Source organism: Hafnia sp. CBA7124 (assembly GCF_002355555.1).
GTDB classification, from domain to species: domain Bacteria; phylum Pseudomonadota; class Gammaproteobacteria; order Enterobacterales; family Enterobacteriaceae; genus Hafnia; species Hafnia alvei.
Window position 1 is genome coordinate 3,684,194 of the sequence record NZ_AP017469.1, and the last position, 115,343, is coordinate 3,799,536.

89 protein-coding genes, 2 tRNA genes, 3 rRNA genes, 1 other RNA gene, 2 pseudogenes and 1 other annotated feature (2 of these 98 running past the window's edge) are annotated in these 115,343 nt (G+C 50.2%); of the genes and pseudogenes, 34 read left to right on the top strand and 63 right to left on the bottom strand.

Going from position 1 to position 115,343, the window contains the following annotated elements; genetic code table 11:
• Both CPY98_RS16880 and CPY98_RS16885 read right to left on the bottom strand, forming a co-directional pair.
• Positions 1-316, bottom strand: the 5' portion of a protein-coding gene (locus CPY98_RS16880; protein ID WP_025801432.1) for a threonine/serine exporter. 149 nt of this gene lie to the left of the window's left edge; 316 of the gene's 465 nt are visible here — the first part of the coding sequence; its start codon is at positions 314-316; its stop codon lies off the left edge, out of view.
• A complete protein-coding gene (locus CPY98_RS16885; protein ID WP_025801431.1) occupies positions 316-1,092 on the bottom strand; it encodes a threonine/serine exporter ThrE family protein in 777 nt (258 codons plus the stop codon). The genes CPY98_RS16880 and CPY98_RS16885 overlap by 1 nt, the downstream gene beginning before the upstream one ends.
• A 162-nt stretch (positions 1,093-1,254) precedes the next feature.
• Here CPY98_RS16885 and CPY98_RS16890 point away from each other — a divergent pair, with 162 nt between their 5' ends.
• Positions 1,255-1,869: a LysE family translocator gene (locus CPY98_RS16890; RefSeq protein ID WP_025801430.1), complete on the top strand. Its 615-nt coding sequence runs from the start codon at positions 1,255-1,257 to the stop codon at positions 1,867-1,869.
• 42 nt (positions 1,870-1,911) lie between these two features.
• On the opposite strand, the gene kefC is transcribed toward CPY98_RS16890, so the two are convergent.
• From kefC to dapB, 5 genes are all read right to left on the bottom strand, one after another.
• Positions 1,912-3,798, bottom strand: coding sequence for a glutathione-regulated potassium-efflux system protein KefC (gene kefC / locus CPY98_RS16895; protein WP_043495419.1), 1,887 nt, complete (start codon positions 3,796-3,798; stop codon positions 1,912-1,914).
• A complete protein-coding gene (gene kefF, locus CPY98_RS16900) occupies positions 3,791-4,363 on the bottom strand; it encodes a glutathione-regulated potassium-efflux system oxidoreductase KefF (RefSeq protein WP_025801428.1) in 573 nt (190 codons plus the stop codon). The genes kefC and kefF overlap by 8 nt, the downstream gene beginning before the upstream one ends.
• 276 nt (positions 4,364-4,639) lie before the next feature.
• A complete protein-coding gene (carB, locus tag CPY98_RS16905; protein WP_096388472.1) occupies positions 4,640-7,864 on the bottom strand; it encodes a carbamoyl-phosphate synthase large subunit in 3,225 nt (1,074 codons plus the stop codon).
• An 18-nt stretch (positions 7,865-7,882) separates the two neighbouring features.
• A complete protein-coding gene (carA, locus tag CPY98_RS16910; protein WP_096388473.1) occupies positions 7,883-9,055 on the bottom strand; it encodes a glutamine-hydrolyzing carbamoyl-phosphate synthase small subunit in 1,173 nt (390 codons plus the stop codon).
• A gap of 468 nt (positions 9,056-9,523) precedes the next feature.
• A complete protein-coding gene (gene dapB, locus CPY98_RS16915; protein ID WP_096388474.1) occupies positions 9,524-10,345 on the bottom strand; it encodes a 4-hydroxy-tetrahydrodipicolinate reductase in 822 nt (273 codons plus the stop codon).
• A gap of 524 nt (positions 10,346-10,869) precedes the next feature.
• On the opposite strand from dapB, the gene xdhA reads away from it, so the two are divergent.
• The 3 genes from xdhA to xdhC are packed head-to-tail and all read left to right on the top strand — an operon-like array spanning position 10,870 to position 14,509.
• The gene (xdhA, locus tag CPY98_RS16920) at positions 10,870-13,155 is read left to right on the top strand and encodes a xanthine dehydrogenase molybdenum-binding subunit XdhA (RefSeq protein ID WP_096388475.1); all 2,286 of its coding nucleotides are present in this window, start codon (positions 10,870-10,872) and stop codon (positions 13,153-13,155) included.
• Positions 13,156-13,157: 2 nt separating this feature from the next.
• The gene (gene xdhB / locus CPY98_RS16925) at positions 13,158-14,036 is read left to right on the top strand and encodes a xanthine dehydrogenase FAD-binding subunit XdhB (protein WP_096388476.1); all 879 of its coding nucleotides are present in this window, start codon (positions 13,158-13,160) and stop codon (positions 14,034-14,036) included.
• Positions 14,033-14,509: a xanthine dehydrogenase iron sulfur-binding subunit XdhC gene (gene xdhC / locus CPY98_RS16930; protein WP_096388477.1), complete on the top strand. Its 477-nt coding sequence runs from the start codon at positions 14,033-14,035 to the stop codon at positions 14,507-14,509. The genes xdhB and xdhC overlap by 4 nt, the downstream gene beginning before the upstream one ends.
• An 86-nt stretch (positions 14,510-14,595) precedes the next feature.
• Here the strand turns inward: xdhC and ispH are convergent, their stop codons facing one another.
• The 5 genes from ispH to ribF all read right to left on the bottom strand — a co-directional run bounded on the left by ispH (position 14,596) and on the right by ribF (position 20,383).
• Positions 14,596-15,549: a 4-hydroxy-3-methylbut-2-enyl diphosphate reductase gene (gene ispH / locus CPY98_RS16935; protein WP_043495432.1), complete on the bottom strand. Its 954-nt coding sequence runs from the start codon at positions 15,547-15,549 to the stop codon at positions 14,596-14,598.
• The gene (fkpB, locus tag CPY98_RS16940) at positions 15,530-16,000 is read right to left on the bottom strand and encodes an FKBP-type peptidyl-prolyl cis-trans isomerase (protein ID WP_096388478.1); all 471 of its coding nucleotides are present in this window, start codon (positions 15,998-16,000) and stop codon (positions 15,530-15,532) included. Before fkpB ends, ispH begins: the two co-directional genes overlap by 20 nt.
• Before the next feature lie 5 nt (positions 16,001-16,005).
• On the bottom strand, positions 16,006-16,497 hold the full coding sequence (gene lspA / locus CPY98_RS16945; RefSeq protein WP_025801419.1) for a signal peptidase II: 492 nt from the start codon (positions 16,495-16,497) through the stop codon (positions 16,006-16,008).
• An 11-nt stretch (positions 16,498-16,508) separates the two neighbouring features.
• Complete coding sequence (ileS, locus tag CPY98_RS16950; RefSeq protein ID WP_096388479.1) at positions 16,509-19,358, bottom strand: isoleucine--tRNA ligase; 2,850 nt, start codon at positions 19,356-19,358, stop codon at positions 16,509-16,511.
• A gap of 86 nt (positions 19,359-19,444) precedes the next feature.
• On the bottom strand, positions 19,445-20,383 hold the full coding sequence (gene ribF, locus CPY98_RS16955) for a bifunctional riboflavin kinase/FAD synthetase (protein WP_025801417.1): 939 nt from the start codon (positions 20,381-20,383) through the stop codon (positions 19,445-19,447).
• A gap of 441 nt (positions 20,384-20,824) precedes the next feature.
• On the opposite strand from ribF, the gene rpsT reads away from it, so the two are divergent.
• Positions 20,825-21,088 (top strand): 30S ribosomal protein S20, encoded by a 264-nt coding sequence (rpsT, locus tag CPY98_RS16960; RefSeq protein ID WP_008814663.1) that lies wholly within the window; start codon positions 20,825-20,827, stop codon positions 21,086-21,088.
• Positions 21,089-21,156: 68 nt separating this feature from the next.
• Here rpsT and nhaR read toward each other — a convergent pair whose 3' ends face one another.
• The 4 genes from nhaR to dnaK all read right to left on the bottom strand — a co-directional run bounded on the left by nhaR (position 21,157) and on the right by dnaK (position 26,849).
• Complete coding sequence (gene nhaR / locus CPY98_RS16965) at positions 21,157-22,059, bottom strand: transcriptional activator NhaR (RefSeq protein WP_025801416.1); 903 nt, start codon at positions 22,057-22,059, stop codon at positions 21,157-21,159.
• Positions 22,060-22,276: 217 nt separating this feature from the next.
• Complete coding sequence (gene nhaA, locus CPY98_RS16970) at positions 22,277-23,461, bottom strand: Na+/H+ antiporter NhaA (RefSeq protein ID WP_096388480.1); 1,185 nt, start codon at positions 23,459-23,461, stop codon at positions 22,277-22,279.
• Positions 23,462-23,683: 222 nt separating this feature from the next.
• A complete protein-coding gene (dnaJ, locus tag CPY98_RS16975) occupies positions 23,684-24,817 on the bottom strand; it encodes a molecular chaperone DnaJ (protein ID WP_025801414.1) in 1,134 nt (377 codons plus the stop codon).
• Between the two features lie 121 nt (positions 24,818-24,938).
• Positions 24,939-26,849, bottom strand: coding sequence for a molecular chaperone DnaK (dnaK, locus tag CPY98_RS16980; RefSeq protein WP_025801413.1), 1,911 nt, complete (start codon positions 26,847-26,849; stop codon positions 24,939-24,941).
• A gap of 449 nt (positions 26,850-27,298) precedes the next feature.
• On the opposite strand from dnaK, the gene satP reads away from it, so the two are divergent.
• Positions 27,299-27,898 carry an acetate uptake transporter gene (satP, locus tag CPY98_RS16985; RefSeq protein WP_025801412.1) on the top strand — a complete coding sequence of 200 codons (600 nt, stop codon included), beginning with the start codon at positions 27,299-27,301 and terminating at the stop codon, positions 27,896-27,898.
• A 93-nt stretch (positions 27,899-27,991) separates the two neighbouring features.
• Here satP and CPY98_RS16990 read toward each other — a convergent pair whose 3' ends face one another.
• The 13 genes from CPY98_RS16990 to tal all read right to left on the bottom strand — a co-directional run bounded on the left by CPY98_RS16990 (position 27,992) and on the right by tal (position 44,411).
• Positions 27,992-29,485: an MFS transporter gene (locus tag CPY98_RS16990; RefSeq protein WP_043495437.1), complete on the bottom strand. Its 1,494-nt coding sequence runs from the start codon at positions 29,483-29,485 to the stop codon at positions 27,992-27,994.
• 279 nt (positions 29,486-29,764) lie between these two features.
• Positions 29,765-30,664: an N-acetylneuraminate lyase gene (gene nanA / locus CPY98_RS16995; protein ID WP_096388481.1), complete on the bottom strand. Its 900-nt coding sequence runs from the start codon at positions 30,662-30,664 to the stop codon at positions 29,765-29,767.
• Positions 30,665-30,865: 201 nt separating this feature from the next.
• Positions 30,866-31,630 (bottom strand): transcriptional regulator NanR, encoded by a 765-nt coding sequence (locus tag CPY98_RS17000; protein ID WP_043495442.1) that lies wholly within the window; start codon positions 31,628-31,630, stop codon positions 30,866-30,868.
• Between the two features lie 212 nt (positions 31,631-31,842).
• Complete coding sequence (locus CPY98_RS17005) at positions 31,843-33,177, bottom strand: MFS transporter (protein ID WP_025801408.1); 1,335 nt, start codon at positions 33,175-33,177, stop codon at positions 31,843-31,845.
• A 165-nt stretch (positions 33,178-33,342) separates the two neighbouring features.
• A complete protein-coding gene (mog, locus tag CPY98_RS17010) occupies positions 33,343-33,930 on the bottom strand; it encodes a molybdopterin adenylyltransferase (RefSeq protein WP_025801407.1) in 588 nt (195 codons plus the stop codon).
• Entirely contained in the window at positions 33,927-34,583 is a 657-nt protein-coding gene (locus CPY98_RS17015; protein WP_043495444.1) for an HAD family phosphatase, read from the bottom strand. The genes mog and CPY98_RS17015 overlap by 4 nt, the downstream gene beginning before the upstream one ends.
• A 1,037-nt stretch (positions 34,584-35,620) precedes the next feature.
• On the bottom strand, positions 35,621-36,301 hold the full coding sequence (gene csiR, locus CPY98_RS17020; protein ID WP_025801405.1) for a DNA-binding transcriptional regulator CsiR: 681 nt from the start codon (positions 36,299-36,301) through the stop codon (positions 35,621-35,623).
• Between the two features lie 128 nt (positions 36,302-36,429).
• Positions 36,430-37,830, bottom strand: coding sequence for a GABA permease (gabP, locus tag CPY98_RS17025; protein WP_096388482.1), 1,401 nt, complete (start codon positions 37,828-37,830; stop codon positions 36,430-36,432).
• Positions 37,831-37,972: 142 nt separating this feature from the next.
• Positions 37,973-39,256 (bottom strand): 4-aminobutyrate--2-oxoglutarate transaminase, encoded by a 1,284-nt coding sequence (gene gabT, locus CPY98_RS17030; protein WP_040045431.1) that lies wholly within the window; start codon positions 39,254-39,256, stop codon positions 37,973-37,975.
• A 73-nt stretch (positions 39,257-39,329) separates the two neighbouring features.
• Entirely contained in the window at positions 39,330-40,778 is a 1,449-nt protein-coding gene (gene gabD, locus CPY98_RS17035) for an NADP-dependent succinate-semialdehyde dehydrogenase (RefSeq protein WP_096388483.1), read from the bottom strand.
• A 49-nt stretch (positions 40,779-40,827) separates the two neighbouring features.
• A complete protein-coding gene (gene lhgO, locus CPY98_RS17040; protein ID WP_096388484.1) occupies positions 40,828-42,087 on the bottom strand; it encodes an L-2-hydroxyglutarate oxidase in 1,260 nt (419 codons plus the stop codon).
• Between the two features lie 85 nt (positions 42,088-42,172).
• Positions 42,173-43,150 carry a glutarate dioxygenase GlaH gene (glaH, locus tag CPY98_RS17045; protein WP_096388485.1) on the bottom strand — a complete coding sequence of 326 codons (978 nt, stop codon included), beginning with the start codon at positions 43,148-43,150 and terminating at the stop codon, positions 42,173-42,175.
• A 307-nt stretch (positions 43,151-43,457) separates the two neighbouring features.
• The gene (tal, locus tag CPY98_RS17050; protein ID WP_025801399.1) at positions 43,458-44,411 is read right to left on the bottom strand and encodes a transaldolase; all 954 of its coding nucleotides are present in this window, start codon (positions 44,409-44,411) and stop codon (positions 43,458-43,460) included.
• Positions 44,412-44,873: 462 nt separating this feature from the next.
• Here tal and CPY98_RS17055 point away from each other — a divergent pair, with 462 nt between their 5' ends.
• Positions 44,874-46,307, top strand: a complete 1,434-nt coding sequence (locus CPY98_RS17055) for a sodium:alanine symporter family protein (protein WP_043495454.1) — start codon at positions 44,874-44,876, stop codon at positions 46,305-46,307.
• Between the two features lie 115 nt (positions 46,308-46,422).
• Complete coding sequence (gene yaaA / locus CPY98_RS17060; RefSeq protein ID WP_025801396.1) at positions 46,423-47,202, top strand: peroxide stress protein YaaA; 780 nt, start codon at positions 46,423-46,425, stop codon at positions 47,200-47,202.
• A gap of 50 nt (positions 47,203-47,252) precedes the next feature.
• On the opposite strand, the gene thrC is transcribed toward yaaA, so the two are convergent.
• The 6 genes and pseudogenes from thrC to CPY98_RS21050 all read right to left on the bottom strand — a co-directional run.
• Positions 47,253-48,542, bottom strand: coding sequence for a threonine synthase (gene thrC / locus CPY98_RS17065; RefSeq protein WP_046448704.1), 1,290 nt, complete (start codon positions 48,540-48,542; stop codon positions 47,253-47,255).
• 3 nt (positions 48,543-48,545) lie between these two features.
• Positions 48,546-49,475: a homoserine kinase gene (gene thrB, locus CPY98_RS17070; RefSeq protein ID WP_096388486.1), complete on the bottom strand. Its 930-nt coding sequence runs from the start codon at positions 49,473-49,475 to the stop codon at positions 48,546-48,548.
• Between the two features lies 1 nt (position 49,476).
• On the bottom strand, positions 49,477-51,936 hold the full coding sequence (thrA, locus tag CPY98_RS17075; protein ID WP_043495459.1) for a bifunctional aspartate kinase/homoserine dehydrogenase I: 2,460 nt from the start codon (positions 51,934-51,936) through the stop codon (positions 49,477-49,479).
• A 25-nt stretch (positions 51,937-51,961) separates the two neighbouring features.
• Positions 51,962-52,085 (bottom strand) — a sequence feature (Thr leader region).
• The gene (gene thrL, locus CPY98_RS21150; RefSeq protein WP_071603088.1) at positions 52,021-52,104 is read right to left on the bottom strand and encodes a thr operon leader peptide; all 84 of its coding nucleotides are present in this window, start codon (positions 52,102-52,104) and stop codon (positions 52,021-52,023) included. (Overlaps the previous feature by 65 nt.)
• A 241-nt stretch (positions 52,105-52,345) precedes the next feature.
• Complete coding sequence (locus CPY98_RS17085) at positions 52,346-53,032, bottom strand: tRNA/rRNA methyltransferase (protein WP_096388487.1); 687 nt, start codon at positions 53,030-53,032, stop codon at positions 52,346-52,348.
• Between the two features lie 415 nt (positions 53,033-53,447).
• Positions 53,448-53,587 (bottom strand): annotated as a pseudogene (locus tag CPY98_RS21050) (hypothetical protein); the annotation flags it as partial.
• Positions 53,588-53,708: 121 nt separating this feature from the next.
• On the opposite strand from CPY98_RS21050, the gene arcA reads away from it, so the two are divergent.
• Positions 53,709-54,425, top strand: a complete 717-nt coding sequence (arcA, locus tag CPY98_RS17095; RefSeq protein WP_004089205.1) for a two-component system response regulator ArcA — start codon at positions 53,709-53,711, stop codon at positions 54,423-54,425.
• A 158-nt stretch (positions 54,426-54,583) separates the two neighbouring features.
• On the opposite strand, the gene CPY98_RS17100 is transcribed toward arcA, so the two are convergent.
• Positions 54,584-55,699 (bottom strand): tRNA/rRNA methyltransferase, encoded by a 1,116-nt coding sequence (locus tag CPY98_RS17100; RefSeq protein WP_043495461.1) that lies wholly within the window; start codon positions 55,697-55,699, stop codon positions 54,584-54,586.
• 339 nt (positions 55,700-56,038) lie between these two features.
• Here CPY98_RS17100 and trxC point away from each other — a divergent pair, with 339 nt between their 5' ends.
• The 4 genes from trxC to pssA all read left to right on the top strand — a co-directional run bounded on the left by trxC (position 56,039) and on the right by pssA (position 61,481).
• On the top strand, positions 56,039-56,470 hold the full coding sequence (trxC, locus tag CPY98_RS17105) for a thioredoxin TrxC (protein WP_046448698.1): 432 nt from the start codon (positions 56,039-56,041) through the stop codon (positions 56,468-56,470).
• Positions 56,471-56,580: 110 nt separating this feature from the next.
• Positions 56,581-57,273 carry a tRNA-uridine aminocarboxypropyltransferase gene (locus CPY98_RS17110; RefSeq protein ID WP_096388488.1) on the top strand — a complete coding sequence of 231 codons (693 nt, stop codon included), beginning with the start codon at positions 56,581-56,583 and terminating at the stop codon, positions 57,271-57,273.
• 44 nt (positions 57,274-57,317) lie between these two features.
• Positions 57,318-59,978, top strand: a complete 2,661-nt coding sequence (locus tag CPY98_RS17115; RefSeq protein ID WP_096388489.1) for a bifunctional acetate--CoA ligase family protein/GNAT family N-acetyltransferase — start codon at positions 57,318-57,320, stop codon at positions 59,976-59,978.
• A 147-nt stretch (positions 59,979-60,125) separates the two neighbouring features.
• Positions 60,126-61,481 carry a CDP-diacylglycerol--serine O-phosphatidyltransferase gene (gene pssA / locus CPY98_RS17120; protein WP_025801388.1) on the top strand — a complete coding sequence of 452 codons (1,356 nt, stop codon included), beginning with the start codon at positions 60,126-60,128 and terminating at the stop codon, positions 61,479-61,481.
• A 301-nt stretch (positions 61,482-61,782) separates the two neighbouring features.
• Here the strand turns inward: pssA and rrf are convergent.
• The 6 genes from rrf to gmhB all read right to left on the bottom strand — a co-directional run bounded on the left by rrf (position 61,783) and on the right by gmhB (position 68,058).
• A 5S ribosomal RNA gene (gene rrf / locus CPY98_RS17125) occupies positions 61,783-61,898 on the bottom strand.
• Positions 61,899-62,019: 121 nt separating this feature from the next.
• Positions 62,020-64,928: ribosomal RNA gene (locus CPY98_RS17130) — 23S ribosomal RNA — on the bottom strand.
• Between the two features lie 249 nt (positions 64,929-65,177).
• A tRNA-Ala gene (locus tag CPY98_RS17135) sits at positions 65,178-65,253 on the bottom strand.
• 131 nt (positions 65,254-65,384) lie between these two features.
• Positions 65,385-65,461: transfer RNA gene (locus CPY98_RS17140), tRNA-Ile, on the bottom strand.
• A 73-nt stretch (positions 65,462-65,534) separates the two neighbouring features.
• Positions 65,535-67,077: ribosomal RNA gene (locus CPY98_RS17145) — 16S ribosomal RNA — on the bottom strand.
• Together the 16S, 23S and 5S rRNA genes with 2 tRNA genes alongside form the textbook arrangement of a ribosomal RNA operon.
• Positions 67,078-67,494: 417 nt before the next feature.
• Positions 67,495-68,058 carry a D-glycero-beta-D-manno-heptose 1,7-bisphosphate 7-phosphatase gene (gene gmhB, locus CPY98_RS17150; RefSeq protein WP_040046173.1) on the bottom strand — a complete coding sequence of 188 codons (564 nt, stop codon included), beginning with the start codon at positions 68,056-68,058 and terminating at the stop codon, positions 67,495-67,497.
• Positions 68,059-68,249: 191 nt separating this feature from the next.
• Here gmhB and metN point away from each other — a divergent pair, with 191 nt between their 5' ends.
• The 6 genes from metN (at position 68,250) to proS (ending at position 73,928) form a co-directional block, all read left to right on the top strand.
• On the top strand, positions 68,250-69,281 hold the full coding sequence (gene metN / locus CPY98_RS17155) for a methionine ABC transporter ATP-binding protein MetN (protein WP_025801176.1): 1,032 nt from the start codon (positions 68,250-68,252) through the stop codon (positions 69,279-69,281).
• Positions 69,274-69,927 carry a methionine ABC transporter permease MetI gene (locus CPY98_RS17160; protein WP_025801175.1) on the top strand — a complete coding sequence of 218 codons (654 nt, stop codon included), beginning with the start codon at positions 69,274-69,276 and terminating at the stop codon, positions 69,925-69,927. Before metN ends, CPY98_RS17160 begins: the two co-directional genes overlap by 8 nt.
• A 108-nt stretch (positions 69,928-70,035) precedes the next feature.
• Entirely contained in the window at positions 70,036-70,851 is an 816-nt protein-coding gene (locus CPY98_RS17165; protein WP_025801174.1) for a MetQ/NlpA family lipoprotein, read from the top strand.
• A gap of 115 nt (positions 70,852-70,966) precedes the next feature.
• Positions 70,967-71,386, top strand: a complete 420-nt coding sequence (gene rcsF / locus CPY98_RS17170; RefSeq protein ID WP_025801173.1) for an Rcs stress response system protein RcsF — start codon at positions 70,967-70,969, stop codon at positions 71,384-71,386.
• Positions 71,383-72,090: a tRNA (N6-threonylcarbamoyladenosine(37)-N6)-methyltransferase TrmO gene (tsaA, locus tag CPY98_RS17175; protein WP_046448690.1), complete on the top strand. Its 708-nt coding sequence runs from the start codon at positions 71,383-71,385 to the stop codon at positions 72,088-72,090. The genes rcsF and tsaA overlap by 4 nt, the downstream gene beginning before the upstream one ends.
• A 119-nt stretch (positions 72,091-72,209) precedes the next feature.
• Positions 72,210-73,928 carry a proline--tRNA ligase gene (proS, locus tag CPY98_RS17180; RefSeq protein WP_025801171.1) on the top strand — a complete coding sequence of 573 codons (1,719 nt, stop codon included), beginning with the start codon at positions 72,210-72,212 and terminating at the stop codon, positions 73,926-73,928.
• A 74-nt stretch (positions 73,929-74,002) separates the two neighbouring features.
• Here proS and creA read toward each other — a convergent pair whose 3' ends face one another.
• Positions 74,003-74,479, bottom strand: a complete 477-nt coding sequence (gene creA, locus CPY98_RS17185; protein ID WP_046360381.1) for a protein CreA — start codon at positions 74,477-74,479, stop codon at positions 74,003-74,005.
• A 244-nt stretch (positions 74,480-74,723) separates the two neighbouring features.
• Here creA and robA point away from each other — a divergent pair, with 244 nt between their 5' ends.
• Positions 74,724-75,602, top strand: a complete 879-nt coding sequence (gene robA, locus CPY98_RS17190; RefSeq protein WP_025801169.1) for an MDR efflux pump AcrAB transcriptional activator RobA — start codon at positions 74,724-74,726, stop codon at positions 75,600-75,602.
• Here robA and gpmB read toward each other — a convergent pair.
• On the bottom strand, positions 75,599-76,246 hold the full coding sequence (gpmB, locus tag CPY98_RS17195) for a 2,3-diphosphoglycerate-dependent phosphoglycerate mutase GpmB (RefSeq protein WP_025801168.1): 648 nt from the start codon (positions 76,244-76,246) through the stop codon (positions 75,599-75,601). The genes robA and gpmB overlap by 4 nt on opposite strands.
• A 52-nt stretch (positions 76,247-76,298) precedes the next feature.
• Between gpmB and yjjX the strand changes: the two genes are divergently transcribed.
• Positions 76,299-76,832: an inosine/xanthosine triphosphatase gene (gene yjjX, locus CPY98_RS17200; RefSeq protein ID WP_040046168.1), complete on the top strand. Its 534-nt coding sequence runs from the start codon at positions 76,299-76,301 to the stop codon at positions 76,830-76,832.
• Between the two features lie 81 nt (positions 76,833-76,913).
• Here the strand turns inward: yjjX and trpR are convergent, their stop codons facing one another.
• The 3 genes from trpR to cspA all read right to left on the bottom strand — a co-directional run bounded on the left by trpR (position 76,914) and on the right by cspA (position 79,736).
• A complete protein-coding gene (gene trpR / locus CPY98_RS17205; protein ID WP_043489340.1) occupies positions 76,914-77,240 on the bottom strand; it encodes a trp operon repressor in 327 nt (108 codons plus the stop codon).
• Positions 77,241-77,334: 94 nt separating this feature from the next.
• On the bottom strand, positions 77,335-79,263 hold the full coding sequence (gene sltY, locus CPY98_RS17210) for a murein transglycosylase (RefSeq protein WP_096388490.1): 1,929 nt from the start codon (positions 79,261-79,263) through the stop codon (positions 77,335-77,337).
• 260 nt (positions 79,264-79,523) lie between these two features.
• Positions 79,524-79,736 (bottom strand): RNA chaperone/antiterminator CspA, encoded by a 213-nt coding sequence (gene cspA / locus CPY98_RS17215; RefSeq protein ID WP_025801164.1) that lies wholly within the window; start codon positions 79,734-79,736, stop codon positions 79,524-79,526.
• A 563-nt stretch (positions 79,737-80,299) separates the two neighbouring features.
• Between cspA and ettA the strand changes: the two genes are divergently transcribed.
• Complete coding sequence (ettA, locus tag CPY98_RS17220) at positions 80,300-81,967, top strand: energy-dependent translational throttle protein EttA (RefSeq protein WP_038502471.1); 1,668 nt, start codon at positions 80,300-80,302, stop codon at positions 81,965-81,967.
• 182 nt (positions 81,968-82,149) lie between these two features.
• Here the strand turns inward: ettA and CPY98_RS17225 are convergent, their stop codons facing one another.
• Positions 82,150-83,055, bottom strand: a complete 906-nt coding sequence (locus tag CPY98_RS17225; protein WP_096388491.1) for a LysR family transcriptional regulator — start codon at positions 83,053-83,055, stop codon at positions 82,150-82,152.
• Positions 83,056-83,172: 117 nt separating this feature from the next.
• Between CPY98_RS17225 and CPY98_RS17230 the strand changes: the two genes are divergently transcribed.
• Positions 83,173-84,174: a zinc-binding alcohol dehydrogenase family protein gene (locus tag CPY98_RS17230; protein ID WP_096388492.1), complete on the top strand. Its 1,002-nt coding sequence runs from the start codon at positions 83,173-83,175 to the stop codon at positions 84,172-84,174.
• 45 nt (positions 84,175-84,219) lie between these two features.
• Here the strand turns inward: CPY98_RS17230 and CPY98_RS17235 are convergent, their stop codons facing one another.
• From CPY98_RS17235 to serB, 4 genes are all read right to left on the bottom strand, one after another.
• On the bottom strand, positions 84,220-85,989 hold the full coding sequence (locus CPY98_RS17235; RefSeq protein ID WP_096388493.1) for a DUF3300 domain-containing protein: 1,770 nt from the start codon (positions 85,987-85,989) through the stop codon (positions 84,220-84,222).
• A 447-nt stretch (positions 85,990-86,436) separates the two neighbouring features.
• A complete protein-coding gene (gene nadR / locus CPY98_RS17240) occupies positions 86,437-87,678 on the bottom strand; it encodes a multifunctional transcriptional regulator/nicotinamide-nucleotide adenylyltransferase/ribosylnicotinamide kinase NadR (RefSeq protein ID WP_096388494.1) in 1,242 nt (413 codons plus the stop codon).
• 86 nt (positions 87,679-87,764) lie between these two features.
• Positions 87,765-89,147, bottom strand: coding sequence for a DNA repair protein RadA (gene radA, locus CPY98_RS17245; protein ID WP_025801158.1), 1,383 nt, complete (start codon positions 89,145-89,147; stop codon positions 87,765-87,767).
• Between the two features lie 185 nt (positions 89,148-89,332).
• Positions 89,333-90,310 carry a phosphoserine phosphatase gene (gene serB, locus CPY98_RS17250; protein WP_025801157.1) on the bottom strand — a complete coding sequence of 326 codons (978 nt, stop codon included), beginning with the start codon at positions 90,308-90,310 and terminating at the stop codon, positions 89,333-89,335.
• Positions 90,311-90,421: 111 nt separating this feature from the next.
• Between serB and CPY98_RS17255 the strand changes: the two genes are divergently transcribed.
• Positions 90,422-91,123: a YtjB family periplasmic protein gene (locus tag CPY98_RS17255; RefSeq protein WP_046448682.1), complete on the top strand. Its 702-nt coding sequence runs from the start codon at positions 90,422-90,424 to the stop codon at positions 91,121-91,123.
• Positions 91,124-91,183: 60 nt separating this feature from the next.
• Here CPY98_RS17255 and rnpB read toward each other — a convergent pair.
• Together rnpB and rsmI are read right to left on the bottom strand one after the other, a co-directional pair.
• Positions 91,184-91,561, bottom strand: an RNA gene (gene rnpB / locus CPY98_RS17260) — RNase P RNA component class A.
• Positions 91,562-91,586: 25 nt separating this feature from the next.
• Complete coding sequence (gene rsmI / locus CPY98_RS17265) at positions 91,587-92,456, bottom strand: 16S rRNA (cytidine(1402)-2'-O)-methyltransferase (protein WP_040046162.1); 870 nt, start codon at positions 92,454-92,456, stop codon at positions 91,587-91,589.
• Positions 92,457-92,518: 62 nt separating this feature from the next.
• Here rsmI and CPY98_RS17270 point away from each other — a divergent pair, with 62 nt between their 5' ends.
• The 4 genes from CPY98_RS17270 to dolP are packed head-to-tail and all read left to right on the top strand — an operon-like array spanning position 92,519 to position 96,169.
• Positions 92,519-94,564, top strand: a complete 2,046-nt coding sequence (locus CPY98_RS17270) for a penicillin-binding protein activator (protein WP_096388495.1) — start codon at positions 92,519-92,521, stop codon at positions 94,562-94,564.
• Positions 94,522-94,932: a YraN family protein gene (locus CPY98_RS17275; protein WP_043489315.1), complete on the top strand. Its 411-nt coding sequence runs from the start codon at positions 94,522-94,524 to the stop codon at positions 94,930-94,932. Before CPY98_RS17270 ends, CPY98_RS17275 begins: the two co-directional genes overlap by 43 nt.
• A gap of 39 nt (positions 94,933-94,971) precedes the next feature.
• A complete protein-coding gene (gene diaA, locus CPY98_RS17280; RefSeq protein WP_025801152.1) occupies positions 94,972-95,562 on the top strand; it encodes a DnaA initiator-associating protein DiaA in 591 nt (196 codons plus the stop codon).
• 10 nt (positions 95,563-95,572) lie between these two features.
• On the top strand, positions 95,573-96,169 hold the full coding sequence (dolP, locus tag CPY98_RS17285) for a division/outer membrane stress-associated lipid-binding lipoprotein (RefSeq protein WP_025801151.1): 597 nt from the start codon (positions 95,573-95,575) through the stop codon (positions 96,167-96,169).
• A 71-nt stretch (positions 96,170-96,240) separates the two neighbouring features.
• On the opposite strand, the gene mtgA is transcribed toward dolP, so the two are convergent.
• The 4 genes and pseudogenes from mtgA to CPY98_RS17310 all read right to left on the bottom strand — a co-directional run bounded on the left by mtgA (position 96,241) and on the right by CPY98_RS17310 (position 101,724).
• Positions 96,241-96,942, bottom strand: coding sequence for a monofunctional biosynthetic peptidoglycan transglycosylase (gene mtgA, locus CPY98_RS17290; protein WP_231899472.1), 702 nt, complete (start codon positions 96,940-96,942; stop codon positions 96,241-96,243).
• A 32-nt stretch (positions 96,943-96,974) separates the two neighbouring features.
• Positions 96,975-97,628 carry an isoprenoid biosynthesis glyoxalase ElbB gene (elbB, locus tag CPY98_RS17295; protein ID WP_043489311.1) on the bottom strand — a complete coding sequence of 218 codons (654 nt, stop codon included), beginning with the start codon at positions 97,626-97,628 and terminating at the stop codon, positions 96,975-96,977.
• A gap of 309 nt (positions 97,629-97,937) precedes the next feature.
• Positions 97,938-100,359 (bottom strand): annotated as a pseudogene (arcB, locus tag CPY98_RS17300) (aerobic respiration two-component sensor histidine kinase ArcB).
• 462 nt (positions 100,360-100,821) lie between these two features.
• Positions 100,822-101,724 carry a TIGR01212 family radical SAM protein gene (locus CPY98_RS17310; RefSeq protein ID WP_096388497.1) on the bottom strand — a complete coding sequence of 301 codons (903 nt, stop codon included), beginning with the start codon at positions 101,722-101,724 and terminating at the stop codon, positions 100,822-100,824.
• A gap of 694 nt (positions 101,725-102,418) precedes the next feature.
• On the opposite strand from CPY98_RS17310, the gene gltB reads away from it, so the two are divergent.
• From gltB to CPY98_RS17340, 6 genes are all read left to right on the top strand, one after another.
• On the top strand, positions 102,419-106,876 hold the full coding sequence (gene gltB, locus CPY98_RS17315; protein WP_096388498.1) for a glutamate synthase large subunit: 4,458 nt from the start codon (positions 102,419-102,421) through the stop codon (positions 106,874-106,876).
• Positions 106,877-106,890: 14 nt separating this feature from the next.
• Entirely contained in the window at positions 106,891-108,309 is a 1,419-nt protein-coding gene (locus CPY98_RS17320; RefSeq protein ID WP_043489295.1) for a glutamate synthase small subunit, read from the top strand.
• A gap of 182 nt (positions 108,310-108,491) precedes the next feature.
• The gene (locus tag CPY98_RS17325; protein ID WP_096388499.1) at positions 108,492-109,172 is read left to right on the top strand and encodes an N-acetylmannosamine-6-phosphate 2-epimerase; all 681 of its coding nucleotides are present in this window, start codon (positions 108,492-108,494) and stop codon (positions 109,170-109,172) included.
• Between the two features lie 12 nt (positions 109,173-109,184).
• Positions 109,185-110,066 carry an N-acetylmannosamine kinase gene (locus CPY98_RS17330; RefSeq protein ID WP_096388500.1) on the top strand — a complete coding sequence of 294 codons (882 nt, stop codon included), beginning with the start codon at positions 109,185-109,187 and terminating at the stop codon, positions 110,064-110,066.
• Positions 110,067-110,081: 15 nt separating this feature from the next.
• Positions 110,082-110,552, top strand: a complete 471-nt coding sequence (gene nanQ / locus CPY98_RS17335; RefSeq protein WP_096388501.1) for an N-acetylneuraminate anomerase — start codon at positions 110,082-110,084, stop codon at positions 110,550-110,552.
• 175 nt (positions 110,553-110,727) lie between these two features.
• Positions 110,728-111,609 carry a MurR/RpiR family transcriptional regulator gene (locus CPY98_RS17340; RefSeq protein ID WP_096388502.1) on the top strand — a complete coding sequence of 294 codons (882 nt, stop codon included), beginning with the start codon at positions 110,728-110,730 and terminating at the stop codon, positions 111,607-111,609.
• 96 nt (positions 111,610-111,705) lie between these two features.
• On the opposite strand, the gene sspB is transcribed toward CPY98_RS17340, so the two are convergent.
• From sspB to zapE, 5 genes are all read right to left on the bottom strand, one after another.
• Positions 111,706-112,203: a ClpXP protease specificity-enhancing factor gene (gene sspB, locus CPY98_RS17345; protein ID WP_040047157.1), complete on the bottom strand. Its 498-nt coding sequence runs from the start codon at positions 112,201-112,203 to the stop codon at positions 111,706-111,708.
• 2 nt (positions 112,204-112,205) lie between these two features.
• Positions 112,206-112,847, bottom strand: coding sequence for a stringent starvation protein SspA (gene sspA / locus CPY98_RS17350; RefSeq protein WP_004091284.1), 642 nt, complete (start codon positions 112,845-112,847; stop codon positions 112,206-112,208).
• A gap of 346 nt (positions 112,848-113,193) precedes the next feature.
• Positions 113,194-113,586: a 30S ribosomal protein S9 gene (gene rpsI / locus CPY98_RS17355; RefSeq protein ID WP_025801139.1), complete on the bottom strand. Its 393-nt coding sequence runs from the start codon at positions 113,584-113,586 to the stop codon at positions 113,194-113,196.
• Between the two features lie 15 nt (positions 113,587-113,601).
• The gene (rplM, locus tag CPY98_RS17360) at positions 113,602-114,030 is read right to left on the bottom strand and encodes a 50S ribosomal protein L13 (protein ID WP_004091281.1); all 429 of its coding nucleotides are present in this window, start codon (positions 114,028-114,030) and stop codon (positions 113,602-113,604) included.
• Positions 114,031-114,321: 291 nt separating this feature from the next.
• Positions 114,322-115,343, bottom strand: the 3' portion of a protein-coding gene (zapE, locus tag CPY98_RS17365) for a cell division protein ZapE (RefSeq protein WP_096388503.1). It continues 127 nt past the right edge of the window; only the last 1,022 of its 1,149 coding nucleotides appear in the window; its start codon lies off the right edge, out of view; the stop codon is at positions 114,322-114,324.

The window sequence follows — 115,343 nt, forward strand, 5'->3', positions numbered from 1 at the left end:
CGGAAATCATCGCCGTGTAGGCATAGATACCGGGGAACATTGGGATCACGGCGGCGACGGTAAACACCTTAGGATGAGCAAGCAGCCTGCGCGACCACTGAATTCCCAGCACCCCGATCAATATCGCAGCCCCCAACGTTGCCCACTCGATATTTATCCCAAAGTGCATCATCACCATGCGTGAACCATGCCCAATGGCACCCAGTAATGCACAGTAACGTAACGCACGAACAGGGACATTAAATACCAGCGCAAAACCCACGGCGGGTACTGCAGCTAAAACCATGTCCTGCAACAATGCGAGCAATAAATCGATTATATCCATCCTCTAAGCCCCCACAACGACATTGCCATCACCACGCCAATACAGGTCGCGAGCGTCAGCAGTGACGCCATTGCCCAGCGAGCCAAGCCGGTATTTACATGCCCTTTGAACATATCCGCCACCGCGTTAATCAAAGGGAAACCTGGCACCAACAGCAAAACACTCGCCGCCATAGCGATGGTGGATGTTGCTTTAAATGGGTCATATTGGATAAGCAACCCCGATACCGAGGTGGCAACAAAAGCAGTAATACAGAAATTAATCTGCGGGTGCATTTGACGCTGAGTCAGTACCTGCCTCACATACATCGCCACGGCGCTGGCAATAAATGCCACCAAAGATCCATCCCAACCGCCACCGTTGAGTTTGCAGAAACAAGCACAGGACAGTCCAACCATTAAAACCAGCAACCAGCGTGGATAACGCAGCGGTTTGATATGCTCAAAACGCCGATGCACGTCTTTGATATCCAGCAAGTGGTGCTCAGCCATAATCACAATGTGCTGAACCTCAGTCACAACGTGCATATTGATCCCGCGATCCACATTTTTGCGCGTTGACGTCATGCAGTGACCACCAATAATCGTCGTCAACACCACCGCATTTGCCGAGATTGAGCTTTCAACGCTTTCAGCTCCAAGCGCAACGCCTAACCGAGATGAAAGCTGTTCAACTAACATGCTTTCGGCACCGTGTTGCAACAAAAAAAGGGCACATTGTATACAGAGCCGAGTAATTTCCCTCTGCTTATGAGAATCCACATCCATGGTTTTTCCTGATTTTTTTGGTTGTTATACGTTCATTTTTCGCTTAAAAAGAGTGCTTTCATATTCTTATCATATTGCTTCAATAACCCCAATAGAGGTGATGCACTTGCCTCATCATGGCGTTATGATTTCGTCATATTCTCGCTCACCACGGATCTCATCATGTTTGAAACCACGCTGTTTGTTGCGTCTATCGCAACGCTAGGAATGTTATCGCCCGGCCCCGATTTCTTCTTAGTGATCAAAAACGCCTCGCGATACAGGCGTCAGGCCGGCATGATGACCGCCCTTGGCGTGATCGGCGGCGTAGCAACCCACATGTCGTATTGTGTCGCCGGTCTAGCCGTGGTGATCACCACCACGCCGTGGCTGTTTAATATTCTAAAATATGCCGGTGCCGCTTATTTAGTCTGGATTGGCATTCATGCCCTCTTTTCCCGTGGTGGCAGCAAGATAAATGTCGATAACCAAACGCCTCAAGAAGTCAGCCTTAAAAGCGCATTTTTGCAAGGCTATTTGTGTAACTTGCTCAATCCGAAGGCGACATTATTCTTTCTGGCGGTATTCACTCAGGTATTAGAGGTTAACTCAGGCGTAGGTGAAAAACTGTGGTATGCGGGGATAATTCTGGGTTTATCTTTCATTTGGTGGCCAATGCTGGTAGTGCTGATTCAAAGCGCCCCTGTTCGTCTAGCACTGGCAAAAGCACAAAAGATAATCGACCGGCTTTTAGGTGTGATGCTTATTGGGTTAGGCCTGAAAGTGGCCTTAAGCTAAGGCTAAATGCCCTCTTTCCGTACATGAAAGAGGGCGAAAACGTTATGCGTCTTTTTGCAGTTCTGGCACATCCTCTTCGTGGATCGTAACCATAGGGTCAAGATCAGGAGATTTGCCGTCAATACTTCCGCGCCAGCCGCTTTGCTGAGCGATGGTCAAACGCGCCTTATCCTGCTCAATCGCCTGACTCAGCATTTCTTTAGCCCGCTGTAAACTGGCAAGACGGAATTCGGCATCCTCGTAATTTGGCACCGTTTCTTCCAGCATACGTAGGTTATAACGACGGAAAATATCTGCCTTTTCGCGAGCCTCGTAGGCCCCACAGCCCAAGTGCTCCAGCACATTGCGTCCAACACGTAGCGATCCTTCAAACAGCTCACGTTCAACGAACTCCACGCCGCGCTGCCGCAGCTGATAGTAGTGATCGACATCGCGCGCGCGCGCAACAATTTTCAGATGAGGGAAATGTTCCTGCGCCAGCTCGGTCAACTGCAGGTTGGCATCCACGTCATCAATGGCGTTAATTAATACTTTTGCCTTGGCGGCACCCGCCGACTCAAGCAGATCCACGCGGGTTGCATCGCCATAAAACACTTTCATGCCAAATTTACGCAGCGTTTCGACATGGTCGGGATCGTGATCTAGCACGACGGTATGCACGTCATTGGCTAATAGCAAACGACCCGCAATCTGCCCAAATCTGCCGAAACCGGCAATGATCACGCTGGCATTATCATCATCAATAATGTCCTGCGGGCGTTCATCCTGTTTAACGTTTTTCTCCATGCGTGTGTATATCACCAGCAGGATCGGCGTTACCGCCATGGAAAGCGCAACCGCCAACGTGAGTGATTTTGCCCACTCACCGGGCAAAACACCGGCCATTTGAGCCGCACCAAACACCACGAATGCAAACTCACTGCCCTGCCCTAATAGCACCGCAAATAACGTTCTCTGCTTACGCGGTACGCCTAAAATCGGCGCGACCAGCCACAGCAAAGCCGCTTTTAGGATTAAGAACCCGAACAGAAGCGTCGCAATCAGCAACGGATGGCTAAACAAGGTGCCAAAATCGATCGACATTCCCACGCCGATAAAGAATAGCCCCAACAATAGGCCTTTAAACGGCTGGATATCGCTTTCCAGCGCGTGTCGATACTCGGAGCTTGCCAGCAAAACACCGGCCAAAAATGCGCCCATCGCCATCGACATCCCTGCCATCTCTAGCAGTACACCAAATCCAAACACCAGAAATAACGCCACGGCGCTGAACACTTCACGCATGCCTGAACGCGCAACAAAATGTAGCAATGGTCGAGTCACGTAACGACCGAGCAAGATAACGATAGCTAAAGCGCCAACCACTTTCGCCGCCGACAGCGCAAATGCGCCCATGGTGGTGGTTGCTCCGCTGCTTGCCAGCAGAGGGATCATCGCCACCAGCGGTATCGCCGCAATATCTTGGAATAGCAGAACGGCAAAGGAGGAACGGCCAATCGGTGATGGGGTCAAGTTGCGCTCATTCATCGCCTGCATCGCAATTGCGGTAGAAGAAAGCGCCAACGTTAAGCCAATCAAGATAGCCACTTGCCAACTCAGCCCCAACAAATAGCAGAACAGGCTTAGTACTAATCCACAGCCGACCATTTGAATACTACCACCGCCGAAGACCGAGGCACGCAGCGTCCAAAGGCGCTTAGGATCAAGTTCAAGGCCAATCACAAACAGCATCAACACCACGCCAATTTCAGCAAAAGTCAGAATAGACTCCGCATCAGAAACTAGCTTTAGCCCCCACGGGCCAATAATGCAGCCAGCGATCAAATATCCCAGCACCGATCCCAAACCAAGGCGCACCGCAATTGGCACAAACAGCGCCGCAGAGCCGAGATAAATCAGCCCTTCAATCATCATGCCGTGATTATCCATGTGCAGGCTCCTCAACGTCTGATGCCGGTAATTCTGCCTGCGGATGAAGCGCAATATAATTGATCAAACGCCGACGATAGCTTTCACTGGCTCGAGCCAACGCCGCTTCGTCGCATGAAAACGTATTATGTTCAGCAAAATAGGGTAGCCAGTTCATGCCGCAATAAACTGCCGTTGCCTGAATCGGCTGAGAAAGAATCGGGAAGCCCGGATGGTCACCTAAATCAAAATGATGATCGTTGCCACCGGTGGTGACCGCCCACATAAAATCTTTTCCCTCTAACGCTTTGCCGTTATGTCCATATGCCCAACCGTGCTCCAAAACTTTATCGATCCACAGCTTCAACAACGGAGGCATGCTGTACCACTGCATCGGGTGTTGCAGGATGATGAGATCGGCCTGACTCAACGCCTGCTGTTCGGCAGCAACGTTAATATTGAAATCAGGATAGAGCTCATACAGTGAGCGAACTTCAACCTCAGGAATATCGATAACGGCGTCTAACAAACGCTTATTGGCATGCGAATGCCGAGGATAAGGATGGGCGTATATTATCAGGATCATGCGTTTCTCGTTGTGCGAAAGCCTTAATGTATCTTAGACCCAAATATTGATGTCATGGCAGCAATGCAAGCGGTGCTAACAGGAATATTAATCGGTTAAGGCATCAAAAAACTTAGGGAATTTTCTACGACATAGCATGACAGTTTTAAAAACAAATAAAATCTGAAAATTTTTAACAAGTTGCTCAAGTTTTTGGAATGACGAAAACATTAGCCAAAAAAAAGCCTGACCGAAGTCAGGCTTAGCATTTCAACTCAGACATTTTTGGCGCCGATATTACCCTTTCAAGCGCGCATGCATTTCCTGCACCGACGTTACCTGCTCGGTTGGGTCGGAATTCAGCGCCATCGCGGTAGCAAAACCACCGTTCAGCGTGGTGTCGTAATGCACTTTGTATTGCAGCGCGCTGCGGCGAATCAACTTGGAGTCTTCAATCGCCTGACGACCTGCGGTGGTGTTGACGATATAGGAATACTCACCGTTTTTGATACGGTCTTGAATATGCGGACGACCTTCATGCACCTTGTTGACCAAGCGTGGATTAATCCCTGCTTCGCCCAGAACGATTGCGGTACCGTGGGTCGCATCCAGCTCGAAGCCTTGTTTCAGCAGTTTTGCCGCCAAATCAACTACGCGGTGTTTGTCGCCTTCACGTACAGACAGTAGCGCACGCCCCGGGGTTTTCACCTTAGACTGGCTGCCCAGCATCGCTTTAGAGAAAGCTTCCGCAAAGGTGCGGCCAACGCCCATCACTTCACCGGTAGAGCGCATCTCAGGCCCTAAGATGGGGTCAACGCCTGGGAATTTATTGAACGGTAGCACCACTTCTTTCACTGAGTAATATGGCGGGATAACTTCTTTCGTCACGCCCTGCTGTGCCAACGTTTGGCCTGCCATCACACGCGCCGCGACTTTCGCCAGCGGAACACCCGTCGCTTTAGACACAAATGGCACGGTACGTGCCGCACGCGGGTTCACTTCAATCAAATACACTTCGTTATCTTTAACCGCGAACTGCACGTTCATCAAACCACGAACGCCGAGCTCCATCGCCAGTTTTTCAGCCTGTACGCGCATCACGTCCTGAATTTCTTGGCTCAGCGTATAAGCAGGCAGTGAACATGCCGAGTCACCGGAGTGAACACCAGCCTGCTCAATGTGCTCCATAATGCCGCCGATTAATACGCGCTCACCGTCACAGATAGCATCAACGTCAACCTCAACCGCATCATCAAGGAAGTGATCCAGCAGCACCGGTGCATCGTTAGACACGCTCACCGCATTTTGGAAGTAACGGCGCAGGTCGATTTCGTCATACACGATTTCCATCGCGCGGCCACCCAGCACGTAGGATGGGCGAACCACCAGCGGATAACCGATAACAGCGCCCTTCTCGATGGCTTGCTCGATGGTTGAAACCGTGGCGTTAGCTGGCTGTTTTAAGCCAAGGCGCACAACGGCCTGCTGGAAACGCTCACGGTCTTCAGCACGGTCAATCGCATCTGGGCTAGTACCGATAACCGGCACACCGGCGGCTTCCAATGCACGAGCCAGTTTCAGCGGCGTCTGACCACCGTACTGCACGATGACGCCCTGTGGTTTTTCTACCGCCACAATTTCCAGCACGTCTTCTAGCGTAACCGGCTCAAAGTACAGACGGTCAGAGGTATCGTAGTCGGTTGAAACGGTTTCAGGGTTACAGTTCACCATGATGGTTTCGTAGCCGTCTTCACGCAGCGCAAGGGACGCATGCACACAGCAGTAGTCGAACTCAATACCTTGACCTATACGGTTTGGACCGCCGCCCAGCACGATAATTTTCGGACGGTCGCTGTTTGGATTCGACTCGCACTCTTCTTCATAAGTGGAGTACATGTAAGCCGTGTCGGTGGCAAATTCTGCCGCACAGGTATCCACACGTTTGTAAACAGGATGCAGATTGTACTTGTGGCGCAGTTTGCGAATTTCAGTTTCAGCCACACCAGCCAGCTTCGCTAAACGAGCGTCAGCAAAACCTTTGCGTTTCAATTGGCGTAAGAATTCATGGCTCAGACCATTGATACCCACTTCCGCGACCTGCTCTTCCAAGCGCACCAATTCTTCGATTTGCACCAAGAACCAGCGGTCGATGTTGGTCAGGTTGAACACGCCGTCAACGGACAGACCTGCGCGGAAAGCGTCGGCGATGTACCAAATACGCTCAGCGCCAGCATCTTTAAGCTCACGACGGATTTTGGTGAGCGCTTCTGGGTCATCGAGGCTCACTTTAGGGTCGAAGCCCGCAGCGCCGACTTCCAGACCACGAAGGGCTTTCTGTAGAGACTCTTGCTGAGTGCGACCAATCGCCATCACTTCGCCGACGGATTTCATCTGCGTAGTCAGACGGTCGTTTGCGCCCGCAAATTTCTCGAAGTTAAAGCGAGGAATTTTGGTCACAACGTAGTCGATAGACGGTTCAAACGAGGCCGGAGTACGACCGCCGGTGATGTCGTTCATCAGTTCGTCGAGGGTATAACCCACCGCCAGTTTGGCTGCCACTTTCGCAATCGGGAAGCCAGTCGCTTTGGACGCCAGCGCAGAGGAGCGAGAAACGCGAGGGTTCATTTCAATGACGATCAGACGGCCATTTTTCGGGTTCACCGCAAACTGCACGTTAGAACCACCGGTTTCTACGCCGATTTCACGCAGTACCGCCATCGAGGCGTTACGCATGATTTGATATTCTTTGTCGGTCAGCGTTTGGGCCGGTGCCACGGTGATGGAGTCGCCGGTATGAATGCCCATCGCATCGAAGTTTTCAATCGAGCAAACGATGATGCAGTTGTCGTTTTTATCACGTACCACTTCCATCTCGTACTCTTTCCAACCAATCAGCGACTCATCAATCAGTAGCTCTTTGGTCGGTGAAAGATCCAGACCGCGCTCGCAAATCTCTTCGAACTCTTCACGGTTATACGCAATACCGCCGCCGGTGCCGCCCATGGTGAATGAAGGACGAATAATACATGGGAAGCCAACGTCAGCCGCCACGGCTAAGGCTTCTTCCATCGTATGAGCGATGCCTGAACGTGCGGTGTCGAGGCCAATTTTCTTCATCGCGATATCGAAACGACGACGGTCTTCGGCTTTATCAATGGCGTCGGCGGTCGCACCAATCATGGTTACGCCAAACTCTTCCAGCACACCTTGGCGCTCTAACTCAAGCGCGCAGTTCAGCGCAGTCTGTCCACCCATGGTAGGCAGAACGGCATCAGGGCGCTCTTTTTCGATGATTTTGCGCACCACTTCCCAGTGAATCGGCTCGATATAGGTCGCATCGGCCATTTCAGGGTCAGTCATGATGGTGGCGGGGTTCGAGTTCACCAGAATGACGCGGTAACCTTCTTCGCGCAGCGCTTTACACGCTTGAGCACCCGAGTAGTCAAATTCACATGCTTGGCCGATAACAATCGGGCCTGCGCCCAGAATCAGGATGCTTTTTATATCAGTACGTTTTGGCATTTTATTTATTGCTCCTGATTATTTGGCTGTTCTTGTCATAGTGGTGCGGTAGGTCTGAATCAAATCGATAAAGTGGTCAAACAGCGGCGCAGCATCGTGCGGCCCAGGGCTTGCCTCTGGGTGGCCTTGGAAACTAAACGCCGCTTTATCCGTGCGATGAATCCCCTGAACCGTGTGGTCAAACAGGGACTTGTGCGTCACACGCAGCGTATCTGGCAGATTGTCGCCATCAACGGCAAAACCATGGTTTTGAGCGGTAATCATCACAACGTCTTTATCGAGGTCTTTCACCGGATGGTTGCCGCCGTGATGGCCCAGCTTCATCTTGATGGTTTTGGCTCCGCTTGCTAGCGCCAGAAGTTGGTGGCCCAAGCAAATACCAAATACTGGAATTTCTGTATCTAAGAAGGTTTTAATGGCGCGAATTGCGTAATCACACGGTTCTGGGTCACCAGGACCATTGGATAGGAAAATGCCATCGGGGTTGAGCTTCAACACATCTTCCGCTGGCGTTTGCGCTGGAACCACCGTTAGGCGGCAGCCTCTATCAACCAGCATGCGTAGGATGTTACGTTTCACGCCATAGTCATAGGCAACAACGTGGAATGGCAGCTCTGACTCTTCTTTCGCCGCAGGCAATTCGCCCATCAGCGTCCAACTACCTTGCGTCCAAGAATAAGATTCTCGGGTAGTGACTTCTTTTGCCAGATCCATGCCTTTTAAGCCTGGGAATGCTTTCGCTTTCTCCAGCGCCAATTGAACATCTGGCTGAGTACCGTCAATGCTACCGGTGATGATGCAGCCATTCTGAGCCCCTTTCTCACGCAATAAACGCGTCAGTTTGCGGGTATCGATATCGGCGATAGCCACAACATTGTGACGTTTGAGGTAATCAGAGAGGCATTCGGTGCTGCGGTAGTTGCTAGCAATCAGAGGCAAATCGCGAATTATCAGGCCTTGAGCATGAACAGCGGAGGATTCTTCATCAGAGGCGTTAGTGCCGACATTGCCGATATGGGGATAAGTAAGAGTGACTAGCTGGCGGGAATAGGAAGGATCAGTGAGGATTTCTTGATAACCGGTCATTGACGTATTGAAGACCACCTCGCCCACCGCCGATCCATCTGCACCAATCGACCGACCGTGAAACTGGGTTCCGTCTTCCAGAACCAATATAGCTGACTTAATCAAAACACCCTCCAAAGAATATTCAGTCACATTATTTGCATATTAATGCAGATCATTCGATCTAAATCAATGCAAAAAACTGCCTTCTTGACTAATTTCCGGCAAATTGCGCGCATTCTAAAGACGTGGTGAATGCTTGTCTACCTGAAAAGATGATTTTTTTGTATTTTTTAAGGCTTAAGAAGAGATTTTACAGCGAAGAGGTTAAAAATAGATATTAACTAGAAATAGAAAACGGTTGCCAGTGTCGTGAATTAGCGGCAATACGTTTATGATGCAATTTTCCTCTGCAAAGGTCAATCACAGTTTCTCACTAGGTTAATAAAAAGTAAAATAAAGCAACTAATAAGTCACTCACAATAAAAATCACGCCAACCTTACTTTAAAATAAAAAAAATGGATAACACATTGTTATCCATTTAATTTTTAATATTAAAAAAAACATTAAAAGAAGATTTTTACTGATTTTATCTAGAGTTCATTGAGAGAAAGAACATCACGCATATCGTAAAGACCAATAGGCTGATTGCCTACCCATGCAGCAGCACGTACAGCGCCGCTGGCAAACGTCATACGGCTTGATGCCTTGTGAGTAATCTCGATTCGTTCTCCCACATCAGCAAACATCGCCGTGTGCTCACCGACAATATCGCCTGCGCGAATAGTAGCAAAGCCGATACTCTTAGGATCGCGCTCTCCGGTGTATCCCTCACGGGCATATACCGCACACTCTTTTAGATCGCGCCCTAACGCTTGAGCAATGGTTTCTCCCATGGCTAAAGCCGTGCCTGACGGTGCATCAACTTTATGGCGATGATGGGCTTCAATAATTTCGATATCCGTATAATCCCCCATCACTTTTGCCGCTTTCTCTAGCAGCTTAAGCATCACGTTAACCCCAACGCTAAAGTTAGCAGCGAACACAATACCAATAGATTCAGCCGCTTTGCTAATGGCAACTTTGCCCGCATCATCAAAGCCGGTGGTACCAATCACCATATTTTTGCGTTGAGATACACAGAACGCTAAATGCGCTAGCGTGCCTTCTGGGCGCGTAAAGTCGACCAAGACATCAAAGTTATCGGCGGCATCCTGTAGGCTTGCGCTGACTTTTATGCCTGTTTGGCCAATACCCGCTAATTCACCAGCATCTACGCCTAGCAATGAAGAGCCTTCACGCTCAAAAGCGGCACCGAGCACCACGCCTTCAACGTTTGCCACCGCAGCAATTAATTGTCTTCCCATGCGGCCACCGGCACCGGCGATAGCAATACGGATATGAGAATTAGACATCTTCCCTCTCTTAATTATTTAATTTCACTCAGCTAATTTCACTCAGCAAGATAGCCAAAGGCTTTCAATGTTAGTTTCAGGTTAACGACTCTTCCCTCTCACTGCCAGAGTAAATATACGGTAATTAGAAATTTGCGATTAGCGCGGTTCATCATCAGTTTTACGCGCTGACAAAACGTGTTGCCCCGTATTCAGAACAAAAATACAGCACCCGCATAATCATGCAAAACCAATCAGTTAGCATAGCGATACTAAGCATTTCATTACGATAACTTCGCTCTCAATTTGATACTAACATTCCCATTTTGATAGTTTTCCACTCTCCATCACCGTCATCCGATCTTCAGCCATCACATTCTGTAATTCGTCTAAGAAAAAACGCTCGATCCCCCTCACGTTTCCACCAATCACCTTACGGCTCTACGCCCTATGGCGTACATCTTGCTGCTTTATCGCTGATTTATAAATTTCGATTATTCATTTCATTCAAATTAAAAATCCCACGCTCCTCTAAGGAGAAAGCTATGTCGTTAGGATCCCCACTCAAGCGGGTGGACGCTGAAGCTAAGGTTACCGGCCACGCTCGCTATACCGACGATCATCAAATGCATGGCATGCGTTACGCTAAATATGTACGTAGTCCTCTCGCCCATGCTTATGTCACGGCCATTGATACTTATGCGGCACTGGCTTTGCCCGGCGTTGAAGCCGTATTTACTTATCAAGATGTGCCTGAATTACGATTCCCCACCGCGGGACATGCTTGGTCACTGGAACCAGCTAAACGAGACGTTGCCGATCGCCAGCTACTCACCCAACATGTGCGGCATTATGGCGACGGTGTTGCGATTGTGGTTGCGCGTGATGCGCTAACCGCAGAACGTGCCGCCGCGCTGGTTGAAGTGGCATACCAAGAGCTGCCGGTGATAACCACCGCACAGGGCGCTTTAGCACCAGACGCACCGCTGATTCATCCAGAAGGCAATACGCTGAAAAAAAGTAATATCAGCGCGAATCAGCCTAAAGAAGCAATCTCATCGGCTGATTTTCAACTCTCTGCGCATTTTCAAACGCCGGTGATCCAGCACTGCCATATGGAAGGCGTGACCTGTTTTGCCTATATGGAACAGCCAGATCATATTGTGATTGTCTCCAGCACCCAGATCCCGCAGATCGTGCGCCGTACCGTCGCTCAGGCGCTGGGTATGCCGTGGTCAAACATACGCGTGATCAAGCCTTATATTGGTGGTGGATTCGGCAATAAACAGGACGTACTCGAAGAGCCGATGGCCGCATTTCTCACCCAAAAGATGGGCGGTATTCCGGTGAAGGTCGAACTCAGCCGTGAAGAGTGCTTTTTCGCTTCCCGCACGCGTCATGCCTTCAGTATCGACGCGGAACTGGGGCTTAATCACGACGGTATTTTAACGGGCTATCAGTTGGACGTGTTGTCGAACACCGGCGCTTATGCTTCGCACGGACATTCCATCGCTTCCGCCGGTGCCAACAAAATCAGCTATCTCTATCCCCGTAGCGCCTTCGGCTATTCTGCCCTCACGCATTATTCGAACTACCCCGCCGCAGGCGCCATGCGCGGCTATGGCGCACCGCAGGTGGCTTTTGCACTTGAATGTTTATTAGATGACGCGGCAGAAAAACTGTCTCTCGACGCCGTCGATGTGCGTTTGCTGAATGCGGCACGCAGTGGTGATATCAATCCGGTTAACCACAAAAAGATTTATAGCGCGGGACTCGTTGAATGCCTTGAGAAAGGACGCGATCTGTTCGAATGGAACGCCCGTAAGGCCGCCTGTCAAAATCAAACAGGCGATCTGCGCCGTGGCGTCGGCGTCGCATGTTTTAGCTACGGTTCTAATACTTACCCCGTTGGCGTTGAAATTGCGGGAGCCCGCATGTTGCTCAACCAAGACGGCACGGTAAATCTGCAAATTGGTGCCACAGAGATCGGCCAAGGTTCAGATACCGTTTTCGCCCAGATGGCCGCCGAAACGCTTGGCATTCCCTTTGGACATATACGCGTGATATCCACCCAAGATACCGATATCACTGCCTACGACCCCGGCGCATTTGCGTCTCGACAGAGCTATGTTGCCGCACCGGCGGTAATGCAGGCGGCAAGCGAATTGCGCAGTAAAATACTGGCTCATGCTGAATTAATTAGCCACCAGCCACAGTGGGGACTCACGTTACTCAACGGAAATGTGGTGATGGCGGCTCAACCTGAAATGGTACTCATGAGCGTGGCGGAGGTTTCGATGCATGCTTACTACCATCAGGAAATCGGTGCCCAGCTGCTGGCTGAAATATCCCATAAAACCACCACTAACCCACCGGCTTTTGGCTGCACGTTTGTCGATCTCAGCGTCGATATTCCTCTATGCAAAGTCACCATCAATAAGATTATCAACCTGCATGATTCAGGCCGAATTCTTAACCCACAGCTCGCCGAAGGCCAAGTGCATGGCGGAATGGGCATGGGGATCGGCTGGGCTTTATTTGAAGAGATGATCATTGATGAAAAAACTGGCGTAGTCCGTAATCCAAACCTGCTGGATTATAAATTCCCCACCATTATGGATCTGCCCGATCTAGATTGCGCATTTGTTGAAACCTATGAGCCCCAGTCTGCCTACGGGCACAAGGCGCTCGGCGAACCGCCGATTATCTCGCCCGCTCCCGCAATTAGAAACGCTATTCGTATGGCAACCGGCGTCTCCATCAACACGCTGCCCATCACGCCTAAAACGCTGTTTGCGGAATTCGTTCAGGCCGGACTCATCAGGGAGTAATCATGTACGACATCGAAAACTACTACCGTGCTCGCAGCGTACAACATGCCTGTGAGCTACTCACTGAATATCCACAAGCGCGGCTTTTAGCCGGTGGCACCGATGTGCTAATCCAGCTTCATCACCTGAATCCTAAATATCGCCACATCGTTGATGTTCATGATTTACCGGAATTAAAGGGGATCGCTATCGATCGCCATCATCATTTACGCATCGGCTCAGCAACCACCTTTACCGAACTCATTGAACATCCGCTCATTCAGCAGCATCTGCCACTGCTTGCCGAGGCAGCGGCAACAATAGCGGGCCCTCAGGTACGTAACGTTGCGACCTATGGCGGCAATATCGGCAACGGCGCAACAAGCGCAGACTCAGCGTCACCTACGCTAGCGCTGAAAGCAGAGCTAGAAATTGCGACCGCCCACGGTTGTTATCGGCGCTCTATCGAAGGTTTCCACACTGGCCCCGGAAAAGTTGCGCTACAGCAAGGCGAAATTGTCGTTGCCTTCCATTTTGCCCCTGAGTACTACCAAAATATTGGCAGTAGCTACATTAAGTACGCCATGCGTGGCGCAATGGATATCGCCACGATTGGCTGTTCGGCGGTATGTCGCATCGCTCAAGGACGCTTCACCGATCTCCGTCTCACCTATGGCGTTGCCGCACCAACGCCGATTCGCTGTCCGCATGCCGAACAAAGCGCCGTTGGCCATTCGCTGAATCAACAAACGCTGGCAGCTATCAGTGAAGCCGTGGCTCAGGATGTTTCCCCGCGTTCATCATGGCGCGCCGAGAAATCATTTCGCCTGCATCTCATTCGCACCTTAGCTCAACGCGCTATTTCACTCGCCGTTGAACGCGCTGGAGGAAAAATCGCATGAACCGTAAGTATTGGGTTGATATTGAATGTGAAATAAATGGGAAGCGTTACCCCTTTACGATTTCTCCCGCGCTGTCGTTGATGGAGCTTCTCAGAGATGAAGGGCTAACGAGCGTGAAACAGGGCTGCGGTGTAGGGGAATGTGGCGCCTGCACCGTGCTTATCGACGGCGTCGCAACCGATAGCTGTTTATATCTCGCCGTATGGGCCGATGGAAAATGCATCCGCACCGCCGAAGGTGAGGTAAAAAATGGCCGGATCTCTCAGGTACAGCAGGCCTACGTGGATGCCGGAGCGGTACAGTGTGGTTTCTGCACGCCGGGTCTGGTAATGGCAACCACGGCGCTGCTCGCCAAGCATCCGTCCCGCCCGTTAACTCATGAAGAAATTCGCCGTGGATTAGCTGGAAACCTCTGCCGCTGCACGGGCTATCAAATGGTGATCCGTGCGGTTAAGGCATGCTGCGATAACTAACACCCGATCGCGGATACCTGTCAGATATAAAAAAATGGGATACCTTCCGGTATCCCATCTCATCATCGTTTGATATAGCCAAGCAATCAGTCGATTTGCTTCACATCCACACGCAATTCTTTAGGCACTTCAAAAACGATATTTTCTTCACGTCCTTGCATCTCAACGGCATCTTCGCCGCCTAACGCTTGAAGGCGCTTAATCACGTCTTGAACCAAGATATCAGGGGCTGAAGCACCTGCGGTGACGCCTATACGCTTCACATCTTTCAGCCACTCTTCGCGAATATCTTCTGCCGAATCAATCAAAAATGCGGGGATCCCTGCACGCTGTGCCAGTTCTGCCAAGCGGTTAGAGTTGGAGGAGTTTTTCGATCCCACCACCAGCACCACTTCAGCCTCACTAGCAAGATTGCGCACCGCTTCCTGACGATTAGTTGTGGCATAACAGATATCGTCTTTACGCGGGCCAACAATCTTAGGGAATCGTTCACGCAGAGCATCAATGATGTCTGACGTATCATCAACGGAAAGCGTGGTCTGAGTCATAAAGCACAGGTTATTTTCATTTTTCACCTGCAGCTTCCAAACATCTTCCGGCGACTCAACCAGATACATCCCGCCTTCAGGATTATTGTACTGGCCCATCGTGCCTTCAACTTCCGGATGCCCAGCATGACCAATTAAAATGGCCTCGGTTCCTTTACGGCTCGCACGCGCAACTTCCATATGGACTTTAGTGACCAATGGACAGGTCGCATCGTACAACATGGTGAGATTACGGGCTTTAGCCTCAGCGCGAACGGCTTGAGAAACACCATGAGCCGAGAAAATCAGAATCGTGTTATCGGGCACTTCACTGATTTCTTCAATGAACACGGCTCCGCGCTCACGCAGGCTGTTGACCACATAGCGGTTATGCACCACTTCATGACGAACATAAATCGGCGCACCATAAATCTCTAGCGCGCGTTCTACGATACTAATGGCTCGGTCGACACCCGCGCAGAAGCCGCGCGGATTAGCCAGCAGGATTTGCATCAACGTCTCCCTGCTGCGGGTCAATCTCCAGTACCTCTACATCAAAGGTTACCAGATGTCCCGCAAGCGGATGGTTAAAATCAACGGTCACTGAATCACAGGCAACTTCACGCACGATACCCGGCATTTCGCTGCCATCTCGGCCAGTGAACATCATAATGGTTCCGGCTTCCGGCACGCCTACGTCAGCGAAATCACGACGGGTAAAGAACTGAACCAGATCGGGGCTATTTTCACCAAACGCGTCTTGCGGCTGCAAGGTGAACTGAAACTTATCGCCCGCTTGATGTCCCAGCAAGTGCTCTTCCAGCGCATCGGATAAACTGCCATCACCCAAACGGAACAGCGCTGGTTTGCCGCTGCTACGCGTTGACTCGGCCTGCGTGCCATCCTCTAACTGCAAGGTAAAATGCACTAACACTGCGCTGTTGCTTTGCACTTGCTGAGTCATACCTGCTATCCCTTTTTCTTCGCGGGAAGGAAACCTTCCAAAACAATGAATGCTGCGCCAATACAGATCGCCGAGTCCGCGAGGTTGAAGGTGGCAAAATGCCAATCTCCCACGTAGAAGTCGATCATATCGACAACAAAACCATGCCACAGACGATCGAACAGATTGCCCAGTGCTCCGCCGATGATCAGCGCATAGGCGATGTTATTGAGTTTTTGTGTCGCCCGAGAGCGATACATCATCACTAACAACGCCACACAGATAGCGATGGCGATACCGGCAAAGAACCAGCGCTGCCAGCCACCGCTGTCAGCTAGGAAGCTGAAAGCGGCGCCGTAGTTGCGTGCATAGTGCAGATTAAGCGATGGCAGCAGTGCTTTCGTTTCGCCTAAGGCGAAGTCCTGCAAAATTAAATACTTGCTGCCTAAATCAATCACTAACACGACAAGCACCAGCCAGAGCCAGCGCAGTCCTGTAGACATTATTGGTCGTTTCATCGCGTCAGCCATTATGCAAACTTACGTTTTTCGCCGTGACCGGCAACGTTCGTAATGCAACGTGGGCACAGGTCTGGATGCTCAGCATTCTGACCAATCTCGGTAGAGAAGTGCCAGCAGCGAGGACATTTCTGGCCGTCAGCCTTGCTCAACGCAACTTTCAAGCCTTTCAGCACGTCGCTCTGTACGGCGTCTGCCGGTGCGTTTGCCAGCGGTTCAACCTGAGCCGCAGAGGTGATCAGCACGAAGCGCAGTTCATCTTCTAGGCTGTTCAGTTTGGCGATCAGATCATCATCCGCATACAGCGTCACGCTAGCTTCCAAAGAGCCGCCTACACGCTTGTCGTTACGTGCCTGCTCGATGACCTTGTTCACTTCACCACGAACTTTCAGCAGCTCGGCCCAGAACTCGTTGTTCATAGACTCTGCATTACCTAAGCCGAACAAACCTTGATACCACTCTTCAGTGAAGACATAGTCAGCACGGTCGCCCGGCAAGTAGCCCCACAGTTCATCGGCAGTAAAGGACATGATCGGTGCCATCCAGCGAACCAGCGCTTCTGCAATGTGGAACAGCGCAGTCTGGCAGCTACGACGCGCAATGCTGTCGGCTTTGGTGGTGTACTGGCGGTCTTTGATGATATCCAGATAGAAGGAGCCCATCTCAACCGAGCAGAACTGCATCAGACGTTGAACCACTTCGTGGAAATCATAGTTTTCATAGGAAACCAGAATTTCTTTCTGTGCTTCCATCGCACGCTCTACCGCCCAGCGATCCAGAACCACCATATCTTCCGGTTTCACCATGTGCTGTTTCGGGTCGAAACCGTTCAGGTTAGCCAATAAGAAACGTGCGGTGTTACGGATACGGCGATAAGAGTCGGCGGAACGCTTCAGAATCTCGTCTGAAACCGCGATTTCACCGGTGTAGTCGGTAGAAGCTACCCACAGACGCAGGATATCGCCACCCAGTTTGTTCATCACATCCTGAGGGCTCACGGTGTTACCGATAGATTTGGACATTTTGCGTCCCTGACCATCCACGGTGAAGCCGTGAGTCAGTACCTGACGGTAAGGCGCTTTGCCTTTCATCGCGGTAGAAATCATAAGAGAAGACATGAACCAACCACGGTGCTGGTCAGAGCCTTCCAAATACATGTCGGCGGTGTTGCCATGGAATTCAGGGCGCGCATCAACCACGGAGAAGCTGGTTGAACCGGAGTCAAACCATACGTCCAAGGTGTCAGGTACTTTTTCATACTGGTCGGCGTCTGCGCCCAAAATATCTTTTGGATCCAGATCCCACCAAGCTTGAATACCGTCTTTCTCAACGAGCTTCGCCACTTCTTCCATCAGTTCGATGGTGCGTGGATGCAGTTCCTGAGTATCTTTATGCACAAACATCGACATTGGCACACCCCACGTACGCTGACGAGAGATACACCAGTCAGGACGGTTTGCCACCATTGATTCGATACGCGCTTTACCCCATGCAGGGATCCAACCGCTCAGACCTTTTTCTTTCAGGCCAACCTGTTCAATTTCGTCGATCTCAGCCAGAGACTGTTTACGCAGTCCTTTCTGATCCATGCTGATGAACCACTGTGGGGTCGCACGGAAAATGATCGGCGTTTTATGACGCCAGCAGCATGGATAGCTGTGATTCATTTTTTCAACGTGCAGTAAAGCGCCATGCTCTTTCAGCAGCTCAACCACTACGTCATTGGCTTTAAATACAAACAAACCATCCAGACCTGGGAAGGTGCCTTTCAAATAGCAACCGTTCGGGCCCACTGGGTTAGCAGTTTCCAAACCATATTTTTGACCGATGACATAGTCATCTGGACCATGGCCCGGCGCGGTATGTACAGCACCTGTACCAGCTTCAAGCGTAACGTGCTCGCCCAGAACGATAGGCACATCAAAGCCCATGAATGGATGCTGGAAACGCATCAGTTCTAGATCGGCACCTTTACAGCTTCCCAGCACGGTCCAAGAGGCAATACCGGCGCGTTTCATGACGCTTTCAACCAGATCGGCTGCCAAAATCAGGCACTCGCCATCAACCTGAACCAGTTGGTATTCAAATTCAGGGTGCAATGAAACCGCGCGGTTAGCGGGCATTGTCCACGGCGTGGTGGTCCAGATAACAACGGAAACGTTGCCTTTGGCTTCTTTAACGCCAAATTTAGCCAACACTTCGTTCTTATTGACCGCGGCAAAGCGCACGTCAATAGACGGAGAAGTTTTGTCGTAGTACTCAACCTCAGCTTCAGCCAGTGAAGAACCACAGTCTGGGCACCAGTGAACCGGCTTCGCACCTTTCATCAGGTGGCCGTTATCAACGATTTTAGCCAGTGCACGGATGATGTTAGCTTCGGTGTCAAACGCCATCGTCAAGTACGGGTGATCCCAATCGCCCAGCACACCCAGACGTTTGAAATCCGCTTTTTGGCCTTCAACCTGTTCAGCGGCGTACTCGCGGCATTTTGCACGGAACTCAGCGGCGCTGAATTTCTCGCCTGGCTTACCAATCAACTGTTCAACTTTCAGTTCAATAGGCAGACCGTGGCAGTCCCAGCCAGGAATGTACGGTGAGTCAAAACCGCTCAGGCCTTTGGACTTAATAATAATGTCTTTAAGAATCTTGTTTACTGAGTGACCAATATGAATACTGCCGTTCGCATAAGGAGGGCCATCGTGCAAAATGAAGGTTTTCTTGCCTTTTTTCGCGTTACGGATAATCCCGTACAGATCCTGCTCATACCAACGTTGCAGCATGCCAGGCTCGCGCTTGGCGAGATCGCCGCGCATCGGGAACCCTGTTTCCGGCAAGTTCAGGGTATTCTTATAATCACTCATTCGATTCTCGGTTCCGTTTTCGGCTATCCCCTTGGCTCAATAAGCTACTCATGCAGCTTTTATGACTTTGGGCATATGTATATAGATTAAACCGGTGTCGCCAGCCCAAAGAACTCTCGGGCCGTCACCACATCATTGGCGATTTGTTGCTTAAGTGCATCAAGCGAAGCAAAACGCTGTTCATTGCGCAGTTTTGCGCGGAGCACCACATCAATGTGGCGTCCATAGAGATCCATCGTGGTATCCAGCAGATGAACTTCTAGCTGCTGACGTATGCCAGCGACGGTTGGGCGGGTACCAATATTCGCCACACCGGGCAACGGTGTCGCTCCCAACCCATAAACATCAACGGCGTATACGCCCTTTACCGGTGCAACCAACCGTTTCAGCGGTAGGTTGGCGGTTGGAAAACCGATAGTTCGCCCAACTTCATCACCGTGCACAACGCGCCCAGAAATGCTGTATGGATGGCCTAAAAGGCTTTCCGCGAGTTCAAGCTTATCTTCCTGCAATGCCTGTCGAACGGCGGTGCTGCTAATGCGCTTGTTTCCTTCGCAAAAGCTGTCAGAGTTTGTCACGGTAAAGCCGAACTGTTCTCCGGCCTGTTTCAACAACTCATAGTCGCCCTGACGCCCTGCGCCAAAACGAAAATCATCACCGACCATTAGATATTTTACGCCGAGCTTTTCAACGAGTAACTTTTTCACAAAGTCATGAGCTGAATTCGCCGCAAAATCACGGTTAAAACGTACGCACAGGAGATAATCAACTCCTGCTTCTGCCAGATAGTGACATTTATCGCGTAACCGAGTCAGGCGAGCTGGCGCTTTATCTGCGCTGAACAGCTCTAACGGTTGGGGCTCAAAGATCATGACCATGACGGGCAGCCCCAAGCGCTTCCCTTCCTGCTTCAAACGGGCCAGCAAGGCCTGATGACCGCGGTGCACACCATCGAAGTTACCGATCGTCAGCACGCAGCCATGGTGGCGCGCCCGTAGATTGTGAATGCCGCGAATTAGCTCCATATCAGGCTCAAAACAGTGGAAATCGGCGGATTATACCTTGTACAGAGACTAAGGTTAACCAGCGATTAGAGAGTTTAAAGGGATTCTGCCACCATACCGGAGATAAGCCGCCGGTTAAATACATTACGCATGATTTCTACCACTCTATTTACCTTTCGATAAAATCATATCGGTTACTCACCTCGTCGCCTTTCAAGATGCAGGGGTATAAACCTGCGCTTTTATTGCAAACGCTGATATAATCAGCAACCGCACAGGAAAAAACTCTCGAAAGGGTGTATTCCAAGGGACAAAGCTGGTAAAATCCCGCGCCATCACAACGCGAAAGTGTCGTTCGTACAAGCGACGCTTATTTGCACAAATCCATTGACAACAGAGGGCTAAAAAGGCATATTTCTCGGCCTTTGAATTGTCCTCATAGAATATTTTGGGAGTTGGACCTTGGCTAATATCAAATCAGCTAAGAAACGCGCCGTACAATCTGAGAAGCGCCGCAAGCACAACGCTAGCCGTCGCTCCATGATGCGTACTTTCCTTAAGAAAGTATACGCGGCGATTGCAACCGGTGATAAAGCCGCTGCACAAAACGCATTTAACGAAATGCAACCAATCGTGGATCGCCAGGCTTGTAAAGGCCTGATCCACAAAAACAAAGCTGCACGCCATAAGTCAAACTTGGTAGCGCAAATCAACGCAATGCAGTAATTGCTTTACGTTGAAAGCTTTGAAAAAAACCGGCCTAGGCCGGTTTTTTTACGTCTCGACTAAGGCAACTATCGGCTAAACAACGCTGAGAAATCTTTATTACAAACCCGCTGTACTGCCGGATGCTGAATCATTCGCTCAGCAAAAATCACGTAATACTCTTCCTGCAAGTTATCAATTCGCCCCACTTCCTTGATGTTTTCTGAGTCGTTCGCATATAAATCCTGCGCGTAGATCGACGGTGCAACAAAAATAGCATCGTGGAATTGAGCAAACGCCTTCATCAAAGCGGCATCATCAAACTCACCGAGGATCTGCACTTGTAACCCTTGGCTATTGAACCAGTTTAATAACTTACGCCCTAACATGGTTCGGCGCCCAGGGATCAACAGCTTACGTTGCTCAAGGCAGGCAGGAAAAGGCTGTTCAGGCAACGGCTGACGACAATAGAAACTCACACCACACTCGCCCAGTTTTACCGAGAACAGCCCTTCTTGCTGGCTAGAATCCACCGGGCAATCCGATAAAATCATGTCCAGCTTATGCTGGCTTAGCTGCTCCAACAGCATTTCATGAGTCGATTCAAAACAGCGCAAATGAATTTGCTCGTGATCGGCAACCGCGGTTTCCAATACTTGGCTGACTAAACGTTTAGACAGCGCATCGGCAACGCCGACGTCAAAGAGCATGTTGGATTCTTTGCGGTAGTTCACAATGTCGAGCATTTCTTGGCTAAGCATAAACATGCGGTCGGCATAACGAAAAACCAACTGTCCTAGCTCAGAAGGCACTAATCCACGGCCTTGACGTTTGAACAGCTTTCCGCCCAAGCGCTCTTCCAAGGCTTTAATCTGCCCGGTAATGGTCTGCGGCGTTAAAAACAGCGCTTCAGCTGCGCCGACCACCGACCCTTCTTTGCAAACCTGCCAGAAATAATAGAGGTGGTTAAAATTGATATGTGCCAGACGCACGATAGTGCTCTCCTATTCCCTTTCGCATAGTGAAAACGATGCGAACATTGCTGCGGTGTTTAAATCAAAAAGGCGGCACAAACAGTGCGACCAAGAAGGCGCAGCGGCGTATGACTTATCTTGCCACTAAAACCGCTGAGCACCTATGATGAAGCCTCCCCAACGGGAGCCAGATTACAAAAGGCGCTCCATTTTCACCAAGAGCGCCCAAGAATACTTATGAATTCTCGACCGCCGCTCGGCGAGGCAGCACGCGACTCAAAAGCATATATCCCACGAAAGCCGCTGCCGTCGATCCCAACAAAATACCCAATCTTGAATAGGTGGCCAGCTCAGGCGCGCCGCCAGCAAACGCCAACGAAGCAATAAAGATAGACATCGTAAAGCCGATGCCACACAGCACGGAAACGGCAAAAATATGCTGGAAGTTAATGCTTTCAGGCAAACGAGCAACGCCCATTTTGACCGCCCCCCAGCTAAACAGGAAGATCCCAAGCGGCTTGCCGATAAACAAGCCCAGCATAATTCCGGAAGGCAGAATCCCGGTCAGATTCTCGAGCGAAACGCCCTGTAGAGATACACCGGCGTTCACAAAAGCGAACAATGGCAGAATCAAATACGCTACCCACGGATGCAGGCTGTGTTCTAATTTTTCAGCCGGACGCTTACCGTTTTTCGCTTTCATCGGCAGCATAAAGCCAACAATCACCCCGGCCAGCGTGGCATGAACACCTGATTTCAGAATCGCAGTCCACAGCACCGCACCGACCAGCAGATACACCGAGGTTTTGCCAACACCGCGCCAGTTTAGATATCCCAGCACCGCGATAGACGCAGCGGCAACGCCCAACGCGGGCAGAGAAACCTCATGGGTATAAAACAGCGCGATAATAACGATAACGCCTAAATCATCGATAATGGCCAGCGCCAGCAGAAATACCTTCAAGCTGGTTGGGACGCGATTCCCAAGTAAAGCCATAACGCCTAAAGCAAAAGCAATGTCCGTTGCCGCTGGAATTGCCCAGCCTTGGCTCGTCACAGGATCGGCATGGTTAAACGCGAGATAAATCAACGCGGGAGCCAGCATTCCGCCTAACGCCGCAATAGCGGGGAAAATAGCCTGCTCACGGCTGGCCAGCGATCCGCACATCAGTTCACGCTTAACCTCTAGCCCCACCACTAAAAAGAATATCGCCATCAGGCCATCGTTCACCCATAGCAGCAGCGTTTTGTTGATATCCAGCGCCATAAAACGGAACTGAACCGGTGAGTTTAAGAACTGCTGATAGAGATCGTGCAGTGGGCTGTTTGCCAATACTAAAGCCACTATTGCGGCCATGATGAGAATAATGCCACCAGCGGCTTCAAGGCGCAGAAACTGGCGGATTGCACGGGTTACCATAGTCACTCTCAGAAACTCCTTACACACATTCGTTAATAATGGGCGAGAGAACGAATTAATGCAGTTAGTTTACGGATTACTTTATTTCGGCAAAAGTAGTTTATAAGTGCTATTAACGTAGGGAAAACCGAGTTATTTATGAGATTCGTCACACATTAATGTAAAAAAATCCCCACGTATTAGGCGGGGATTTTTATTAACTGCTTATTTTAAAAGAAAATCTTAACGGGTTAAATCGTCGAAGAATTTCTTTACACCGTCGAGGAAACTTTTAGAACGTGGGCTGTTATTCGCGCTCGAAGAATCGCCAAAGCTCTCTTCCAGCTCGCGCAGCAGCTGCTTCTGTTTCTCATTCAAGTTAACCGGTGTTTCAACCACGACGCGGCACAGCAGGTCGCCCTGACTTCCACCACGTACAGATTTAACGCCTTTGCCTCGCATACGGAACATCTTGCCGGTCTGGGTTTCCGCAGGGATTTTCAGCTTAACGCGACCATCCAGCGTTGGAACTTCAATCTCGCCGCCAAGTGCAGCCATCGCAAAGTTGATCGGTACTTCACAGAACAGGTTGTTATCTTCACGTTCGAAGATTGGGTGCGCTTTAACCTGAACCTGTACGTACAAATCACCCGCTGGAGCGCCATGCTCACCGGCTTCACCTTCGCCGCTTAAGCGAATACGGTCACCGGTATCAACGCCCGCAGGAATTTTCACCGATAGCGTTTTAGATTTCTCTACGCGGCCATGCCCATGACATTTGTTGCACGGATCTTTGATAATCTGACCACGACCGTGACAGTGTGGACACGGCTGCTGTACGGTAAAGAAGCCCTGACGCATCTGTACCTGACCAGCACCATGACAGGTTGGACAAGTGACAGGCTCAGTGCCTTTTTTCGCGCCGCTGCCGTGACAAACTTCGCACTCAACCAAAGTTGGAATGCGAATTTCTTTGGTCACACCGCGCACCGCCTCTTCCAGCGTCAGCTCCATGTTGTAACGGAGATCTGCACCACGGGTCGCACGCTGACGGCGACCGCCGCCGAAGATGTCGCCGAACACGTCACCAAAGATGTCGCTGAAGTCTGCACCGCCGCCGCCATATCCGCCGCCGCCACCGCCCATACCACCTTGTTCAAAGGCTGCATGGCCGTATTGATCGTAGGCTGCACGTTTCTGCGCATCGGTTAAGATCTCATAGGCTTCTTTAACCTCTTTGAACTTTTCTTCAGCGTCTTTTTCCTGATTGCGGTCAGGGTGGAACTTCATCGCGAGGCGTTTATAAGCCTTTTTGATTTCGCGCTCTTCCGCATCGCGGGATACGCCCAAAACCTCGTAATAGTCTCTTTTCGCCATTCTCTATCCTGCCCTTAACATAACTGCACGGGCGTTGAGTTTCCTCGACGCCCGTGCCGGTTAATAGTAACGACGATTAATGGTTAACCACTACCGTCTTTACCTAGCCCGCTAAGGGCGATTATTTTTTATCTTTCACTTCTTCGAATTCAGCATCAACCACGTCATCATCTTTCTGAGCGCTGGTATCTGCCTGCTGAGCACCGCCGGCCTGAGCCTGCTGCTGAGCCATTTCTAACAGTTTGCTTGAAGCCTGAACCAGAGTCTGGATTTTCGCTTCGATGTCAGCTTTATCTTCGCCTTTCGCTGCAGTATCCAGCTCAGCCAAAGCAGCTTCGATCGCAGTTTTGTCTTCTGCTGGCAGTTTATCGCCTGCTTCTTCCAACTGTTTGCGAGTACCGTGAACCAACTGATCGGCTTGGTTACGAGTCTGTACCAGCTCTTCAAACTTGCGGTCAGCTTCAGCGTTAGCTTCAGCATCACGAACCATTTTCTGGATTTCTTCTTCGTTCAGACCAGAAGAAGCCTTAATGGTGATCTTCTGCTCTTTACCGCTGTTTTTGTCTTTAGCAGACACGTGCAGGATACCGTCGGCATCGATGTCGAAGGTGACTTCGATCTGCGGCATACCGCGTGGTGCAGGCTGGATACCATCTAGGTTGAACTGACCCAGAGATTTGTTATCCGCAGCACGTTTACGCTCACCCTGAATGACGTGAATAGTCACGGCAGACTGGTTGTCTTCAGCGGTTGAGAACACTTGGCTGTGCTTAGTTGGGATCGTGGTGTTCTTCGCAATCAGAGAAGTCATCACGCCGCCCATGGTTTCGATACCCAGAGACAGAGGGGTAACGTCCAGCAGCAGAACGTCTTTCACTTCACCGGTCAATACACCGCCCTGAACCGCAGCACCGATAGCCACTGCTTCATCTGGGTTAACGTCTTTACGTGGTTCTTTACCGAAGAAATCAGCAACTTTCTTCTGAACCATAGGCATACGAGTCTGACCACCAACCAGGATAACGTCCTGTACGTCAGAAACAGACAGGCCTGCGTCTTTCAGAGCCACTTTCAGTGGTTCCATAGAACGGTTAACCAGATCTTCAACCAGTGACTCCAGTTTTGCACGGGTCACTTTGATGTTCATGTGTTTTGGACCAGACGCATCTGCAGTGATGTACGGCAGGTTAACGTCGGTCTGCTGAGCAGAAGACAGCTCAATTTTCGCTTTTTCAGCAGCTTCTTTCAGACGCTGCATCGCCAGCGGATCATTGCGCAGATCCATGCCCTGTTCTTTCTTGAATTCGTCAACCAGATAGTTGATCAGACGGCTGTCGAAGTCTTCACCACCCAGATGGGTATCACCGTTGGTTGCCAGAACTTCGAAGGTTTTTTCACCGTCAACTTCGTCGATCTCAATGATAGAGATATCGAAAGTACCACCACCCAAGTCGTAAACGGCGATAGTGCGGTTGCCGACTTCTTTATCCAAACCGTATGCCAAAGCAGCAGCGGTTGGTTCGTTGATGATACGTTTTACTTCCAGACCTGCGATACGGCCGGCATCTTTCGTTGCCTGACGCTGAGCATCGTTGAAGTATGCAGGAACGGTAATAACCGCTTCGGTTACTGGCTCACCCAAGAAGTCTTCTGCTGTTTTCTTCATTTTTTTCAGAACTTCAGCAGAAATCTGTGGTGGAGCAATTTTCTGACCTTTAACTTCGACCCATGCGTCGCCGTTGTCAGCGCCTACGATACCGAAAGGCATGATGCCTTTATCGCGCTGAACTTCTTCGTCTTGGAAACGACGACCAATCAAACGCTTGATCGCAAACAGAGTGTTTTGCGGGTTAGTCACAGCCTGACGTTTTGCTGGCTGACCAACCAGAATTTCGCCGTCCTGAGTATAAGCAATAATAGAAGGAGTGGTGCGGTCGCCCTCGGCGTTCTCCAGCACACGTGCAGTAGTTCCATCCATTACAGCTACACAAGAGTTAGTTGTACCCAGGTCGATACCAATAATTTTGCCCATCGAACATCTCCACTAAGAATTTTGTTATTAATCTCGTTGCTACCGTAGGTGGGGGCGATATTTTGCTTTTCAACCGCCTTTTTTTCTACCTACTCCCTAAATCATTCAAGTTACGGCTAAGGCTCATACAGCTTGAATTAAAACAGGGTTACTCGGTAACCAACTGCGTTGTAAGTAAGATGGGGTCGCTCAAGCGGACAACAAGGGGGGAGATTAAAAAAAATATGATTTTTTAATCTACAAGATCATTGTTTATGTTCGAACTCCTCATTATTATGCCGCGCTGCTCGATCGTTGAAAACAACCACAATGCCATAAACCATTGTGTTCTCGGGCACGTACCAATGAATTTCCATGCTTAACTAATTGATGCTGAATATATAAATATCAACGTCAATTGCATTGGATTATTTGTTTCTACATTAAACTTCTCTTATTACAGAGGCTCTATGCACACCAACAAGTTGGCGAATCCCGGTCCTTTAGGCCTGATGGGCTTCGGGATGACCACCGTCTTGCTGAACCTGCACAACGCAGGCTTTTTCCCTCTAACTTCCGTGATTATCTCTATGGGGATTTTCTTTGGAGGGTTTGCTCAGATCTTAGCTGGGCTGCTTGAGTACAAAAAAGGCAATACTTTCGGTTTAACCGCATTTACGTCCTACGGCGCTTTCTGGCTGTCTTTGGTCGGTATTCTGGTCTTGCCAAAAATGGGTCTGGCCGATGCCAGCGATGCAAGCTTCCTCGGCACCTATCTGGCGCTGTGGGGCATCTTCACCCTGTTCATGTTCTTCGGTACTTTAGGCGCTAACCGCGTTCTGCAATTCGTATTCGCGAGCCTGACCGTGCTGTTCTTCCTGCTGGCCTACGGCAACATCACTGGCAACGCAGCGGTTCTGCATTTTGCTGGCTTTGAAGGCATCGTTTGTGGCGCGAGCGCGATCTACTTAGCAATGGCTGAAGTGATTAACGAACAGGCTGGACGCACCGTACTGCCAATCGGCGAATGCAAATGCCCGAAGGCAAACGCACATCCAGCTGAGCTGTAATCTTCAGTACGTTTCTTGATATAAAGAACGTGAGAAAACAAAAAGCCCCGTGATGAATACGGGGCTTTTTTTATCATCATGATTTATGTGAAATTACTTATGCGGAACCGGCACAGCTAAAACTTTCTTTGCCGGACGACCAATTGCACCGCTAAAAGGTTTTCCATCAATCGTATCATGCGTTCTTATTCCTTCCGGCTTCAACCAGCGCTGCACGCGCGAGGGCATATCCAAACCAATCAGCAGAATAACGACAAAGGTCAGGCTAAAGGAAAGCGAGGCCAAGGCAGTACCCAGATCCAAACGCTGAGCAATCGTTGCGCCTAGAATCGGTGCTAAAGCTCCGCCTAGTGCCCCGACGTTATAGGTAAAACCAAGCCCTGCCGCGCGCTGTTCTGTATCAAAATAGCCGCCGATCAGCTTAGGCAAAATCCCCGAAATCCCCTGCCCTAACATTTGTTGCAGGAACAGCAGAATGCCAAGCGTCCATAAACTTCCGCCACCGATGGCAAATACAGGGATAATTAAAAGCTGGGAAAGCAGCAAACTGTAGACATAGGCTTTACGCGTCCCCAACCAATCACCGAGAAAACCACCGACACAGCAGCCAACCGCCGCACCAAATCCGCTAAAGAACAGGATATGCGCCACGGTGGACGGGTCGTATAACAGCTCGGTTTTTAAGTAGGTTGGCAACAGCGCCTGAATCGGCCATGAGTAAAGGAAGGCAAACAGCACCACCACCATGAGCATCACGCCCGTTGGCCAACGATTACCGCTGCTTTGCACCATAAAACTGATGAAGATAGCCGCGCAAATTAGGCCAAGCACCGTGATAATAAATGGATTGCCAATATCTCCGGTAAAGCATAAATAGAGCGCTAACGATGCAATCACGGTCATCATCACGTTCATAACTTTACGCGGGCCACGGTATAAAATATCCACCATGGTTTTTACCGGTTGTTTATCACCAAATTTCTTTTCCCAATCTTCTGCTTCAGGAATATTTTTACGTAGCCAGAGCGCAAAGATAATCGGCAAAATGCCAATAAAGAACAGCGCACGCCAACCCCATTCAGGTACAACCACGCTATATACCTGCGCGGAAATAACGGCACCGATGGAAAACCCTGAAATCAAAAAGCCGCTGGCTTTATTACGCAAATGTTTTGGCCAACTCTCGATCACATAGGTTGCGCTGGAACCATATTCACCCGCCATACCCATGCCAATCATGAGTCGAGCAATAAACATGGTAGTGAAACCCGGAGCAAAGCCACAGGCTAATGTGCCTACTGAAAATAAAACGATGCTGGTGATCATCGCTAATTTTCGTCCATAGCGATCGCCCATGGCACCTAATAATAACCCGCCAAACCATCTGGATATAAAGGCGGCTGAAATAAGACTTGCAGCTTCAACGGTGGTTAATCCAAATTCGCTTTGGATTTCAGTTAATACTAGAGCGATTAATACAAAATCAAAACCATCAAGCAAATAGCCAATCCATGCGGCTGAAAACGCTTTCCATTGTGACTTGCTGATATGTCGGTACCACGGAAGATCTTGGGTAGTGTTATTCATAAAGCACTCCCGGCGCAGGTCTAATTATTTAAGGTCTATACCCAAAATAATTGGCGCTGCATCAAGGCGGCAAGTGAAAGAATCCCGATGAGCTTACTCTAGTAAGTGATTCGGGTGAGCAAACACAGCCAACACAGATGCAACTTCAAGTATGACGGGTATATCAAATTGCCCGCGCTCTATATCGTAGGGTAAGAGTTCTTTCGGTATACCTTAAATTTCAAGATGAAGCTTATGGCCCACACCTTGAAATTAATAGGCATAAGAATATGTTCAGCGTTATTGTGCTGCTCTTTCTGCATTAAGCTGTGTGGCTAACTGGCGAAGCTCAGGTAAATACTGCTCTTCAACCGGTGCAAAAGGTTTGCGACATATCGGCGTATCTACAACATCCATATAATGCAGAATGGTTTTCAACCCACGGAATACGCCGACTTTAATCAGCACATCAATCACCTTATTACACTCGGTTTGCAGCGACTGAGCCTGGGAAATATTGCCTTCTTTGAGAGCCTGCATAATGCCTTTATAGCGCCAGCCCATCACGTTATAGGTACTGCCGATCCCGCCATCCGCACCGGCTAACAGCCCTGACAGGAAAATTTCATCATAGCCGTTATAAATGACTTTATCTGGATGGGCGCGACGAACTTGTTCCATCTGATATAAATCACCGGAAGTTTGTTTCAGCGCTGCAACGCCAGGTAAGGTAATCAGGGTTGAGATTTGATCGAGTGAAAGTTTCACGCCGCTTAAGGCCGGAATGTTATACACCACCATCGGCAATCCTTCAGCCGCGTCAATGATAGCGCGGTAGTGATCGCAATGTTCGCCAAAGCTGAACGGATAATAGAACGGCGTCACGGCAGATACGGCGTCGAAGCCATAGCGCTTTGCCGCACCCGCCAAGATCTGGCTTTCATGCGTGCTGATCCCACCCACGTGGGCAATCAGCGTCAGCTTACCTTTAGCTTCCTGCGCCACGACTTCTAATACCTGCTCGCGCTCCTGCAAGTTTTGGATAAATGCCTCACCGGTAGACCCACCCACATAGAGTCCATCTACGCCCTGAGCAATGTTGAACTGCACCAATCGGCGCAGGCTTGGAATATCCAACTGCTGTTGTGGATTAAACGGCGTAAGTAACGCAGGCATCACCCCATGGAGATTTTTCGACATAAGACCCTCTGACTTGATTATTTGATACACACAAAGATATACCTTTATACCTGTTATACCAGACTAAAAAACGAACTAGCGCGATATTCGCTTTGATATGTGATCAATCTCAGATAAAGCCGTGTGAAGAAGATCTTCTTTCAAGATTAAAGATGAACAAGATCTCGTTTAGTTCATTCTTGGCGAGGAATAAAGCGAACGTTATTTTTTGGCAGGGTAATAGGCAGCAAAAACGCTATTGAGATGGGATTTGAGAGCCTTATCCGCAGCATCGGGATCTCGCTTGCAGATCGCCTGATAGATTGCGATATGCTGCTGATAGCTAATATTGTTGTGGGCATGCAGTTCAGCCAGCGACACCGTTGGACGAGCGGCAATCAACCAATCTAGCAACGCTACGTGAATCACCATGAAGATCGGATTGCCGGGGATCTCCGCAAGCTCGCGATGAAATTCGATATCGGATCGAATAAACAGATCGTTATCGTCCAGCGACTGGCTGTTCATTTCCAGCGCCTTGCCCAAGCGCGCAATCTGCTCATCGGTGGCAAATTCAGCGGCATAGCGCACTAGGCTGGACTCAAAGAATAAACGCAGTTGTTCAAAATGAGCGATACCGCCAGGCTTGGTGAGAAAGTCTTTGGCCATGCCTGAAAGTTCAGAAATGATAGTATCTGCGGATGGGCGACAAACGCGTGCGCGCTCGCCGTTATTAATCTGAACCAGCCCTTTGCGCTTTAGCGCGGCCAGCGCCTCTCGCACGGAAGGTCGACCCACATTAAAAAAGGCCATCAGCTCACGCTCTGAAGGCAACTGCTCACCTTCGGCAAATTCCCGCCGACGGATCATCTGCTCTAACTCTTCTTCCACCACATCCGACAGTTTTTTACGAGGCACTGGGCGTCGGCGCATTGCATGTCCGATAGCTTCAGGTTTTTCAAAAGGACGATCGTCTGATGTGCTCATAAATTAACGTTCTGGCTGGTTCCGTCAGTAATAAATCCAATCGCAGGAAGTCTATGATATTTCGATAAACCTACTGGGTCGAGAAGAGAAAGTTCGTTTGAATCATAACATAGGAAAAGTAAGGCGGCTAAGCAAGCAGGAATGTTGAAAGCGTGATGTTCACCCTAAGCCAAAACGCCCTGCCACGGAGGCAGAGCGTTTACGATGATGATTTAGCTGTGTTCTTGGTGCCCAGATGGCATTAACGGCTTATTTTCGACATGAGCCTCACTGTTTAAATCACGCTGCAAATAAAGCCCCAGCAACAATCCAACCAGTGACAGCGCCAACACGTAATATGCCGGAGCCATCGGCGTCACTTTCATGATTAGCGTAACAAAAATCGGCGTTAATCCCCCGAAGATGGCGTAGGCCACGTTATAGGAGAATGAAATTCCGCTAAAACGCACTTCAGCGGGGAACGCTCTCACCATGACATAAGGCACCGCGCCCACGATACCCACGCTAAATCCGGCTAACGCATAGCCCAAGAATAAGTGCTCAGCGCTGACGCCAGCGGCTACCGAGTGGTAAAACGTCCAGCTACACACGGCTAAAAATAGGCTACCAACGATAAAGGTTTTGCTGGCGCCAAAGCGATCGATTAAACGTCCTGCAATCACGCAGCCCACCGTCAATGCTATCGTCGCCAAGCAGTTAGCCTGCAACGCCAGCGCCGGTGAAATGCCAAATTGTTTTTGCAAATAGGTTGGCGTCATCAGAATCACCACCACAATACCGGCCGACAACAGCCACGTGAGCAGCATGGAAATAGCCACTTCGGTGCGATGATTTTTCACCACCGTTTTCAACGGCATCTCTTCGGCTAACGCCTTGCGCGCCTGCATTTCGACAAAAATCGGCGTTTCTTGTAACCAACGGCGCAGATACATCGCGAACAGGCCAAAGATCCCACCCAAGAAGAACGGAATACGCCAGCCACCGGCCAGAATAGCGTCTTGGCTCATCACGGTATTAAGCAGAGTCGCCACCAACGATCCCAACAAAATACCGGCGGTTAATCCGGCGGTTAACGTGCCGCAGGCAAACCCAACGCGTTTACGCGGCACATGCTCGGCAACAAATACCCAAGCGCCCGGGACTTCACCACCAATTGCAGCGCCCTGAAGCACGCGCATCAGCAACAGCAGCAGCGGTGCGGCAATCCCAATGCTTTGATAAGTCGGCAGCATCCCCATCGCCAACGTTGGCAACGCCATTAACAGGATACTGAGAGAGAACATTTTTTTGCGCCCGACTTTGTCACCAAAGTGCGCCATGATGATCCCGCCAAGCGGGCGAGCCAGATAACCGGCGGCAAAAATCCCGAAGGTCTGCACTTGACGCAGCCACTCAGGCATATCGACTGGGAAGAAGAGATCGCTGACAACCGCCGCGAAGAAAACGAAAATGATGAAGTCGTAGAACTCTAACGCGCCGCCCAAGGCTGCCAACGTCAAAGTCTTGTAGTCCTGCCGATTTAAACGGCGATTGTGATTTTGTTCCATAAGATCCAGCCCAGTACGTTATTTTTCATATTATTTTGCGATGTTGTGTGGTTATAAACCGGCATCACGGCTTCGTGTTACAAAGTTGTAATGCAAAATAATTAATATAACGTTACTGGGTGACTGGCTAGTCGTACTGAATCTTATGCCGCAATGAGTTCAATTTCAGTCGATTGTTTCGCGACGTGCACTTTTAGGACGAAAAGCTGCTATTACGCGCGGATCGGTTTCCACATACGGCCCGTCTAATAGCTGGATGCAATAAGGTACGCTGGCGAAAATACCATGCACAATGGGTTTACCGTTTTCGTCCTTCACGCCTTCCAGCGTTTCTTTGATCGACTTCGGCTGCCCCGGCAAATTGATGATCAACGCCTGCTTGCGGATCACACCCACCTGACGCGACAAAATCGCCGTCGGTACATAGTGCAAACTGATTTGGCGCATCTGTTCGCCAAAGCCCGGCATTTCACGATCGGCGACCGCTAACGTTGCATCCGGCGTGACGTCGCGGCGAGCAGGGCCGGTGCCACCGGTGGTCAGCACTAAGTGACAGCCCATTTCATCAACCAGCTCGCACAAAGTCTGCTCGATCATGACTTGTTCATCAGGGATCAACCGCGTTTCCAGCGTAAACGCCGTGGTGAGCGCCTGCTCCAACCACTCTTGTAAGGCTGGAATACCTTTATCCTGATAAACACCGCTGGAAGCACGATCGGAAATCGAGACCAGACCTATACGCAATGCATTCATGCAACTACCTCTATGACTATTCCTTGACGCTGGGGATGCAGAATAATACTACGCCAGCCGCTAATAACCACATCTGCACGCTGTAAATGATGTCGTTGATGGCGATGGGTGATGGCAATCACCGTCATTCCTGCGGCCTGTGCGGCTTTAATCCCAGCCTCATCGCTTTCAAACACGAGGCAATCACGCGGATCTACGCCGTAAAAACTGGCGGCGAGTAAATACGGTTCAGGATCGGGCCGACCGCTCGATACCTGCTCGGCTCCCACCACAAGCGGTGGACGCTGCATACCGGCCTGCTGCAACTGTGCTTCAGCGCGTGCACGATGGGACTGCGTCACCACGCCCCACGGCGTTTCGCCTAGTGCCTGTAGTAGCTCAGAAACGCCCTGCTGTAATTGGCTTTGATGACGCTGAGTCATTTGCAGCAAGGCCGCCTCCAGCGCATTCACCTCTTGCAGGGTATCAAGATGCGGGGCTAAACGGCGCACAATTTCCTGCACGCGTTGGCTATGAATCTGTTCTCCCAGCAGTGCCTCATCAATGCCGTGTTGCTGCGCCCACTGCATCCACACTTGCTGAGCATGGTTACCTGAATCCAAAAGAGCGCCATCCATATCCAGAAAAACGGCGGCAAATTGTTTTTTCCACATAGCGAATTCCTCTTAGAGAACGATTAACCAAGTATAAGAGTTACGGTAGATCTGTCTGGTTTGTGAATCAAAGATTCGGAATAAACTGTGGGGGGAGAAGTGGCAAGGAGTGATGACAGGGCTTTCCTTTCTCGCCTATTCACCAGCGGTGTATGTAATTACGGTGTAAGGTTTCGTCCGTCAGACACGCATGTGAACACGGTGTAAGGTTTCGTCCGCCAGACACGCATGCGAACACGGTGTAAGGTTTCGTCCGTCAGACACGCATGCGAACACGGTGTAAGGTTTCGTCCGTCAGACACGCATGCGAACACGGTGTAAGGTTTCGTCCGCCGATTTATATCGAACTCCATTGATACATCAATGAAGGCGTCCGATGAGGGGCGCCAGCGCGCGCCCCTTCAATCCTCGCGCTTTTATCCGAGATGCCATTTTCGCGCCGGGTCGGCATGCGCCATCCTTGGCGCCTCCTCCCCTCGTGAAAACATCCTGTTTTCACTGCTCTAAATGCCATAACTTAAACTTAAAAACAGATAGAGTTTTTGTCTTTTGTTTTTTGGGTTTGACCTTATCTGGCACGTTGTTCTTCAGCCGAATAGAGGAATGCAGGCTAGGATTTGCCGACTGGATGTCGGCAAAAGAGCGACGGAGGCATGGACAAATTTGCAGGGAGCAAATTTGAACAACGCTTGCGTTGGCCCCGTAGGGGTGAGGCGCAAGGATGCGCCGAATATCCGCGATTGTCGCTCGTTCCGTTAAAGCCGGAATGACGAGATGAGGGAACCTGCGAAGCAGGCTGATGAACGGTGCCAAGCCGGGTTGTTAGGGGGCGGCGATGGCCCCCTAACACGGACGCCCGCACGATTTAAATGTGGAGTTCGGTGTTTTAGGCGGACGTAACTTACTCCAATATAAAAATATTCGCGCATGAGTAATTGAGAGGTTGCGCGCTAGCAACCTTTCGTCGGACGCCCGCACGGTTTAAATGTAGAGTTCAGTGTTTTAGGAGGACGTAACTTACCCCATATCTAAAACACTTATACCCCCTTCCCCCCCATCGCCTCCTGAATAATCGGTATCGGCGTGAGTAAATGCTGCCGCATCAGTTCACCGGCGCGCTTTCCATCACGGGCCAAAATCACCTTCACCAGTTCATCATGCTCATGATGTTTATTTTCTAACATCTCCACGGAAAGCACGGTTTCACGCAGCCAAATGAAGCGGTAGCGCGCCGCGAGATCAAACAATCTAGCACGCATTTGCAGCAGGTATTGCGATCCACATCCGGCAACAATCGCCGTGTGAAATGCCTGATGACGTTGATCCCATTCATCCAGCAAATCTTCGCTGGCATCACTGGCCTCTAGTTTGGCAAGCATATGGGAACGCGCAAGGATCTCGGCTTCCCAATCGTCTTTGCCGCGCTCAATCGCCAACTGCACCAGCATCGATTCCATATTGGCTCGAGCATCGAAAATATCGAGCAGCTCGGCCTGCGACATCGAGGCAACGCGATAGCCTTTTTGGCTAACCACCGTCACCAAATGTTCTGCCACCAGCTGCGAGAGCGCCTCTCGGAGCGGGCCGACGCCCAGCCCATAGCGGCTCGTCAACAGACTCATGCGTAACTTTTCATCCGGCTGATAGATACCGCGGATGATGTCTCTTTTCAGCCATTGATAACCGTCAAACGTTGAATAAGGTAAAGAGGCGGTCATAGGCATAGCTCCCAAATAGCCACGAAGCAAAAAGAATAACCTACCAAAGTTGCAGGATCTCTTATACAAAAATGCGCCGTTTCAGTACTGACCGAACCGGCGCATCAAGATTATTAGCAAACCTTTCGTTACCTCAAACTCTGTTGAGGTTGTTTTTGCCACTGAAACAGCGCCTTCCAGCGAGTCATGATCGGCACCGTGCAGATGATGCCAATCCCCAATAGCACGGTAGAAACCACTTCAATACGCTGCTCTGGCCTAAACATCATCACCACTAACACGAAGGTGATAAACAGGATCACCGTCCATGTCAGATAGGGATACAGCCACATTTTAAGCTTGAGTTCGTTGCCTTGCGTTAACAGGATCTTACGCATTCTCAGCTGAGACACCGCAATCACTAAATACACCAGCAGCGCAATCGCGCCAGAACTGGCAATCAGGAAGTTAAACACTTTGGCCGGGGCATAGTAGTTAACAATGACCGTCAAAAACGCCGCGCCGGTAGACAATAAAACCGCCACATAAGGGGTTTTACTGCGGTTGGTTTTTCCCATAAAGGCTGGCGCATCACCGCGATGGCTCAGTGAATAGAGCATGCGCGAAGCGGTATACAACGCCGAATTCAAACAGCTGGTGACGGATAGCAGGATCACGCAGTCCATTATCAATTTGGCGTGCGGAATATGCAGTATTTGCAGCACCGAGCTATAAGATCCTACGGTTTTCAGCTCCGGCGCGTTCCAAGGCACCAGCGCCACCACCACAAAGATCGAACACAGATAGAAGATCGCAATACGCCAAATCACGGAGTTGGTCGCCCGCACAATATGCTTGTCTGGAGTATCTGATTCAGCCGCCGCGATCGTTACGATCTCCGCCCCCATAAAAGAAAACATGGTGATCAACATAGCGCTAATCACAGCCCCAAAACCATTTGGCATAAAGCCGCCGTGATCCCAAAGTCGAGAAACGCCGCTGACCTGAACATGCGGATAAAATCCGGTGATGGCAATCGCGCCCACCACGATAAAGGCCAGAATGGCGATCACTTTGCACAGCGCCAACCAAAATTCAAACTCACCGTAGTTTTTAACGCTGAGCAAATTACTGCCGGTTAATGCCACGGTAATGAGTAATGAAAATAGCCAGATAGGCACCACAGGGAGCCATGAGTTAAGAATGATAGCGGCGATATTGGCTTCCAAAGGGATCACCAAAACCCAGAACCACCAGTAGAGCCAACCGATGGTATACCCTGCCCACTTGCCAATAGATCGTTCGGCATAGGTTGAGAAAGAGCCGGTATCCGGCGACGCCACCGCCATTTCCCCCAGCATGCGCATAATCAACAGCACCAGCAAACCGGCGAAAAGATAAGACAGTAATACCGCTGGCCCCGCCTGTGAAATCGCAACGCCTGAGCCAACAAATAGGCTAGCACCGATAACACCAGCAATGGACAGCATGGTGACATGGCGGGACTTCAGCCCGCCTCCCAGCGAGTTTGTTTCTGCAATCTGACCCATAATTCGAACCCTCTCGAAAGTTTTGCACTTAGGGAGAGCGCTCCGGCATTCCCGCGCCGGAGCACGCGCATTGTTATTATTTAGCCATCAGACTTCCTTTATGACGGGTGCTACTCGCATAACCACAAGCACCTCGTTGCGCTTAGTTTTTCTTAGCCTCGGTAAAACATTCGGCGATAATATCCAGACCCTGTTTGATCTGCGCGTCACTCACCGTGAGCGGAACCAAAATACGCAGCACGTTATAGTAAGGCCCGCATGACAACAGGATGAGCCCCTTATCACGCGCCCGCGCCACCACTTCTGCCGTCAGTTTGGCATTCGGTTTATGCACATCGCCGTTTTCGAACAGCTCAATCGCAATCATTGCGCCAAGACCACGCACATCACCAATTTCTGGATGAGTTTCAGCGATATTGAGCAGGCCATCTTTCAGCTTCTGCCCTACATCGTTGGCGCGCTGCAACAGATTTTCTTCATCAAAGGTTTCAAGCACCGCTAGGGCTGCCGCACAGGCAATGGGGCTACCGGCATAGGTTCCACCCAGTCCGCCCGGCGCGATGGCGTCCATGATCTCGGCTTTGCCTGTCACGCCCGCGAGAGGGAAACCACCTGCGATAGATTTCGCGAAGGTGGTGAGATCGGCAGCAACGCCTAACTGTTCCATCGCAAACAACGTTCCGGTACGCCCTGCTCCGCTTTGTACTTCATCGGCAATCAGCATGATCCCGTGCTCATCACACAGTTCGCGCAGGCGTTTCATAAAGGCAGGTGACGTTGAATAGAATCCCCCTTCCCCCTGCACCGGTTCGATAACGATGGCGGCAATATCTTCCGGCGCAGCGTCATTTTTGAAGATGCGATGAATGCTGGCAATCGCATCATCGTCGCTGACACCGTGTAATTCACAAGGATACAAAGCGCGGAATACGTGCCCTGGCATTAATCCCATACCCGCTGAGTAAGGGTTTACTTTGCCGGTCAAAGACAAGGTGTAATGAGTACGCCCATGATAAGCGCCGCTAAAAGCGATGGTTCCGCTGCGCTTGGTGGCCGCTCTGGCAATCTTCACCGCGTTTTCTACCGCTTCAGAACCCGTTGTCACCAGCAGCGTTTTCTTGTCAAAATCTCCCGGAACGCGCTTGTTCATGATTTCGCACAGTTCCAAATACGGTTCGTAGGCCAACACTTGGAAACAGGTATGCGACAGTTTTTTCAGCTGAGCTTCAACCGCAGCCACCACTTTTGGATGCAAATGGCCCGTATTCAGAACCGCAATCCCACCGGCAAAGTCCAGATACTCACGTCCTTCGACGTCCCATACGCGGCAGTTTTCTGCTCGCTCGGCAAAAATAGGATGAATCTGCCCCACGCCGCGTGGAATGGCGTTACTGCGGCGCTGCATCAGTTCTTTATTCGTGCTCATCAGGTGTCCTCTCAGTGTTCGGGTAGGCGGCTGATGCCGCTCTGTTGGTGTTAAAAAGTAAGATCAGTTCTCTTTACAAGCCGATGCACATATATTTGATTTCGAGATAATCTTCGATGCCATACTTCGAGCCTTCGCGGCCCAGGCCTGAGGCTTTGATCCCGCCAAAAGGCGCGACTTCATTCGAAATAATGCCGGTGTTGATCCCCACGATGCCGTACTCCAGCGCTTCGCCAACGCGGAATACGTGGCTAAGATCGCGCGCATAAAAATAAGCCGCCAAGCCAAATTCGGTATCATTGGCCTGTGCAACCACGTCTGCTTCATCTTTAAAACGGAATAACGGAGCCAACGGGCCAAAAGTCTCTTCTTTGGCGACTTTGGCGCTCGCAGGAACATCCACTAAAATGGTGGGCTGGAAGAAATTGCCGCCTAATTCGTGCGGCTGGCCGCCGGTGATAATGCGAGCCCCTTTCGACAGCGCATCTTCAATATGCTCTTTCACTTTCGCCACCGCTTTTTCATCAATCAGCGGGCCGGTTGTTACGCCCTGCGCTAAGCCATCGCCCAGAGTGAGTTTTTCAACCGCAGCCTGTAACTTTTTAGCAAAAGCGTCATAAACCCCATCCTGAACATATAGGCGGTTGGCACACACGCAGGTTTGTCCCGCATTACGGAACTTAGAGGCCAGCGCACCGTCAACCGCTTTATCCAAATCAGCATCATCAAACACGATGAATGGCGCATTCCCGCCCAGCTCCAGCGAGACTTTTTTGATGTCTTTAGCGCACTGTTGCATCAGTTGACGACCAATTTCGGTCGATCCAGTAAATGAGAGTTTGCGCACTAACGGGTTGCCCGTAAGCTCATTTCCCACTTCGCTGGCCGAGCCGGTTACCACGTTAAAAACGCCGTCGGGGATCCCTGCGCGCTGGGCCAACTCCGCAAGAGCTAATGCTGAAAACGGCGTTTGGCTCGCAGGTTTAAGCACCATAGTGCAGCCAGCGGCAAGCGCGGGCCCTGCTTTACGCGTGATCATTGCCGCTGGAAAGTTCCACGGAGTGATCGCTGCGGTAACGCCAATCGGCTGTTTGATCACGATGAGGCGTTTGTCTGCCTGATGACCTGGAATGGTATCGCCATAAATGCGTTTACCTTCTTCGGCGAACCACTCAATAAAAGAGGCAGCATAGGCAATCTCACCCTTGGCCTCAGCCAACGGTTTGCCCTGCTCTAGCGTCATGAGCTTGGCGAGATCGTCTTGGTTAGCCATCATGAGATCAAACCAACGGCGCAGGAGCGTCGCACGCTCTTTGGCGGTTAACGCACGCCATGCCGGCAACGCCTGATTGGCGGCTTCAATCGCCGCGCGCGTTTCATTTGCTCCCATTTTGGGCACGGTGCCCAAAAGCTGAGCATTAGCGGGGTTTGTCACCTCGATAGTTTTCTTACTTTCTGCATCACACCACTTTCCTTGGATAAAAGCCTGCTGGCGAAAAAGCGTTGAGTCATTAAGTTGCATAGTGAATTCCTTATTCATCAGTAAATTAGCTTTTGTTATTCGATGACGTTTATACGGTGGCCAAAGATGGCTTATCGTTAATTGCCGCAGTTAAAGTGCGGCCGTTATGGGTTTGCCCTGCCAGTAGCGCCTGAACTTTGCCTACAATATGCGTGCCAATCGGAATCGCCGAGGTTGCCGCCGGTGAAGGCGCGTTGCAGACGTGAATGCTGCGAGCGGTGGTCACAAACAGAAAATCGTCAATCAATTTGCCATCGGGCGAAACGGCCTGAGCACGTACTCCGGCGGGATAGGGCTGAAGATCCTGCTTGGTCAAACTTGGGCAATACTTTTGCACACGTTTGAGATAGCCGCCTTTGCACAGAGAATTTTTCATCTCATCCAGACCGGATTTGAGGTTTTGCCGCATCACGCTGCGAATACCGGAAGAACCAAATATTTCCAGCGTATCGCTCAGTGAAATATCGCGTTTGCGATAGCCTTCGCGCTTAAATGCCAGCACGGCGTTTGGTCCCACGGTTACGCTGCCGTCGATCATGCGAGTCAGATGCACGCCGAGAAACGGCATCGCCGGATCGGGGATCGGATAAATGAGATGATTAACAATATGATTATGCTGCGGCGCTAAACGGAAATATTCGCCGCGGAACGGGCAAATAATAAAACCGGGATCAACACCTAGCATTTTCACCAAACGATCTGCCATCAGTCCTGAACAGGTGATCAGGTTAGAGCCTTCATAATCACCCGCCGTCGTCGTTACGATCACGCCCTGCGCATGTTCCCGCAGCGCGGTAACTTCTGCGTTATAGACGATCTCGCCCCCTGCGGCGCGGAAACGATCTGACATTGCCTGTGTGACTTCGGTGTAGCTGACGATCCCGCTGGAGGGAACCAAAATACCGCCCAGCCCGACGATGTTGGGCTCGCGTTCATGAAGTTCCTCCGCGCTCAACCAATAACGCTCTAAGCCGTTGGCTTCAGTGCGATCCCATAGCGCGCGCATACGCTGCATTTCTAGCTCGGACGTTGCCACCAGCATTTTCCCGCAGGTGTCATAGCGAATGCCGTTTTCATCACAAAAGGCTTTGGTCGCCCGATTACCTTCCAAACAGAATTTGGCTTTTAAACTTCCGGGCGTGTAATAAACCCCCGCGTGGATCACGCCGCTATTGTGGCCGGTCTGATGGCACGCCGGGCCGCTCTCTTTTTCCAGCAAAGCAATGCGGGCATCTGGGTAGACACCGATCAACTGCATGGCAGTCGACATCCCAATGATGCCACCGCCAACGATCACAAAGTCATACATCCGGCTCATTCCTTCCTCAAACTCTCTTGCGTGCTCTCTGGCTCTAACGAGAGCACGCTCGGTTAATCAAAAATGAAGCCGAAGCTTATTGCCCAGCCTGATAGTGCGAGGTGGAATAGCTGATATATCCGCGCTGACGCATCAGTTCGCGGCGCAAATCTGGGTGTGGGGTAAAGCGATCGCGACCATGCAGCCAGAACAAATTATTAATCAAAAGGAATTTGCCGACCGGAACCGGAACCGAAACGATATTGCGACTGCCTTCGAGCGCATCTGACAGCTCACTCAACCAGTTACCTTCTTCAAAATCCTTTGGCTGAACAAACTGATCGATATAGCGCATCACCGGACGCCCTTGCCCATCGACATCAAATACTGGGTGGAAAACATCTTGGGTAACATTTTTGCTTGGCGGCGCAGTCCAGCGCATAGGGCGACGTGCTAACGGATGGCTGAAATATTTATCGAGTGACTCCCAGTCATCCAGATGCAGCAATAGGGAATTGCCGCCCTGCATATTCTGCTCGTCGATTTTCATCATCAGCACATAGTCAGTCACTTCATCCACGAAAGTGCCATCGTTATGCAGCTCTAATACGCGATGAGGTTGACGCAGATAGCTATCTGAACTGTCGACGTTTTTCACTACAAAACGCGCATAATACTGGCCACTCATGGCGTCATAGTTGGAACGACCGATAAGATGCGCCACCGCGGTAGCAATTTTAACCATCTCATCTGCCTGCTCGACGTGGTCGATACCCTCAGCGCCAATCAGTAATGCACCTTGAGTCCGCGCCAGAATGGTATTGAGCAGCAGTGGCTGAAGCTGGTTGCCACAGAGTTCATCAAGGATTTTCGCCACGCGGAAACGCAGGAATGATTTGTACTCCAGCGCTTGCACGGGCCATTCAGCCACCAGCTCTAAAAAACGTTGCGTGGTAGCAGCATCGAAATTGAGTTCCAGCATGCGTGGCGACTGTGCCGACGGGCGAACGGTAAAGCCCTGCCCTTTGGTTTTACCTTCAGAGATATCCTGCTTTACGGCGGTTAACGCATTCATCAGAAAGTATCCTCATTGCAGAAAATTATTATCGGCAGAGCAATTTCCAGACATGCTCATTTCGTAGCCATAATTTAAAAATATCTACATTTTGGAGAATTGCGTATAAAAAAAGCAGAAATGTTTATTTTTTGTGATCAACAATACACAATAATTTTACATATGCATGCGGAGATAATTAGGAGGAATGGTTTAAGGTGATGAAATAAAACAATTTAATTCGAATATAAATGAAGGGAGAACATTTAGTGTTATTAAAATGTAAAAAACCAGCCCTAAGGCTGGTTTTATAAACTGAGTTGCTTGATTACAGCAGGTCAGCGATCATTTTTTCCAGTTTGCCTTGGTCTACGGCAAACTTACGGATGCCGTCAGACAGTTTATCAACCGCCATTGGATCCTGATTGTGCTGCCAGTAGAACTCAGCTTCGGTCAGACGCGCTGGACGCGCTTTGATTTCACCGGTGTAGCTCAGCTTACGCTCAACGTCGCCCTGAGCTTCAGACAGCTCTTTCAGCAGCGCTGGAGCGATGGTCAGACGGTCACAGCCAGCCAGTTCCAGAATCTCACCCATGTTACGGAAGCTTGCGCCCATAACCACAGTTTCATAGCCGTGCTGTTTGTAGTATTCGTAGATTTCGGTCACGGATACAACGCCTGGATCTTCGTTTGGCGCATATTCTTTCTTGTCGGTGTTTGATTTGTACCAGTCAAGGATACGACCAACAAACGGAGAAATCAGGTATACCCCTGCTTCAGCACAAGCACGCGCCTGAGCGAAGGAGAACAGCAGCGTCAGGTTACAGTTGATGCCTTCTTTTTCCAGCTGCTCCGCAGCGCGGATACCCTGCCAAGTTGAAGCTAGTTTGATCAGAATGCGATCGTTGCTGATACCAGCATCGTTATACATTTTGATCAGACGTTTAGCTTTAGCAACGCTAGCTTCGGTGTCATAAGACATGCGCGCATCAACTTCGGTAGAGATGCGGCCTGGGACCAGTTTCAAAATTTCCAGACCGATATTGACGGCCAGCTTATCTGAAGCATCCACAACCTGCTGAGCTTTGTCGCTGCTCTGGCTGCGCGCCCAAGCAATCGCTTCATCAATCAGCTTACGGTATTCAGGAATTTGTGCTGCATTCAGGATCAGAGAAGGGTTGGTGGTTGCATCTTGTGGTTGATACAACTTCATTGCAGCGATATCGCCGGTGTCGGCCACAACGGTGGTCAGCTGGCGTAGGGATGTCAGTTTATCGGTCATTTTTAGCGTTTCCATTATTGGTGCATAAAACCAGAATTGATGCAGCAATGGTTTTGCTTGTCACTTTTCGAGCTATAACACGGATATTCTCAAGTGAATAACGCCATTGTGCATGAACTGTTGGCGGTTTATGACGTGCCTGTAGCTGATAATAACACGCATCCACTGTTGCGCAATGCACTAAACTCGTCATAAAACCTATCACTTTTATCGGTTCTAACGCAGAAACGGCAGGCAACCGTTTTCGGCTCCGATAAAAACGGCACATGGGCGGCAATGAGAATAAAGCGCCATCGTTTTTCAAACTTATGTTACATTCTTGCCGTTTTTTCAGACCCAAAATTTGCGCCAGTTGCGCAACACCAAAGCCCAGTTATCACTATAAAAATATTATCGGCGCGGTGAAATTTGCGTTGTGCTTTTAGGCACATACGCCATGTTATCGAACACTAGGAGTACGTTTTGACGGATCTAATTAGCTTTATCAACAACATATTATGGGGATCGGTGCTGATCTACCTTCTAATCGGCACAGGGATCTTTTTCACGATCCGAACCGGATTCATTCAGTTTCGTCATTTCGGCCATATGTTTTCGGTTTTAAAGAACAGTAATAAGGCCGACAGCTCAGGCATTTCTTCTTTCCAAGCGTTATGCACCAGTCTTGCCGCCCGCGTTGGCACAGGCAACTTAACCGGCGTCGCCATTGCGATTACCGCAGGCGGGCCTGGAGCCGTTTTCTGGATGTGGGTGGTTGCCGTGATTGGTATGGCAACCTCTTTCATCGAAAGCACCTTGGCACAGTTATACAAAACCAAAGACGATCAGGGAAATTACCGTGGTGGCCCCGCCTATTACATGGAAAAAGGGCTCGGCATGCGGTGGATGGGCGTTCTATTTTCGATCTTCTTAATCATCGCATTTGGTTTGGTATTTAACGCCGTGCAGTCTAACTCGATTGCTCAGGCTACCGCCGTTGCCTTTGGCACTAAGCCGCTCTATGTCGGCATTGCTTTAGTTTTGCTCAGCGGCGCTATCATTTTTGGCGGACTACGTTCAATTGCCAAAACGGCAGAATTAGTCGTGCCGTTTATGGCTATCGCCTATTTGGCGCTGGCATTCTGGGTGGTTGGGCACAATCTGAGCCGAATGCCCGAAGTCCTTTTGCTGATATTCAAAAGCGCTTTCGGTTTGCAGGAAGCGGCCGCAGGCGCCGTCGGATATGGAATCGCGCAGGCCATGACGCAAGGCATTCAGCGCGGCTTATTTTCAAACGAAGCCGGTATGGGATCTGCGCCTAATGCTGCAGCGTCTGCCGCACCCTATCCACCGCATCCAGCATCACAAGGCTATGTGCAAATGTTCGGTGTTTTTGTCGATACGCTGGTTATCTGCAGCGCCACTGCGGCCATTATTCTTTCATCTGGCGCATTAGACCACGCGCCGGGCACGATTAGCGGGATTGAACTCACCCAGCGAGCGCTAGCCTCCTCGGTAGGCGGATGGGGTTCTATCTTTATTGCTACCGCCATCTTTTTCTTTGGTTTTACCTCAATTATCGCCAACTATTCGTATGCCGAGAGTAATCTGGTCTTTCTCGAACACAACCATCCCGCCGGTCTCATGCTGTTCCGCTGCTGTACGTTGGGCATGGTGATGTTTGGTACGCTCGCTGAACTGCCGCTGGTATGGAAAATGGCCGATCTTTCCATGGCAATGATGGCCATTACTAACCTGATCGCAATTTTACTGCTCTCCGGTGTAGCGCTGAAATTGGCCAAAGATTATAACCACCAGCGAAGCATCGGGCGCTTGCCAACCTTTGATATCAGCCAATACCCTGAAATTCAGCAGCAGGTTGAACCCGGCATTTGGGATAAACCGAAATCTGAGTAGTTCCCCGAAAAGTAGGGGGCGTCGGTATAATACGATGCCCCTATCGCACTGATTAATCCCCTCTCAAGATTAAATTTGTTACATTAGTAGACAACTCTCATAACAGGATCAATCCATGCTGATTATTATCTCACCTGCCAAAACGCTGGATTATGAAAGCCCGCTGGCAACAACGCGCTTTACTCAACCTGAACTGCTCGATCGCTCTGCTGAGCTCATGGAATATTGCCGTGAATTAACACCGGCGCAGATTGGCAGCCTGATGAAAATCAGCGATAAGCTCGCAGGACTGAATGCCGCGCGCTTTGCCGAATGGCAGCCAAATTTCACGCCTGAAAATGCACGTCAGGCCATTCTGGCCTTTAAAGGCGACGTTTATACAGGGCTGCAAGCCGAAGACTTTAGCGAGCAAGATTTCGACTTTGCTCAGCAGCATCTGCGCATGCTTTCTGGCCTATACGGTTTGCTTCGCCCACTCGATTTGATGATGCCGTATCGTCTGGAGATGGGTATCAAATTGCATAACGCCAAAGGCAATGATTTATATAGTTTCTGGGGCGATTTGCTCACCGAGAAATTAAATCAGCAGTTGAAAGCGCAAGGCGATAACGTGCTGATTAACCTTGCATCTGATGAATACTTTAAAGCCGTAAAACCCGCCAAGTTAGACGGGCAACTGATTAAGCCGGTATTTTTAGATGAGAAAGGCGGCAAGTTTAAAGTCATCAGTTTCTACGCCAAAAAAGCGCGTGGCCTGATGAGTCGTTTTATCATTCAGAACCAGTTAACCAAACCTGAGCAATTGAAAGATTTCAATTTAGAAGGGTATTTCTTCGAAGAAGAGAAGCCGTATAAATCAGGCAGCGAACTAATTTTTAAACGTCACGAAGCGTAAAAAAGAAAACCGGCTTATCGCCGGTTTTTTTATCACTTATTTTCAATGGGTTACTTTGCCCACTGCATCATAAAGGCGCGAAGCGGAACGAAATCCGCCGCCATTTGATGTGAAAGCAGAGGCAAATCAGCGCGTTCTGCCAGTTCGGCTGGCAAAGGCAGATCGCTAGTTAAGATCTCATCCACCACTTCTTTAAACTTCGCCGGATGCGCGGTGCCTAAGAACAGGCCAAACTCTCCCGGCTGCAAAGTGTCACGCAAAACACGATAGGCAATCGCCGCATGAGGCTCAGAGATATAACCAAGCTGCGCCATTTCACGCACCGTTTGGCGCGTCACATCATCAGAAACGTGCCCATAAGCCAGCTCTTTGAGCTGCCATATCTTGCGGCGGAATAACTCCTCAACCCGCGGCCAGTTATTTGGGCGGCTAACGTCCATCGCATTCGATAGCGTTGCTACGGTGTTATGCGGCTGCCACTCGCCGGTGGCGAGAAAGCGTGGCACGGTGTCATTCGCGTTGGTCGCCGCAATAAAACGCTTAATCGGTAACCCCAGAGATTTCGCCAGTAACCCTGCAGTTAAATCTCCAAAATTGCCGCTAGGTACAGAGACCACCAGCTGGTTACGTGCTTCTTGAGGCAGTTGCGCTACGGCTTCGAAGTAGTAGCAGATCTGAGCCAGCAAACGGCTGATATTAATTGAGTTGGCAGAATTCAGCCCCACCGCGTTTTTAAGCTCTTCATCATCAAAGGCTTGTTTAACCAAGGCCTGACAATCATCAAAATCGCCGTCGATAGCAATCGTCTGGATGTTTCCACCCAACGTGCAGAACAGTTTTTCCTGCAACGGGCTGATTTTTCCCTGAGGGTAGAGAATGACAACGCGCACGTTCTCTAAGCCGTAAAATGCGTGAGCTACCGCTGCGCCGGTGTCACCGGAGGTGGCGGTCAGAATCGTGACAGGCTCATTGCCCGCCACTTCCTGTAGCATCTGCGCCATAAAACGCCCGCCGAAATCCTTAAACGCTAACGTTGGCCCGTGAAATAGCTCAAGCGCGGCGATGTCCGGCTCCACCTGTGCAACCGGCGCGGGGAACGCAAAAGCCGCTTTCACGCGATTATAGATAACCTCTGGAGCAAATTCGTCCGCCAAATAGGCAGATAAGATATTCGCGCTGCGGGTCACAAAATCCTGCTCAAGTAAGCTATCGATTTCGGTCAGCTCAAATTCAGGAAGTTCTAAGGGAAAAAAGAGTCCCTGATTTTTGCCCAACCCCTGTTTAATTGCCTGCGCAAAGCTGACCTGCTCGTTATGATCTTTCAGATTATAAAGTTTCATGCGTTATCCCAGTCGTCGTGCGCCTGCATTGTCCAGACGGCAAATGTGAACAAAACCTTCGTCGTTTTGCAGATAGTTTTCTTTCAGCCATTGCGCCATACGCTGCGCGGTATCTTGGCGATCGCAGATGGCAAACAGCGTTGGACCTGAGCCCGAAATCCCACAGGCCAAAGCGCCAATGTCGTGAGCGGCCTGACGAGCCTGAGCAAACCCAGGTAAGAGGCGAGTACGGTAAGGCTCGGCAATCACATCATGCATTAACTTAGCCGCTAAAATTGGCTGGCGGGTATGGCAGGCATGAATAAACCCAGCCAGATAGCGGCCATGGCTAATGCAGTCCTGACGACGGTACTGCGCGGGTAAAATGGCCCGCGCTTCGGCGGTCGAGACTTTAATTCCCGGATAAGCCATAACCCAGAACCAATCATCAAAGCAGGGAACGGTTTGGCTAATAATACCGTTCTCTTCCAAAATCAGTTGTAGACCACCGAGGTAGCACGGGGCCACGTTGTCATAATGCACGCTCCCTGAAATGCGCCCTTCCATTTCGCCCATCAGCGCTAATAACTGGGTTTGGTCGAGTGGCTGCTGAGCAAACTCATTCAGCGCCATCAGCGCCGCAACCACCGAACAGGCGCTAGAACCGAGCCCTGAACCAATCGGCATATTCTTTTCCAGCACCATGGCGACCGATAAATCTTGTCCGATCGCTTGGCAAAAACGCTCCCAGCATTGATAGACAATGTTTTCTTTAGGATCGCTCGGAAGCTTGCTCACAAAGCTGCCTTTAGACGTTAGGCTAAAAGCATCAGCGGCTTCAACGCTCACGCAATCGCCAAGAAACTGGCCATCGACCGGCGAAACAGCGGCACCCAGTACGTCAAACCCCACGCTCACATTTCCAATTGAGGCCGGTGCATAAACCTTAACCATATTAAACTCCCAACTTCCATGACAAGGTGCGCAGTAAATCTGCAAACACACCGGCTGCGGTGACGTCGTTACCTGCACCATAGCCGCGCAGAACTAACGGAATTGGCTGGTAATAACGGCTGTAAAACGCCAACGCGTTCTCACCGTTCTTCACTTTATAAAGCGGATCGTTACCATCGGCTTCAACAATCTTGACCTGACAGCGACCGTCGACAATTTGTCCAACGTAGCGCAATACCGCGCCATTCTCACGTGCTTTAGCCACGCGTGCCGCAAACAGATCGTCTAACTGAGGTAAACGCGCCAAGAATGATGCGGTATCGCCACTGGCGTCGAAATCAGCAGGCAACACGGACTCCACGTCGATATCATCCAGTTCCATTACATGACCCGCTTCGCGAGCCAAAATCAGAAGCTTGCGCGCTACATCCATACCCGACAGATCGTCACGTGGATCGGGCTCGGTATAGCCCAATTTTTTAGCTTCCAGCGTAGCGGCAGATAACGACATCCCTTCTTCAAGCTTTCCAAAAATAAACGACAGAGAGCCCGACAAAATCCCCGAGAACTGAACCAGTTCATCACCCGCGCTCAGCAAATTCTGCAAGTTTTCGATAACCGGCAGCCCCGCGCCTACGTTGGTGTCGTAGAGGAATTTACGGCGTGACCCTGCGGCAGCCTGGCGCAGTTGATGGTAGTAGTTCATTGAACCGGTGTTGGCTTTTTTGTTTGGCGTCACGACGTGGAAACCGTTACTGAGGAAATCAGCGTACTGATCGGCAACGGCCTGACTCGACGTGCAATCCACAATCACCGGATTTAGCAGATGGTATTCGTTCACTAAACGAATCAGGCGGCCAAGATTAAACGGCTCTTTGGCATCGGCCAATTCATCCTGCCAGCGGGCAAGATCGATACCGTGCACATTGGTTAATAGCGCGCGGGAGTTTGCAATGCCGCAAACGCGTAAATCGATATGTTTGTTCTTCAGCCATGACTGTTGGCGGTGGATCTGCTCTAACAAAGCCCCACCCACGCCACCAGAGCCAATCACAAAGACTTCGATAACCTGATCGGTATTGAACAACATCTGATGGCTAACGCGCACGGCGGTAGTGGCTGAATCATTGCTGACAACAACGGAAATCGAGCGTTCGGAAGAGCCCTGCGCAATCGCAATAATATTGATATTCGCGCGCGCCAAAGCTGAGAAGAATTTTGCTGAGATACCGCGCATGGTGCGCATACCATCGCCAACCACAGAGATAATCGCTAAGTGCTCGGTCACATCCAACGCTTCCAACAGGCCGTCTTTTAGCTCCAGATAGAACTCTTCATTCAACGCCCGCTGTGCGCGATCCAGCTCGCCTTGCGGGATACAGAAACTGATGCTGTATTCCGAAGAGGATTGCGTGATCAGCACCACCGAAATACCGCTGCGTGACATAACGGCAAACACGCGCGCCGCCATGCCGACCATGCCTTTCATCCCCGGGCCTGAAACGTTAATCATCGCCATATTGTTCAGGTTAGTGATCCCTTTCACTGGCAGGCCGTCAGAACCACTTTCGCGTCCAATAAGCGTTCCCGGCGCTTGAGGGTTAGCGGTATTTTTGATGAGGCAAGGAATTTGGAACTGGGCGATGGGAGAGATGGTGCGAGGGTGAAGAACTTTGGCGCCAAAATACGAAAGCTCCATGGCTTCCTGATACGACATCGACTTAAGCAATCTGGCATCGGGCACAGTGCGTGGGTCGCAGGTATAAACGCCGTCTACGTCAGTCCAGATTTCACAACAATCTGCACGTAAGCAGGCGGCCAGTACAGCAGCAGAGTAATCAGAACCATTGCGGCCTAACACCACCAGCTCGCCTTTGTCGTTACCCGCGGTGAACCCCGCCATCAGTACCATATGATCGGCTGGAATCGGATCAGCGGCGATACGTCGAGTCGACTCCGCAATATCAACGGTTGATTCAAGATAACCGCCATGAGCCAAGAGTTTTTCAACCGGATTAATGACGGTTACGCCATAGCCACGCGCTTTGAGCAACTCGGCCATAATGGCAATCGAGAGCTTTTCACCGCGACAAATCATTGCCGCATTCACACTGTCGGGGCATTGCCCTAACAAAGAGATGCCATGAAGTACCTGTTTGATTTGAGCAAACTCAGCGTCAACCACCTGCTTCAGACGCCCCGCGTCAAAACCGGTTTGGGCCTGCTGCAAACCCGTCAGCAAATCAGTAAAGATAGCCTCAGCGTCGCTGATATTTGGCAGTATCTCTTGCCCTGCAATGGTTTTCTCAACCATCGCGACCAGATGGTTGGTGATTTTTGCCGGCGCAGACAGCACGGTCGCAACCTGCCCCTGTTGGGCATTATTTTCTAATATGTCAGCAACGCGCAGAAACCTATCTGCATTCGCCACTGAGGTACCACCAAATTTCAGCACTCGCATTTGTCACACTCTCCCGAATTAGGCTTAAAAAAAAGCCCGCACTGTTTAGGTGCGGGCTTTTTTCTTTCTCTTTTTCTGTACGCGTCAGCCCGCCCCGTTACATGTCGTATCGGTGGTGGTAATAATTGTTGTGGTGTTCAGGCTGTAGTTATGAAAACTAATACGCATCTCTGTCTGTCCAATAAATTCTTGTGTCTGCCCTATATTGGTTAAAGCAAAGGCAAAACTAAGTCAACGAAATTCTGTTTTTAACCGGCAACATTTCGATAACCTCGGCAGCATAAAAACCTATATAAAAACAGCACATCAGTAAAAGTGCGCTGAATCACACTTTTCGTACACGTTATCTAAGAGAAATTTATCCGCCTTTGCCGAGTAATCGTCGTTTTCAGCTTTTTTCTTCGATAGGCTATTTTTTCAGCATTTTTTCGATGTCATGCAGCAAGGTGTGGAGCATAGAAGTATCACGTTTAGCGAGCAATCCAAGGCGCTGATCGAGCCAGTCGGTAAGCTTTTGATCATCGGCAACATCGAGCGTTCCTAACAAGCGGTGCACACGTTGACGCAGCGCCACCAGCTGATTCTCTTCAGCCAGCGCTTCTGGCTCCACGCTGTTCTGAACTAATGACGATAGCTGATAGCAGAAGACCATTACGGCCTGCCCCAAGTTGAGCGAAGGATAATCGGCCACCATTGGCACACCGGTGAGAATATCCGCCAAGGCTAACTCTTCATTTGAAAGCCCTGACTCTTCACGCCCAAAGACCAACGCACAGCTGGATGTCCAACTCTGCTTTTCATGCAAGATATTGGTGAGCTCGGATGGCGAGCAGTAATAGTGAAATCTGGCACGGCTTCTTGCCGTAGTGGCAACCGTGAAATCCACATCAGCCAATGCGGCTTCTAGCGTGTCGAAATACTGGGCATTATCCAGAATATCAGCGGAACCGTGAGCAACCCAGCGAGCAGCGGGCTCTAGGTATGCTTGGCTATCAACAATTCTTAGTGACGAAAATCCCATGGTTTTCATCGCTCTTGCCGCAGCGCCAATATTTTCAGGTCTGGCTGGAGCAACCAGTACGATATGAATTTGCATAGAAATGCCCGATTTTTAACAATTAATAATAAACAGGTGCACACTTTATCCTGCTCGCAAGGGTTTTTCCATTAGCTATAAAGTTACATTTATTTAACAAAAGTACGGACTTTTCTATTAGATAAAAAAGGAAAAAGGCATTTTAGTCAAAAAACATTCAAAGACTAAGCTATTTGTCACTAATTCAATAAATTCATTCTTATAATCAATTAATTAAATTTTCTATAAATATAGAATAAAGTTCGGCTCGGATATGAGATTTTCCCGAGCTTAATCAGGAACAAACTCACTTAACTTCATTATCCAGCTCACAGACTTGTAAGTGTTTTTCACAAATCTGTTAACGTGCTACAATTGGATTTGATATATGTCAACAAAGCGTAGTTTTGTTGGATGGCAATTGCGGTGTGTGCTGTTATATTGCTGTTAATAGGGTTAGGATGTGCGCCGCTTTTGGCACCACCGGGGCTGTAGGGAGTAACATCCCCTGACCAACCTAGCGATGTTGTTGACGTTGATGGAAAGTGCATCAAGAACGAGTTTACGTACCTTAGTCTATTGAATCTCTATGTTGTTACATCATCGAAACAGCCACACTCTCGATTTGATGTTTTAGGAATCAAGACTACTGTACTTCCCTATTTCTATTTTGTTGGCAATTTTAGGTAGCAAACACATGCAGACCCCGCACATTCTTATCGTCGAGGACGAACTCGTCACTCGAAACACACTTAAAAGTATTTTTGAGGCGGAAGGTTATATCGTTCATGAAGCCAATGATGGCGCAGAAATGCACCAGATCCTGTCTGAATTCGACATCAATCTGGTTATCATGGATATCAACCTGCCTGGTAAAAATGGCCTGTTGTTGGCTCGCGAGCTGCGTGAACAAGCAAATGTAGCGCTGATGTTCCTGACCGGCCGCGACAATGAAGTGGATAAAATCCTTGGGCTGGAAATCGGCGCCGATGATTACATCACCAAGCCATTCAACCCACGTGAGCTGACCATTCGTGCTCGCAACCTGCTGTCCCGCACCATGAACCTCGGTGGCGGCACAGAAGAGCGTAAATTGGTTGAGAGCTATCGCTTCAACGGTTGGGAGCTGGACATCAATAGCCGCTCACTGGTGAGCCCTAACGGCGAACAGTACAAGCTACCACGCAGCGAATTCCGCGCCATGCTGCACTTCTGCGAAAACCCGGGCAAAATTCAGTCCCGTGCAGAACTGCTGAAGAAAATGACTGGCCGTGAGCTGAAACCACATGACCGCACCGTTGACGTGACAATCCGTCGTATCCGTAAGCACTTTGAGTCTACGCCAGATACCCCGGAAATCATCGCGACCATCCACGGTGAAGGCTATCGTTTCTGTGGCGATCTGGAAGAGTAATCTTCCCTTCGCATGCATATAGACAAAAAGGCCGGATTATCCGGCCTTTTGCTTATCTGTCGTTTAACGATTTTATTTATTTGCAAATGACAGGCACAAAAAAGCGGGGCTAGCCCCGCTTTCTCATACAGTGTGAAGTACGACTGATATCCAACGCATTACGCGTTTTGACGCCACCATTCTGCCAGTAAAATACCGGTGGCAACGGAAACGTTTAGGCTTTCCACCTGACCCGTACCGCCGATAGAAAGGCTTAAATCACCTTGCTGCATCACGGTTTCAGACAGACCATCGCGCTCCTGCCCCAATACCAACACCATTTTCTTCGGCAATGAAGCCTTGGTCAGCGGCGTCGTACCTTTATGGCTGGACGTTGTCACGATGGTGTAACCTGCGCGGCGGAACTCATCCAGCGCACCGTCAAAACCATCCGCATCAATCGCCTGAATGTGCTCAGCGCCGCCTTCAGCGGTACGCACTGCGGCACCGGACTCCAGCATAGAAGCATCCTGCACCATCAAACCTTTCACGCCAAAGTGCGCACAGGTACGCATGATGCCGCCGAGGTTATGCGGGTTACCTACATCTTCCAGCGCCAAAACACAGTCGGTGTCGGCGGCTGTTTTCAAATAAGTGCGGGCATCGAGGCCATTACGCTTTTTGATCAGGAAACAAACGCCACCGTGATGTTCGGTGCCTGAGGCTTTCGTCAGCTCTTCATCATCAACTACATGATAGGCTTTACGGTTTGCCGCCATCCAACGCAGCGCTTCACGGAAGCGTGGCGTTACAGACTGAACAAACCATGCACGGACAATGGCATCAGGACGGCTGGCAAACAGCGCCTGACAGGCATTCTCACCGTAAACACGGGTTTCTTCAGCACGCTGACGACGCAGCTGCTCAGGATCGATAAAGCTCTTACCAGCGATACCGCCATGATCTGGCTTATCTTCTTCGTTTGGAGCACGAGATACCGTTTTCCAAGGCGAACGATCATAAGGGCCTTCATTACGCCCTTCGCTACGACCTTCACTGCGGCTCGCACCAGCAGGACGGCGAGAGCGATCGTTTTCCTGGCTACGGCCTTGGCCACCACGGCGATCGTTGCGACGGTCTCCATCCTGAGCACTACGGCCCTGACGACCACCTCGTTCGCCTTGACGCCCTTTACCTTCCGGACGTGATTTTTGGTCACGGTCTTTGTTGTCGTCCTCGCTGCGGACGTACATCACTTTGACCTTGCCATTTTTGCCATTAAAAGAATCGTTCATTGCTATCTCCACCAACGCGCAGGGCGCGAAGATTACCTGATGTGTGACCACTAAGCTATACCCAAAATAATTCGAGTTGCAGGAAGGCGGCAAGAGAAAGTGTCCCGATGAACTTACACAGATAAGTGACTCGGGTCATTAAGCGCAGCCACCGCACATGCAGCTTGAAATATGACGGGTATATAAACTTCAACAAAAGCTGATATCTATTATAACCATTGAAGAAACCTGATTGTGATTAATATCCCCATACACGATAATGCTTAACATAATTTAAACATTAACGTTGCTTTTACCGTGAAAAAGCGCGGATTCTTTATCCCAATACCGAGGTTGCCCATGAATACCGTTTGTCCATCCTGCCAAACTACCAATCGTTTACCGGAAGAGCGCATCGAGGATCAGGCTAAATGCGGTCGCTGCGGTCATGAGTTGTTCGACGGCGAGGTCATTAATGCGACTTCAGCCACGCTGGATAAAATCCTGCAAGACGAACAACCGGTGTTAATTGATTTTTGGGCACCATGGTGCGGCCCATGCCAAAGTTTTGCGCCTATCTTTGAAGACGTTGCAGAAGAACGCACAGGGCAGATCCGCTGCGTGAAGGTTAATACCGAGGCAGAGCCGGAACTTAGCGCACGTTTCCGCATTCGCAGCATTCCAACCATTATGCTTTACCAAAATGGTCAGCTAGTAGACATGTTAAGCGGCGCAATGCCAAAAGCACCTTTCGATAGTTGGCTGAATGAACAGCTTGCTGCTAAGGCATAATCCCGATTCTAAGCCCAGCGCGACGCTGGGCTTTTCTTTTTTCCCTTTCGCCGCTGTACCCTATCCGTCTGCTTGTTTAAAATAGCGCTTTTGCCTCATCAGAGAAGTCGATGTCCCCTAATGCCGTATTGCGCCTGCGTGAGCTACGCCTTGCTAAAGCGACCAAACCCTTCCTCACTCGCGGAGGACGCGTAACGCGCTGCCAGCGTTGCTTACTCCCTGAAACTCGCTGCCTGTGCGACACCATTTATACCCAATCGGCTAAAAGTCGCTTTTGTCTGATGATGTATGATACCGAGCCGATGAAGCCTAGCAACACGGGGCGTTTGATTGCCGATATATTGCCTGAAACAGCGGCTTTTCAATGGGCCAGAACCGAAGTTGATCCAGAACTACTGGCGTTATTAAACGATCCTAACTATCAGCCTTATGTAATCTTCCCTGGATCTTATGCGCCTGAACGTGCTGTATCAGACTTACCGCAAGACAGCTTAGCTAAGCCGCCGTTATTCATCATGCTCGACGGCACCTGGCGTGAAGCGACAAAGATGTTCCGCAAGAGCCCTTATCTCGACAAGTTTCCCGTGTTTTCTTTAGAAACTAAGCTTGAGAGTGACTATACACTGCGAGAATCAGCCCGTGACGAGCAGCACTGCACCGCTGAAGTTGCTGCTGCGCTATTAGATATCGCAGGCGATCACGAAGCCGCTCAAGGGCTACAACAGCACTTTAGCTATTTTCGCCGTCAATATTTGCTAGGCAAGCCTCATCACCGTGAAGAGGTCGCTGCAGAAAATATCTAGAGGCATTAGACTCAGGCTATCTACTTCGGCAAGGAGTTTTAGCTATGAGTCAGCGCAGTCTGGAATCGTTGTTACGTCCGAAGTCTATTGCCGTGATCGGTGCATCAAATAAAGTAGGGCGTAACGGCCACTTAATGATGCAGAACCTGCTTAAAGGAGGATTTTCGGGGCCCATTATGCCCGTGACGCCTCGTTATCAGGCCGTGTGCGGCGTACTGGCCTACGCTGACATCGAATCCCTACCCTTCGCCCCAGACCTGGCAATCCTGTGCGTCAACGCGCAGCGCAACCTAGAAATAATCGCCGCATTAGGTGATAAAGGCTGCCGAGCGGCCATTGTGCTCTCATCGCCAAGCGCCCAATCTGCCGAGTTAAAAGCCTGTGCCCAACGGCATAACGTGCGTTTATTAGGGCCAAACAGCTTGGGCCTTTTAGCCCCATGGCAAAAAATAAACGCCAGCTTTTCACCGGTGCCGATTCTTCCCGGCAAACTGGCCTTTATTTCTCAATCAGCAGCAGTTTCAAATACGATTTTAGATTGGGCTCAACAACGAGAAATAGGCTTTTCTCTCTTTATCGCCTTAGGTGACAGCCTTGATATTGACGTAGATGATCTTTTAGATTTTCTCGCTCGAGACAGCAAGACCAGCGCAATCCTGATCTACCTAGAACATCTGCATGATGCGCGACGCTTTCTGTCAGCCGCACGCAGCGCATCAAGAAACAAACCCATACTGGTCATCAAGAGTGGCCGCAGTCCACAGGCCCAGCAGCTGCTCAACAGCGTACAAGGGCTAGATGTAGCCTATGATGCCGCAATCCAACGCGCAGGCCTGCTACGCGTGCAAGATACGCATGAGCTTTTCTCTGCGGTAGAAACGCTCAGCCATATGCATCCATTGCGAGGAGAGAAAATCCTGATCATCAGCAATGGTGCGGCACCTGCTGCCATGTCGGTGGATGAGCTGCTGCGGCGTAATGGAAAGCTCGCCACACTGGATGAAGACACCCTCACCGCGTTACGCAGTAAGATGCCGGATGATGTGTACCTACAGAACCCTATCGATCTGCGCGATGACGCGACGCCAGCCCGCTATCAATCCGCCATCAACATTTTACTTGATAGCCACAGTTATGATGCGATGCTGATTATCCATGCACCGAGCGCAGCGGCACCAGCGACCACAACGGCCGAAATGGTTATTCAAACGCTAAAACAGCATCCGCGGGGCAAACGTATTTCAGTGCTCACTAACTGGAGCGGCGAATATTCATCGCAAGAAGCGCGCAGGTTATTTAGCGAAGCGGGTATTCCGACTTATAGAACGCCTGAAGGTGCGATTACTGCCTTCATGCATATGGTTGAATATCGACGTAACCAGCGCCAACTGATGGAAACACCGGCGTTACCAGCTGACCTCATCGCGAATACCACTCAGGCTCATGACCTTATTCAGCAAGCGCTTAAAGAAGAGATCTACCACCTTGATACGCACGAAGTCAGATCGATTTTATCCAGCTATGGCTTACAAACATTGCCAACATGGATTGCCAACGACAGCACCGAGGCCGTGCATATCGCAGAGCAGGTTGGCTATCCGGTTGCATTAAAACTGCGTTCACCTGATATCCCGCATAAATCGGATGTACAGGGGGTGATGCTCTATCTGCGTAATGCAAACGAGGTTGAACAAGCGGCGAATGCTATCATTGATCGGGTGAAGCACTCATTTCCACAGGCGCGCATTCACGGCCTGTTAGTTCAAAGCATGGCCAACCGAGCAGGTGCTCAAGAGTTACGAGTGTTAGTCGAACAAGACCCCGTATTTGGGCCATTAATTATGCTTGGTGAAGGCGGAGGGGCTTGGAACCCAGACCACGATGCTGCCGTTGCCTTGCCTCCGCTGAATATGACCTTAGCGCGATATCTGATTATGCAGGCAATCAAAGGCGGTAAAATTCGTAGCCGAAGTCCTTTGCAGCCACTTAATATTGACGGGCTTAGCCAGTTGCTGGTGCAGGTTTCCGATCTCATTGTCGACTGCCCAGAGATAAGTCGGCTAGATATCCACCCGGTTCTGGCCTCTGCTGAAGATTTCACGCTGTTGGACGTGTCACTCCAGCTCACCCCGTTCTCCGGTTTAGCCGAAAATAGGCTCGCCATACGCCCATACCCTCAGCACCTTGAAGAACAAGTGACATTGCGAAACGGAGTGGCTTGCTTGCTGCGCCCTATCCTCCCTGAAGATGAACCCTTACTACAGCAGTTCATTCAGAAAGTGACCAAAGAGGATTTGTACTATCGTTACTTCAGCGAGATCAATGAATTTACGCATGAAGACCTCGCGAAAATGACTCAAATTGATTACGACCGCGAAATGGCTTTCGTGGCCGTTATCCAAGAACAAGGTAAAGATTCAATTGTAGGGGTAACGCGTGCGCTATCCGATCCAGACAATCTCGAAGCCGAATTTGCCGTATTGGTTCGCTCAGACAGTAACGGTTTAGGGCTTGGAAAGACGCTGTTGGGTAAGTTGATCGCTTATTCAACTCAGCATGGGCTTGAAAGGCTGGTTGGCATTACGATGCCAAACAATCAGGGAATGATTGGACTCGCTAAAAAACTGGGGTTTAAGGTCGATATTCAAATTGAAGACGGCATCGTCAATTTATGCTTGCCGTTGAACAATTCATTGCCGGTTTAAACGCAATTTTGCTGAGAGGATGGCGACAAATCGAGGCAAAACATACGCAATAGATGGAAAGTAGTGTTATTATCGCCCGATTCCATAGGCTAATATAACTGTATGTAGCGTTTTGCTACACAATGATGAGAGAAGAAGCGCACTGTGATGTTGTCTAAATTTAAACGAACGAAACATCAACAACACCTTGCACAACTGCCAAAACTTCCCCAGACAGTTGAGGATGTTCAGACGCTGTTTACGCCAGAGGCTTTTCGCCTGGCGTTAATTGACGCGATTTCTAACGCCTCTCGCCGTATCTACATCACGGCGCTGTATCTGGAAAACGATGACGGCGGACGCGATGTCCTCAATGCCTTGTATAGCGCAAAGCAGCAGCATCCAGATTTAGAAATCTACGTTCTCGTCGATTGGCATCGTGCACAACGTGGACGTATTGGCGCCGCGGCGACAAATACAAACGCCGATTGGTACTGCGCTATGGCCGATCAGCATCCTGGTGTATCCGTTCCCGTCTACGGCGTTCCGGTTAATACCCGTGAAGCGCTGGGCGTTTTGCATCTTAAAGGCTTTATTGTTGATGACCGAGTGATTTACAGCGGCGCAAGTCTGAACGATGTATACTTACATCGCCACGATAAGTATCGTTATGACCGCTATCACTTCATCCAGAACAGCCGCTTAGCTGATACCATGTCAGCTTATATTCAAAATAAGCTCCTGACCGATCCCGCGGTTCAACGACTCGATCGTGACGATCGTCCTAAAAGTCCTGAAATCCGTAATGAAACACGCCAGTTCCGCCACGGTTTACGCAGCTGTGGTTATGATGTTGCGGCAATCGCTGGCAACGATGAATTGGCAGTGACGCCATTAGCAGGGCTAGGCAAACATAGCGTTCTGAATAAAACGATTCATCACCTAATGTGCAGCACTGAAGAAAAAGTCACGCTGTGTACACCTTATTTCAACATGCCGGCATTGTTGGTGCGTAATATTATTTATTTATTACGCCAAGGGAAACAGGTTGAAATTATTGTCGGTGATAAAAAGGCAAATGACTTCTATATTCCTGAAGATGAACCGTTCAAGATTATTGGTGCATTGCCTTATCTTTATGAAATAAATCTTCGTCGTTTCATGAGCCGCTTACAACGTTTCGTCGACAATGGTCAACTGACCGTTCGTCTATGGAAAGATGAAGACAACACTTATCATTTAAAAGGCATGTGGATTGATGATCAATGGCAGTTGATTACAGGGAATAACCTGAATCCGCGCGCTTGGCGTCTCGATCTTGAGAACGCAATACTTATCCACGATCCTAAGCATCAGCTGCATGAGCAACGTCAGAAAGAGTTGGAATGCATCCGTACTAATACCCACGTTGTTCGTAGCTATCTTGAGCTTGAAACTATTCAGCAGTATCCACTGAAAGTCCGCAAGTTGATAAGAAGACTACGCAGAATTCGCATTGATAGACTAATAAGCCGAATTCTTTAATAAGACAAGAGCCTCCTTCAGGGAGGTTTTTTTATATCTAAAATAACCTAACTTATTCTGTGATAAATACCATCAGCCTAATCATTAATACGGCCTTCAATAAATTATACGCTATTGAAGGCTCTAACTTTTCATTGTTAGTATATAAGCAACTTAGTCTCTAATTGGTCTAGGAGATAACGCGGAAATAATGATAATAGATAGATGCTGCATCGCAGAAATACATTTCATATATTCGAATTCAAATTCCCCATAGCAAAAAACCCCAGTCTTTCGACTGAGGTTCTTTACTTTATTTAAAGCCTGGCAGTTCCCTACTCTCGCATGGGGAGACCCCACACTACCATCGGCGCTACGGCGTTTCACTTCTGAGTTCGGCATGGGGTCAGGTGGGACCACCGCGCTATCGCCGCCAGGCATATTCTGTTATTTGCACCGCTTTCTGTATTTCTACAGCTAGCCATACAAACCAATCTGTTCAACAAGCCTACTCTTTGTGTTTTCGCGTCTCTGCGTCTTAAAACACCTTCGGTGTTGTAAGGTTAAGCCTCACGGATCATTAGTACTGGTTAGCTCAACGTATCGCTACGCTTACACACCCAGCCTATCAACGTCTTAGTCTTAAACGTTCCTTTAGGAGACTCAAGGTCTCAGGGAAGACTCATCTCGAGGCAAGTTTCGCGCTTAGATGCTTTCAGCGCTTATCTTTTCCGCATTTAGCTACCGGGCAATGCCATTGGCATGACAACCCGAACACCAGTGATGCGTCCACTCCGGTCCTCTCGTACTAGGAGCAGCCCCTCTCAATCTTCCAACGCCCACGGCAGATAGGGACCGAACTGTCTCACGACGTTCTAAACCCAGCTCGCGTACCACTTTAAATGGCGAACAGCCATACCCTTGGGACCTACTTCAGCCCCAGGATGTGATGAGCCGACATCGAGGTGCCAAACACCGCCGTCGATATGAACTCTTGGGCGGTATCAGCCTGTTATCCCCGGAGTACCTTTTATCCGTTGAGCGATGGCCCTTCCATTCAGAACCACCGGATCACTATGACCTACTTTCGTACCTGCTCGAGCCGTCACTCTCGCAGTCAAGCTAGCTTATGCCATTGCACTAACCTCACGATGTCCGACCGTGATTAGCTAACCTTCGTGCTCCTCCGTTACTCTTTAGGAGGAGACCGCCCCAGTCAAACTACCCACCAGACACTGTCCTCAATCCCGATTAGGGACCGGAGTTAGAACATCAAACATTAAAGGGTGGTATTTCAAGGTTGGCTCCACGCAGACTGGCGTCCACGCTTCAAAGCCTCCCACCTATCCTACACATCAAGGCTCAATGTTCAGTGTCAAGCTATAGTAAAGGTTCACGGGGTCTTTCCGTCTTGCCGCGGGTACACTGCATCTTCACAGCGAGTTCAATTTCACTGAGTCTCGGGTGGAGACAGCCTGGCCATCATTACGCCATTCGTGCAGGTCGGAACTTACCCGACAAGGAATTTCGCTACCTTAGGACCGTTATAGTTACGGCCGCCGTTTACTGGGGCTTCGATCAAGAGCTTCGCCTTGCGGCTGACCCCATCAATTAACCTTCCAGCACCGGGCAGGCGTCACACCGTATACGTCCACTTTCGTGTTTGCACAGTGCTGTGTTTTTATTAAACAGTTGCAGCCAGCTGGTATCTTCGACTGGCTTCAGCTCCATCCGCAAGGGACTTCACCTACGCGCCAGCGTGCCTTCTCCCGAAGTTACGGCACCATTTTGCCTAGTTCCTTCACCCGAGTTCTCTCAAGCGCCTTGGTATTCTCTACCTGACCACCTGTGTCGGTTTGGGGTACGATTCAATGTTACCTAGAGCTTAGAGGCTTTTCCTGGAAGCTTGGCATCAACTACTTCATCACCGTAGTGACTCGTCATCACGCCTCAGGGTTAATAAAAGCGCGGATTTACCAACGCTTTCCCCCTACACGCTTAAACCGGGACAACCGTCGCCCGGATAGCCTAGCCTTCTCCGTCCCCCCTTCGCAGTAACACCGAGTACAGGAATATTAACCTGTTTCCCATCGACTACGCCTTTCGGCCTCGCCTTAGGGGTCGACTCACCCTGCCCCGATTAACGTTGGACAGGAACCCTTGGTCTTCCGGCGAGCGGGTTTTTCACCCGCTTTATCGTTACTTATGTCAGCATTCGCACTTCTGATACCTCCAGCAACCCTCACAGGCCACCTTCAACGGCTTACAGAACGCTCCCCTACCCAACAACACCTAAGTGTCGCTGCCGCAGCTTCGGTGCATAGTTTAGCCCCGTTACATCTTCCGCGCAGGCCGACTCGACCAGTGAGCTATTACGCTTTCTTTAAATGATGGCTGCTTCTAAGCCAACATCCTGGCTGTCTATGCCTTCCCACATCGTTTCCCACTTAACTATGACTTTGGGACCTTAGCTGGCGGTCTGGGTTGTTTCCCTCTTCACGACGGACGTTAGCACCCGCCGTGTGTCTCCCGTGATAACATTCTTCGGTATTCGTAGTTTGCATCGAGTTGGTAAGTCGGGATGACCCCCTAGTCGAAACAGTGCTCTACCCCCGAAGATGAGTTCACGAGGCGCTACCTAAATAGCTTTCGGGGAGAACCAGCTATCTCCCGGTTTGATTGGCCTTTCACCCCCAGCCACAAGTCATCCGCTAATTTTTCAACATTAGTCGGTTCGGTCCTCCAGTTAGTGTTACCCAACCTTCAACCTGCCCATGGCTAGATCACCGGGTTTCGGGTCTATACCTTGCAACTTGACGCCCAGTTAAGACTCGGTTTCCCTACGGCTCCCCTATTCGGTTAACCTTGCTACAAAATATAAGTCGCTGACCCATTATACAAAAGGTACGCAGTCACCCCATAAAAGAGGCTCCCACTGCTTGTACGTACACGGTTTCAGGTTCTATTTCACTCCCCTCGCCGGGGTTCTTTTCGCCTTTCCCTCACGGTACTGGTTCACTATCGGTCAGTCAGGAGTATTTAGCCTTGGAGGATGGTCCCCCCATATTCAGACAGGATGTCACGTGTCCCGCCCTACTCATCGAACTCACAACGTATGCATTTTCAAGTACGGGGCTATCACCCTGTATCGCCGGACTTTCCAGACCGTTCCTCTGACACATACGCTGATTAAGGTTCTGGGCTGCTCCCCGTTCGCTCGCCGCTACTAGGGGAATCTCGGTTGATTTCTTTTCCTCAGGGTACTTAGATGTTTCAGTTCCCCTGGTTCGCTTCGTTAAGCTATGTATTCACTTAACGATAGTGCAACGAATTGCACTGGGTTTCCCCATTCGGAAATCGTCGGCTATAACGCTTCATATCAGCTTGCCGACGCTTATCGCAGATTAGCACGTCCTTCATCGCCTCTGACTGCCTAGGCATCCACCGTGTACGCTTAGTCACTTAACCTCACAACCCGAAGGTGTCTCTTTAGTGAACGCGGTTACGAACCGGTTCAAGACAGCATTCAAGATTGCAAAAAATTGAGAGACTGCTTAATGCAAACTGTGTCAGTGTGTCTCACAGTTGCTTAAGCTTTCAAATTTCAGCTTGTTCCAGATTGTTAAAGAGCAAAATACTTCGCAGCATACTGTTTCCAATACACTCTGAAGTATGTTTTTGAGACTGAATACTATTATTTATTGCAAACAAAAGTAATGGTGGAGCTATGCGGGATCGAACCGCAGACCTCCTGCGTGCAAGGCAGGCGCTCTCCCAGCTGAGCTATAACCCCATACAGTCAACAGTTTACCTTTATACATTACCACTCATAGAAGAGTTTAATTCTTTCTCAGACAAGGCGGAGTCATGCGAAGTTTGCTATTGCAAACGATGCGTGACGACAACGCAGTATGAGTAAGAATTTGGTAGGCCTGAGTGGACTTGAACCACCGACCTCACCCTTATCAGGGGTGCGCTCTAACCACCTGAGCTACAAGCCTATATAAAGGTATACTGCTCGTTATTCTTCATCAGACAATCTGTGTGGACACTGCACTTAACGCTATCTTTAGGTAAGGAGGTGATCCAACCGCAGGTTCCCCTACGGTTACCTTGTTACGACTTCACCCCAGTCATGAATCACAAAGTGGTAAGCGCCCTCCCGAAGGTTAAGCTACCTACTTCTTTTGCAACCCACTCCCATGGTGTGACGGGCGGTGTGTACAAGGCCCGGGAACGTATTCACCGTAGCATTCTGATCTACGATTACTAGCGATTCCGACTTCATGGAGTCGAGTTGCAGACTCCAATCCGGACTACGACATACTTTATGAGGTCCGCTTGCTCTCGCGAGTTCGCTTCTCTTTGTATATGCCATTGTAGCACGTGTGTAGCCCTACTCGTAAGGGCCATGATGACTTGACGTCATCCCCACCTTCCTCCGGTTTATCACCGGCAGTCTCCTTTGAGTTCCCACCATTACGTGCTGGCAACAAAGGATAAGGGTTGCGCTCGTTGCGGGACTTAACCCAACATTTCACAACACGAGCTGACGACAGCCATGCAGCACCTGTCTCAGAGTTCCCGAAGGCACTAAAGCATCTCTGCTAAATTCTCTGGATGTCAAGAGTAGGTAAGGTTCTTCGCGTTGCATCGAATTAAACCACATGCTCCACCGCTTGTGCGGGCCCCCGTCAATTCATTTGAGTTTTAACCTTGCGGCCGTACTCCCCAGGCGGTCGACTTAACGCGTTAGCTCCGGAAGCCACGCCTCAAGGGCACAACCTCCAAGTCGACATCGTTTACAGCGTGGACTACCAGGGTATCTAATCCTGTTTGCTCCCCACGCTTTCGCACCTGAGCGTCAGTCTTTGTCCAGGGGGCCGCCTTCGCCACCGGTATTCCTCCAGATCTCTACGCATTTCACCGCTACACCTGGAATTCTACCCCCCTCTACAAGACTCTAGCTGACCAGTTTCAAATGCAGTTCCCAAGTTAAGCTCGGGGATTTCACATCTGACTTAATCAACCGCCTGCGTGCGCTTTACGCCCAGTAATTCCGATTAACGCTTGCACCCTCCGTATTACCGCGGCTGCTGGCACGGAGTTAGCCGGTGCTTCTTCTGCGAGTAACGTCAATCACTGTGGTTATTAACCACAATGCCTTCCTCCTCGCTGAAAGTACTTTACAACCCGAAGGCCTTCTTCATACACGCGGCATGGCTGCATCAGGCTTGCGCCCATTGTGCAATATTCCCCACTGCTGCCTCCCGTAGGAGTCTGGACCGTGTCTCAGTTCCAGTGTGGCTGGTCATCCTCTCAGACCAGCTAGAGATCGTCGCCTAGGTGAGCCATTACCCCACCTACTAGCTAATCCCATCTGGGCACATCTGATGGCGTGAGGCCCGAAGGTCCCCCACTTTGGTCCGAAGACATCATGCGGTATTAGCTACCGTTTCCAGTAGTTATCCCCCTCCATCAGGCAGTTTCCCAGACATTACTCACCCGTCCGCCGCTCGTCACCCAGAGAGCAAGCTCTCTTGTGCTACCGCTCGACTTGCATGTGTTAGGCCTGCCGCCAGCGTTCAATCTGAGCCATGATCAAACTCTTCAATTAAAAGCTTGATTTGCTTCAACAAGTGAAGCGATGCTCGAAAATTAACTTTCGTAATAATTCAACTAAATGAATTACTGCTTGGTCACTCTTCAAGACTTTAATATTTTATCGTCCGAGGACGTTAGATATTGTCTTGTGAGTGCCCACACAGATTGTCTGATAAATTGTTAAAGAGCAGTGAGTTAGGAGACTAAGCTTGCTAACTCGAGGTGGCGTATAATACGCTTTCCTCTTTCAGAGTCAACCCTAAATTTCAGGATTTTTTCTCTTGCGATTTCTTATCGAAACCGCCGATACGGTGTGAAGTGATTCACATGTTCCGTGTCGATGGAGGCGCATTATAGGGAGTTCTCGCGGGCTGACAACCCCTAATTACACTTTTTTTTCTGTTTGGCTTATTTTCAGCCATTTAGTGCACTAAACCCGCTGTTTTATCGCTTTTGGCAAGTCAGCAAGGCTCTTAATCACTAAATCCGCCTTGGCCTCAGCTTCTGGTGTAACCGGTTTGCCGGTACGAACCAATACTTTAGTTCCCACGCTAGCGGCTTCACCCGCCAACAGGTCTTCGATTTTGTCACCTACTATATAAGAAGCGCTCATATCGATATTTAGTTCTTCTTTAGCGGATAGCAGCATACCTGGCTGCGGCTTGCGGCAATCACATGTCTGACGGAATTCCTCTACCGTTCCCTCAGGGTGATGCGGACAATAGTAGACGCCGTCCAAGTCAACGCCGCGATCGGCCAAAGACCAATCCATCCATTCGGTGAGATGCATAAACTGATCTTCGGTAAACATACCGCGAGCAATACCAGACTGGTTAGTAACCAGTACGAGGGCATACCCCATTTCTTTCAGCTCAGCCATTGCGTCAATGACACCATCTATAAACTGGAAGTTATCGCTTTCATGAACATATCCGTGATCGACGTTAATCGTGCCATCACGATCTAAAAAAATTGCGGGAACAAGCTGGGCCACAGATATTCACTCCTTATGGCGTTAGATACCGCTCAGTATCGCACGATTTACATGAAAGGGTGAGTCTCTAGCGCACTCGACACCTGTTGACTTAGACGTCTAGACGCCTTAACATCCAGTTTAATACTTTGGGCTTTCCCAAAGTTTGCTTTTTATCTGCCACGGGCAACACCAAAAGTAAAAATATAAAAATGATTAAACTGACAAATATCACCAAGGTTTTTCAGCAGGGCCAGCGCCAAATTAAAGCGCTGTCAGACGTGTCATTACACGTCCCTGCCGGGCAAATTTATGGCGTCATCGGTTCTTCCGGTGCCGGTAAAAGTACACTGATTCGTTGCGTAAACCTGCTCGAACGCCCGACCAGCGGTACCGTTTTGGTTGGCGATCAGGACATGACAGCGCTTTCCGAAAGCGCACTGACTAAAGCGCGCCGTCAGATCGGCATGATCTTTCAGCACTTTAACCTACTCTCATCGCGTACTGTTGCAGGGAACATCGCTCTGCCGCTGGAGTTAGATAACACGCCGCGCAGCGAAATCACGCGTCGCGTCAGCGAACTATTAGATCTGGTCGGGCTTAGCGATAAACGAGATGCCTATCCCGCGAATCTGTCTGGCGGGCAGAAACAGCGCGTGGCGATTGCCCGTGCATTAGCGAGCAACCCAAAAGTCCTGCTGTGTGATGAAGCCACCAGCGCACTTGATCCTGCAACCACGCGCTCTATTCTGGAACTGCTGAAAGACATTAACCGCCGTTTGGGGCTGACAATTCTTCTGATCACTCACGAAATGGACGTCGTAAAGCGTATTTGCGATCAGGTGGCCGTGATTAGCGATGGCCAGTTGATTGAGCAAGGCACCGTTGGCGAAGTGTTCTCTCACCCGAAAACACCTCTCGCGCAGCAGTTCATTCATTCCACGCTGCATTTAGATATTCCAGACGATTTTGCTGCACGCATGACGCCAGATCGTAAACCTGATACGCAACCGTTGCTGCGTCTTGAATTTACCGGCCAGTCCGTGGACGCACCGTTAATCTCTCAGGCCGTTCGTCGTTTTAATGTCGATATCAGTATTTTAAGTTCTCAGATGGATTATGCCGGCGGCGTTAAATTTGGTGTGATGTTAGCCGAGTTGCACGGTGATGACGCAGATGCGTTATCCGCAATCGAATTTTTCAAGAATCATCAGGTAAAAGTAGAGGTACTGGGTTATGTCTGAGGCAATGATGTGGTTAATGGGCCGAGGCATTTGGGAAACCGTCGTCATGACCTTCGTATCCGGCTTCTTTGGTTTTGTTATTGGTCTTCCCGTCGGCGTGCTTCTCTATATAACGCGTCCGGGGCAAATTTGGGAAAACGCCAAGCTGTATAACCTGCTTTCGGCACTGGTTAACATCTTCCGTTCCATACCGTTCATTATTCTCTTGGTATGGATGATTCCTTTTACCCGCGTCATCGTAGGTACGTCTATCGGTTTGCAGGCAGCATTAGTGCCATTGACCGTTGGCGCAGCACCGTTTATTGCTCGTATGGTTGAAAACGCGCTATTGGAAATCCCAACAGGGCTGATTGAAGCGTCACGCGCCATGGGTGCAACGCCAATGCAAATCATCAACAAGATCTTATTACCGGAAGCACTTCCAGGCTTGGTCAATGCGGCAACCATCACATTGATTACCTTAGTGGGCTACTCTGCAATGGGTGGCGCAGTAGGCGCAGGCGGTCTAGGACAGATTGGTTATCAGTACGGTTATATCGGATATAACGCAACCGTGATGAATACGGTATTAGTATTGTTAGTGATTTTAGTGTATCTGATCCAGTTTAGTGGCGATCGCATTGTTAAAGCGGTCAGCCGCAAATAAAGCAGTCTAATAATAAAAACGGCGCTCGCTATGGCGCGCCACACGATGTTTCAAAAACAACGTCTCAACAACAATGTCTCAAGAACAAGTCAAAAGAAGGATAAGGGTATGTCATTAAAGTTTAAGTCGATTGCTGTCGTTGGCGCACTTCTGGGTTCTCTGGCGCTGGCGGGCTGTGGTCAGGAAGAAAAAGATCCAAACCATATTAAAGTAGGCGTTATTGTCGGGGCTGAGCAGCAGGTTGCCGAAGTTGCGCAGAAAGTTGCCAAAGACAAATACGGTCTGGACGTAGAGCTGGTTACATTTAACGACTATGTACTGCCTAACGAAGCATTGAGCAAAGGCGATATTGATGCGAATGCTTTCCAGCATAAACCTTATCTGGATCAGCAAATCAAAGATCGTGGCTACAAACTGGTTCCAGTTGGTAGCACCTTCGTTTACCCAATTGCGGGCTACTCGAAGAAAATTAAATCTCTGAGCGAACTGCAAGATGGCTCTCAGGTTGCCTTACCAAACGACCCAACTAACCTTGGCCGTTCACTGTTACTGCTGCAAAAAGTGGGTCTGATTAAACTGAAAGACGGCATTGGCTTGCTACCAACCGTGTTGGACGTGACCGAGAACCCGAAAAAACTGAAGCTGGTTGAGCTGGAAGCACCACAATTGCCACGTTCACTGGACGATGCGCAAATTGCCCTGGCGGTTATCAACACCACCTATGCAAGCCAAATTGGCCTGACTCCAGCCAAAGACGGTATCTTCGTTGAAGATAAAGATTCTCCATACGTAAACCTGATCGTAGCTCGTGAAGACAATAAAGATGCAGAGAACGTGAAGAAATTCGTTCAGGCTTATCAATCTGACGAAGTTTACAACGCTGCCAATAAAATCTTTAACGGTGGTGCAGTTAAAGGCTGGTAATTGCCTCGCGCTGTTATAGTACGTAATATCTTCAAGACGGGCTAATGCCCGTCTTGTCATTTCTGCCATACCTTGATTCAATAGCACTCACTTTTATAAAAATCAGGAAACATTTATGCGTGCATTACCTTTATGCTTGCTCGCTGCCACTTTGGCTTTGTCCGGCTGTTCTTTACTGCACTCGAAATCAGAAAATACCACGCCCGTTGAACCGGCAAAAGCACAGGTAAGCACAACAAAAACCACCAAACCGACTCAGCCCAAACCGCGTCCGGTAAAAGTGTATGACAATGCCGAAGACTTGGTCGGTAAGCCTTTCCGTGATTTAGGCGAAGTAACAGGCAGTGTTTGCCAAGCAACGGAGCAAGACTCACCTCCGAATCTGGCCACGGCGCGCAAGCGTATGCAAATTAAAGCTTCAACTATGAAAGCCAATGCGGTGTTATTGCATCAATGCCAAGTCGTCACCGACGTACAAGGCTGCTACCAACAAGCGGTGTGCAAAGGCTCTGCGCTAAACGTTTCCAAGCAATGAGTCAATTTACCTTCGATACGATCGGGCTTATTCGCTCTCCTTATAAAGAGAAATTTGCTATCCCTCGACAGCCCGGACTCATTGAGGACGGCGGCGGTGAACTGGAACTCATCGCGCCTTATAACCAGCCCGAAGCGGTACGTGGTCTCGAAGAGTTTAGCCATTTGTGGATCGTTTTTGTCTTTCATCAAACGATGGAAGGTGGATGGCGTCCAACGGTTCGCCCACCTCGCCTAGGGGGAAATGCGCGTATGGGCGTTTTCGCCACGCGCTCCACGTTTCGTCCGAATCCGATTGGTATGTCGTTAGTTGAACTAAAATCTGTAGAGACCAAAGGCGGCAAAGTTATATTGAAGTTAGGTAGCCTCGACTTGGTCGACGGCACGCCGATCATCGATATCAAGCCTTACCTGCCTTTTGCTGAAAGCCAACCTCAGGCTCGCGGTGGTTTTGCTCAAGACGCACCTCTGGCAGATATGCCCGTCATTTTCTCGGATGTTGCCCAACAGCAAATCGGGCAACACCAGCAGCGCTATCCTCATCTGCAGCGATTTATCCAGCAGGTGCTGGCGCAGGATCCTCGTCCGGCCTACCGCAAGGGAGAGAGCGAAGATCGCATTTATGCCGTGCATCTGCTCGATTTTAACGTGCGTTGGCAGGTGAAAAATGGCATAACCGAAGTGATCGACCTGAATTCAGTCTAGAATTTCATGCCCTTCTCTTTTGACAACTCGCCGTCACTGGTAAACTAAGCCACTTTTCTTTATTTTGGCCGCCTTTCCCGACGGTCTGATACATATTGCGTTCTAACGGAACAATACACATGCGTACAAGCCAATATCTGCTCTCCACTCTGAAGGAGACTCCAGCCGACGCCGAAGTTATCAGTCATCAACTGATGCTACGTGCCGGTATGATCCGCAAACTGGCCTCCGGTCTTTATACCTGGATGCCTACCGGTCTGCGTGTTCTGAAAAAAGTTGAAAACATCGTCCGTGAAGAGATGAACAACGCCGGCGCAATCGAAGTGTCCATGCCCGTAGTTCAGCCTGCGGATCTGTGGCAGGAAAGCGGTCGTTGGGAGCAGTATGGTCCTGAGCTGCTGCGCTTCGTCGATCGCGGCGAACGTCCATTTGTATTGGGTCCAACCCACGAAGAAGTTATCACCGATATGGTGCGCAATGAGATCAGCTCTTATAAGCAGCTGCCGCTAAACTTCTTCCAGATTCAAACCAAATTCCGTGATGAAGTTCGCCCACGTTTTGGCGTCATGCGTTCGCGTGAATTCCTGATGAAAGATGCTTATTCTTTCCATACCTCTCAGGAATCATTGCAAGAAACCTACGACAAGATGTTTGCTGCTTATAACAAAATCTTCAGCCGTATGGATTTGGATTTCCGTCCAGTTCAAGCGGATACCGGTTCCATTGGCGGCAGCGCTTCCCACGAATTCCAAGTGCTGGCACAAAGCGGTGAAGATGATGTCATTTTCTCCAACGAATCTGACTATGCAGCAAACATCGAATTGGCCGAAGCCGTAGCACCGAAAGGTGAACGCGCTGCGCCAACGGAAGAACTGCGTATCATTGATACACCAAACGCCAAAACCATCGCTGAATTAACCGAACAGTTTAATCTGCCGGTTGAAAAGACTGTTAAAACTCTGTTGGTTCATGCCACCAAAGAGAGCGGTCATGCGTTAGTGGCTCTGCTGGTTCGTGGCGATCACGAACTGAATGAAGTGAAGGCAGAAAAGCTGGAAATGGTTGCCAGCCCACTGACGTTTGCAACCGAAGCAGAAATTCGTGCTGTCGTAAATGCGGGTCCAGGCTCTTTAGGCCCAATCAATATGACCGTACCGGTAGTGGTTGATCGCACCGTTGCCATGATGAGTGATTTTGGCGCAGGCGCTAACATTGACGGTAAACATTACTTTGGCATCAACTGGGAACGCGATCTGCCGTTGCCACAGGTTGCGGATATCCGTAACGTGGTTGCAGGCGATCCAAGCCCAGATGGCAAAGGCACGCTACTGATCAAACGCGGCATCGAAGTTGGTCATATCTTCCAGCTCGGCACTAAATACACCGAAGCCTTGAAAGCCACTGTTCAAGGTGAAGATGGCCGTAACCAGTTAATGACCATGGGCTGCTACGGAATCGGGGTAACACGCGTTGTTGCTGCCGCAATCGAACAGAATCATGACGACCGTGGCATTATCTGGCCAGACGCTATTGCACCGTTCCAAGTCGCTATTCTGCCAATGAATATGCATAAATCTTTCCGCGTGAAAGATTTGGCTGAGTCTCTGTACGATAGCCTGCGCGCGAAAGGCATCGACGTGATTATGGATGACCGCAAAGAGCGTCCAGGCGTTATGTTTGCCGATATGGAACTGATTGGTGTACCGCATACCATCGTTATCGGTGACCGTAATCTCGACAGCGATGAAATTGAATATAAGCATCGTCGCAGCGGCGATAAGCAAATGATTAAAACCGGTGAAATCGAAGATTTCTTACTGGCGCGAATCAAACGCTAAAGCCGATAGTATGAGAAGTAAAAAAGGCCGACAATAATGTCGGCCTTTTTGTAACTAGATGATTCAACGTTAAATCACTGTGCCGCAGCGGCAGCAGGAACGCTCGTTTCGGCAGTAGCCCAAGGCATAATAGGCACTGCGCTGATGGCATTCTTCGGAGAACCATCCACAACTTTATCGGAATACGTCAAATAGACTAAAGCGTTACGAGCGGGATCGTAAAAACGTACTACCTGTAATTTTTTAAACACCAATGAAGTGCGTTTACGGAAAACAACTTCTCCATCAGATTTCTTATTCTTAATCTTTTCGCTTATTGCGATTGGCCCAACCTGCTGGCAAGAGATCGCGGCATCAGCAGTATCTTCTGCTAATCCCAAACCACCTTTAATGCCGCCAGTTTTCGCTCGGCTAATATAGCAAGTCACATTTTTAATGTCTGGATCGTCAAATGCCTCAACCACAATTTTGTGGTCAGGCCCCAGAATTTTAAACACCGTATCAACGGAACCGATCTGTTCTGCATGGGCTGCAGACATCATCGCAGTCATTGTGAAACATAACCCTACAAAAAATTTGTTCACCTAGCTACCTCGGATAATTATAATCACGCCAGTTATTAATAAAACGAACGTAATTACATAGTATATAAAAGTTCTAAATCTTACAGCACGGCTCACACCTGCATAGCACTCTTTGCGCTGAAAAAACCTTAATATAAGTCTAAGGCCTAAAAAGTTGCTATTATGCCGCTTAGTTGCTGTTTACGTTCATTACTGCTTTTGAGGATGCTATATGGATCAGGCCAGTATTATTCGTGACCTGTTAAGCTGGTTGGAAGGACACTTAGACCAACCACTATCGCTCGATAACGTCGCAGCCAAAGCGGGATATTCTAAATGGCACCTGCAACGGATGTTCAAGGAAGTCACTGGTCAAGCCATTGGTGCCTATATACGCGCACGCCGTTTATCTAAGGCCGCCGTGGCACTTCGACTAACCAGTCGCCCAATTTTAGATATCGCACTGCAATACCGTTTTGACTCACAGCAGACGTTCACTCGCGCCTTTAAGAAGCAGTTTAATCAAACTCCCGCGCTTTATCGCCGCGCGGAAGATTGGCATGCTTACGGAATGTGCCCACCGATTCGTCTGGGTCTGAGCAATTTGATTCAACCTGAGTTTATAACGCTGCCTAGCATATCCTTGGTGGGTATCACGCAATGTTATACCTGCACGTTGGAGCAAATCAGCAAAGTCCGTACCGAACTGCGTAGCCAATTCTGGCACGATTTCCTTCACGATGTGAAAAACATCCCGCCGGTTCTGTATGGATTACACCACTCTCGCCCAAGTTTAGATAAAGATGACGAGCAAGAAGTGTTGTATACCACCGCGCTAGAAATTGAGCATTTGCCACCTGATGTCACGAAAGAAGTACAGTCGATAACTCTGCTCGGCGGCGAATATGCCCAGTTTTGCTATAACGGCCCAGCTGAAGGATTCCAGGAATTTATCCTGAACCTTTACGGCACCACATTACCAACGCTAAATCTGGTGCGTCGTAAAGGTTACGATATCGAGCGCTTCCATCCTCAGACGGATTCCTCGCAGCGACCACCTAAACATATCTGCTGCGAGTATCTGATTCCGACCCGTCGCGAAGAAGATTAACGCTGGATCTCATCAAGTGCAGGTCTATCCAAATGATGGATATCACCTGCACTTTCAACGACCCAACCCGGCGCCAGCCAAGGGCTTTGCTGATAATCTACCCGTGATAGTGAACAGTTGCGCAGGCGCAAACGTCGCTCGGCGTGTGGCGGTAACCCTAAAATAGTCCCTAACAACGCGCCTAAGGCAATCCCATGGCTCACCAATGCGGGCTGACTTCCCTCGGGTAAATCAAGACAGCTATTCAACGCGGCACGCATGCGCGTGGCCAGTTCAGCCATGCTTTCCCCCTCGGGGATACGCGCATCAGGCGTACCATCAACCATCTGCTTACGCCATTTCTCTTCCTCAGGGGAAAGCGAATCAAGCAAGCGCTCTTCTAATACGCCCATATGCAGTTCACGCAGGCGCGAATCGAGAATGAGCTCACATCCACAGGCATCAGCGATGGCCTGCCCAGTTTGGCGAGTCCGCCCCAGATCGCTGGCAATCACATGCGTGATCCCCATCTGGCTCAAACGGGCCGCAACCTGACGCGCTTGAAGTTCTCCTAACTCGGTCAATGGGCTGTTGGATTGTCCCTGAATCCGGCGTTCTGCGTTCCACTCGGTTTCACCGTGGCGAATAAGATATACCTGTGTCATGTACTTTTTCCGTATACTGCGAGAAATGCGCTAATAGGAAGCTGGAAATACTATGTACCATGTTGTAGCAGCAACTACCAACCCCGCAAAAATTAAGGCTATTTCTCTGGCGTTCGATGATGTTTTTGGTCCCGACCAGTATCGCATTGAAGGCATTGAAGTTGATAGTGGAGTCCCCGAACAACCCATTGGAAATCACGAAACGCGAACCGGCTCACGCCACAGAGTAATGTGCGCACGTCAAGTTTGCCCGGAAGCTGATTTTTGGGTCGGTGTTGAAGCGGGTATTGAAGAGAATATGACGTTCGCATGGATGACGATTGAGAATCATCATATGCGCGGAGAATCTCGTTCAGCAAGCCTGATGCTGCCGGAATCTGTCCTGCAAGGCATCGCAGAAGGTAAAGCCTTAGGCAGTGAAATGAAGGCGATTACTGGAACAAATGATATCGGCCGCCGCGAAGGCGCTATCGGTGTCTTTACCAACGGCGTACTGACACGCACCAGTGTTTATCACCAAGCGTTAGTTTTAGCTCTGGTCCCTTTTCATAATGAAATCTTCCAGAAGCGTGCAGAAACAAAATAGCGATGCAACTTACTAGACGCTTTAGCGATCTGACGATGGCTCCCAAACGAGCCATCGCATAGCAATTCACTTAACGTCATACTATTTATCAGTCAGTAACTGCTGTTCTAACCATTGTTTCAGATCTGCGGGCGCGGTTTTCAAACTATTCGATCCACGAGTGATGGTTGCAATGCCTGCGCCTAGCTGGCTTTTCAGCTCACGCTGGCTAATCTCGCCTTTCATCAACTCTTCGATAATTCGCACCCGCGTCGCCAATGCTGTTCTTTCGTCCGGCGTCAAAAAAAGCTGTAGCATTGGGCCTTGTAAATCTTCGGCAAACGCCTGCCGTAGCAATTCAACAAAACGTTGCCAGTCATCATTTTCTTGTGCGCTGAGCGCGGGATCATTCAGGGATCGCGTTGTCATGATTAGCTGCCATACTCTTGGTGAGAAAATACTCATTAACTAGTACGGCAGCATACCATAAACTTGGCGCAGTCAAAGATATCCAGAACAGAAATCAGTAACGGCGCTCCCATTCTGCATCGGTCAGGATTTTGGTTGGGCGCTTCATGAAGTAACGATAGTAAGCATCATAAGCCAAGACGTTCTTCACATAGCCACGGGTTTCCGAGAAAGGAATACTCTCAATAAAGGCGACTGCATCTACGCGACCGCCTGTATTTCCGAGCCACGTGGTGACGCGAGACGGCCCTGCGTTATAAGCTGCGCTAGATAAAATACGGTTACGCCCCAAACTCTGATACACATATTCCAGATAGCTGGTGCCAATCTGAATGTTGGTAATAGGATCGAGCAGCTGGCTGCTGTTGACGTAGTTGCTTAAATTAAACATTTGCGCCGTGTGCTCAGCGGTTTTAGGCATCACCTGCATCAACCCACTAGCCCCAACCGGTGACTGGGCTTTTGGATTCCAAGCACTTTCTTGGCGTGCGATAGCCATCGCATAGGACTGAGAAATTCCCTTATCTTCTGTTGCCTGGCGGAACTGCTGCGGCCACGCCATTGGGAAACGTTCTTCTAAATGATCCCATAGCTTAGCGGTGATCGTCGCCTGAACACTGAGATCGGCCCAGTTTTGCTCAAAGGCATAACGCGCTAAAGCCGCCTGATCCGATTTAGATTTACTGCTAATGAGAGAAACCCATTCGCTCCGCGCAGTATTATCCATGTTCCAATACATCAGTTCACGGATACGATCTATCGCAGGATCGTTGGTAAGCTTGGAAGATGGCTTATCCGCAACCTCAACCTGCAATGGATATGTGATACCCAGTTTTTGAGCCGCCACCATCGGATAGAATCCGCGCTGCTGAGTCAACGAACGAAGAATGCTTTCACCTTCGCTGCGTTTGCCATCCTCAATCATGACGCTCGCATTCCAGTAGCGCCATTCGTCTTTATTACGCACGTCTTGCGGCAATAAAGCCAACCATGTGCGGATTTCTTGCTTATTGCCATTGCCTAACGCTAACCGCACACGACGTTCAATCAGTGAAGCGCTGTTGCTATTTTTAATCACATTATCTCGCCACCGAATATCATCGGTGGTGGCGTCGCTGCCCATCAAGCGCCATGCAATACTGTCTTCCATGGCCTGACGTTGCTTATCGCCAATTTTTTGCAATCGCACCAAAGTTGGAAGCATCGCGCGTGCTTCATCAGCGTTCTGACGCGCCAAGCTGGAGAATGCGATTTCAGTCGCGTCGCGGGTAAAATCGGTTGGTCCCACGCTACGCGCAAATGCCTCGACATTGCGAGGATCGGCCTGAAGGCTAGCAAGTGCATCGCCCATAGTTTGATAATCAGGCGGAAGCTGCTTGGCTAGGAAACTTACCAGCCCGTTATTTCCTTTCTTCAGCGCCAAACGCATACGTTCAAGCACGGTCAGCGGCGTCTGATCGCCAGAGGCTTTCCACGCATCAAACAACTTGTCGCAGTTGGTAGGCAGTGACTGACCGCTCAGCCAAATATCACGAGCGCCATCCCATGCAATTTGCTGATGGCCCGTTGCGTATTGGGCATAATAATAATTACAGCGAGCCGCGATAGGTTTAGGAGGCTGAGGGCTAAACACCAACAATCCTGTCCAATCCTGACGACGAGAGAGCTCATTCACATAACGAGACGGCAATGATTTAGCGGGAGGCAAGGTCGGATTGCGAGCAATAAAATCTTTAATCTCAATCGTCGTAGCCTGACCAAGATCCTGAGTTAGCTGGCGGTATTCTAGATAAGGATAAAGCGGGTAATCGCGCAGCGTTGGCATCAGCTGATTCACCGTCATCATCTGATTGCTGTCCCATGCCTGCTTTACCTGTAAATAACGCTGACGCTGAGCATCCAAAGAGTCAGCAAAACTGCTCCCGGACACAGCGACTAAACATAAACCTATACCCCAAGCACGCCAATTGTCCGCCATGACCATCTCACCTTTCCTCGCTTTAAACCGATACCACTCATAGACAGCGATTTTAGCAGAGCATTCCATTAGCCCCTGCCTTTCTTCACAACTTTTACGTTTAGGTTGCCTAGCCACTAACATAAACAACCGAGAAGGGAAAACAAAGGGATAGTGAATTTTGGGCATAAAAAAACCCGCTCAAGGCGGGTTTTTCTTTTCAGTATTCTTTAACTGCTCAGGTCTATGCCGTCATCGCTATCGTAAACAATACTAAACTATAGAGATTACAGAGCTACTACGTTAGCTGCTGCTGGGCCTTTAGCGCCATTCTCGATAGTGAACTCAACGGTCTGACCTTCGTCCAGAGATTTGTAGCTATCGCTCTGGATTGCAGAGAAATGTACGAATACATCTTTGCTGCCGTCAGCTGGAGAGATGAAGCCGAAACCTTTATCAGCGTTGAACCATTTTACTAAACCAGTCATTTTGTTAGACATTAGATACTTCCTTTCAATTTTTTAAGCCACATTATTGCAGCGAACGAGGTTCGTCGTCAGAGCTAGCTTATGGGGTGCACTTAGGAGGAGACTCACGGAAGAAGAGGTATCTAAGGATAACGCTTGAACTGAGGACTGCTTTACTAAAACTGCTTTCACATAAGGTCTGTGTTCCAAACCGATGACGCTATTTACTCATGCCTTAGGTTTATAAGCAACACCTATTTTTGAATCTTCTTGAATAAACCGTAGTAATTTTGGGGAGAATCCAACGCGGACGCGGCCTACAGGAAAGAAAATTCTTAACTCAATATTTATCCGAACGATGAAATAAACATCAAATACCCTATATTTGCATAACTTAACCGACAAAATTTACGCGTTAAACACCCATGTCATGCGACGATGGCTGGGATAAAAATTGAAAACGGGCTAAACTCCGCCTTCATAAAATGCCCTGTCGCGCCAATGACAGAACGTCATTTAAATGCTTATGCCCCGCCTCTCGCCCATGAATCTGTGAGATAGAGGTAAAACCCTTATAAATCAAGGAGTATATAGCCGTGGCTCAATACGTCTATACTATGCACCGCGTCGGCAAGATTGTTCCGCCGAAGCGTCACATTTTGAAGGACATTTCCCTTAGTTTCTTCCCCGGAGCCAAAATTGGTGTTCTGGGTCTAAACGGCGCAGGTAAATCAACGCTGCTGCGCATCATGGCCGGTATTGATACCGAAATCGAAGGTGAAGCCCGCCCACAGCCGGGGATCAAAATCGGTTATCTGCCGCAGGAACCAAAACTTAATCCAGACCAAACCGTGCGTGAAGCGGTTGAAGAAGCCGTTGGTGAAGTGAAACGCGCACTGACCCGTTTGGACGAAGTGTATGCACTGTATGCCGATCCAGACGCTGACTTTGATAAGTTAGCCAAAGAACAGGGCGAGTTGGAGGCGATTATTCAGTCTCACGACGGCCATAATTTGGATAATCAGTTAGAACGTGCCGCCGATGCGCTGCGTCTGCCTGCCTGGGATGCACAGATTGCTAACCTGTCCGGTGGTGAACGTCGCCGCGTGGCAATTTGCCGTCTGCTGCTGGAAAAACCAGACATGCTGCTGCTCGACGAACCTACCAACCACTTGGACGCCGAGTCCGTGGCATGGCTGGAACGCTTCCTGCACGACTACGAAGGCACCGTGGTGGCGATTACCCATGACCGTTACTTCTTGGATAACGTTGCCGGTTGGATCCTCGAACTTGACCGTGGTGAAGGTATTCCATGGGAAGGCAACTACTCTTCTTGGCTGGAGCAGAAAGATCAGCGCTTGGCGCAGGAAGCCTCGGCTGAAGCCGCTCGTCGCAAATCTATCGAGAAAGAGCTGGAATGGGTACGTCAGGGCGCGAAAGGCCGTCAGTCTAAAGGTAAAGCGCGTTTGGCTCGCTTTGAAGAACTTAACAACGTTGAGTATCAAAAGCGTAACGAAACCAGCGAACTGTTCATTCCACCTGGACCTCGTCTGGGTGACAAAGTGCTGGAAGTTCAGAACCTGTCAAAATCTTACGGCGACCGCCTGCTGATTGAAGATCTCTCCTTTGCGCTGCCGAAAGGCGCCATCGTGGGTATCATCGGCCCGAATGGTGCGGGTAAATCTACCTTGTTCCGTATGATTTCCGGCAAAGAGCAGCCAGATTCCGGCAATATCGATCTCGGTGAAACCGTCGTGCTGGCATCAGTAGATCAGTTCCGTGACAGCATGGATGACAAAAAAACCGTTTGGGAAGAAGTCTCTAACGGCCAAGACATCATGCGCATCGGTAACTTTGAGATGCCAAGCCGCGCCTATGTAGGCCGCTTTAACTTCAAAGGCGTCGATCAAGGCAAACGCGTCGGCGAACTGTCCGGTGGTGAACGTGGTCGTCTGCACTTAGCGAAACTGCTGCAGGTTGGCGGTAACATGTTACTGCTCGATGAACCGACCAACGACCTCGACATCGAAACCCTACGCGCCTTAGAAAACGCCCTGTTGGAATTCCCAGGCTGCGCGATGGTTATTTCCCATGACCGTTGGTTCCTTGACCGTATCGCCACCCACATTCTGGATTATCAGGATGAAGGTAAAGTTGAATTCTTCGAAGGTAACTTCACCGAATACGAAGAATACAAAAAACGTACTCTGGGCGCTGAAGCATTAGAACCGCACCGTATTAAGTACAAGAAGATGACTAAATAGTTTTAGTCTCTGTGAATAAGGCTCCTATCGAGGAGTAATGCTGTTCACTTAAGCGTGATTTTAGGGGAAGTACACCGATGGGGTCGTAGCAGCTTTAGCTGCCGGAGCGCCCCGCGGTGTGTCTCTTAAACGAACGGCATTACCTATCAAAGGGAGCCTTTTTATCTCTCACCGCCTGCCAACTAATCGCGTAGCGCCTGATTGTATTGAGCAAAAGCGCGGTGATTTAATGTAACCTCAATGAATCGGTCGAGCGCCGGCGAGTTCAGCTTGCGACTTGGATAAACCAGATACAGCTCATTTCCCTCCGCTTCCCAACAGGGTAATACCCGCACCAAACGCTCTTGATCGACCAAATCCTGAGACAAAAATGCGGGCAGCAATGAGATCCCTGCGCCAGCCAATACGCACTCACGCACATACAACAAATTATCGGCGGCATGATCCATCGGCAGCTCCCAGCGATAGAATTCCCCTTTACGCTGTAACACCCACTCATGCCATGCACGGTGCGCGATACACTGGTGTTGCTCTAACTGTTTCGGATGCTCAAGCGGCGGGAAGCGCGAAAGATAAGTCGGAGAGGCCAAAAGATAGCGAGGAGAATACCCCAGACGGCGCCCCACCAACGAAGAATCCTGCGGTTTCCCTGTGCGCAGTGCGACATCAAATCCATCCTGAACCAGATCGTTCATCACGTCTGAAACGTAAACTTCCAAGCTTACGTCTGGATAACTGGCCCGAAAATCACTACACACATGTGCCAATAGCGTCACCGCAATCCCCGCGGGGGCAGTGATCCGCAGGCGTCCACTCGGATTCTCTTTCAGGCGCTGCAAGCTAAGATCCGCGCGCTCAGCGGCTTGGATCATTTCGCGACAATGCACCAAATAGCGCTCCCCTGCATAGGTAAGATTGAGTTGCCGGGTAGTGCGATTTAGCAGCCGCAGGCCAAGCTGCTGTTCTAAATTGCTGACTCGTTGGCTAACGCTGGATTTAGGTAGCCCAGCTCGCTGTGCAGCGGCCGTAAAACTTCCGCACTCCACCACCAGCGCAAACAACGCCATGTCCTGTAGTTGATTAAACATCTCGCCTCATTGTTCGTCATAAAAGAACACTGCGTTAATGATTGTCCATCTTATCATCAGAAAACAGCTCAACTACACTAACTTCATTCAACGCAGTTTCTATTTGGGAGCCCTACCATGACTATTACCGCTATCGCCGTCGATCCTTCTAACCCGAAAGAATTCACCGTTATTCACCCACAAATCTCCGCTCCAGCTGATTATGATTTGCTGGTCGATGTTAAAGCCGTCTCGATAAATCCTGTTGATACCAAGGTACGCGAGAACCTGATTAAAAATGGGTTAGAGCAACCGCGTGTATTAGGCTGGGACGCCAGCGGCGTGGTGCTAGCCGTTGGAAGCAAGGCCACTGGATTCAAGGTAGGAGATGAAGTCTGGTACGCGGGTGACATTACTCGCCCAGGCAGTAACAGCACTCAGCAGCTGATCGACTCGCGGATCGTTTCACATAAGCCACAAAGCATGAACTGGGCGCAGGCCGCAGCGATGCCATTAACCACGCTAACGGCTTGGGAAGGCTTATTCGAACGCCTGAAAGTTCAAGACGCTGATGCCGACAAAACCTTATTGATCATCGGCGGCGCAGGCGGCGTGGGCTCATTGGCAATTTCACTTGCCGCATCAAACGCCAAAGTAAAAGTGATTGCGACGGCTTCAAATGCCTCGTCGGCGCAATGGTGTCTCGATCGTGGCGCCGATCTCACCGTTGACTGGCATGACCTAAAAGGCGAGCTCGCCAAGCACGATATCAAACAGGTCGATTACATCTTCTGTTTGAATGATACCGACGGACACTGGGCCGCCATCTGCGATTTAATCGCCCCACAGGGACAAATTTGTACCATCGTAGAAAACAGCCAGCCGCTGGATCAATCTGCATTAAAAATGAAAAGTGCGGCTCTGCATTGGGAATTTATGTACACCCGCAGCATGTTCAATACGCCAGATATCGCTGAGCAAGGCAACATTCTTCAGCAAGTGGCTAAGCTAGTCGATGAGGAGAAGCTGCAGGGTACGCTCAGTGACACGCTGCAGGGCTTCACTATCGAAAACTTGGAAAAGGCGCATAGCAAAGTTGCCGAAGGCCGGATGCGTGGCAAGATGGTCATTGAGTTTTAGTTCATAGTTTCAGGCCCCTCCCAACGGAGAGGCCTGAATGCCCCATTAACGCTGATGTAGCTGCAAATGATTATGTTCTGGTATCACCGGATGCGCTGGTACGCTATGTTCCGGCAGGCTACGCATCATTGAGTGACCTTGATTTCCACGCTCTTGCTGCGGATGCCAATTCGGTACACCGCTGGCGTTACCGTTGAAAAGGTTCTCATGCTGCTGATTAAAGCGCGGTACTATTGGTTGCTGACCTTGTTGTTGTCGAACCTGTTGCTGCCGCTGCTGCTGTTGAAAAGCATTCTGCAACGCATTATTTGGCGAAGCATTAACATGCTGAGTATTGGGCTGGCTCACACGCTCAACATGCTGTTCCACGGCGTTTCTGGTTACGGCGGTATGCTGATTTATGGGTGCACGCATCGGCGTTGATGATTCAGTACGATTATGCAGCACAGATTCCGCATTTTGCCGACGCACCTCGGGCTGATTAGCCACCGCATGCCCCAATGACTCCCCACCAGTTTGACGATTAAACACCGCGGCTGCATTTTGACGTTGCAAGCCTGCGCTGTTCATATGGGCAACCCCGTTATCAAGCCCACGTACGTTAGCGCGCGGGTCGCTAGATGTCAGATTTGGGTTAGCCGATAAATGAGTCTGTCCTGATAAAACCGGCTGATTTCCCACTGGTTGATGCAGCGAGCTGAGATCAATTTTATTGGCCGAATTGCCGCCCACGCTGGCCTGAGTTGTACCAGAAATAAAGTGCTGCGACGTCGCCGGATCGTGATACGGCACGCTGGCGCGATAAGCCGGATTGTGCTGCCATTGAGTCGCCCCACCGATGTTCCCGCCGGTAATGTGGTTATAGTTATTCACGTTGATATTCACATGGCTGTTATTCACGTAGTTATTACCCTGATGGTAATTCCCGCCATGGCCGTCATCATGATACCCATCGTCGTGGTGATGATCGTCATCGTGGTGGTGGTGATCGTCATCATGCCAATCGAGACTGCTAAACAGAGCATAGGTGGTCGCCACTCCGATACCGAACCCGATGCCGGAAACTAAACCATTAGTAAATTGTTCCCCCGGAGGCGGCGGTAGATAAACCGGCGGATAGGCGGGCGTAGCCCACGTGCCATACACCACATTCGGGTTGTAGCTTGGGACATACACAACCTGCGGATTAGTTGGCTCAATAATGATGGTTTGTGGCTGGGACGTCACCACGGTCGTTGATTTACTGGGAATACGAGTCGTATTCGCTGGCTGAATAATCACTTTCTGCTGAGCGTTCGACGTGAGCGAGCCATTTTTCTGCGCCGTCTGACGCAATTTCTGCACGGTATTCATCACGTCATCTGGCTGAGCTAAAAAGGCATCCCCTAGGTTTTGCACCCACTCAGGGTTTTCTCCCATCAACGCTAAAAGCTGCGGCAGCGCAACCAGCGATTTCACACTAGGATCCCACGGTTGATCCGCCACCCGCTTAACCGCTGAATCTCCCTGTGCCTTTGGATTATCGCGCGACCACTGAACCGCCTGAACAACGTTAGAGGGATAGGTAGATGCCATCAGAATTTGCGCCAACACGGGATCAGGATAAAGCGCGATTGGCGCAACCAATTGATCAAGCTGCGGTTGAGTAAAGGATTTCGTTACGGCAGCCGACGTTGACGCTTCAGACTGAGTCTGTGCGGCCTGAGGCTGTTGCCACGAAATATACCCATTTTTCACTAATACTGTACCCGCGACGGCAACCGCACCGACGCCACAAAGCAGCGCAATCACTGACTGTTTAAATGACATATTCATTCTGACTCTCCAGAAATCAACATTCTGAATGCATAGTGCTGCGCTTAATCACAACGCACGCTCAAACACAGAAACTCAATTAATTAACATGGACCGTTTCAATATTATGTATGACAGCACACTGCAGAATTAGTTAGTGGGGGAGAAGTAGAGAGAATAGTGGAGAAATAAAGCAGATATTTTTGTCTATATAAAGCCGTTAATACACACAATATAAAAAAGGCTATTAAGTGTATTAAAAAAACATATTAATCAATAAGAAAACAAACGCCAAGCAGATTCAAACCACAAATAACACAGAATAAAGCCGCTTAAGCATTATAAATTTAAATATAAAAAACAAAGTCATTCAAATAAAGAATATTTCTTGTCGGAGAAACACATACTTAATAACAATAAATCACATAATAAAGTCATGTGGCTCTCAGACATTATCCCCTAAACGGGCTAAGAGCGCTCACCGCGCTCTCCCAACATCTGTTTCACCAGATCAACGCAGCGTAAAAAACGCTCGTCGTAGTCGGAGGATTCGACGCGCACAAATTCCATACTATTTTTTCGCAGCATCTGCTCAAGCAAATCCTGAAACTCACGACGTTCTGTCGAAGTTCCTAAACTACGTAAACCATCAGCCACCCACGGCGTATTGTTTTCCAATAGAATAATTAGATCAAAGCGATATTCATCGATCAACGCCTGCACAAATGGGTGTTCACGGCCTTCATATTTTTTGCAAAACGCCTGAGTGGTCACAAAGTCGGTATCAATAAAAGCCACTTTATTCGCATATTTCACTGCAAAATCAATATATTGAGCGTGACCTAAGGCAATTTTGTCATAGTCAGAATATTGGAGCGCCATCTCATCGCCGCCAAGGTGTGAGAAGACATAATCGCGACCATATTCCCAAGCGCTGGTAGTATTAAAGATATTGGCTAGCTTATTGACCAGCGTCGATTTCCCGCTGGATTCACCACCGAGGATCGCCACGGTGCGGACAAAGAAAGGTTTCACTTCGGTAGGAATATAGTCCCAATAGCGAAAAGGATCGTGGCGGATTTGCCCACCGCTGATATTCATAAACGAACGTTCAGGATCAATCAGCAAGGTTTCCATGCCAAAGAACTCGTGATACACCGGCGCATCTTGGCTATCACCCGAGTAAATCACGCTCGGAGTAATCCCGTTTTCTGCCATAAAGGCCTTCATGCCATCGCTCCACACTTTCCAGCCATGGGGATAAGGCTCAATCCCCTGTTCATCAAAGGAGTGAATACGAATATTCTTTTGATACTTGAAGGTCTGCAACAGCCAGCGAAGTCGATCGCTTACCGTTGGCTGCTGTGACATCGCGCTATTTTCAAACAGCTCACGATCGCGTGGTTCGTCATGGCACAAAATCACATGCAGCTCATCAACTTGGCTACATGCGCGTTGGATAAGATAGATATGGCCCGTGTGCAGCGGATAGAACTTCCCAAACACCACGCCGACGCTTTTAACCTTGCGCGGGAATTCAATATCGAGGAAGCGGTGAATCGCCTCAAGCTTTTGCGCACTCGGGCTTTTGATTTTCTCGTTTAGCAGTTGGCTTAGGTAGCCTTTAGTCATTCCGCTAGCGTCCGCCACCTGCTGTAACGTGCAGCCTTTTTGCTTAATGGCGGTTTTTAGATAATCAAACTGCGACATTCGCGCTTCCTCTGTTTATACCCAAAATAATTCAACTGACGGGTTTAGTTAACTAAACAAAAGTAGCACAAATGTCGCTGTAATCATCATAAATCTTGCAAGACATCCAAGGCGTCAGACAGCTTTTTCACCCCAAAAACCTGCATATTCGGCAACGGCTTTTTCGGCATATTGGCATGTGGAACGATGGCGCGTTTAAAGCCATGTTTTGCCGCCTCAGAAATACGCTCCTGACCGCTGGTCACGGGGCGAACTTCTCCCGCCAGCCCCACTTCACCAAAGACCACTAAATCCTGTGGCAACGGACGATCGCGCAGGCTAGAGACTAAAGACATTAGCAGTGCGAGGTCTGCGCCGGTTTCCGTCACCTTCACGCCACCGACCACGTTCACGAAAACGTCCTGATCCGCCATCTGCAAGCCACCATGACGATGTAATACCGCCAGCAAAATCGCTAAACGGTTTTGCTCTAGCCCCACCGCAACGCGGCGCGGGTTTGACATCATCGAGGTATCCACCAGCGCCTGAATCTCCACCAACAGCGGGCGCGTACCTTCCCATACCACCATCACAGAGCTTCCGGAGGTAATTTCTTCGCCACGGCTCAAGAAGATAGCCGAAGGGTTACTCACTTCACGCAGCCCCTGCTCTGTCATGGCAAATACGCCCAGTTCGTTCACGGCGCCAAAACGGTTTTTATGACTACGTAGGGTGCGAAAACGAGAATCCGCGTCCCCATCTAACAGCACGGAGCAGTCGATACAGTGTTCCAGCACTTTCGGCCCCGCCAGCGAGCCGTCTTTGGTTACATGGCCGACCATCACGATAGCCACGCCGCGCGTTTTAGCAAAACGGGTCAAATACGCCGCCGTTTCACGCACTTGCGCCACGCTGCCCGGCGACGATTGAATGTCTGCCATGTGCATCACCTGAATGGAGTCGATAACCATCAGCTTCGGCTGCTCTTGTTCCGCGATCAGGCAAATTTGCTCAATGCTGGTTTCTGACAGCATATTCAAGCCCTCAGTGGGCAGGCCCAAACGGTGCGCTCGCATCGCGACCTGCTGCAACGACTCTTCCCCGGTGACATATAGCGTTTTCATTTGCTGAGATAATTTACACAGGGTTTGCAGCAGCAACGTACTTTTCCCCGCGCCGGGGTTACCGCCGATCAGAATCGCACTGCCCGGCACCACGCCGCCGCCTAATACGCGGTCAAACTCAGCAAATCCGGTTGAAAAGCGGGGCAACGCCTCAAGGCTGATATCCGAGAGTTTTTGCACCTTGCTAACGCCGGCATCACCCGCATAGCCAGACAACCGTTCCGCGCGCGCCACCGCAGGCGAAGCCGCCAAACGTACTTCAGTAATGCTATTCCACGCCTGACAGGCGCTGCACTGCCCCTGCCAACGTGGGTAATCAGCACCACATTCGTTGCAGACAAAGGCTCGTTTAATTGCTTTCGCCACGGAGACTCCTAGAACGGTTTTAGTCACAAATAGATAGGGGGAATTCTAACAGGAGATGGGAGAATATTACTGTTTTTTTATACAGACTTTGCAGCGATGGCTCCGCTCTTTAAATAAGAAAGAGAGAGGAGAAGATACACCGTGCGTTTCTCCCCCTGATAGGGGGAGGCTGAAAGGGCGGAAAATTACCGCTCCTCGTGCTTCAAACTCGCACTCAGCACGCACAGCACGCCCATCAAATCAGCATGACGTATAGCCACCGAGGCCTGAGCATAGACTTTCGGCTTCGCATGAAACGCCACACCTAATCCTGCCGCCTGAATCATTTTTAAATCGTTGGCACCATCGCCAATCGCAACGGTTTGCGACAGCGGGATCTCCAATTTCTCGGCGAGTTTTATCAGTGTCTCGGCTTTGTACTGAGCGTCCACAATCGGGCCGATCACTTTGCCGGTAAGTTTACCATCCTTAACTTCCAGATGATTAGACACCGCATCCACCAAATCAAAACGATCGCGCAGGTGATCGGCAAAATAGGTAAAACCACCGGAGGCAATGGCCACATGCCAATCTAACGATTGAAGTTTACGCACTAAACTCGTCAAACCAGGCATTAGCGGCAGCGAAGAGCGCACCGTTTCTAGCACCGAAACATCGGTATCTTTAAGCTTACCGACACGCTCACGCAGGCTGGCTTTAAAGTCTAATTCGCCGCGCATCGCACGTTCGGTGACTTCAGAAACCTCTTCGCCCACACCGGCCAGCTTCGCAATTTCATCAATGCATTCAATTTGAATCGCGGTGGAGTCCATATCCATCACCAACAAACCGGGCGTACGAAGATGCGGAATTTTACCTAGCGTAGCAATATCCAGCCCTTGCTCATCGGCCAGCTTTTTCGCCCGCGACGGCAGGTTCCCCGCTAAACGGATCACCTGATAATCTTCAATACACCATGCCGTCACCACCACCATGGCTGCACCAAGGCGGCGCTGGAAGGCGCATAGCGCGGTCTTATCCAGATTGCGTCCATACAGAAGCCATCCGGTGTGACCTGCGCGATAATCTAACGGCATGACTTCGTCGCCGCTGAGAGAAAGGGGTAAACCCGGCCAGCGATAAATTTCTGCTGGCAAATCGCAATAAGTCAGACTGTTTGGCATAACAACAACTCCTTGGAAGACTTCATTTGCCACCACAAAACCGAGCATCAAGCTATCCTATCGGTAAGGCTTCTGGCAACATAAAGTGATAAACGTCTTATAGGGCTAGCTATGGTTAAGGCTAAAATTAAATTCAGGCTACACCGCACCGCTATTGTGCTGATTTGTTTGGCCTTATTGGTGCTTTTGATGCAGGGAGCATCCTATTTCAGTTTGAGCCACCAAATGGCGCGTTCTGAGCAGGTTGAAGAACTGGCACAAACGCTGGCCGAACAGGTTTCCGATCGCCTCATCCCGTTGATGAATACCGGCAATGACGATCCCGACGGCGACAAAATTACTCAGATTCTGAATCGACTGACAGAGCATAGTCGTATTTTAGACGCCAGTGTGTATGACGTTGATGGCACCATGATTGCTCGTTCCGGCGAGAAAGTGGCCGTTCGTGACAGATTGGCGCTGGATGGAAAGCGCGCTGGCAGCTATTTCAATCACCAAATCGTGCAAATGATTAAAGCTAAAGATGGCCCAATTGGCTTTCTGCGCTTAACGCTGGATACGCATGTGTTAGCCACGGAATCTCAGCAGGTGGATAACACCACGAACCTGCTGCGTCTGATGATGTTACTGTCGCTGGCGATTGGCATTATTTTGGCACGCTCACTGCTACAAACGCGTCGTTCACGTTGGCAACAATCAACTTATTTACTGACGGCAAATACGCCGGTGGAAGAAGATCCTGACGATCAAAACGATGATGATTCTACCACCGAACGCCCTGACACATTGGAAAAAGACCCGAAGAAATCGTAATTAAGTCTCTGAATGCAAAAAGCCCCGCCAAGCATATGCTTCGCGGGGCTTTTTAACGAATGAGGGAGTTGACCGGTAAGCCGGGTTCTGTCGTGGACAGTCATTCGTCTAGGCCAGCAATCGCTCACTGGCTCAAGCAGCCTACCCGGGTTCAGTACGGGCCGTACCATGTGAACCCCTATTTGGCCTTGCTCCGGGTGGAGTTTACCATGCCACGGACTGTTGCCAGCCGCGCGGTGCGCTCTTACCGCACCCTTTCACCCTTACCTGATCCCACTTGCGTGGGCCATCGGCGGTTTGCTCTCTGTTGCACTTGTCGTAGGCTTGCGCCTCCCAGGCGTTACCTGGCACCCTGCCCTATGGAGCCCGGACTTTCCTCCCCTCCATCTGTCTCCCCGAAGGGGACGGCAATGAAGCGGCGACTGTCTAGTCAACTCCGCGGCGGATAATAGGGCATTACGCCCTATTTGTCACCCTCTGCATTCTCAAGCGCGTATTTATACAGCGCATTCTTCTTCACACCGTGAATTTCGGCGGCTAAAGCGGCGGCTTTTTTCAACGGCAGCTCTTTTTGCAGCAGTGCTAATGTACGCAGCGCATCGGCTGGTAATGCATCTTCATCGGCTTTATGGCCTTCGACGATCAGCACCATTTCACCGCGGCGACGCATATCATCTTCCAATACCCAGTCGAGTAACTCACCGACTGGCGCACCGTGAATGTTTTCCCACGTTTTGGTCAGCTCACGCGCTAACACCACGTAGCGGTCGCGCCCCATGACTTCAACCATATCTTTCAGGCTATCAATCAAGCGATGCGTTGATTCATAAAAAATTAGCGTGCGAGGTTCTTCTAACAAAGCCTGAAGCGTGTCTTTGCGTGATTTTGTTTTCGCAGGCAGAAAGCCTTCATAGCAGAAGCGGTCGGACGCAATGCCAGACGCGCACAACGCGGTAATTGCGGCACAGGCGCCCGGCAGCGGAACCACGCGAATACCCACTTCCCGACAGCGGCGAACTAGGTGATAGCCCGGATCGTTAATCAGCGGCGTGCCCGCATCAGAAACCAACGCAATGCTCTGACCTTCTTGAAGTTTTGCAATAAGCTGGTCTGCTTTTTGTTGTTCGTTATGGTCGTGCAAAGCGAATAGTCGAGCATTAATAGCAAAATGCTGTAGCAGTAGGCCAGTGTGTCGCGTATCTTCTGCTGCTATCAAATCGACCGCTTGCAAAGTATCCAACGCTCGCTGGGTAATATCACCGCGATTCCCGATTGGCGTAGGAACGACATACAGCGTTGCAGCAGAAATTACAGCTTGATCGTCTTGATTCATTGTTTCATCCGGTTTACCGATTTAATATTGAGCATCTTTGAAAAAACTGCACTGGATACAGTATGCTTTCCTCACTCATTGTCCGCACCAAGTCCGGACGCATTATCCCCGTAGTTCTCGCCGCTATGTTAATGGCTGCGTGCTCGGGACAAGCTCCACAGACGCCTGCGGCAAATATTCAGGCTGAAGCATCGGCTTCATCCGAATACTATCTGCAACAAATGCAGCAGAGCAGCGATGATAACAAGGCTGACTGGCAATTACTCGCCATTCGTTCCCTGATCCGCGAAGGAAAGCTCCCACAAGCGGCGGAATTGCTGGGCAAACTACCGCAAGAGCTAACTGATGTCCAACGTCAGGAACAGCAGTTAGTTAGCGCTGAGCTCAGCATCGCGCAAAAAAACATGCCTAACGCTTCGGCGATTTTAGCCAAGTTAAACGTCGACTCGCTTTCAAATAGCCAGAAAGCCCGCTACTACCAAGCGGTTATCGACGCCAGCCAAGGCAAAGCCTCACTGCCGGTTATTCGCGCCTATATTGCTCAAGAACCTTTGCTCAATGACAAACAGCGTCTGCAAAATATCAATGGCACTTGGGCTGCATTAACTCAGCTAACGCAGGCCGATCTGAATAGTCTGGTGATTAACGCCGACGAAAATATTCTGCAAGGCTGGCTGGATTTGCTGCGCCTGTATCAAGACAACAAACAAGATCCAAGCCTGCTGAAAGCCGCGATCAAAGATTGGCAAACTCGCTATCCAAACAATCCGGCCTCCAAAGTCTTACCAACCGCGCTGGATAACGTGCTGAATTTCAAACAGGCATCAACCTCAAGCGTTGCCCTGTTGTTACCGCTAAACGGTCAGGCACAGGTTTTCGCTAACGCGATCCAAGCAGGTTTTAACGCCGCTAAAAATGGCGTTATCACCCAAAGTGCGCCAAGTCAGCCACAGCCAGCGGCGGCTCCAGACGATGCCAACGCAGCCCAGCCAACCAGCACCGATCCTAATGCTAACGGCGCAGTTAGCACCAGTGGAGCCGCATCCGTTGCAGAAGCTGCACCAGCAGCCGCGCAAACCGACGCTGACGGCATGCCTGTTGCCCCTATCGTGCCGCCGTCTGCCAGCAATGCGCAGATTAAAGTGTATGACACCAGCTCTCAGCCACTACCCGCCCTGCTCGCTCAGGCTAAGCAAGACGGTGCGACGTTAGTCGTTGGCCCACTGCTGAAAGAAAACGTGGATCAGCTCTCCGCTGGCAGCACTCCGTTAAATGTACTGGCGCTGAATCAGCCAGAACAGGTGCAAAACAATCCCAATATCTGCTACTTCGCGCTGTCTCCTGAAAATGAAGCACGCGACGCGGCTAAACATATTTGGGAGCAAGGCAAACGTACTCCGCTCATTTTGACCCCACGTGGCTCATTAGGCGATCGCGTAGCGAAAGCCTTTGCGCAGGAATGGCAGCAACTGGGTGGTTCAACCGTGTTACAACAAGGCTTTGGCTCAACGGGTGAACTGCGTCAGTCAATTAACGGCGGCACAGGCATTCGCATGACTGGGCAGCCCGTGATGGTGGCCTCAGCCTCACAGCCTCAATCCGTGACCATCGCGGGTTTAACTATCCCTGCGCCTCCGGCTGATGCGGGTGCCGTTTCTACCTCCAGCGGTAAAGTCGATGCGGTATACATTATCGCCACGCCTGCAGAACTAACGCTAATTAAGCCGATGATTGATCTGGCTAACGGTTCGCATAGCGGATTAGGCCTGTACGCGAGCTCACGTAGCTACCAAGCGGGTTCTGGCCCTGATTTCCGTTTAGAAATGGACGGATTGCAGTTCAGCGATATTCCATTGCTGGCTGGAAGTAACCCAGCGCTGTTGCAGCAAGCCGCAGCTCAGTTCAAAAATGACTACTCTCTGGTTCGTCTGTATGCCATGGGGGCCGATGCTTGGGTGCTGGCAAATCACTTCTCGCAGATGCGCCAGATTGGTGGTTTCCAATTGAATGGCTCCACCGGTGTTCTCAGTGCAGACAGCAACTGCGTCATCAACAGGAAGTTGCCATGGCTCCAGTACCGTGCAGGAAGCATAGTGCCGATGCAATAAGTAGGAAAAAAGTAGACCGACGCCAAATTGGTGCGCAGTATGAAATGATTGCGCGCCAATATCTTGAACGTGCCGGGCTTCATTTTTACGCCGCTAACGTCACGCTACGTGGCGGCGAGTTAGATCTTATTATGCGCGATGGCGAAACGTGGGTTTTCGTTGAAGTTCGTTATCGTCGCACCTCTCTTTATGGCGACGCGGCTGCGTCAGTCAGTTACACCAAGCAACGCCGGTTGTTGCACAGCGCAGCAATCTGGTTGACGGAACGCGGTGGCAGCTTCGACACCACGGATTGTCGCTTTGATGTTTTGGCAATCACCGGTAGCCAGTTACAATGGTTGCCAAACGCATTTGCAGCGGCCGAATAATTTCGCCCGCCGCGCCTTGAACCAATGGACAATTTTACCGTGCTGGAAAGAATCAAAGGCTGTTTTACAGAAAGTATTCAAACTCAGATTGCTGCGGCTGAAGCCTTGCCTGACGCTATTTCGCGTGCAGCAATGACGCTGGTACAGTCATTACTGAACGGCAATAAAATACTCTGCTGTGGTAACGGCACCTCTGCCGCAAACGCCCAGCATTTTGCCGCCAGCATGATCAACCGTTACGAAACCGAGCGTCCAAGTTTACCGGCGATTGCACTAAATGCCGATAACGTGGTCTTAACTGCCATAGGCAACGATCGCCTGCATGATGAAATGTATGCCAAACAGGTTCGTGCACTCGGCCATGCAGGTGATGTGTTACTGGCAATTTCAACGCGCGGGAATAGCCGCGATATCGTGAAAGCCGTAGAAGCCGCGGTAACCCGCGATATGACGATTGTGGCACTGACAGGCTATGACGGCGGCGAACTGGCCGGTTTACTTGGTCAGCAGGATGTGGAAATCCGCATCCCTTCACACCGCAGCGCACGCATACAAGAAATGCATATGCTTACGGTTAACTGCCTTTGTGACTTAATTGATAATACGTTGTTCCCCCATCAGGATGATTGAAGGAGTCTCGATGACTAAGCGTTCCCCGTTCACCCGCTGTTTTCCTATCGCATTTGTTGTAGTGAGTGCGCTATTGCTCCAGGGATGTATCGCCGCTGCCGTTGTTGGCAGTGCTGCCGTGGCCACGAAAACCGCCACCGATCCCCGCAGCGTAGGGACACAGGTTGATGATGGTACGCTCGAAGCTCGCGTATCAAATGCGCTAGGCAAAGATGCACAGCTGAAGAAAGAAGCGCGTATTGTTGCTACCGCCTATCAAGGCACCGTTCTCTTAACCGGTCAGGCACCAACGGCAGATCTCGGCGCTCGCGCCAAACAGATAGCCATGGGCGTTGACGGTACAACATCGGTCTACAACGAAATTCGTACCGGCAAACCGGTGAGCTTGGGGACAGCCTCAAGCGATACATGGATCACGACGAAGGTTCGCTCTCAGCTGTTAACCAGCGATGCGGTTAAATCCTCTAACGTCAAAGTAACGACGGAAAATGGTGAAGTGTTCCTGCTGGGCTTGGTCACGCAGGAAGAAGGCCAAGCAGCGGCGAAAATCGCCAGTCAGGTTAGCGGCGTTAAACATGTTACGACGGCATTTACCGTTTTGAAGTAACACCCAAAAGGCCATAATAAAAAACCCCGTTGATACGGGGTTTTTTATTTATTGATTCTGTTAACTCAAGCCTAATACAGCTTATTCTGTTTCAGATAACCTTCACCACCAAGCTGTCTCATTTGGCGTAAAATCCACTGCTGGCGTCGTAAAACATAGCCTGAAGGTGCCTTGGCACTAAACCGATGCGGATTAGGCAATACGGCGGCTAAAAGAGCGGCTTCAGATGCAGTAAGGCGACTGGCCGGTTTATGGAAATAGCGTCTGGCAGCTTCTTCAACGCCAAACACGCCGGGGCCAAACTCCACAATATTCAAATAGACAGTTAATATGCGGCGTTTAGTCCACGCCACTTCGGTGCCCAGCGTCAACCCAGCCTCTAATCCTTTACGCACCCAACTGCGGCCATCCCATAAAAACAGATTCTTAGACGTTTGCTGAGAAATCGTTGATGCGCCGCGCACGGGCTTATCCCCTTTGTCGCCGCCATCGATGACAGATTCAATCGCGCCGAGATCAAAGCCCCAATGTTGAGGAAACTTTTGATCTTCAGCCGCAATCACGGCTAACGCCATATAGGGAGAAATTTCATCCATCGGCACCCAGTCTTGATGGGCAACGTAGCCGAAATCGCCGCTAAGCCAAGCGCCCAACTGGCGCTCAACCATCACCGCGGAAAATGGAACTGGCAAAAAAGCAAAGATAACAATCCCCGCAGCCCACACACCAACCACGGCGAGAACTGCTCTGACCGCCCAAAAGCGCAGTCGCATCAACAAGCCATTTCCCTGCCCGTGCCGCCTCTTCATTCAGTCAGTTCCAGTACCCGCGCAACCAGTTTATCAATCCCTGCTGCCGCTTCGCTGATAGAGTTTGCGAGCATATAGGCAGGTGTTGTGACAACTTTCTGCTCTAAATCAACCACGATGTCATCCACCGGGCAAACAACGTGTTCACCACCCATCTTATCGATGGCCTCAGCGGTATCAGGATCGTTGCCAATCGTTAAACGCGTATGCACGCCTAACAATTTAGGCAGCATGGTTGGTGCAATGCACATAAAGCCCAGCGGTTTACCCGCCTGATGCAGCTGCTGGACCAACCGTTGCAGATCGGCATCAACGGAACATTCAGCGCCCTGCACGGCAAACGTACTCAGATTTTTAGCCGCGCCGAAACCACCGGGAACGATCAACGCGTCGAGTTCTTCTGCGTTAGCTTGGGAAAGCGGTTTGATATCACCTCGTGCGATACGCGCAGATTCCACTAACACATTGCGACTTTCGTGGCTCTCATCACCGGTCAGATGATTAATCACGTGCATTTGAGGCTTATCCGGAGCAAAAAAGTGAACCTGAGCGCCTGCGCGATCCAAGGCTAGCAGAGTTAAAACCGACTCATGAATTTCAGCACCATCAAAAACACCACAGCCACTCAAAACCACACCGACTTTTTTCATTTCTTTCTCCAAAAAATGGTGACTCAGCATACTTATTCAACACTTAACAAAGTTAAAGGTATGCATGCTAAGCATTAGAAACATTTAACAGTTTGCTTTTTCTCAATGCAAAGGAACATTTTTACTGGAATTTTCCTAGTAACTATCTAGAGTTAAGTCAATCCTTAAAACGTTTGTATTAGGAAACACTAGGCTGCATCACACATTTTAATGAATCAACTAACACGCAGTAAAACATGTTGGTATGTTGGTTCGGCTTCGCGTAAAACTCATAAGTTATGTTTACGCAATTGCTTCAAGGCAATACCTTTAGAAAAACTTAAGCGTAGACACCCTGTTTCCCTGGTGTTGGCGCAGTCGTTGCGCACCCCAGCCTAGGCTGGGGTCATTTTTTCTATTTCTTGGTCGCTTTATCCGCCCAATCTCTCAACACTTTCACGTCATGACGCCATTCATGTTTGAGCTCATCAACCCACTCCTGAACGTTGTCCCACCATGCAGGCAATGATGACGTTTGGATCTGCTGAGCAACCTGCTGTAAATGGCGTAAACCGACCGACCCCGCAGCGCCTTTGATCTTGTGACCTTCCTCAGTAATGCCTTTCTCATCGCGAGCGGTCATATTGGACTCAAGAACCGCCAAATAGCCTGGCATCATTTTTTCAAACATCTCAACGCTTTGATAGATGAGTTGCGGCCCGACTAAATCAATGTACTGTTGCAGCATGTCAGTATCTAAAAGGTCTTCGGTATTGTGAGTCACTTTTTTACTCTCCACCTTTTTCTCCTTAGCCTTCGGCGCTTCATCCCAGAACTTCTTGATCATGGCGGTTAGAGCCGGAACCGATAGCGGTTTGCTCAAGACATCATCCATGCCAGCATCAAGATATTCTTTCTTGTCTTTCAGCACGTTAGCAGTTAACGCCACCAGCGGTGGCAAATCATCATAGTGCTCACATAAATTGCGAGCGATATCCAACCCCGTCATATCTGGCAACTGAATATCAAGCAGCACCAGATCGTATTCACCCGGCGTAAACATATCCAACGCCTGTTGTCCCGTCATCGCAACATCAACGCTATTGCCTAGTTTTTCCAGCACGGAACGCGCCACGATAACGTTTAATTCAATGTCTTCCACCAACAGCACATGCAGCGCTGGCAGCGGTAACTCAGCATCTTCCGGCTGTGGTGATAGCGCCTCCTCCACCACAGGTGCATCAATCGAGAGCGTGAAGCATGACCCTTCCCCCGGCGTGCTGCGAACCACGATATCGCCGCCCATGTTTTGCGCTAAACGCTTGGAAACCGCAAGACCAATACCGGTGCCCGTTGCGGGTTTACCACCATTCTGATCTTTCACCTGATAGTACATGGCAAAGATTTTATCTTGTTCATCCTGCGGAATACCGATGCCGCTGTCCTTCACTTCAAAGAACAATTTCCCATCGTTTTCACGCCACACTTTCACGTTTACGCCGCCTTTCTGGGTAAACTTGACCGCGTTACCGATCAGATTCCACAGGATTTGGCGCAGCCGTGTGCCGTCTGCCAAAATTTTATGCGGTAAATTAGGCTGTGGCTCTAAAGTGAAGTCCAGTTTTTTCGGCTGCACCAGCAGCCCAGAGAGGTTCTCTAAGTCCGTCAGGAAGCCGGTGAAATCTATCGGTTGGTTATCAAGCTGAACCTTACGTCGTTCCAGCTTATCCATTTCGATAATGTCGTTGAAAATATTGCCGAGGGTAATGGCGCTCACATGAATAGTTTTAAGGTAGTTAAGCTGCTCTTGGTTCAGCTCGGTATCGAGCAAAATGCGGCTCAGTCCCACGATACCGTTCAGCGGGGTACGTAGCTCATGGCTGATGGTGGAGATAAAGGTAGTTTTGTCACGGCTGGCGTTTTCTAACGCATCCTGATAACGCTTACGCTCGGTGATATCTCGGCCAAAGCCCATTAAGCCATGGCGCTTGCCGACGCGATCATAAAACGGCACTTTGCGCAGCTCAAAGCAGGCTTTGCGTCCATCAGGATAAACGAGCCATTGCTCATAGGTCAGCGAGACGTTATGGCGGAAAACTTTCTCATCGGTCTCAATCACTTTCTTGGCGATATCTTCATCGTAAACATCACCCGGCTGTAAGCCAATCAGCTGTTTTTCACTCTTGCCTGTCAACAGTTCCATGGCGCGGTTACAGCCGGAAAACTCTTCATTTTCATTACGGTAGTAAACCAGATCGGGCGAAGCATCCAAGAAAGAGCGTAGCAGCGCCGACTGCTGTTCTAGTTCGATTTGCGCTTGTTCACGCTGATCGATTTCATGCTGCAAAGTATCGAGCACCTGCAAACGCGCTTCTTCAGCTTTAACGCGCTCGGCGATTTCCTGATTCAGTTGAACGATATTATTTTTTAGCTGCTGATTAAGCTCAAGATCGCGATAGCGCATCTCTTCCAGCTTATTCACTAATTTAGACAGGCGTTGGCGTGACTCTTCCAACTGTTCCACGACAACGGAAAGAAAATACACGGCCCATGGCGTGATCAGCAAACCAAAGAATACCGAGCGGACAACGTCGATACTCTCAACTTGCCCGCGCAAAAGCATCGTGACGGCCATCTGCACCACGATAGCTAATATAACCAGCACCGAAGCCAACAGGATGGAAAAGCGCACCAGCCCCAGTTTTACCATTAAATCGACGTAGTACTGGGCTAATACCCGAATTTGCTTCATGTGCAACTCCCTTGGATTACGGTCTTTTAAATCATACCGTAAAACGATTGTTAAGGGAGATTGGAGTTAAAGGAGTATGGATTACTTAACAGCCCCCCACCCTAACCCTCCCCTTCGCAGGGGAGGGAACTGTTCGGTGATGTTTATATGAATCTCGATCGGCCCCTCCCCCTGACAAGGGGAAAGCTGGGAGGGGGGCAGTCTGATATTTATCCACCCTAACTCTCCCCTTCGCAGTGGAGGGAACTGTTCGGCGATGTTTATATGAATCTCGCTCAGCCCCTCCCCCTGACAAGGGGGAGGCTGGGAGGGGGCAGTCTGATATTTATCCACCCTAACCCTCCCCTTCGCAGTGGAGGGAACCGTTCGGTGATGTTTGTATGAATCTCGATCGGCTCCTCCCCCTAACAAGGGGGAGGCTGGGAGGGGGATGTGGCAATATTAGAGGTGAGGGAATAATAATTACAATGCTGAACCCTGCCCCCCAAACTCCAGCATATAGCGATTTAACTCCACCATTCCCGTCCAGCGATTCTCGCACCATAACGGTGCTAGCAACGTTGGCCGGCGGGCGCTGGCGGAAATGCGGTGGTAGACGATATCCATCGGCGTATGGCGGATCATTTCTCCCGCGATGTTCACATACTCTTCCAGCGGGAGTTCACGTAAGCGCCCCGCCTGCCAAGCCTTCGCCATGGTGCTGCCGGTAACGATATGCAGCGGATGCAGCTTAATTCCGTCCACACCGGTTTCAACCACACGCTCCAGCGTCTGCATACATTCATCTTTCGCTTCGCCGGGCAAACCAACAATCAGATGGCTACACACTTTCAAACCACGCTCACGCGCTGCACGCGTGGTTTTTTGATAACAGGCAAAATCATGCCCGCGATTGATGCGTTTTAGGGTTTTATCCTGTGCGCTCTGCAAGCCAAGCTCGAGCCACACCTCATAGCCTTTATCGCGGTACTCGCTCAGCAAATCCAGCACGCTATCCGGCACACAGTCTGGGCGAGTGCCCACGCAAATCCCAACCATATCTGCCTGCTGCAATGCCTCTTCATACATGTTCTTCAACGTACAGACTTCTGCATAAGTACTCGTATAGGCCTGAAAATAAGCCAAGTAACGATTCGCTCGGTTTACCTTGCGTGCCTGCGCGGCAAGCTGCTCAGCAATATTCTGGCGCTGCATTTGTTCGTCGGCAAATGAAGCGACGTTGCAAAAAGTACAGCCACCGCGCCCTAAAGTGCCGTCACGATTTGGGCAATTAAAACCGCCATGAAGGGTAAGTTTATGAATTTTTTCACCATAGCGGCGCTGAAGATCGGCACCGAACATATTCACGAGTTGCTGCAACTGCATAATCTAGGAGGTCGCCTGTACACATCACGAAAAAACTGAGGGCGCAGATCCTACCGCATACCGCGATAGCCTGCGCTGATAGAGATCAATCCCATCCCCCATCACCATCTAGAATAAAAAATCACTATTAATGATAATAAATTCAATCCATCGATAATGAAGAATTCTTATTATTTTCAAGCTGCTGACACAATGATGTTGCTGAGATGAAAAATAGTGATAACCAACGCGAAAACTTAATTTTACAATACAATTCACTATTAAAGTGAATTGCTCTAGCACGGTGCATAAATAATAGCCTTGCACTACAGTGAGTCAGCTCACATTTTTCTAGGACTAGCTTGACTTCCAGAAACAGTAAAAACACCTAATTTTCATTTTAAAATCATGTAATTGAATGAGAATCACATCTTCTAAAGTGTGAGCATCCCCACATTTGACCTACGTACTCTTTCTAGATAAGTTGAAAGACCGCTGGAAGCTAAATGTTTTTTTAACGATTTTTTCTAGACGGGCTAACGTCTCGTCATTTTTATGCAGTCATTTACGACTCCCTCGAAACACGCTGTTGAGTGCTTGCGGGCTTATCCCAAGCGAACAATAGCCGAGGCGGATGCGCGTGCCGAATGGTTATGCACTATCCCACTCGCAGTAAAGATGGTTAGTAATGCAGAGCCTGGGGAGGTTCACTGATATGTTGTACGATGCATCCCTTGAAAAGGACAACTGTGGTTTCGGTCTGATCGCCCATATAGAAGGTGAGCCAAGCCATAAAGTTGTCCGTACCGCGATCCATGCGCTCGCACGTATGCAACACCGTGGCGCGATTTTGGCAGATGGCAAAACCGGTGACGGATGCGGTCTGCTGCTGCAAAAACCCGATCGCTTCTTCCGCATGGTGGCTGAAGAGCGCGGCTGGCGTTTAGCCAAAAACTACGCCGTCGGCATGATCTTTCTCAGCCAAGACGAAAGCGAAGCCCGTGCCAGCCGCCGGATTGTTGAAGAAGAACTGCAAAATGAAACGCTGTCGGTTATCGGCTGGCGTGAAGTTCCTATCAACGAGGATGTGTTAGGCGAAATCGCCCTTTCCTCCATGCCTCGCATCGAACAGATATTTGTTAACGCGCCTGCGGGCTGGCGTCCACGCGATATGGAACGCCGTCTGTTTGTGGCTCGTCGCCGCATTGAAAAGCGTATTGAAGATAAAGATTTCTACGTTTGTAGCCTGTCTAATCTGGTGACGATCTATAAAGGGCTGTGCATGCCCGCCGACCTGCCACGCTTCTACCTCGATTTGGCTGACCTGCGTTTAGAATCGGCGATTTGTCTGTTCCACCAACGCTTCTCCACCAATACCGTTCCGCGCTGGCCACTGGCTCAGCCGTTCCGCTATCTGGCTCACAACGGTGAAATCAACACCATCACCGGCAACCGCCAATGGGCGCGCGCCAGAACCTATAAATTTAAAACGCCGCTGATCCCAGATCTTCAGGACGCTGCGCCTTTCGTCAATGAAACCGGCTCGGACTCCAGTTCGCTGGATAATATGCTCGAACTGCTGCTCAGCGGTGGGATGGATATCGTGCGCTCCATGCGCCTGCTGGTTCCACCGGCATGGCAGAACAACCCCGATATGGATGCCGATCTGCGCGCCTTTTTCGACTTCAACTCCATGCACATGGAGCCGTGGGATGGCCCTGCCGGTATCGTGATGTCCGACGGCCGCTTTGCCGCCTGCAACCTCGATCGTAACGGCCTGCGCCCTGCTCGCTATGTCATCACCAAAGATAAACTCATCACCTGCGCGTCTGAAGTGGGGATCTGGGATTATCAGCCGGATGAAGTGCTGGAAAAAGGCCGCGTTGGCCCCGGCGAGCTGATGGTGATCGACACCCGTAGCGGACGCATTCTGCATTCAGCCGAAACCGATGATGATTTAAAAAGCCGCCATCCGTACAAAGAGTGGATGGAGCGCAACGTTAAACGCCTCGTGCCGTTTGAAGATCTGCCTGACGATCAGGTCGGCAAACGTGAACTGAGCGACGATGAGCTGCTGACGTTCCAAAAACAGTTTGGCTATAGCAGTGAAGAATTAGATCAAATCCTGCGCGTGCTGGGCGAAAACGGACAAGAAGCCACCGGCTCGATGGGCGATGATACCCCGTTTGCCGTGCTCTCGAGCCGCCCGCGCATCATCTATGACTATTTCCGTCAGCAGTTTGCGCAGGTAACCAACCCGCCAATCGATCCGCTGCGTGAAGCGCATGTAATGTCGCTGTCCACCAGCATTGGCCGCGAAATGAACGTGTTCAGCGAAGCGGAAGGTCAGGCACACCGCTTGAACTTCAAATCGCCGATCCTGCTGTACTCTGACTTTACCCAGCTCACTACGCAGGATAGCGAACACTATCGCGCCGATACGCTTGATCTCACCTTCGACCCGCAGCAAACCGATTTGCAACAGGCGATTCATGCACTCTGCGAAGAGGCCGAGCAAAAAGTTCGTCACGGTGCCGTACTGCTGGTGCTATCAGACAGAAATATCAGCGCAGAACGCTTGCCAGTACCCGCACCGATGGCGGTAGGTTCTATCCAACAGCGTTTGGTCGAAAAAAATCTACGCTGCGATGCCAACATCATTGTTGAAACCGCCAGCGCACGCGACCCGCACCACTTTGCCGTTCTATTGGGCTTTGGTGCCACGGCTATCTATCCTTACTTAGCCTATGAGACGTTGGCTAAGCTGGCAGACTCCCACGCTATCGATAAAAAATATCGTGACGTAATGCTGAACTACCGCAACGGCATCAACAAAGGTCTGTACAAGATCATGTCAAAAATGGGGATCTCCACGATCGCCTCTTATCGCTGTTCTAAGCTGTTTGAAGCCGTAGGCTTACATCGTGATGTTAGCACCCTGTGCTTCCCTGGCGTGGTTAGCCGCATCGGTGGTGCCGGATTCAGCGATTTCCAGCAGGATCTGCAAAACCTGTCTAAACGCGCATGGCTGAAACGCAAGCCGTTGGATCAGGGCGGACTGCTGAAATTCGTTCATGACGGCGAATACCACATGTACAACCCTGATGTGGTGAACACGTTGCAAGCGGCGGTACAAAGCGGTGAGTACAGCGATTACCAAAAATATGCCAAGTTGGTTAACGAACGTCCGGTATCCACGCTGCGCGATCTGCTGAAAATCACACCGAAAGGTGATGCGGTTCCCGTCGAAAGCGTTGAGCCTGCCAATGAGCTATTTAAACGTTTTGATACCGCAGCCATGTCTATCGGCGCACTGAGCCCAGAAGCCCATGAAGCGCTGGCTGAAGCCATGAATGGCTTAGGCGGTTTTTCTAACTCCGGTGAAGGCGGCGAAGATCCTGCGCGTTACAAAACCAATAAAGTTTCCCGCATCAAACAGGTGGCTTCAGGCCGCTTTGGCGTCACCCCTGCTTATTTGGTCAACGCCGACGTGATTCAGATCAAAGTCGCTCAGGGTGCAAAACCGGGCGAAGGTGGTCAGTTACCGGGCGACAAAGTGACGCCGTACATCGCCAAACTGCGCTATTCGGTTCCCGGCGTGACGTTGATTTCACCACCGCCGCATCATGATATTTACTCTATCGAAGATTTGGCCCAGTTGATTTTCGACTTAAAACAGGTGAATCCAAAGGCGCTGATTTCCGTCAAACTGGTGTCTGAACCGGGCGTTGGCACTATCGCTACCGGCGTTGCCAAAGCCTATGCGGATCTCATCACCATCGCGGGCTACGACGGCGGTACGGGCGCAAGTCCGTTATCGTCGGTGAAATATGCTGGCTGTCCGTGGGAACTGGGGCTGGTTGAAACTCAACAGGCGTTAGTGGCCAACGGCCTGCGTCATAAAATTCGTTTGCAGGTCGACGGCGGGTTAAAAACCGGCGTCGATATTATCAAGGCCGCAATTTTAGGCGCAGAAAGCTTCGGCTTTGGTACAGGGCCGATGGTGGCGCTGGGCTGCAAATACCTGCGTATTTGCCATCTCAACAACTGCGCAACCGGCGTGGCAACTCAGGATGAAAAACTACGTCGCAACCACTTCCATGGTTTGCCAGAGCGCGTAGCGAACTACTTCCAGTTCATCGCCCGCGAAACCCGTGAGCTGATGGCTGAGCTGGGGGTCACTCGTTTAGTCGATCTGATTGGCCGTACCGATCTGCTGCTTGAGCTCGACGGTTTCACCGCCAAGCAAAACAAGCTGGATCTGTCCGCGCTGCTGAAAACGGCAGAGCCTAAACCGGGTAAAGCAGTGTACTGCACCGAAAGTAATCCATCGTTTGATAAGGGCTTGCTCAACAAAGAACTGCTGGCGCAGGTACAGGCTAATATCGAAGCCAAACAAAGCAAAACCGTTTTCTTTGATATCCGCAATACCGACCGCTCCGTTGGCGCATCGCTGTCTGGTGCCATTGCGGAACAACATGGCGATCAAGGACTGGCAAGCGATCCGATCAAAGCGCAGTTCACCGGCACCGCCGGTCAAAGCTTCGGTGTGTGGAACGCCGGTGGCGTAGAGCTAACGTTAACAGGCGACGCCAATGACTACGTTGGTAAAGGCATGGCGGGCGGCAAGATCGTAGTTCGTCCTCCGGTGGGCTCCGCCTTCCGTAGCCATGAGGCCAGCATTATTGGCAACACCTGCCTGTATGGCGCAACCGGTGGCAAGCTGTTTGCAGCAGGCCGCGCCGGTGAGCGTTTTGCGGTGCGAAACTCCGGTGCTATTACCGTGGTTGAAGGTATCGGCGATAACGGCTGCGAATATATGACCGGCGGGATCGTCTGCGTCATGGGCCGCACCGGTATCAACTTCGGCGCAGGCATGACCGGTGGATTCGCTTACGTGCTGGATGAAGACGGCGAATTCCGCAAACGCGTTAACCCAGAACTGGTTGAAGTGCTGAGTATGGAACAGCTGGCAATCCACGAAGAGCATCTGCGCGGTTTAATCACCGAGCATGTGCAACTGACCGGCTCGAGTCGTGGTGAAGAGATCTTGGCACACTGGCCTGAATGGGCACCAAAGTTTGCTTTGATCAAACCAAAATCCAGCGATGTAAAAGCACTGTTAGGTCACCGTAGCCGTTCCGCAGCTGAGCTGCGGGTACAGGCGCAGTAAGGGCGGAGAAGAATATGAGCCAGAACGTTTATCAATTTATTGACCTACAGCGCGTAGATCCGCCTAAGAAACCGCTCAAGATCCGTAAGATCGAGTTCGTCGAAATCTACGAACCCTTTTCTGAGACACAGGCGAAATCGCAGGCCGATCGTTGCCTATCATGCGGCAACCCGTACTGTGAGTGGAAGTGTCCAGTCCATAACTACATTCCAAACTGGCTGAAGCTGGCGAATGAAGGACGGATTATGGAAGCCGCCGATCTGGCGCACCAAACCAACAGCCTGCCTGAAGTATGCGGTCGCGTTTGTCCGCAAGATCGTTTGTGTGAAGGTTCATGCACCTTAAACGACGAGTTTGGCGCAGTGACCATCGGCAACATTGAGCGTTATATCAATGACAAAGCCTTAGCGATGGGCTGGAAGCCCGATATGTCGCACGTGCAGCCAACCGGCAAGCGCGTTGCCGTGATTGGCGCAGGTCCTGCTGGGCTGGCCTGTGCTGATGTCCTCGCTCGCAACGGCGTTCAGGCGGTGGTGTTCGATCGTCATCCAGAAATCGGTGGCCTGCTCACCTTTGGTATTCCGGCCTTCAAGCTGGAAAAAGAGGTGATGACCAAGCGTCGTGAAATCTTCAGCGGCATGGGTATCGAGTTCCGCTTGAACACGGAAGTGGGTAAAGACGTGCAGATTAGCGACTTACTCAATGAATACGATGCCGTTTTCCTGGGCGTGGGTACCTATCAATCGATGCGTGGCGGTCTGGAGAACGAAGACGCCAGCGGCGTATTCGATGCACTACCGTTCCTGATTGCGAATACCAAGCAGCTTATGGGTTACGCCGCTACGGAAGAAGAGCCTTACGTTAGCATGGAAGGCAAGCGCGTGGTCGTGCTCGGTGGCGGCGATACGGCGATGGACTGCGTGCGCACGTCTATTCGTCAAGGCGCAACACAGGTTTCCTGTGCCTACCGTCGCGATGAAGAAAACATGCCGGGCTCGAAGCGCGAAGTAAAAAATGCGCGAGAAGAAGGCGTGGAGTTCATGTTCAATCTGCAACCGTTAAGCGTTGAGCTTAACGGCGCTGGCCGCGTCTGTGGGGTGAAAATGGTGCGTACTGAACTAGGCGCACCGGATGCTGCCGGTCGCCGTGTCGCACAGCCCATCGCGGGCTCTGAGCACGTACTGGATGCGGATGCCGTAGTGATGGCATTTGGTTTCCGTCCTCACGCTATGAGCTGGCTGGCAGAACATGATGTGGTTCTGGATAAACAGGGGCGCATCGTGGCACCAGAAGGCAGCAATAACGCCTTCCAGACCAGCAATCCGAAAATCTTTGCCGGTGGCGATGCGGTTCGTGGCTCTGACTTAGTGGTCACCGCCATTGCGGAAGGCCGTAAAGCAGCTGAAGGGATCATGAGCTATTTAGAGGTGTAGAACTTCATCAGCGCATAATTTCCCATAACTAAAACGGAGCTTCGGCTCCGTTTTTTACTCTCGCAGCCCTCCGCTTTATGACACTGTTCACGTTTTAGTCACCTTTTGCTTGAAGCCGTATGGCGCCATCTCATATTGTATTTTGGAGTTTAACTTCAATAAAAATTTCAGGATGGAGCAGAATGTCACTCTTAACCGATTTAGAACAATGCGTACGCGATCAGGGCGGATTGATTGTTTCTTGCCAGCCAGTGCCCAACAGCCCAATGGATCGCCCAGAGATCGTCGCGGCCATGGCACAAGCCGCCGTATCAGCGGGCGCGGTTGCCATACGCATTGAAGGAATTGAAAATCTGAAAGCCGTGCGCCCGCATATCGCCGTACCGATCATCGGGATCGTTAAGCGCGATCTCATCGACTCACCGGTGCGCATTACCCCTTTTCTCGAAGACGTCGATACGCTGGCAGAGGCCGGAGCCGATATCATCGCCTTTGATGCCACTTTCCGTTCACGTCCGGTTGATATTGACGCGCTCATTGCACGCATCCACCAGCATGGTCTATTAGCGATGGCAGACAGCTCAACCGTAGAGGAAGGGCTCAACTGCCAGCAAAAAGGCGTTGAGTTTATTGGCACCACGCTGTCTGGCTATACCGGCCCGTTCACACCGGAAGAGCCGGATTTGGCTATGGTGTCAGAACTCAGCCATGCAGGCTGTCGGGTGATCGCCGAGGGGCGTTACAACTCCCCTGCTCTTGCCGGTAAAGCCATCGAGCACGGGGCATGGGCTGTCACCGTAGGCTCAGCCATTACGCGTATTGAGCATATCTGCCAATGGTTTAGCCACGCCGTTAAACGCTAGACGGAGCGCACGATGAACATACTCGCCATTGATATTGGTGGAACCAAACTGGCCGCAGCACTTATTGAGGCAAACCGCCAGATATCGCAACGTCTTGAAATCGCGACGCCAGCCAGTTCATCGCCACTGGCTCTGGAGGAGGCGTTAGCGCAGCTGGTAGCACCTTATCAGGGTAAGGCACAGTGTGTCGCTGTGGCCTCAACCGGCATCATTGATCAAGGCATACTCACAGCACTTAACCCCGACAATCTCGGTGGGCTCAATCAGTTTCCACTGCAGCAAATCCTACAGCGATTAACCGCACTTCCCTGCACGGTATTAAACGATGCGCAGGCCGCCGCATGGGCTGAATATCACTATCTGGCGGACCGATTTAAGCACATCACTTTTATTACGGTTTCCACCGGCGTCGGCGGCGGCGTGATTATCAACGGTCAGCTCCTCACCGGGCCGCACGCATTTGCAGGACACATCGGTCACACGCAGGCCGATCCAAACGGGCCTCGCTGCGGATGTGGTCGCACCGGCTGCGTGGAGTCTATTGCTTCAGGACGCGCCATTGCCGCTGCGGCTCAAAATGAATTGCAGGGAAAAGATGCACGGCAGATTTTTAGCGCCGCGCAAAACGGCAACCTCCAAGCCAAACGGCTGATTACCCATTCAGCTCAGGCTCTTTGCCAGTTGATCGCCAATCTTAAAGCTATTTTAGATACGGAATGCGTGGTTTTAGGCGGCAGCGTTGGTTTGGCACAGGACTATCGTCAGCAGGTCGAGGACGGCCTTGCTTTATTACCGTCGCCGTTTCATATCCCTGTGTTTGCTGCCCACTACAAACATGATGCAGGACTGATTGGCGCCGCGTTATTTGCTGCCGAACAGAACCAGAATAAATAATAAAAGGATGGCTTTATGATTTTGGGAAAAATAACCGATATTGACCAACAGGCCGATCTCCCCGCCGCACTACGGGCGATCGTCAAACAAGCATTAGCTTTAGCGCCCGAAACGCTAGAGCCCGGACGCTATGAAATCGACGGCGACGATATCTTTATCAATGTGATGGCCTTTGAAACCGCCGATGCACAAAGCAAGCGTTACGAACAACACCGCGACTATGCTGATATTCAAATCCTGCTTAGCGGGAATGAACGTATCGATTTTGGCCCCGCCGATTCAGGGCAAGAGCTCGATACTTATCATGAAGACGATGACTATCAGCTGTGCAGTAAAGTTGAACCGCGCCAAACGATTCACATGCAAGCGGGCATGTTTGCGGTGTTTCTGCCCGGCGAACCGCATAAGCCGGGGTGCATCGCAACTCAATCACAGACAATAAAAAAAGCGGTGATCAAAGTGCGGCAACGCTGTCTCACCCACTGAGATTTCCAAATAATAATAACCATGCAGTAAGACGACTGTTTCTCTTTGACCGCGTGATGTATATATACCCCCTATGTGTACATCGCGCTTTTTTTAACATCCCACACTTGCTACGCTCTATGACATCAACTCTCCGCAGCCACGATCGCCTTAATCAGGTGGAAACAGGGAAATTATGCAGCCTCAAGCCCCTCGCCTTAAACCGGGGAAAATCCTCGACACCTTAGGTGCGATGCAAAACAGCCTGACTCGTGTTGCCCAACGCATTGCGCAGTACATTCTTCGTACCCCTCATCGCGTCACGCAGCTTTCCATTGCCGAGCTTTCCCGAGAAACGCAGGCGGGAGAAGCCTCCGTGATCCGTTTATGCCGGACGCTGGGTTATAAAGGTTTTCAAGATTTCAAAATGGATTTGGCTATCGAGTTGGCCACCGCAGAACCTGAAATCAATGCACCGTTGCTCGATGCCGAAATTGGAAATATCGACGATGCTCACACCATTGGCTTAAAACTCCAAAATACGATCAACAACGTATTGTCAGAAACGCTCAACCTGTTAGACCTGCATCAGGTCAGTCAGGTGGTTGAGGTGCTGAGAAACAGCCAGTCGGTTTATATTTTTGGCGTGGGATCCTCCGGCATTACCGCCGAAGATATGAAGCATAAACTCATGCGCATTGGGCTGCGGGTTGATGCCGTGACCAATAATCATTTTATGTATATGCAGGCTACGCTGCTCAACGCTGGCGATGTTGCAATTGCCATCAGCCACTCGGGCAGTTCGCCAGAAACGGTGCATGCGCTCACGTTAGCGAAACAGGCCGGAGCTACCACCGTTGCACTAACGCATAATTTAGGCTCTCCATTGAGCGAGGTGGCAGATTTCAGCCTTATCAACGGCAATCGGCAAGGCACGTTGCAGGGGGACTCGATTGGAACCAAAACGGCACAGCTGTTCGTTTTAGATTTGCTGTACACCTTGCTGGTTCAGGCCGCACCGGAGCAAGCGAGAGAAACTAAACTGCGCACCATGAGAGCCTTGGATATAACCAAATAATCCCTCGAAAGCGCCACTGTTTTGCCTGATTTCAGATACAAAAAAGCCAGTCATATGACTGGCTTTTTACTGACTTAACAACCTAGATTCACGTTGCTATTTAACAACGCGCAATGAAGGTCGTCCGCGAGGCGGCGGCGTTGGCTCATCGCCATCGTCATCAGACTCAACGGGAACGTCTGGCAAATTGCCATCAATCACCGTCATGCTCGGCTCGCTTGTCGTTTCATCGTCTTCTACCGACATCAACGGCATTTCGTTTTCGTAAGCAGGCTCAGGCTCAAACATCGTACCAGCCCCGTTCTCACGCGAGTAAATCGCCATGACTGCGGAGATAGGCACGTAGACGTTACGAGGAACGCCACCAAAACGCGCATTGAAGCGAACGGCATCATCGCCCAGCTCAAGATTACCCACGGCACGCGGTGCAATGTTCAATACGATTTGACCATCGCGCGCAAACTCCATCGGCACCATCACGCCATGGCGGTTAACATCCACCACCAAGTGAGGCGTAAGCTGGTTATCAAGCAACCACTCATAGAAGGCACGCAGCAAGAAAGGGCGGCGTGGCGACATTTGAGACAATTCCATGATTAGCCTCGGGTATGCAGACGCATTTCACGCTCAGCTTCAGTCATAGAAGCCAAGAATGCATCACGCTCAAAGACGCGAGTCATGTAGATTTTCAGTTCTTTAGAACCCGCGCCAGACAATTCAATGCCTAGAACCGGCAAACGCCATAACAGCGGTGCCAGATAGCAGTCAACCAAGCTGAACTCGTCGCTCATGAAGAATGGCTTCTGAGTAAAGACAGGCGCGATAGCCAGCAGCTCTTCACGCAGCTGTTTGCGCGCGTTGTCAGCTTCCTGAGCAGTACCCTTTTCAATTTTGTGCAGCAGTGAATACCAGTCGTTTTCGATGCGATGCATCATCAGACGGCTTTCACCACGGGCAACTGGATAAACTGGCATCAATGGTGGATGCGGGAAACGCTCGTCCAGATATTCCATGATGATACGGGATTCATACAGAGTCAGCTCACGGTCAACCAACGTCGGTACTGTGCGGTACGGGTTGAGGTCAATCAGATCCTGCGGCAGGTTATCCATCTCAACCTGCTCAATCTCGACGCTGACACCCTTTTCGGCCAGTACGATACGTACTTGATGGCTAAAGATGTCGGTCGGGCCGGAAAACAGCGTCATTACCGAACGTTTGTTGGCAGCGACAGCCATGAAAACCTCCAAGTTTATCTAGAAAACGGTATGAATAGCCGCCATCGGGCAGCGCTATCCAGATATTTGTTGTCACTCCTGACAGCCGTATAAGCCATAAAATGAAGCATAAATAACAGGTTAGATTATTTAGTGCCTCTATTGCTCAACAATTGTACGGATAACAGGGCGCAAAAGTGGGAGATAGTTTAACAGAATTTGACGGTGTTGTGGGGAAGCGATGGTTATTTCATGGCGTAATAAGTTTACGACACGTAAATTTCCGTGTTTTTTGACTGTTTACAGATACAAAAAAGCCCGGCAAGCCGGGCTTTTACTATTAATGCTCTGCCGAAGCAGAAAAACATTAACGTTTGGAGAACTGAGGACGACGACGTGCTTTACGCAGACCGACTTTCTTACGTTCAACTTCACGAGCATCACGAGTAACGAAGCCAGCTTTACGCAGTTCGCCACGCAGGGACTCGTCGTACTCCATCAGAGCGCGGGTGATACCATGACGGATCGCACCAGCCTGACCAGAAGTACCACCACCTTTAACGGTGATGTACAGATCGAATTTCTCAACCATATCAACCAATTCCAGCGGCTGACGAACTACCATGCGGGCAGTTTCACGACCGAAGTACTGTTCCAGAGAACGTTGGTTGATTACGATTTTACCACTGCCCGGTTTGATAAACACGCGAGCGGCGGAGCTTTTGCGGCGACCAGTGCCGTAGTATTGAGTTTCAGCCATTGCCTATAATCCCGATTAAATGTCAAGAACTTGCGGTTGCTGTGCCGCGTGATTGTGCTCGTTACCAGCGTAAACTTTCAGTTTACGGTACATAGCACGACCCAGCGGGCCCTTCGGCAGCATGCCTTTAACCGCGATCTCAATGACACGCTCAGGGTGGCGAGCAATCATCTCTTCAAAGGTCGCTTGTTTGATACCACCGATGTGGCCGGTGTGATGGTAATAGATCTTGTCAGAACGCTTGTTGCCAGTTACAGCAACTTTTTCTGCGTTCAGAACGATGATGTAATCACCAGTATCAACGTGCGGAGTGTATTCCGCTTTATGCTTGCCACGCAGGCGACGAGCCAGTTCAGTAGCCAAACGGCCCAGAGTCTTGCCGTCTGCATCAACTACGTACCAGTCACGTTTTACGGTTTCTGGCTTAGCTGTAAAAGTTTTCATTAAAAGCTTACCCAATTTAAGTTACACGTTGGTGAACACCCAAACGCTTACCTGTTTAAAAAAGTAAATGTATTAGAGGCTCACACGACCATCGTCCAGCAAACCTACCCCTTCGAATAGCCAATGCCGGCACATAAAGTTTTTGGGAAAAAAAACTTCGTTGTAACGTGGGGTCGCAAGATTATAGAGAAGTAGAATCTAAAGATCGAATAATTTTTCGGGCTAAAATTGATTTTGTGATTGCATCCGGTAGACAGCGGCACCGGATGCGAGTGTTTTTTAAACAAAACGTTACGGCAAATGCTCCAAGCGCAAATAATCTTCGCTTTGCATCTCCTGTAAACGAGACAAGCAGCGCTGATATTCAAACTTCAAATGATCGCCCTGATAAATTTCGAACATCGACAGCTCCGCGCTGATGATCAGTTTTACATGACGCTCATAAAACTCATCCACTAGTGCAAGAAAGCGGCGCGCCGTATTTTCATTCAGCGTATCCATCTTCTTGACGTGATGCAAAAACACGGTGTGGTAGCGTCGCGAAAGCGCAATGTAATCAAGCTGGCTACGCGCCTCCTCGCACAGAACTGCGAACTCAACGGCTAATACGCCACCCGAGCTGCACAGCGCAGGCAGTGGCCGATGGTTGATCTCTAACACGGGGTTAATCTCCCCCACGCTGCCCGCTAATTTGGCAAACATTTCATCCATGCGCTGCCGCGTTTCGGTGGTCATCGGCGTGAAATACAGCCCTGCCTGCGTCAACGTACGCAGACGATAATCGATACCCGCATCCACATTCATTACGGTGCAATAGCGTTTAATCAGATCGATAGCGGGCAGAAAGCGGGCGCGCTGCAAGCCATTATGATAAAGGTTATCAGGAGGAATATTTGAGGTAGAAACCAGCGTAATGCCTCGGGCGAATAGGGCTTGCAACAGCGTGCCTAGCAGCATGGCATCCGTGATATCTGACACAAAAAACTCATCAAAGCACAGTACATCCGCTTCTTTTTTAAAGCCATCAGCAATGATTTCTAATGGGTTTTCTTGCCCTTGCAGCGCAACCAGCTCTTCTTGTACCCGCAGCATAAAGCGGTGGAAATGCAAACGCAGCTTCCGCTCGCTGGGAATGCTGTGGAAAAACAGATCCATTAGCCATGTTTTGCCCCGACCAACGCCGCCCCACATATACAGACCTTGCACTGGCTCCTGCGGCTTGGCGGCAGGTTTTCCCAACAGGCTCTGCAAACGCCCGCGTAATCCTCGACTCTCAGCGACGGGTGTAGACCGTTCTCTCTCGATAAGCGCTT

What these genes read in the sequence shown, in the direction of transcription:
- CPY98_RS17160 (WP_025801175.1), top strand. Translation starts at nt 69,274, where the DNA reads ATGTCTGAGGCAATGATGTGGTTAATGGGCCGAGGCATTTGGGAAACC.
- CPY98_RS17005 (WP_025801408.1), bottom strand. Translation starts at nt 33,177, where the DNA reads ATGGAACAAAATCACAATCGCCGTTTAAATCGGCAGGACTACAAGACT.
- dapB (WP_096388474.1), bottom strand. Translation starts at nt 10,345, where the DNA reads ATGTCTAATTCTCATATCCGTATTGCTATCGCCGGTGCCGGTGGCCGC.
- CPY98_RS17100 (WP_043495461.1), bottom strand. Translation starts at nt 55,699, where the DNA reads ATGAACGATTCTTTTAATGGCAAAAATGGCAAGGTCAAAGTGATGTAC.
- yjjX (WP_040046168.1), top strand. Translation starts at nt 76,299, where the DNA reads ATGTACCATGTTGTAGCAGCAACTACCAACCCCGCAAAAATTAAGGCT.
- trxC (WP_046448698.1), top strand. Translation starts at nt 56,039, where the DNA reads ATGAATACCGTTTGTCCATCCTGCCAAACTACCAATCGTTTACCGGAA.
- CPY98_RS17085 (WP_096388487.1), bottom strand. Translation starts at nt 53,032, where the DNA reads ATGCAAATTCATATCGTACTGGTTGCTCCAGCCAGACCTGAAAATATT.
- tsaA (WP_046448690.1), top strand. Translation starts at nt 71,383, where the DNA reads ATGAGTCAATTTACCTTCGATACGATCGGGCTTATTCGCTCTCCTTAT.
- fkpB (WP_096388478.1), bottom strand. Translation starts at nt 16,000, where the DNA reads ATGACTCAGCAAGTGCAAAGCAACAGCGCAGTGTTAGTGCATTTTACC.
- CPY98_RS16990 (WP_043495437.1), bottom strand. Translation starts at nt 29,485, where the DNA reads ATGAATAACACTACCCAAGATCTTCCGTGGTACCGACATATCAGCAAG.
- sspA (WP_004091284.1), bottom strand. Translation starts at nt 112,847, where the DNA reads ATGGCTGTCGCTGCCAACAAACGTTCGGTAATGACGCTGTTTTCCGGC.
- dnaJ (WP_025801414.1), bottom strand. Translation starts at nt 24,817, where the DNA reads ATGGCGAAAAGAGACTATTACGAGGTTTTGGGCGTATCCCGCGATGCG.
- CPY98_RS17310 (WP_096388497.1), bottom strand. Translation starts at nt 101,724, where the DNA reads ATGCAGTTGCAGCAACTCGTGAATATGTTCGGTGCCGATCTTCAGCGC.
- csiR (WP_025801405.1), bottom strand. Translation starts at nt 36,301, where the DNA reads ATGACCGCCTCTTTACCTTATTCAACGTTTGACGGTTATCAATGGCTG.
- gabT (WP_040045431.1), bottom strand. Translation starts at nt 39,256, where the DNA reads ATGAGCACGAATAAAGAACTGATGCAGCGCCGCAGTAACGCCATTCCA.
- satP (WP_025801412.1), top strand. Translation starts at nt 27,299, where the DNA reads ATGCACACCAACAAGTTGGCGAATCCCGGTCCTTTAGGCCTGATGGGC.
- arcA (WP_004089205.1), top strand. Translation starts at nt 53,709, where the DNA reads ATGCAGACCCCGCACATTCTTATCGTCGAGGACGAACTCGTCACTCGA.
- mog (WP_025801407.1), bottom strand. Translation starts at nt 33,930, where the DNA reads ATGAATGCATTGCGTATAGGTCTGGTCTCGATTTCCGATCGTGCTTCC.
- metN (WP_025801176.1), top strand. Translation starts at nt 68,250, where the DNA reads ATGATTAAACTGACAAATATCACCAAGGTTTTTCAGCAGGGCCAGCGC.
- proS (WP_025801171.1), top strand. Translation starts at nt 72,210, where the DNA reads ATGCGTACAAGCCAATATCTGCTCTCCACTCTGAAGGAGACTCCAGCC.
- nadR (WP_096388494.1), bottom strand. Translation starts at nt 87,678, where the DNA reads ATGTCGCAGTTTGATTATCTAAAAACCGCCATTAAGCAAAAAGGCTGC.
- sltY (WP_096388490.1), bottom strand. Translation starts at nt 79,263, where the DNA reads ATGGTCATGGCGGACAATTGGCGTGCTTGGGGTATAGGTTTATGTTTA.
- lspA (WP_025801419.1), bottom strand. Translation starts at nt 16,497, where the DNA reads ATGAAACGACCAATAATGTCTACAGGACTGCGCTGGCTCTGGCTGGTG.
- gabD (WP_096388483.1), bottom strand. Translation starts at nt 40,778, where the DNA reads ATGCAACTTAATGACTCAACGCTTTTTCGCCAGCAGGCTTTTATCCAA.
- CPY98_RS17230 (WP_096388492.1), top strand. Translation starts at nt 83,173, where the DNA reads ATGACTATTACCGCTATCGCCGTCGATCCTTCTAACCCGAAAGAATTC.
- CPY98_RS17115 (WP_096388489.1), top strand. Translation starts at nt 57,318, where the DNA reads ATGAGTCAGCGCAGTCTGGAATCGTTGTTACGTCCGAAGTCTATTGCC.
- nanA (WP_096388481.1), bottom strand. Translation starts at nt 30,664, where the DNA reads ATGTCGAAAAATCTCCATGGGGTGATGCCTGCGTTACTTACGCCGTTT.
- xdhA (WP_096388475.1), top strand. Translation starts at nt 10,870, where the DNA reads ATGTCGTTAGGATCCCCACTCAAGCGGGTGGACGCTGAAGCTAAGGTT.
- thrB (WP_096388486.1), bottom strand. Translation starts at nt 49,475, where the DNA reads ATGGTTAAGGTTTATGCACCGGCCTCAATTGGAAATGTGAGCGTGGGG.
- rsmI (WP_040046162.1), bottom strand. Translation starts at nt 92,456, where the DNA reads ATGAATCAAGACGATCAAGCTGTAATTTCTGCTGCAACGCTGTATGTC.
- CPY98_RS17340 (WP_096388502.1), top strand. Translation starts at nt 110,728, where the DNA reads ATGCAGCCTCAAGCCCCTCGCCTTAAACCGGGGAAAATCCTCGACACC.
- kefC (WP_043495419.1), bottom strand. Translation starts at nt 3,798, where the DNA reads ATGGATAATCACGGCATGATGATTGAAGGGCTGATTTATCTCGGCTCT.
- yaaA (WP_025801396.1), top strand. Translation starts at nt 46,423, where the DNA reads ATGCTGATTATTATCTCACCTGCCAAAACGCTGGATTATGAAAGCCCG.
- carB (WP_096388472.1), bottom strand. Translation starts at nt 7,864, where the DNA reads ATGCCAAAACGTACTGATATAAAAAGCATCCTGATTCTGGGCGCAGGC.
- elbB (WP_043489311.1), bottom strand. Translation starts at nt 97,628, where the DNA reads ATGAAAAAAGTCGGTGTGGTTTTGAGTGGCTGTGGTGTTTTTGATGGT.
- CPY98_RS16885 (WP_025801431.1), bottom strand. Translation starts at nt 1,092, where the DNA reads ATGGATGTGGATTCTCATAAGCAGAGGGAAATTACTCGGCTCTGTATA.
- lhgO (WP_096388484.1), bottom strand. Translation starts at nt 42,087, where the DNA reads ATGTATGACTTTGTGATCGTTGGCGGTGGCATCATTGGGATGTCGACT.
- gpmB (WP_025801168.1), bottom strand. Translation starts at nt 76,246, where the DNA reads ATGACACAGGTATATCTTATTCGCCACGGTGAAACCGAGTGGAACGCA.
- xdhC (WP_096388477.1), top strand. Translation starts at nt 14,033, where the DNA reads ATGAACCGTAAGTATTGGGTTGATATTGAATGTGAAATAAATGGGAAG.
- CPY98_RS17330 (WP_096388500.1), top strand. Translation starts at nt 109,185, where the DNA reads ATGAACATACTCGCCATTGATATTGGTGGAACCAAACTGGCCGCAGCA.
- glaH (WP_096388485.1), bottom strand. Translation starts at nt 43,150, where the DNA reads ATGAATGCGTTAACCGCCGTAAAGCAGGATATCTCTGAAGGTAAAACC.
- CPY98_RS17235 (WP_096388493.1), bottom strand. Translation starts at nt 85,989, where the DNA reads ATGAATATGTCATTTAAACAGTCAGTGATTGCGCTGCTTTGTGGCGTC.
- nanQ (WP_096388501.1), top strand. Translation starts at nt 110,082, where the DNA reads ATGATTTTGGGAAAAATAACCGATATTGACCAACAGGCCGATCTCCCC.
- ribF (WP_025801417.1), bottom strand. Translation starts at nt 20,383, where the DNA reads ATGGAGCTAATTCGCGGCATTCACAATCTACGGGCGCGCCACCATGGC.
- nhaA (WP_096388480.1), bottom strand. Translation starts at nt 23,461, where the DNA reads ATGGTAACCCGTGCAATCCGCCAGTTTCTGCGCCTTGAAGCCGCTGGT.
- ispH (WP_043495432.1), bottom strand. Translation starts at nt 15,549, where the DNA reads ATGCAAATCCTGCTGGCTAATCCGCGCGGCTTCTGCGCGGGTGTCGAC.
- serB (WP_025801157.1), bottom strand. Translation starts at nt 90,310, where the DNA reads ATGCCAAACAGTCTGACTTATTGCGATTTGCCAGCAGAAATTTATCGC.
- sspB (WP_040047157.1), bottom strand. Translation starts at nt 112,203, where the DNA reads ATGGAATTGTCTCAAATGTCGCCACGCCGCCCTTTCTTGCTGCGTGCC.
- CPY98_RS17275 (WP_043489315.1), top strand. Translation starts at nt 94,522, where the DNA reads ATGGCTCCAGTACCGTGCAGGAAGCATAGTGCCGATGCAATAAGTAGG.
- thrC (WP_046448704.1), bottom strand. Translation starts at nt 48,542, where the DNA reads ATGAAACTTTATAATCTGAAAGATCATAACGAGCAGGTCAGCTTTGCG.
- mtgA (WP_231899472.1), bottom strand. Translation starts at nt 96,942, where the DNA reads ATGCGACTGCGCTTTTGGGCGGTCAGAGCAGTTCTCGCCGTGGTTGGT.
- rplM (WP_004091281.1), bottom strand. Translation starts at nt 114,030, where the DNA reads ATGAAAACTTTTACAGCTAAGCCAGAAACCGTAAAACGTGACTGGTAC.
- CPY98_RS17015 (WP_043495444.1), bottom strand. Translation starts at nt 34,583, where the DNA reads ATGTGGAAAAAACAATTTGCCGCCGTTTTTCTGGATATGGATGGCGCT.
- gltB (WP_096388498.1), top strand. Translation starts at nt 102,419, where the DNA reads ATGTTGTACGATGCATCCCTTGAAAAGGACAACTGTGGTTTCGGTCTG.
- thrL (WP_071603088.1), bottom strand. Translation starts at nt 52,104, where the DNA reads ATGCGTATTAGTTTTCATAACTACAGCCTGAACACCACAACAATTATT.
- CPY98_RS17320 (WP_043489295.1), top strand. Translation starts at nt 106,891, where the DNA reads ATGAGCCAGAACGTTTATCAATTTATTGACCTACAGCGCGTAGATCCG.
- CPY98_RS17110 (WP_096388488.1), top strand. Translation starts at nt 56,581, where the DNA reads ATGTCCCCTAATGCCGTATTGCGCCTGCGTGAGCTACGCCTTGCTAAA.
- CPY98_RS17255 (WP_046448682.1), top strand. Translation starts at nt 90,422, where the DNA reads ATGGTTAAGGCTAAAATTAAATTCAGGCTACACCGCACCGCTATTGTG.
- creA (WP_046360381.1), bottom strand. Translation starts at nt 74,479, where the DNA reads ATGACTGCGATGATGTCTGCAGCCCATGCAGAACAGATCGGTTCCGTT.
- trpR (WP_043489340.1), bottom strand. Translation starts at nt 77,240, where the DNA reads ATGACAACGCGATCCCTGAATGATCCCGCGCTCAGCGCACAAGAAAAT.
- CPY98_RS16890 (WP_025801430.1), top strand. Translation starts at nt 1,255, where the DNA reads ATGTTTGAAACCACGCTGTTTGTTGCGTCTATCGCAACGCTAGGAATG.
- thrA (WP_043495459.1), bottom strand. Translation starts at nt 51,936, where the DNA reads ATGCGAGTGCTGAAATTTGGTGGTACCTCAGTGGCGAATGCAGATAGG.
- rpsI (WP_025801139.1), bottom strand. Translation starts at nt 113,586, where the DNA reads ATGGCTGAAACTCAATACTACGGCACTGGTCGCCGCAAAAGCTCCGCC.
- gabP (WP_096388482.1), bottom strand. Translation starts at nt 37,830, where the DNA reads ATGGGTCAGATTGCAGAAACAAACTCGCTGGGAGGCGGGCTGAAGTCC.
- pssA (WP_025801388.1), top strand. Translation starts at nt 60,126, where the DNA reads ATGTTGTCTAAATTTAAACGAACGAAACATCAACAACACCTTGCACAA.
- tal (WP_025801399.1), bottom strand. Translation starts at nt 44,411, where the DNA reads ATGACCGATAAACTGACATCCCTACGCCAGCTGACCACCGTTGTGGCC.
- ileS (WP_096388479.1), bottom strand. Translation starts at nt 19,358, where the DNA reads ATGAGTGATTATAAGAATACCCTGAACTTGCCGGAAACAGGGTTCCCG.
- CPY98_RS17165 (WP_025801174.1), top strand. Translation starts at nt 70,036, where the DNA reads ATGTCATTAAAGTTTAAGTCGATTGCTGTCGTTGGCGCACTTCTGGGT.
- CPY98_RS17000 (WP_043495442.1), bottom strand. Translation starts at nt 31,630, where the DNA reads ATGAGCACATCAGACGATCGTCCTTTTGAAAAACCTGAAGCTATCGGA.
- xdhB (WP_096388476.1), top strand. Translation starts at nt 13,158, where the DNA reads ATGTACGACATCGAAAACTACTACCGTGCTCGCAGCGTACAACATGCC.
- CPY98_RS17270 (WP_096388495.1), top strand. Translation starts at nt 92,519, where the DNA reads ATGCTTTCCTCACTCATTGTCCGCACCAAGTCCGGACGCATTATCCCC.
- kefF (WP_025801428.1), bottom strand. Translation starts at nt 4,363, where the DNA reads ATGATCCTGATAATATACGCCCATCCTTATCCTCGGCATTCGCATGCC.
- robA (WP_025801169.1), top strand. Translation starts at nt 74,724, where the DNA reads ATGGATCAGGCCAGTATTATTCGTGACCTGTTAAGCTGGTTGGAAGGA.
- cspA (WP_025801164.1), bottom strand. Translation starts at nt 79,736, where the DNA reads ATGTCTAACAAAATGACTGGTTTAGTAAAATGGTTCAACGCTGATAAA.
- CPY98_RS17225 (WP_096388491.1), bottom strand. Translation starts at nt 83,055, where the DNA reads ATGTTTAATCAACTACAGGACATGGCGTTGTTTGCGCTGGTGGTGGAG.
- CPY98_RS17325 (WP_096388499.1), top strand. Translation starts at nt 108,492, where the DNA reads ATGTCACTCTTAACCGATTTAGAACAATGCGTACGCGATCAGGGCGGA.
- rcsF (WP_025801173.1), top strand. Translation starts at nt 70,967, where the DNA reads ATGCGTGCATTACCTTTATGCTTGCTCGCTGCCACTTTGGCTTTGTCC.
- dolP (WP_025801151.1), top strand. Translation starts at nt 95,573, where the DNA reads ATGACTAAGCGTTCCCCGTTCACCCGCTGTTTTCCTATCGCATTTGTT.
- dnaK (WP_025801413.1), bottom strand. Translation starts at nt 26,849, where the DNA reads ATGGGCAAAATTATTGGTATCGACCTGGGTACAACTAACTCTTGTGTA.